Source organism: Pseudomonas sp. NPDC089918 (genome assembly GCF_050280605.1).
In the GTDB taxonomy this organism is placed as follows: Bacteria; Pseudomonadota; Gammaproteobacteria; order Pseudomonadales; family Pseudomonadaceae; genus Aquipseudomonas.
Genome location: NZ_JBNNVP010000012.1, coordinates 1 through 115,343, shown reverse-complemented (window position 1 = coordinate 115,343; position 115,343 = coordinate 1). Strand labels below are relative to the sequence as shown.

General features: G+C 59.5%; 94 protein-coding genes and 2 pseudogenes. 36 read left to right on the top strand and 60 right to left on the bottom strand.

Annotated elements, in window-relative coordinates:
* Positions 1-186: 186 nt before the first annotated feature.
* The 3 genes from ACQKPC_RS11490 to ACQKPC_RS11480 all read right to left on the bottom strand — a co-directional run bounded on the left by ACQKPC_RS11490 (position 187) and on the right by ACQKPC_RS11480 (position 5,291).
* A complete protein-coding gene (locus tag ACQKPC_RS11490) occupies positions 187-828 on the bottom strand; it encodes a DUF1345 domain-containing protein (protein WP_427624648.1) in 642 nt (213 codons plus the stop codon).
* 192 nt (positions 829-1,020) lie between these two features.
* Positions 1,021-4,119: a multidrug efflux RND transporter permease subunit gene (locus ACQKPC_RS11485; RefSeq protein ID WP_427624647.1), complete on the bottom strand. Its 3,099-nt coding sequence runs from the start codon at positions 4,117-4,119 to the stop codon at positions 1,021-1,023.
* Between the two features lie 14 nt (positions 4,120-4,133).
* Entirely contained in the window at positions 4,134-5,291 is a 1,158-nt protein-coding gene (locus ACQKPC_RS11480; protein ID WP_032830177.1) for an efflux RND transporter periplasmic adaptor subunit, read from the bottom strand.
* A 292-nt stretch (positions 5,292-5,583) separates the two neighbouring features.
* On the opposite strand from ACQKPC_RS11480, the gene ACQKPC_RS11475 reads away from it, so the two are divergent.
* Together ACQKPC_RS11475 and ACQKPC_RS11470 are read left to right on the top strand one after the other, a co-directional pair.
* Positions 5,584-6,285: a response regulator gene (locus ACQKPC_RS11475; protein WP_427624646.1), complete on the top strand. Its 702-nt coding sequence runs from the start codon at positions 5,584-5,586 to the stop codon at positions 6,283-6,285.
* A gap of 4 nt (positions 6,286-6,289) precedes the next feature.
* On the top strand, positions 6,290-7,591 hold the full coding sequence (locus tag ACQKPC_RS11470) for an ATP-binding protein (RefSeq protein ID WP_427624645.1): 1,302 nt from the start codon (positions 6,290-6,292) through the stop codon (positions 7,589-7,591).
* Between the two features lie 183 nt (positions 7,592-7,774).
* Here the strand turns inward: ACQKPC_RS11470 and pncA are convergent, their stop codons facing one another.
* Complete coding sequence (gene pncA, locus ACQKPC_RS11465) at positions 7,775-8,404, bottom strand: bifunctional nicotinamidase/pyrazinamidase (RefSeq protein ID WP_427624644.1); 630 nt, start codon at positions 8,402-8,404, stop codon at positions 7,775-7,777.
* 295 nt (positions 8,405-8,699) lie between these two features.
* On the opposite strand from pncA, the gene ACQKPC_RS11460 reads away from it, so the two are divergent.
* Both ACQKPC_RS11460 and nudC read left to right on the top strand, forming a co-directional pair.
* Positions 8,700-9,512 carry a crotonase/enoyl-CoA hydratase family protein gene (locus tag ACQKPC_RS11460; protein WP_427624643.1) on the top strand — a complete coding sequence of 271 codons (813 nt, stop codon included), beginning with the start codon at positions 8,700-8,702 and terminating at the stop codon, positions 9,510-9,512.
* A gap of 6 nt (positions 9,513-9,518) precedes the next feature.
* On the top strand, positions 9,519-10,349 hold the full coding sequence (gene nudC / locus ACQKPC_RS11455; RefSeq protein ID WP_427624641.1) for an NAD(+) diphosphatase: 831 nt from the start codon (positions 9,519-9,521) through the stop codon (positions 10,347-10,349).
* Here the strand turns inward: nudC and ACQKPC_RS11450 are convergent.
* The 3 genes from ACQKPC_RS11450 to ACQKPC_RS11440 all read right to left on the bottom strand — a co-directional run bounded on the left by ACQKPC_RS11450 (position 10,317) and on the right by ACQKPC_RS11440 (position 12,470).
* Positions 10,317-11,096 (bottom strand): TSUP family transporter, encoded by a 780-nt coding sequence (locus ACQKPC_RS11450; protein WP_427624640.1) that lies wholly within the window; start codon positions 11,094-11,096, stop codon positions 10,317-10,319. The two genes, nudC and ACQKPC_RS11450, sit on opposite strands and share 33 nt — an antisense overlap.
* 277 nt (positions 11,097-11,373) lie before the next feature.
* Positions 11,374-11,850 carry a DUF1348 family protein gene (locus tag ACQKPC_RS11445; protein WP_008012921.1) on the bottom strand — a complete coding sequence of 159 codons (477 nt, stop codon included), beginning with the start codon at positions 11,848-11,850 and terminating at the stop codon, positions 11,374-11,376.
* Positions 11,851-11,906: 56 nt separating this feature from the next.
* Positions 11,907-12,470: a TetR/AcrR family transcriptional regulator gene (locus ACQKPC_RS11440; protein ID WP_427624682.1), complete on the bottom strand. Its 564-nt coding sequence runs from the start codon at positions 12,468-12,470 to the stop codon at positions 11,907-11,909.
* Positions 12,471-12,686: 216 nt separating this feature from the next.
* Between ACQKPC_RS11440 and pssA the strand changes: the two genes are divergently transcribed.
* From pssA to ACQKPC_RS11405, 7 genes are all read left to right on the top strand, one after another.
* Complete coding sequence (gene pssA, locus ACQKPC_RS11435) at positions 12,687-14,030, top strand: CDP-diacylglycerol--serine O-phosphatidyltransferase (protein WP_427624638.1); 1,344 nt, start codon at positions 12,687-12,689, stop codon at positions 14,028-14,030.
* A gap of 274 nt (positions 14,031-14,304) precedes the next feature.
* The gene (locus ACQKPC_RS11430; RefSeq protein ID WP_427624636.1) at positions 14,305-15,321 is read left to right on the top strand and encodes an AraC family transcriptional regulator; all 1,017 of its coding nucleotides are present in this window, start codon (positions 14,305-14,307) and stop codon (positions 15,319-15,321) included.
* A 245-nt stretch (positions 15,322-15,566) separates the two neighbouring features.
* Positions 15,567-17,231 (top strand): AMP-binding protein, encoded by a 1,665-nt coding sequence (locus tag ACQKPC_RS11425; RefSeq protein WP_427624635.1) that lies wholly within the window; start codon positions 15,567-15,569, stop codon positions 17,229-17,231.
* A 16-nt stretch (positions 17,232-17,247) separates the two neighbouring features.
* Positions 17,248-18,009 (top strand): SDR family NAD(P)-dependent oxidoreductase, encoded by a 762-nt coding sequence (locus tag ACQKPC_RS11420; RefSeq protein ID WP_427624634.1) that lies wholly within the window; start codon positions 17,248-17,250, stop codon positions 18,007-18,009.
* A 12-nt stretch (positions 18,010-18,021) separates the two neighbouring features.
* Positions 18,022-19,215: an acetyl-CoA C-acyltransferase gene (locus ACQKPC_RS11415; RefSeq protein WP_427624633.1), complete on the top strand. Its 1,194-nt coding sequence runs from the start codon at positions 18,022-18,024 to the stop codon at positions 19,213-19,215.
* A 195-nt stretch (positions 19,216-19,410) separates the two neighbouring features.
* Entirely contained in the window at positions 19,411-20,538 is a 1,128-nt protein-coding gene (locus ACQKPC_RS11410) for an acyl-CoA dehydrogenase (protein ID WP_427624632.1), read from the top strand.
* Between the two features lie 14 nt (positions 20,539-20,552).
* Positions 20,553-21,326, top strand: a complete 774-nt coding sequence (locus ACQKPC_RS11405) for an enoyl-CoA hydratase (protein ID WP_052966350.1) — start codon at positions 20,553-20,555, stop codon at positions 21,324-21,326.
* 129 nt (positions 21,327-21,455) lie between these two features.
* Here the strand turns inward: ACQKPC_RS11405 and ACQKPC_RS11400 are convergent, their stop codons facing one another.
* Entirely contained in the window at positions 21,456-22,607 is a 1,152-nt protein-coding gene (locus ACQKPC_RS11400) for an acyl-CoA dehydrogenase family protein (RefSeq protein ID WP_427624631.1), read from the bottom strand.
* A 3-nt stretch (positions 22,608-22,610) separates the two neighbouring features.
* A complete protein-coding gene (locus tag ACQKPC_RS11395; protein ID WP_427624630.1) occupies positions 22,611-23,717 on the bottom strand; it encodes an enoyl-CoA hydratase/isomerase family protein in 1,107 nt (368 codons plus the stop codon).
* A 575-nt stretch (positions 23,718-24,292) separates the two neighbouring features.
* Here ACQKPC_RS11395 and ACQKPC_RS11390 point away from each other — a divergent pair.
* The 7 genes from ACQKPC_RS11390 (at position 24,293) to astA (ending at position 30,129) form a co-directional block, all read left to right on the top strand.
* Positions 24,293-25,072 carry a transporter substrate-binding domain-containing protein gene (locus tag ACQKPC_RS11390; protein WP_427624629.1) on the top strand — a complete coding sequence of 260 codons (780 nt, stop codon included), beginning with the start codon at positions 24,293-24,295 and terminating at the stop codon, positions 25,070-25,072.
* Between the two features lie 76 nt (positions 25,073-25,148).
* Positions 25,149-25,874 (top strand): ABC transporter permease, encoded by a 726-nt coding sequence (locus ACQKPC_RS11385; RefSeq protein ID WP_008072415.1) that lies wholly within the window; start codon positions 25,149-25,151, stop codon positions 25,872-25,874.
* Positions 25,871-26,581 carry an ABC transporter permease gene (locus tag ACQKPC_RS11380; protein ID WP_008008584.1) on the top strand — a complete coding sequence of 237 codons (711 nt, stop codon included), beginning with the start codon at positions 25,871-25,873 and terminating at the stop codon, positions 26,579-26,581. The genes ACQKPC_RS11385 and ACQKPC_RS11380 overlap by 4 nt, the downstream gene beginning before the upstream one ends.
* A 53-nt stretch (positions 26,582-26,634) precedes the next feature.
* Positions 26,635-27,396, top strand: a complete 762-nt coding sequence (locus ACQKPC_RS11375) for an ABC transporter ATP-binding protein (protein WP_427624628.1) — start codon at positions 26,635-26,637, stop codon at positions 27,394-27,396.
* A 12-nt stretch (positions 27,397-27,408) separates the two neighbouring features.
* Positions 27,409-27,888, top strand: coding sequence for an Lrp/AsnC family transcriptional regulator (locus ACQKPC_RS11370; protein WP_007900194.1), 480 nt, complete (start codon positions 27,409-27,411; stop codon positions 27,886-27,888).
* Between the two features lie 265 nt (positions 27,889-28,153).
* Positions 28,154-29,098 carry a citrulline utilization hydrolase CtlX gene (gene ctlX, locus ACQKPC_RS11365; protein WP_427624627.1) on the top strand — a complete coding sequence of 315 codons (945 nt, stop codon included), beginning with the start codon at positions 28,154-28,156 and terminating at the stop codon, positions 29,096-29,098.
* A complete protein-coding gene (gene astA, locus ACQKPC_RS11360; protein ID WP_427624625.1) occupies positions 29,095-30,129 on the top strand; it encodes an arginine N-succinyltransferase in 1,035 nt (344 codons plus the stop codon). The genes ctlX and astA overlap by 4 nt, the downstream gene beginning before the upstream one ends.
* Positions 30,130-30,278: 149 nt before the next feature.
* Here the strand turns inward: astA and ACQKPC_RS11355 are convergent, their stop codons facing one another.
* The 9 genes from ACQKPC_RS11355 to argH form a co-directional block, all read right to left on the bottom strand.
* Entirely contained in the window at positions 30,279-30,974 is a 696-nt protein-coding gene (locus ACQKPC_RS11355) for an HPP family protein (protein ID WP_427624624.1), read from the bottom strand.
* 158 nt (positions 30,975-31,132) lie between these two features.
* A complete protein-coding gene (locus tag ACQKPC_RS11350; RefSeq protein ID WP_427624623.1) occupies positions 31,133-32,311 on the bottom strand; it encodes an MFS transporter in 1,179 nt (392 codons plus the stop codon).
* Between the two features lie 138 nt (positions 32,312-32,449).
* A complete protein-coding gene (locus tag ACQKPC_RS11345) occupies positions 32,450-33,841 on the bottom strand; it encodes an MmgE/PrpD family protein (RefSeq protein ID WP_427624622.1) in 1,392 nt (463 codons plus the stop codon).
* Positions 33,838-34,725: a polysaccharide deacetylase family protein gene (locus ACQKPC_RS11340; protein ID WP_427624620.1), complete on the bottom strand. Its 888-nt coding sequence runs from the start codon at positions 34,723-34,725 to the stop codon at positions 33,838-33,840. The genes ACQKPC_RS11345 and ACQKPC_RS11340 overlap by 4 nt, the downstream gene beginning before the upstream one ends.
* Entirely contained in the window at positions 34,718-35,566 is an 849-nt protein-coding gene (locus ACQKPC_RS11335) for a polysaccharide deacetylase family protein (protein ID WP_427624618.1), read from the bottom strand. The genes ACQKPC_RS11340 and ACQKPC_RS11335 overlap by 8 nt, the downstream gene beginning before the upstream one ends.
* A 401-nt stretch (positions 35,567-35,967) precedes the next feature.
* On the bottom strand, positions 35,968-36,792 hold the full coding sequence (locus tag ACQKPC_RS11330) for an ABC transporter substrate-binding protein (RefSeq protein WP_007900204.1): 825 nt from the start codon (positions 36,790-36,792) through the stop codon (positions 35,968-35,970).
* Positions 36,793-36,845: 53 nt separating this feature from the next.
* On the bottom strand, positions 36,846-37,610 hold the full coding sequence (locus tag ACQKPC_RS11325; RefSeq protein WP_007900205.1) for an amino acid ABC transporter ATP-binding protein: 765 nt from the start codon (positions 37,608-37,610) through the stop codon (positions 36,846-36,848).
* 10 nt (positions 37,611-37,620) lie between these two features.
* Positions 37,621-38,499 carry an amino acid ABC transporter permease gene (locus ACQKPC_RS11320; RefSeq protein ID WP_008015001.1) on the bottom strand — a complete coding sequence of 293 codons (879 nt, stop codon included), beginning with the start codon at positions 38,497-38,499 and terminating at the stop codon, positions 37,621-37,623.
* A 173-nt stretch (positions 38,500-38,672) separates the two neighbouring features.
* Positions 38,673-40,100 carry an argininosuccinate lyase gene (gene argH / locus ACQKPC_RS11315; RefSeq protein ID WP_427624615.1) on the bottom strand — a complete coding sequence of 476 codons (1,428 nt, stop codon included), beginning with the start codon at positions 40,098-40,100 and terminating at the stop codon, positions 38,673-38,675.
* 305 nt (positions 40,101-40,405) lie between these two features.
* Here argH and ACQKPC_RS11310 point away from each other — a divergent pair, with 305 nt between their 5' ends.
* Positions 40,406-41,371: a LysR family transcriptional regulator gene (locus ACQKPC_RS11310; protein ID WP_427624614.1), complete on the top strand. Its 966-nt coding sequence runs from the start codon at positions 40,406-40,408 to the stop codon at positions 41,369-41,371.
* Between the two features lie 375 nt (positions 41,372-41,746).
* Here the strand turns inward: ACQKPC_RS11310 and ACQKPC_RS11305 are convergent, their stop codons facing one another.
* From ACQKPC_RS11305 to ACQKPC_RS11290, 4 genes and pseudogenes are all read right to left on the bottom strand, one after another.
* Positions 41,747-43,126, bottom strand: coding sequence for a UDP-glucose dehydrogenase family protein (locus tag ACQKPC_RS11305; protein WP_427624613.1), 1,380 nt, complete (start codon positions 43,124-43,126; stop codon positions 41,747-41,749).
* A complete protein-coding gene (gene arnF / locus ACQKPC_RS11300) occupies positions 43,123-43,536 on the bottom strand; it encodes a 4-amino-4-deoxy-L-arabinose-phosphoundecaprenol flippase subunit ArnF (RefSeq protein WP_427624612.1) in 414 nt (137 codons plus the stop codon). The genes ACQKPC_RS11305 and arnF overlap by 4 nt, the downstream gene beginning before the upstream one ends.
* On the bottom strand, positions 43,533-43,877 hold the full coding sequence (gene arnE / locus ACQKPC_RS11295; protein WP_008072369.1) for a 4-amino-4-deoxy-L-arabinose-phosphoundecaprenol flippase subunit ArnE: 345 nt from the start codon (positions 43,875-43,877) through the stop codon (positions 43,533-43,535). The genes arnF and arnE overlap by 4 nt, the downstream gene beginning before the upstream one ends.
* Positions 43,874-44,164: pseudogene (locus ACQKPC_RS11290) on the bottom strand (lipid IV(A) 4-amino-4-deoxy-L-arabinosyltransferase); the annotation flags it as partial. The gene arnE and the pseudogene ACQKPC_RS11290, both read right to left, overlap by 4 nt.
* A gap of 238 nt (positions 44,165-44,402) precedes the next feature.
* On the opposite strand from ACQKPC_RS11290, the gene ACQKPC_RS11285 reads away from it, so the two are divergent.
* Positions 44,403-45,341, top strand: coding sequence for a site-specific integrase (locus tag ACQKPC_RS11285; protein WP_371317105.1), 939 nt, complete (start codon positions 44,403-44,405; stop codon positions 45,339-45,341).
* Between the two features lie 9 nt (positions 45,342-45,350).
* Here the strand turns inward: ACQKPC_RS11285 and ACQKPC_RS11280 are convergent, their stop codons facing one another.
* From ACQKPC_RS11280 to ACQKPC_RS11215, 14 genes are all read right to left on the bottom strand, one after another.
* On the bottom strand, positions 45,351-46,106 hold the full coding sequence (locus ACQKPC_RS11280; protein WP_427624611.1) for an ABC transporter ATP-binding protein: 756 nt from the start codon (positions 46,104-46,106) through the stop codon (positions 45,351-45,353).
* A complete protein-coding gene (locus ACQKPC_RS11275; RefSeq protein WP_008072361.1) occupies positions 46,100-47,161 on the bottom strand; it encodes a FecCD family ABC transporter permease in 1,062 nt (353 codons plus the stop codon). Before ACQKPC_RS11275 ends, ACQKPC_RS11280 begins: the two co-directional genes overlap by 7 nt.
* Positions 47,158-48,342 (bottom strand): ABC transporter substrate-binding protein, encoded by a 1,185-nt coding sequence (locus ACQKPC_RS11270; protein WP_427624610.1) that lies wholly within the window; start codon positions 48,340-48,342, stop codon positions 47,158-47,160. The genes ACQKPC_RS11275 and ACQKPC_RS11270 overlap by 4 nt, the downstream gene beginning before the upstream one ends.
* A 63-nt stretch (positions 48,343-48,405) precedes the next feature.
* On the bottom strand, positions 48,406-50,838 hold the full coding sequence (locus ACQKPC_RS11265; protein ID WP_427624609.1) for a TonB-dependent siderophore receptor: 2,433 nt from the start codon (positions 50,836-50,838) through the stop codon (positions 48,406-48,408).
* A gap of 99 nt (positions 50,839-50,937) precedes the next feature.
* Positions 50,938-51,915 (bottom strand): FecR domain-containing protein, encoded by a 978-nt coding sequence (locus ACQKPC_RS11260; protein WP_427624607.1) that lies wholly within the window; start codon positions 51,913-51,915, stop codon positions 50,938-50,940.
* The gene (locus tag ACQKPC_RS11255; RefSeq protein ID WP_008072357.1) at positions 51,916-52,431 is read right to left on the bottom strand and encodes a sigma-70 family RNA polymerase sigma factor; all 516 of its coding nucleotides are present in this window, start codon (positions 52,429-52,431) and stop codon (positions 51,916-51,918) included.
* A gap of 80 nt (positions 52,432-52,511) precedes the next feature.
* On the bottom strand, positions 52,512-53,756 hold the full coding sequence (locus ACQKPC_RS11250) for an MFS transporter (RefSeq protein WP_427624605.1): 1,245 nt from the start codon (positions 53,754-53,756) through the stop codon (positions 52,512-52,514).
* Between the two features lie 65 nt (positions 53,757-53,821).
* The gene (locus ACQKPC_RS11245) at positions 53,822-54,376 is read right to left on the bottom strand and encodes a PqiC family protein (RefSeq protein WP_427624603.1); all 555 of its coding nucleotides are present in this window, start codon (positions 54,374-54,376) and stop codon (positions 53,822-53,824) included.
* A 17-nt stretch (positions 54,377-54,393) separates the two neighbouring features.
* Positions 54,394-56,049: an intermembrane transport protein PqiB gene (locus ACQKPC_RS11240; protein ID WP_427624601.1), complete on the bottom strand. Its 1,656-nt coding sequence runs from the start codon at positions 56,047-56,049 to the stop codon at positions 54,394-54,396.
* Positions 56,030-56,698, bottom strand: a complete 669-nt coding sequence (locus ACQKPC_RS11235; protein ID WP_427624599.1) for a paraquat-inducible protein A — start codon at positions 56,696-56,698, stop codon at positions 56,030-56,032. The genes ACQKPC_RS11240 and ACQKPC_RS11235 overlap by 20 nt, the downstream gene beginning before the upstream one ends.
* The gene (locus ACQKPC_RS11230) at positions 56,695-57,291 is read right to left on the bottom strand and encodes a paraquat-inducible protein A (protein ID WP_427624598.1); all 597 of its coding nucleotides are present in this window, start codon (positions 57,289-57,291) and stop codon (positions 56,695-56,697) included. Before ACQKPC_RS11230 ends, ACQKPC_RS11235 begins: the two co-directional genes overlap by 4 nt.
* Before the next feature lie 288 nt (positions 57,292-57,579).
* Positions 57,580-58,881 (bottom strand): NAD(P)/FAD-dependent oxidoreductase, encoded by a 1,302-nt coding sequence (locus ACQKPC_RS11225; RefSeq protein ID WP_427624596.1) that lies wholly within the window; start codon positions 58,879-58,881, stop codon positions 57,580-57,582.
* Positions 58,878-59,966: a polyamine ABC transporter substrate-binding protein gene (locus ACQKPC_RS11220; RefSeq protein WP_427624595.1), complete on the bottom strand. Its 1,089-nt coding sequence runs from the start codon at positions 59,964-59,966 to the stop codon at positions 58,878-58,880. Before ACQKPC_RS11220 ends, ACQKPC_RS11225 begins: the two co-directional genes overlap by 4 nt.
* Positions 59,967-60,121: 155 nt before the next feature.
* Complete coding sequence (locus ACQKPC_RS11215) at positions 60,122-61,480, bottom strand: glutamine synthetase family protein (protein ID WP_007900282.1); 1,359 nt, start codon at positions 61,478-61,480, stop codon at positions 60,122-60,124.
* A gap of 163 nt (positions 61,481-61,643) precedes the next feature.
* Between ACQKPC_RS11215 and ACQKPC_RS11210 the strand changes: the two genes are divergently transcribed.
* Positions 61,644-62,570 (top strand): helix-turn-helix domain-containing protein, encoded by a 927-nt coding sequence (locus ACQKPC_RS11210; protein ID WP_427624594.1) that lies wholly within the window; start codon positions 61,644-61,646, stop codon positions 62,568-62,570.
* The gene (locus ACQKPC_RS11205; RefSeq protein ID WP_427624592.1) at positions 62,567-62,872 is read left to right on the top strand and encodes a hypothetical protein; all 306 of its coding nucleotides are present in this window, start codon (positions 62,567-62,569) and stop codon (positions 62,870-62,872) included. The genes ACQKPC_RS11210 and ACQKPC_RS11205 overlap by 4 nt, the downstream gene beginning before the upstream one ends.
* On the opposite strand, the gene ACQKPC_RS11200 is transcribed toward ACQKPC_RS11205, so the two are convergent.
* The 3 genes from ACQKPC_RS11200 to ACQKPC_RS11190 are packed head-to-tail and all read right to left on the bottom strand — an operon-like array spanning position 62,862 to position 66,569.
* Positions 62,862-63,911 (bottom strand): DUF2955 domain-containing protein, encoded by a 1,050-nt coding sequence (locus ACQKPC_RS11200; protein ID WP_427624591.1) that lies wholly within the window; start codon positions 63,909-63,911, stop codon positions 62,862-62,864. The genes ACQKPC_RS11205 and ACQKPC_RS11200 overlap by 11 nt on opposite strands.
* Positions 63,901-65,040, bottom strand: a complete 1,140-nt coding sequence (locus tag ACQKPC_RS11195; RefSeq protein ID WP_427624590.1) for an HlyD family secretion protein — start codon at positions 65,038-65,040, stop codon at positions 63,901-63,903. Before ACQKPC_RS11195 ends, ACQKPC_RS11200 begins: the two co-directional genes overlap by 11 nt.
* A 5-nt stretch (positions 65,041-65,045) precedes the next feature.
* Positions 65,046-66,569 (bottom strand): efflux transporter outer membrane subunit, encoded by a 1,524-nt coding sequence (locus ACQKPC_RS11190; protein WP_427624589.1) that lies wholly within the window; start codon positions 66,567-66,569, stop codon positions 65,046-65,048.
* A gap of 190 nt (positions 66,570-66,759) precedes the next feature.
* On the opposite strand from ACQKPC_RS11190, the gene ACQKPC_RS11185 reads away from it, so the two are divergent.
* Positions 66,760-67,281, top strand: a complete 522-nt coding sequence (locus tag ACQKPC_RS11185; protein WP_427624588.1) for a transporter suffix domain-containing protein — start codon at positions 66,760-66,762, stop codon at positions 67,279-67,281.
* A 7-nt stretch (positions 67,282-67,288) separates the two neighbouring features.
* Here ACQKPC_RS11185 and ACQKPC_RS11180 read toward each other — a convergent pair whose 3' ends face one another.
* Together ACQKPC_RS11180 and ACQKPC_RS11175 are read right to left on the bottom strand one after the other, a co-directional pair.
* Positions 67,289-67,921 (bottom strand): response regulator, encoded by a 633-nt coding sequence (locus ACQKPC_RS11180; RefSeq protein WP_427624586.1) that lies wholly within the window; start codon positions 67,919-67,921, stop codon positions 67,289-67,291.
* 33 nt (positions 67,922-67,954) lie between these two features.
* The gene (locus ACQKPC_RS11175; RefSeq protein WP_427624585.1) at positions 67,955-69,316 is read right to left on the bottom strand and encodes a cache domain-containing protein; all 1,362 of its coding nucleotides are present in this window, start codon (positions 69,314-69,316) and stop codon (positions 67,955-67,957) included.
* Positions 69,317-69,747: 431 nt separating this feature from the next.
* Here ACQKPC_RS11175 and ACQKPC_RS11170 point away from each other — a divergent pair, with 431 nt between their 5' ends.
* Together ACQKPC_RS11170 and ACQKPC_RS11165 are read left to right on the top strand one after the other, a co-directional pair.
* Entirely contained in the window at positions 69,748-71,805 is a 2,058-nt protein-coding gene (locus tag ACQKPC_RS11170; RefSeq protein ID WP_427624583.1) for a carbon starvation CstA family protein, read from the top strand.
* Positions 71,806-71,819: 14 nt separating this feature from the next.
* Positions 71,820-72,017, top strand: a complete 198-nt coding sequence (locus ACQKPC_RS11165; protein ID WP_008069978.1) for a YbdD/YjiX family protein — start codon at positions 71,820-71,822, stop codon at positions 72,015-72,017.
* Between the two features lie 119 nt (positions 72,018-72,136).
* Here the strand turns inward: ACQKPC_RS11165 and ACQKPC_RS11160 are convergent, their stop codons facing one another.
* The 11 genes from ACQKPC_RS11160 to ACQKPC_RS11110 all read right to left on the bottom strand — a co-directional run bounded on the left by ACQKPC_RS11160 (position 72,137) and on the right by ACQKPC_RS11110 (position 86,829).
* Entirely contained in the window at positions 72,137-74,056 is a 1,920-nt protein-coding gene (locus ACQKPC_RS11160) for a type VI secretion system tip protein VgrG (protein WP_427624582.1), read from the bottom strand.
* A gap of 228 nt (positions 74,057-74,284) precedes the next feature.
* Positions 74,285-75,016 carry a hypothetical protein gene (locus ACQKPC_RS11155; protein ID WP_427624581.1) on the bottom strand — a complete coding sequence of 244 codons (732 nt, stop codon included), beginning with the start codon at positions 75,014-75,016 and terminating at the stop codon, positions 74,285-74,287.
* Positions 75,017-75,504: 488 nt separating this feature from the next.
* Positions 75,505-76,443: a carbohydrate kinase family protein gene (locus ACQKPC_RS11150; RefSeq protein WP_427624579.1), complete on the bottom strand. Its 939-nt coding sequence runs from the start codon at positions 76,441-76,443 to the stop codon at positions 75,505-75,507.
* Positions 76,444-76,456: 13 nt separating this feature from the next.
* Positions 76,457-77,953: a xylulokinase gene (gene xylB / locus ACQKPC_RS11145; protein WP_427624578.1), complete on the bottom strand. Its 1,497-nt coding sequence runs from the start codon at positions 77,951-77,953 to the stop codon at positions 76,457-76,459.
* A gap of 126 nt (positions 77,954-78,079) precedes the next feature.
* The gene (locus tag ACQKPC_RS11140) at positions 78,080-79,555 is read right to left on the bottom strand and encodes a mannitol dehydrogenase family protein (RefSeq protein ID WP_427624576.1); all 1,476 of its coding nucleotides are present in this window, start codon (positions 79,553-79,555) and stop codon (positions 78,080-78,082) included.
* Positions 79,556-79,569: 14 nt separating this feature from the next.
* Entirely contained in the window at positions 79,570-80,673 is a 1,104-nt protein-coding gene (locus ACQKPC_RS11135) for an ABC transporter ATP-binding protein (RefSeq protein ID WP_008069957.1), read from the bottom strand.
* Positions 80,674-80,838: 165 nt separating this feature from the next.
* Positions 80,839-81,669, bottom strand: coding sequence for a carbohydrate ABC transporter permease (locus ACQKPC_RS11130; protein ID WP_192343026.1), 831 nt, complete (start codon positions 81,667-81,669; stop codon positions 80,839-80,841).
* A gap of 10 nt (positions 81,670-81,679) precedes the next feature.
* Positions 81,680-82,606: a carbohydrate ABC transporter permease gene (locus ACQKPC_RS11125; protein WP_218394843.1), complete on the bottom strand. Its 927-nt coding sequence runs from the start codon at positions 82,604-82,606 to the stop codon at positions 81,680-81,682.
* 171 nt (positions 82,607-82,777) lie between these two features.
* Entirely contained in the window at positions 82,778-84,100 is a 1,323-nt protein-coding gene (locus tag ACQKPC_RS11120; protein ID WP_427624574.1) for an ABC transporter substrate-binding protein, read from the bottom strand.
* A gap of 338 nt (positions 84,101-84,438) precedes the next feature.
* Positions 84,439-85,344 carry an AraC family transcriptional regulator gene (locus tag ACQKPC_RS11115; RefSeq protein ID WP_063343635.1) on the bottom strand — a complete coding sequence of 302 codons (906 nt, stop codon included), beginning with the start codon at positions 85,342-85,344 and terminating at the stop codon, positions 84,439-84,441.
* Positions 85,345-85,539: 195 nt separating this feature from the next.
* On the bottom strand, positions 85,540-86,829 hold the full coding sequence (locus ACQKPC_RS11110; protein ID WP_427624572.1) for a glycosyltransferase: 1,290 nt from the start codon (positions 86,827-86,829) through the stop codon (positions 85,540-85,542).
* 385 nt (positions 86,830-87,214) lie between these two features.
* On the opposite strand from ACQKPC_RS11110, the gene ACQKPC_RS11105 reads away from it, so the two are divergent.
* On the top strand, positions 87,215-89,557 hold the full coding sequence (locus ACQKPC_RS11105) for a hypothetical protein (RefSeq protein ID WP_427624571.1): 2,343 nt from the start codon (positions 87,215-87,217) through the stop codon (positions 89,555-89,557).
* 6 nt (positions 89,558-89,563) lie between these two features.
* On the opposite strand, the gene ACQKPC_RS11100 is transcribed toward ACQKPC_RS11105, so the two are convergent.
* Positions 89,564-89,932: a response regulator gene (locus ACQKPC_RS11100; RefSeq protein WP_008069945.1), complete on the bottom strand. Its 369-nt coding sequence runs from the start codon at positions 89,930-89,932 to the stop codon at positions 89,564-89,566.
* Positions 89,933-90,192: 260 nt separating this feature from the next.
* Between ACQKPC_RS11100 and ACQKPC_RS11095 the strand changes: the two genes are divergently transcribed.
* From ACQKPC_RS11095 to ACQKPC_RS11075, 5 genes and pseudogenes are all read left to right on the top strand, one after another.
* Entirely contained in the window at positions 90,193-93,684 is a 3,492-nt protein-coding gene (locus ACQKPC_RS11095) for a response regulator (protein WP_427624569.1), read from the top strand.
* Positions 93,684-94,499 (top strand): CheR family methyltransferase, encoded by an 816-nt coding sequence (locus ACQKPC_RS11090; RefSeq protein ID WP_123496931.1) that lies wholly within the window; start codon positions 93,684-93,686, stop codon positions 94,497-94,499. Before ACQKPC_RS11095 ends, ACQKPC_RS11090 begins: the two co-directional genes overlap by 1 nt.
* Positions 94,496-94,582 (top strand): annotated as a pseudogene (locus ACQKPC_RS11085) (chemotaxis protein CheB); the annotation flags it as partial. The gene ACQKPC_RS11090 and the pseudogene ACQKPC_RS11085, both read left to right, overlap by 4 nt.
* Positions 94,576-95,790: a hybrid sensor histidine kinase/response regulator gene (locus tag ACQKPC_RS11080; protein WP_427624568.1), complete on the top strand. Its 1,215-nt coding sequence runs from the start codon at positions 94,576-94,578 to the stop codon at positions 95,788-95,790. The pseudogene ACQKPC_RS11085 and the gene ACQKPC_RS11080, both read left to right, overlap by 7 nt.
* A 44-nt stretch (positions 95,791-95,834) precedes the next feature.
* Positions 95,835-96,212 (top strand): response regulator, encoded by a 378-nt coding sequence (locus ACQKPC_RS11075; protein ID WP_427624567.1) that lies wholly within the window; start codon positions 95,835-95,837, stop codon positions 96,210-96,212.
* Positions 96,213-96,337: 125 nt separating this feature from the next.
* Here ACQKPC_RS11075 and ACQKPC_RS11070 read toward each other — a convergent pair whose 3' ends face one another.
* The 4 genes from ACQKPC_RS11070 to ACQKPC_RS11055 all read right to left on the bottom strand — a co-directional run bounded on the left by ACQKPC_RS11070 (position 96,338) and on the right by ACQKPC_RS11055 (position 101,742).
* Complete coding sequence (locus tag ACQKPC_RS11070) at positions 96,338-97,999, bottom strand: ATP-binding protein (protein WP_427624680.1); 1,662 nt, start codon at positions 97,997-97,999, stop codon at positions 96,338-96,340.
* Between the two features lie 5 nt (positions 98,000-98,004).
* The gene (locus ACQKPC_RS11065) at positions 98,005-99,507 is read right to left on the bottom strand and encodes an ATPase domain-containing protein (RefSeq protein ID WP_008069933.1); all 1,503 of its coding nucleotides are present in this window, start codon (positions 99,505-99,507) and stop codon (positions 98,005-98,007) included.
* 203 nt (positions 99,508-99,710) lie between these two features.
* Entirely contained in the window at positions 99,711-100,766 is a 1,056-nt protein-coding gene (locus tag ACQKPC_RS11060; protein WP_427624566.1) for a tetratricopeptide repeat protein, read from the bottom strand.
* Positions 100,767-100,842: 76 nt separating this feature from the next.
* Positions 100,843-101,742, bottom strand: a complete 900-nt coding sequence (locus tag ACQKPC_RS11055) for a bestrophin family protein (protein WP_427624565.1) — start codon at positions 101,740-101,742, stop codon at positions 100,843-100,845.
* A gap of 210 nt (positions 101,743-101,952) precedes the next feature.
* On the opposite strand from ACQKPC_RS11055, the gene ACQKPC_RS11050 reads away from it, so the two are divergent.
* From ACQKPC_RS11050 to ACQKPC_RS11040, 3 genes are read left to right on the top strand one after another with little or no spacing between them, the layout of a single operon-like run.
* On the top strand, positions 101,953-104,100 hold the full coding sequence (locus ACQKPC_RS11050; RefSeq protein WP_427624563.1) for an FUSC family protein: 2,148 nt from the start codon (positions 101,953-101,955) through the stop codon (positions 104,098-104,100).
* Positions 104,090-104,290 (top strand): DUF1656 domain-containing protein, encoded by a 201-nt coding sequence (locus tag ACQKPC_RS11045; protein WP_007905582.1) that lies wholly within the window; start codon positions 104,090-104,092, stop codon positions 104,288-104,290. The genes ACQKPC_RS11050 and ACQKPC_RS11045 overlap by 11 nt, the downstream gene beginning before the upstream one ends.
* A gap of 4 nt (positions 104,291-104,294) precedes the next feature.
* Positions 104,295-105,260, top strand: a complete 966-nt coding sequence (locus tag ACQKPC_RS11040; protein ID WP_427624562.1) for a biotin/lipoyl-binding protein — start codon at positions 104,295-104,297, stop codon at positions 105,258-105,260.
* Between the two features lie 208 nt (positions 105,261-105,468).
* Here the strand turns inward: ACQKPC_RS11040 and ACQKPC_RS11035 are convergent, their stop codons facing one another.
* Genes ACQKPC_RS11035 through mexE form a run of 3 tightly spaced genes read right to left on the bottom strand, consistent with a single transcriptional unit; the run spans position 105,469 to position 111,347 of the window.
* Positions 105,469-106,890 (bottom strand): efflux transporter outer membrane subunit, encoded by a 1,422-nt coding sequence (locus ACQKPC_RS11035; RefSeq protein ID WP_427624561.1) that lies wholly within the window; start codon positions 106,888-106,890, stop codon positions 105,469-105,471.
* Entirely contained in the window at positions 106,887-110,078 is a 3,192-nt protein-coding gene (locus tag ACQKPC_RS11030) for an efflux RND transporter permease subunit (protein ID WP_427624560.1), read from the bottom strand. The genes ACQKPC_RS11035 and ACQKPC_RS11030 overlap by 4 nt, the downstream gene beginning before the upstream one ends.
* Before the next feature lie 15 nt (positions 110,079-110,093).
* Positions 110,094-111,347 (bottom strand): multidrug efflux RND transporter periplasmic adaptor subunit MexE, encoded by a 1,254-nt coding sequence (gene mexE, locus ACQKPC_RS11025; RefSeq protein ID WP_401170538.1) that lies wholly within the window; start codon positions 111,345-111,347, stop codon positions 110,094-110,096.
* A 600-nt stretch (positions 111,348-111,947) separates the two neighbouring features.
* On the opposite strand from mexE, the gene ACQKPC_RS11020 reads away from it, so the two are divergent.
* Both ACQKPC_RS11020 and ACQKPC_RS11015 read left to right on the top strand, forming a co-directional pair.
* A complete protein-coding gene (locus ACQKPC_RS11020) occupies positions 111,948-112,967 on the top strand; it encodes a substrate-binding domain-containing protein (protein ID WP_427624559.1) in 1,020 nt (339 codons plus the stop codon).
* On the top strand, positions 112,955-115,343 hold a 2,389-nt coding region (locus ACQKPC_RS11015; RefSeq protein WP_427624558.1), incomplete at its 3' end, for a diguanylate cyclase domain-containing protein. The genes ACQKPC_RS11020 and ACQKPC_RS11015, both read left to right, overlap by 13 nt.

Genomic DNA, 115,343 nt, shown 5'->3' with positions numbered 1-115,343 from the left:
CCAAAGGCCTTTACTGGCCCTACGTCTGGATGAGCTATGGAAGCCTGTTTCTGCTCCCCCTGTATACTGTCATTGTTGACAGTTTACAGGGCTGGGCAACCGTGGTTGCAATAGGCACGCTGGGCGATCCCCGTCTTCAGACCAGCAGTGGCTGCCACGCCGAACACAACAGTCTGCACACAGAGGTCAGCCAAACAGTCCCGCAGCAATGTTGATCGAGAACCCCAAAATCGCTGTATTGAACACAAACCCGATCAACGATTGCGCCAACACGATCTTGCGCAACTCCCGCGTGGCCACGCCGACATCCGCTGTCTGCACCGCCACACCGATGGTGAATGAGAAATACAGAAAGTCCCAATAATCGGGGGTTCTCAAATCTTCGGCAAAACGCAGTGCCGGTTCTTTGCCGTTCCAGGTGTAATACAGCCGGGCATAGTGCACGCTGAAGATCACCCCGATCAGCAGCCATGAGCCGATCACCGTCAACGCCGTGACGCCGTAGCGCAGCAATTTGCGGGTGGTTTCCAGATCCCGGCTGCCGGCGAGTTCGAAGGTGATGGTGGCGAGGCTGGCCAGCGCCGCGATGCTCACCAGCAGCAACACCAGACCGGCATTTTCATCTTCTACCTCGGCAATGCGTTTGACGTCCGGGGCCTTGGCTCGCATGGTGAGCCAGAGCATCAGCACCAGATAGGTCCAGACCCCGGTGTTCCAGCCGATGAGGATTTTGCTGATGATCGAGTCGGCAGGGGCCAGAATGCCCACCGCGACGCCGAGTGTGGCCGCGGCGGACAGGCGAGGGTGGGTGCGGGCGAGTAGGGGCATGGGAACTCGATGGGCCTGGGTGTCTAAACACCTTAGCCCAGCGCAATCCGTTGTGACCACAAAACTGAATCCAATGGGGTCGAATGTGGGAGCGGGCTTGCTCGCGAAGGCGGCGTGTCATCCAACATCAATGTTGAATGTGACGGCCCTTTCGCGAGCAAGCCCGCTCCCACAGTTGATTGGTGTTGTTGGTTAGATGTCTTTATGGCGCTTGCGCACCAGTTTCATCACCACCACAAAAAACACCGGAACAAACACCACTGCCAGGGTCGCGGTGATCATCCCGCCGATCACGCCGGTGCCGATGGCTTGCTGGCTCGCCGAGCTGGCCCCGGTGGCAATCGCCAATGGCACCACGCCAAGGATGAATGCCAGTGACGTCATGACAATCGGCCGCAACCGCAGACGCGCGGCTTGCAGGGTGGCGTCGATCAGGTCGTGGCCTTCGTCGTACAGGCGCTTGGCGAATTCGATGATCAGGATCGCATTCTTCGCCGACAGGCCAATGATGGTGATCAGCCCGACCTTGAAGAACACATCGTTGGGCATCCCGCGCAGGGTCACGGCCAGCACCGCGCCGAGCACACCCAGCGGCACCACCAGCAACACCGAGGTTGGAATCGACCAACTCTCATACAGCGCCGCCAGGCACAGGAACACGATCAGCAGCGACAACCCAAGCAGAATCGGTGCCTGACTGCCGGACAAACGTTCCTGCAACGACAGCCCGGTCCATTCTTGCCCTAATCCCGCCGGCCCTTGCGCCACCAGCCGTTCGATTTCCGCCATGGCTTCGCCAGTGCTGTAGCCGGGCGCCGGTTCGCCGGAAATGCTGATGGCCGGGTAGCCGTTGTAACGGGTTAATTGCGCCGGGCCCTGGGTCCAGTTGGCCCGAACGAAAGCCGACAACGGCACCATGTTCTCGCCGTTGTTACGCACGTGAATCTTCAGCAGGTCGTCGACCTGACTGCGCTGATCGCCTTCAGCCTGGACCACCACTCGCTGCATCCGTCCCTGATTGGGAAAGTCGTTGATGTAGGCCGATCCGACGGCGGTGGACAGCACGTTGCCGATGTCGGCAAACGAAATGCCCAAGGCGTTGGCTTGCTTGCGGTCGACTTCCAGTTGCACCTGCGGCGCTTCGGCCAGGGCGCTTTCGCGCACGTTCATCAAGACCGGGCTCTTCTCGGCGGCGGCCAGCAATTGGCTGCGCGCCTGCATCAGCGTGGCATGGCCAAGGCCGCCACGGTCTTGCAGGCGGAACTCGAACCCACTGGAAGTGCCGAGGCCATCGACCGGCGGCGGCAGGACCGCGAAGGCCATGGCATCCTTGATCTGACTGAGCGCGATGTTGGCGCGGTCGGCAATCGAACTCGCCGAGTCGTCGCTGCCCCGATCCGACCAATCCTTGAGCGTGGTAAACGCCAGTGCGGCGTTCTGCCCGCTGCCGGAAAAGCTGAAACCGAGAATCACCGTGCTGTCGCCGACGCCCGGTTCGGTGGCGTTGTGCGCTTCGATCTGCTCGACCACCTGCACCGTGCGATTCTTGCTCGCGCCCGGTGGAAGTTGAATGTCGGTGATGGTGTAACCCTGGTCTTCCACCGGCAGGAACGAGGAGGGCAGACGACTGAAGCACAGCCCCAGACCGATCAGCAGCACGCCGTAGATCAACAGGTAACGCCCGGTGCGTTTCAGTGCATAGGCGACCCAGCCCTGATAACGCTCGGTCAGTTGTTCGAAGCGCCGGTTGAACCAGCCGAAGAAGCCGCCCTTGGCGTGATGTTCACCCTGAGCAATTGGCTTGAGCAGCGTCGCGCACAGGGCCGGGGTCAAGGTCAGGGCGAGGAATGCCGAGAACAGGATCGACGTGGCCATGGAGAGCGAGAACTGCTGGTAAATCACCCCGACCGAACCCTGCATGAACGCCATCGGAATGAACACCGCCACCAGCACCAGGGTAATGCCGATGATCGCCCCGGTGATCTGCTTCATCGCCTTGCGCGTCGCTTCCTTGGGCGACAGCCCTTCGGTGGCCATGATCCGCTCGACGTTTTCCACCACCACAATCGCGTCGTCCACCAGAATGCCGATGGCCAGCACCATGCCGAACATGGTCAGCACGTTGATCGAGAAGCCCAGTGCGAGCATGGTCGCGAAAGTGCCCATCAGCGCCACCGGCACCACCAGGGTCGGGATCAGCGTGTAGCGGATGTTTTGCAGGAACAGGAACATCACCGCAAACACCAGCACCATCGCCTCGATGAGGGTGTAGACCACCTTGGTAATCGAGACTTTGACGAAGGGCGAAGTGTCGTACGGAATCTTGTATTCCACGCCGGCCGGGAAGTAACGCGCCAGTTCATCCATCTTCGCCCGCACCAGCGTCGCGGTGCTCAGGGCATTGGCGCCTGGCGACAGTTGCACGCTGACGGCGGTCGACGGTTTGCCGTTCAGGCGCGTGGAGAATTGATATTCCTGGCTGCCGATCTCGACCCGCGCCACATCGCCGATGCGCACCGTGGAGCCGTCAGGATTGGCCTTCAGGACAATGTCGGCGAATTCTTCAGGTGTCGACAGCTGGCCTTTGACCAGAATAGTCGCAGTGATTTCCTGGGTGGTGCGGGTCGGCAAGTCGCCGATGCTGCCCGCGGAAACCTGAGCATTTTGCGCAACGATGGCGGCGTTGACATCGGCCGGGGTCAGGTTGAATCCGATCAACTTGCGCGGGTCGATCCAGATCCGCATCGCCCGTTCGGCACCGTACAACTGGGCCTTGCCGACGCCGTCCAGACGCTTGATCTCGTTCATCACGTTGCGCGCCAGGTAGTCGCTGAGCGCCACGTCGTCGAGCTTGCCATCGCTGGAGGTGAGGGTGATCAGCAGCAGGAAACCGGCGGAGACTTTCTCAACCTGCAAACCTTGCTGAGTCACCGCTTGCGGCAAGCGCGACTCGACCACTTTGAGGCGGTTTTGCACGTCGACCTGCGCCATTTCCGGGTCAGTGCCTGGTTGGAAAGTCGCGGTGATGGTGGCGCTGCCGAGGCTGCTCTGGGATTCGAAATACAGCAGATGATCAGCGCCGTTGAGCTCTTCCTCGATCAGGCTGACCACGCTTTCGTCTACGGTCTGCGCCGATGCGCCGGGGTAGGTGGCATAGATTTCGACTTTCGGCGGCGCAACGTTCGGGTACTGCGCCACCGGCAACTGCACAATGGCCAGCGCACCGGCCAGCAGGATGAACAAGGCGATCACCCAGGCGAACACCGGGCGGTCGATAAAGAACTGCGGCATAAAAAGCGTCCTGCTTACTGACCAGAAACCTGGGCAAGGGGAAGAGGGGTGTCATCTATCTGGACTTTTTCACCGGGGCGCGCGTGTTGCAGGCCTTCAGTGACGATGCGGTCACCGGGCTTGAGACCGTTGGTGACGATCCAGCGATCGTTCTGCACTGCGCCCAGTTCGACCGGTTGCTGGCCGACCCGCTGTTCGGCGTCGAGCACCAGCACTTGGGCGATGCCGGCACTGTCACGCTGGATGGCCCGTTGCGGCACGCTGATGCCTTGCTGATTGAACGCTTGCTCCAGGCGCACGCGAACGAAGCTGCCCGGCAACAAGTCGAGGTCCGGGTTGGGGAACTCGCTGCGCAGGATGATCTGGCCGGTGCCCGGGTCGACGGTGATGTCGGTGAACAGCAACTTGCCCGGCAGCGGGTAGAGGCTGCCGTCGTCCTGAATCAATGTGGCTTTGGCCTGGCCCTGGCCCACTTCCTTTAACTGGCCGGAACGGAACGCGCGGCGCAGGTCGTTGAGTTCACGGGTCGATTGCGTCAGGTCAGCGTGGATCGGGTTCAACTGCTGAATCAGTGCCAGCGGCGTGGTTTCGTTCTGCCCGACCAGCGCGCCTTCGGTCACCAGCGCTCGGCCGATGCGCCCGGAAATCGGCGCGGTGACGGTGGCGTAACCCAGGTTCAGTTTCGCCCGCTCCACGGCGGCTTTGTTGGCGGCGACATCGGCGGCGGTCTGCCGGGCATTGGCCCGGGCGTTGTCATAATCCTGACCGCTGATGGCGTTGCCTTCGATCAACTGGGCGTAGCGCTGTTCTTGCAATCTGGCCTGGAATGCATTGGCCTCGGCCTTGCGCAATGCGGCTTCTGCGCTGTCCAGGTCGGCCTTGAACGGCGCCGGGTCGATACGGAAGAGAACGTCGCCTTTTTTTACGTCGCTGCCTTCACGGAAGGCCTGCTGCAACACCACGCCGGCGACTCGGGCGCGCACTTCGGCGATGCGTGGCGCGACAATCCGCCCGCTCAGCTCGCTGCTGATCGACAGCGGCCGGGCTTCGACGGTTTCAACCCGCACGGTGGCCAGCGGCGCCTGTTCTTCGGCGGTCGAGGACTGATCACAAGCGCTCAGCGTCAATGCCAGTGCAATCAGGCTGAGCCGGGCAAGCAGATTCTTTGACATGTAGGTACCCCAATATTGACCCCCGTATCCTACGGGGGGCCGACGAGGGTAGCGGTGAAGCTTTGTAGGCGCTGTGTGAAATTGTGTAAGGGTTTTGCTCGCGCGGGCGTGAGGGCGTATATCCTTGCCGGCTTGATTCCTTTGCGCCTGGTAAATCGCTATCGCGAGCAGGCTCGCTCCCACAGTGGTCCGGTAGTGTTCACAGAATTTGTGTCCACATGAAATTCCTTGTGGGAGCGAGCCTGCTCGCGATGACGATTTATCCGGCGCCACTGCACTTTCTGGAAACACCATGCCCAACATCCTCCTGGTCGAAGACGACTCCGCGCTCTCCGAACTGATTGCCAGCTACCTGGAACGCAACGGCTATTGCGTCAGTGTGATCAGCCGTGGCGATCTTGTGCGCGAACGGGCGCGGCTCAATCCTCCGGACCTGGTGATTCTCGATCTGATGCTGCCGGGGCTCGACGGTTTGCAGGTCTGCCGCTTGCTGCGAGCCGATTCGGCGACTTTGCCGATCCTGATGCTCACCGCCCGCGATGACAGCCACGATCAAGTGCTGGGCCTGGAAATGGGCGCCGACGACTACGTCACCAAACCTTGCGAACCACGGGTGTTGCTGGCCCGGGTGCGCACCTTGTTGCGCCGCAGCAGCCTCAGCGAACCGATGACCGCCAACGATCGCATTCTCATGGGCAACCTGTGCATCGACCTGTCCGAGCGCACCGTGACCTGGCGCGAGCAACTGGTCGAGCTGTCCAGCGGTGAATACAACTTGCTGGTGGTGCTGGCCCGGCATGCCGGCGAAGTACTGAGCCGCGATCAGATTCTGCAACGCTTGCGCGGTATCGAATTCAACGGCACCGACCGCTCGGTGGACGTGGCCATCTCCAAGCTGCGGCGCAAGTTCGACGACCATGCTGGCGAGGCGCGCAAGATCAAGACCGTGTGGGGCAAGGGCTACCTGTTCAGCCGCTCCGAGTGGGAATGCTGAGTCGATGTTCAGAATCCTGTTTCGCCTCTATCTGGTGACTATCGTCTCGTTCAGCGCGGCGATCTACCTGGTGCCGGATCTGGTAATCCAGGTTTTCCATGAGCGTTTTGTCACCTACAACCTTGACTACTCCCGAGGTTTGCAAACGCTGATCGTCAAGCAGTTTCGCGCGGTGCCTATTGAGCAGTGGCCGGCGCTGGCAGACGAAATGGACAAGGAATTCCAGCCGCTGGACATTGTGCTGGCCCGTAACGATGACGCCGAATTTACTCTGGATGAACGTGCGCGCTTGCAGCGCGGGGAAAACGTCGTGCGCATCGGCGATTGGGGCTGGCGCACCTTGGCCGTGGCGCCGTTGAGCGAGCAACTGGTCGTGAAGATGGTCGTGCCGCCGGACCCGACGGACGTCAGTTGGTTGTACTGGAGCATCAACGTGCTGATCGGCGCGACCATGCTCGCCTGTCTGTTGCTGTGGTTGCGCCCGCACTGGCGCGACCTGGAACGCCTCAAAGGCACCGCCGAACGCTTCGGCAAGGGCCACTTGAGCGAGCGCACGCAGATTTCCCCCAGCTCCAACATCGGCAGCCTGGCCAATGTTTTCGACACCATGGCCGGCGACATCGAAAACTTGCTCAACCAACAGCGCGATCTGCTCAACGCCGTGTCCCATGAGTTGCGCACGCCACTGACGCGGCTGGATTTCGGCCTGGCCCTGGCACTGTCCGATGACTTGCCGGCCACCAGCCGCGAACGTCTGCAAGGCTTGGTCGCGCACATTCGCGAACTGGATGAACTGGTGCTGGAGTTACTGTCTTACAGCCGCTTGCAAAACCCGGGGCGGCTGCCGGAACAGGTCGACGTGTCGCTGGATGAGTTCATCGACAGCATTTTGGGCAGCGTCGATGAAGAACTTGAGTCACCGGAGATCGTGATCGATGTGCTGCTTAACGGCCAGCTCGAACGCTTCTCTCTGGACCCGCGACTGACCGCCCGGGCGATCCAGAACCTGCTGCGCAATGCGATGCGCTATTGCGAAAAACGGATTCAGATCGGTGTGCAGGTGTGCCCCAAAGGCTGTGAGATCTGGGTGGATGACGATGGCATCGGCATTCCGGAAGAAGAGCGGGAGCGGATTTTCGAGCCGTTTTATCGGCTGGATCGTAGTCGGGATCGCGCAACGGGTGGGTTTGGGCTGGGCTTGGCGATCAGCCGCCGGGCACTGGAAGCACAGAGCGGCACACTCACCGCGCAAGCTTCGCCGCTGGGGGGCGCGCGGTTTCGACTCTGGTTGCCGACACCTACTTGAATCTTTCACCGTACCTGTGGCGAGGGAGCTTGCTCCCGCTGGGGCGCGAAGCGCCCCCAATACCTACAAATACATTTCTCCAGAGAGACTTCATTCGAAGATTTTGCGACTGCTTCGCAGCCGAGCGGGAGCAAGCTCCCTCGCCACAAGGAGTCATTTGCCATGGGGGTTGTGCATGATCGTTCAGCCGAGTATTTCGGTTGACGGAATCAACCCGACCCCAGCCACTTGCATCCGATCAATCGCTGCCGCCAGCGATCCATCCAGATCAATCGCCCGACATGCATCCATCACCACAAACGCATTGAACCCCGCCGCCCGCGCGTCCAGCGCAGAAAACATCACGCAGAAATCCAGTGCCAGCCCGACCATGTAAACCGTGTCGATGCCACGTTCTTTAAGATACCCGGCCAAGCCTGTGGTGGTGGTTCGATCCGCCTCCAGAAACGCCGAATAGCTGTCGATGTCCGGATTGCAGCCCTTGCGGATGATCAGTTGGGCGTGGGGCAGGTCCAGTTTCGCGTGGAACTCGGCGCCGGGTGTGGCCCGTACGCAATGCTCAGGCCAAAGCGTTTGTTCACCGTAAGGCAACTGAATCACGTCGTAAGGTTTGCGCCCCGGGTGGCTGGAGGCGAATGAGGCATGGCCGGGCGGGTGCCAGTCCTGGGCAATGATGACCTGCTTGAACTGGCGCCCGAGTCGGTTAATCAAGGGCACGATCAGGTCGCCCTCCGGCACCGGCAGTTGACCGCCGGGGATGAAGTCGTTCTGTACGTCGATAACCAGCAGGGCTGCTCGTGAAGAGATTGGCATGGGGGTTCCTCCTTGGAAAGTCCGGTGCAAGCATAGTGACAAGTTTGCTCGTGTGCTAAGTCGGTTTCTCAATAATTTCGGTGGTGCGGCCAATCGCGAGCAGGCTCGCCCCCACAGGGGATTTGTGAACGCCCAGGATCCAATGTGGGAGCGAGCCTGCTCGCGATGAGGTCAGTCCAGACGCTAAAGAACCTGAAACCAGTCCCGCATTTGGCCGAACCACTGCCTTACTGTCGGCACTAATGCCTTGTTATAGTTCGGGCCTCATTTTCCGCCCCGGTAAAGGATCACTGCCATGTCTCAATACACCGCCTTCAGCGTCGAACTGGCCGATAACATCGCCCATGTGCAGATCAATCGCCCGGAAAAGATCAATTCGATGAACGCCGCGTTCTGGAGCGAGATCATCGAGATTTTCCAGTGGATCGACGATACCGATGAAGTCCGTGTGGTGGTGCTCAGTGGTGCCGGCAAGCATTTTTCGTCGGGCATCGACCTGATGATGATGGCCGGTATGCTCAATGAGTTGGGCAAGGACGTCAGCCGCAATGCACGGCTGCTACGACGAACGATCCTCACGCTGCAAGCGTCCTTCAATGCCGTCGACAATTGCCGCAAACCGGTGCTGGCGGCGATTCAGGGTTATTGCCTGGGCGGCGCCATCGACCTGATTTCAGCCTGTGACATGCGTTACGCCGCCGAGGACGCGCAATTTTCCATCAAGGAAATCGACATCGGCATGGCAGCCGATGTTGGCACTTTGCAACGCTTGCCACGGATAATCGGTGACGGCATGCTGCGTGAACTGGCTTACACTGGTCGCACCTTTGGCGCCGACGAAGCGCGCAACATTGGCCTGGTCAATCGCGTCTACAGCGATGCCGCCAGCTTGCTTGAAGGCGTGATGGGCATTGCCCGCGAGATTGCCGGCAAGTCGCCGATTGCCGTCACCGGCACCAAAGAAATGATCAGCTACATGCGTGACCATCGCATCGACGACGGCCTCGAATACGTCGCCACCTGGAACGCCGCCATGCTGCAATCCACCGATCTGCGCGTGGCCATGGCCGCCCATATGAGCAAACAGAAACCCGAATTTCTGGATTGATTAACCATGATTTCACGCTGGACCACCGCAGTACTGGACACCGATCAACCCGGCGGTTGGGCCGTGGCGCGCAGCCCTGAAGGCTTTTTGTACGATGACAATGGCGCGCTGTTTCCACGCGAATGGCTCAAGCGTCAGGATCTGTCGATTCTCGCCGAGCATGGCATCGGTCACCTGGATGGCGAACCGGTCTACCTGCTGGAGTTGCGCAGTCACAGCGAAGTACCGGGCTGCAACTGGAAAGGCCTGCGAGCGTTCATGCTTGAGGGTGATCACACTGTCTACAAGGTGCTCGGCTACGCCGCGCAAATCGGTACCTGGGCCCGTGAACACCGTTTTTGCGGCAATTGCGGACAGGTGATGAGCCAGGTGCCGCGTGAGCGGGCGATGTACTGTGAGCCGTGTGATATACGCCACTATCCGCGCATTTCACCGAGCATGATCGTGCTGGTGACCCGTGGCGACGAGGTTCTGCTGGCTCGTTCGCCGCGTTTTGTCGCCGGGGTCTACAGTACGTTGGCGGGGTTTGCCGAGCCGGGTGAGTCGGCCGAGGATTGCCTGATTCGCGAGGTCCGCGAAGAGGTGCAGATCGAGGTCAAGAACATCCAGTACATGGGCAGTCAGTGCTGGCCGTTCCCGCATTCGATGATGCTCGGTTTTCACGCCGAATACGCCGGCGGCGAGATTGTCTGTCAGGAAGATGAGATCGAAGACGCCCAGTGGTTCAACGTGCACGAGCTGCCGCCGTTGCCGGCGTCACGCTCGATTGCCCGTTACCTCATCGATGTCTATGTGGCGCGGCGCTTAGGCCACGCTGAACCAGTGCTGCCAGGCTAACCGGACGGTCAAGCCGAGCACCACGGTGATGAACACCGGGCGAATGAATTTCGCGCCGCCGCTGATGGCGGTGCGCGCGCCGAAGAAGGCGCCGACCATCACCGACAGGCCCATGCTCAGGCCGATGATCCAGTCCACCTGCCCGGAAAAGATGAACACCGACAGCGCCGCGATGTTGCTGACGAAGTTCATGCTGCGCGCCACGCCGCTGGCCTTGACCAGGTCGATGGGGTAGAGCAGCAGGCTGCTGACGGTCCAGAACGCTCCCGTTCCCGGACCGGCCACGCCGTCGTAGAAGCCGAGGCTGAAGCCTTGAGTCGATTGCCACTTCTTCCTGATCGGTGCGTCGCTGTCCAGCGGCGCCTTCGGTGTGCCGCCGAACAACAGGTACAGGCCACAAGCGAAAACGATCACCGGTAGCATCTTGTTCAGCCATTCCGCCGGCAAGTAATGCGCGACCACGGCGCCGGTGAGCGCACCCACCAACGTGCCGACAATGGCGTGCATCCATTGCCGTGGATGAAACAGTTTGCGCCGGTAGAAAGTGAAACTGGCGGTGGCCGAGCCGAAGGTCGAACTGAGCTTGTTGGTGCCCAGCACCAAGTGCGGCGGCAGGCCGGCGGTCAGCAGCGCCGGGGTGGTCAACAGACCGCCACCGCCGGCGATGGCGTCGATGAAACCGGCAATGAAAGCGACGAGAGCCAGAACGGCCAGGGTAGTGAGGTCAACGCTGAGTTCGAAAGGCATGGAATGGGCTTATTCGGCAGGGTCGCAGAAAAGAGCTGCGGGGAAGGGCCGCTATCTTACCCATATCCAACTTCTGCGGCGACCTGTCTGGCCCGCGAAGACGTCAGCCCAGGCGACACATCAGCCAATTGCCTCTGGTACGCCGAATCCTTGGTGAACACCAAAAAACCTGTGGGGGCCGGGCTTGCCCGCGATGACGGTTTCACATTCAACAAAAATGTTGTCTGTGACATCGCCATCGCGGGCAAGCCCGCTCCCACATGGGAACTCGGTGAAGTTATAGACCCAGATCAGACAGGCCCGGGTGATCATCCGGCCGACGGCCCAGCGGCCAGTGGAACTTGCGGTCGCTTTCCTTGATCGGCATGTCGTTGATGCAGGCGTAACGGTTGAACATCAAGCCGTTCTCGTCGAACTCCCAGTTCTCGTTGCCGTAGGAGCGGAACCAGTTACCCGAGTCGTCATGCCATTCGTAGGCATAACGCACGGCGATACGGTTGTCGCCATGGGCCCAGAGTTCCTTGATCAGCCGATAGTCCAGTTCCTTGGCCCATTTACGGGTCAGAAAACCTTTGGCTTCTTCGCGGTTGTGAGCGAACTCGGCGCGGTTACGCCACTGGGTGTCCAGGGTGTAGGCAAGAGACACCCGTTCCGGGTCGCGGGAGTTCCAGCCATCTTCGGCCAGGCGAACTTTTTCGATGGCCGATTCACGGGTAAACGGCGGCAATGGCGGACGAACTTCGGCAGTAGACATATTAAGTCTCCCTATCAAATTAGCGTTCAAGCAAGTTGTCGGGCTTATTAAAAGTGTTACAGGTCCAATAACTTTCGCGCCATGCATTGCGCATTATCGGCGGCACTGTGATCACCCATCACAAGCGCTACGGTAATGGCACCGTCGATCAGGATCAGCAGCTGTTTGGCCAGCGTCTCCGGGTCTGTTGCGCCATGTTCGGTACAGAGCTCGCACACATAGTCGAGCAGTTTCTGTTTGTGGTCTTTGGCGACCAGGCGAACCGGGTCTTGCGCATCACCGGTTTCGCCGCTGGTGTTAATGAATGCGCACCCGCGAAAGCCTTCGGAGGCGAACCAGGTCTTGAGCACGGTAAACAGGTTGAGCAGCCGCTCGGCCGGGGTTTGTGCCTTGCCGACTTCCGTTCGGTACCAATGCATCCAGCGCACATCGCGGCGTTGCAGGGCCGCGACGGTAAGCTCCTCCTTGTTGGCGAAGTAGCGGTAAATACTTTTTCTGGAAACGCCGGCGGTTTTCACCAGAAGATCCATGCCGGTGGCAGCGATGCCACTTTTGTAGATCAACTTTTCGGTGACATCCAGAATGATGTCGCGTGTGTCATTACTAGTGATTTCGTTCATGTGGCTAACAGTAGAATGATCGTTCTCCATGGTCAAGCGGTTATTTTTGGCACCCATAAAATTTCCTTCGCGAGCAAGCCCGCTCCCACAGGGGAATGCATTTCAAATGGGGGGGCGGGCTTGCTCTCGAAGAGGCCATTACAGACAGTAACAAGACCCAAACCGATCCATGGTGTAAGCTCTCGGGTTCTTCGGATTCGACCCTTTGCGAGCCCTATGCCGTCGCTTTTCAAACGCTCTCTGCTGCCTAAACTGCGCAGTTTTCCGCTGACCGCCGATGCCGTCACCATCCTCTCTGGCGCCGCCGAGTTCCGTCGTTGCCTGCTGGAACAAATCGCTCAGGCAACCCGGCGCATCTATATCGTCGCACTGTACCTGCAACAGGATGAGGCCGGGCAGGAAATCCTCGATGCCCTGCACGCCGCCAAACTGGCGCGCCCGGAACTGGACGTGGTGGTGGTCGTGGACTGGTTGCGCGCCCAGCGCGGTTTGATCGGTGCCGGCAAGCAGCCGGGCAACTCGGCCTGGTATCAGGAAACGACCCGCACCCACGAAAGCGTGGTGCCGGTGTACGGCGTGCCGGTGCAGACCCGCGAGCTGTTCGGCGTACTGCATCTGAAGGGCTTCGTGATCGACGATTGCGTGCTCTACAGCGGCGCGAGCCTGAACAACGTTTACCTGCATAAATTCGACAAGTACCGCTTCGACCGTTATCACCTGCTGCAGAATCACGCGCTGGCCGATTCGATGCAGCACCTGATTCAGCACGGTCTGATCGCCTCCAAAGCGGTGCATCGCCTCGACCTGCCGAACCTGCCGACCACCCGCAGCCTGCGTAACGACATCGGTGACTTGCGCAGCCGTCTCAAGCACGCGGCGTACGACACCACGGCGGGCAGCACGGCGAAGGGCGGTTTATCCGTCAGCCCCTTGCTCGGTGTGGGCAAGAACAACCCGTTGAGTCGGGTGATTTGCGAGCTGATCGCCAGTGCGCAACATCAGCTGACCATCTGCACGCCGTACTTCAACCTGCCGCTGGCGGTGACCCGGGAAATCAATCGGGCGCTGGCGCGGGGGGTGAAGATCGACATCATCGTCGGCGACAAAACCGCCAACGATTTCTACATCCCGCCCAGCGAACCGTTCAAGGTGATCGCGGCGCTGCCATACCTTTACGAAATCAGCCTGCGACGCTTCGCCAAGCGCCATCAGCGCAGCATCGACAGTGGCAAGCTGAACCTGCATTTGTGGAAGGATGGCGACAATACCTATCACCTGAAGGGCATGTGGATCGATCAGCGCTATACCTTGCTGACCGGCAACAACCTCAACCCGCGTGCATTCCGTCTCGACCTGGAAAACGCGTTGCTGATCGATGATCCGAAAGGTGAATTGCTGGAGCCGCGTGGCAATGAGTTGGCGGAGATTTTCCAGCACACCAGCCGCATCGGGCGGTATCAGGATCTGGAAACGCTGCCGGATTATCCGGCGGGAGTGGCCAAGTTTCTCAAGCGAGTGAGTCGGGTGCGGATCGAGCGGTTGTTGTATCGGATTTTGTAGGGATTAGCACGGCGGGGCAGGTGTGGTGCCTGCCCAAATGCCATCGCGAGCAGGCTCGCTCCCACATTGGAATTGTGATCGACTCAAATCCACTGTGGGAGCGGGCTTGCTCGCGAAAGCGGTGTGTCAGGCGACATCAATATTGACTGTTATGGCCCCTTCGCGAGCAAGCCCGCTCCCACAGGGATCTAGGCTGCCCACAGGGATCTGCGCCGGGCGGGTGGCTGCGCTAATATGCTCACCACTCAAACAAGAACAAGGCTCGCCTCGGTCAATGTCGGAAAAAGACACCATCTCCATTCAACTGGTGCGTGAAGCGCTGTTGCAAAGTTGCGCCCCGGGCGCGGCCACCGAAGAGGTGTTGAACAAGGTCGGCATCGATCCGGCGCTGCTGGAAACCACCGACGCCCGCGTTCCGGCCACTGCTTATGCAAGGCTGTGGCGCTTGTTGGCCCGGCGGGGGGACGATGAGTTTTTTGGCATGGACCCGCGCAAACTCAAGTCCGGCAGCCTGGAGTTTCTGTGTCGCTGTTCCATGGTTCAGCCGAGCCTGGCCGCCGGGCTGACCTCGGGGCTGAGCTTTCTGTCTTTGATGCTTGAGCGCATGCCCGCGCAATTGGTTCGCCAGCAAAGCCTGGCGGAAATCGTCCTGCTGGAGGACGACGAAGACCCGCGCCGCGCCTTCACCTATTTCACTTACTGGATGATCGTGCACGGCGTTGCCTGCTGGCTGGCAGGGCGGCGGATTCCGATCCTGGCCATCGAGTTGCGTTGCCCGGCGCCGGATTTTTGCGATGACTATCGGGTGATGTTCTCCGAGAACCTGCGGTTCGACCGGCCGCGCACGCGGATGATTTTCTCCGCTGACTGCCTGGATTTGCCGATCAAGCGCAGCCCTGAAGAACTGAAGCGATTCCTCGCCCATGCGCCGGCGAACATTCTGGTCAAGTACCGCGATCCCGAGAGCCTGGCCAGTCGGATCAAGCACGACTTACGGCAACTGCCCGCCGAACACTGGCCGGAAACCGAGGCGCTGGCGCAGCAACTGTGCATGTCGGCCTCGACCCTGCGTAGGCGCCTGGCTGAAGAGGGCCAGACCTATCAGGGGCTCAAAGACAGCGTGCGCAAGGAACTGGCGATCGTCTGGCTGGCGGAGCCTGCCATCAGCTTCGCCGAAATCGCTACCCGTTTGGGGTTTGCCGATACCAGCTCGTTCTACAAGGCGTTTCGCAAGTGGTCGGGGTCTAATCCGGGGCATTATCGGAGTTTGATTCTTAACGAGGCTGACTGATCGATCGTTCCCACGCTCTGCGTGGGAATGCCTCAATGGACGCTCTGCGTCCGCTTCTGGGACGCGGAGCGTCCCGGGCTGCATTCCTTTGCTGCGCGTGGGAACGAGGTAGGTAGTGACCTTGGCCAAACCAGTCACACAACTTGATAGCTTTGACCATTGTCCCGCTCCCCGCGCAGAGCGAGTATTTCCCTGTTAGTTACGGTTCCCCCCCAACCTAATAAAAATACACAGGGATTCTGGCAATGCGCGATTACTTGTCTGCCACGTCACAGTTCAATTATCAGCACACCGTCGATGCCGCGCTCACAGGGTCGTTGAGCGCGCTCAACGCCTGCGTCGAGTGTTGCGACCGGCATGCCTTGCCGGGGCGCATTGCGCTGTTCTGGGAAGGCCGCGACGGCGCCAGCGCGACCTACACCTTCAGCGACTTGCAGGACAAAGCCGCGCGCTTCGCCAATTTCCTGCTGACCCAGGGCGTGAAGAAGGGCGATAAAGTCGCCGGCCTCCTGCCACGCAACATCGAATTACTGATCACCGTGTTCGCCACCTGGCGCATCGGCGCGGTCTATCAGCCGCTGTTTACCGCCTTCGGCCCGAAAGCCATCGAACACCGTCTGAGCAGTTCCGGCGCCAAAGTAGTGGTGACCGACGCAGTCAATCGCCCGAAACTGGCTGAAGTGGCCGACTGCCCGACCATCGTTACCGTTGGCGGCGCCAAGGGCCAGGGCATCGTACGTGGCGACTTCAGTTTCTGGGCCGAACTGGCCAACTACTCCAGCGTCTGCGAACCGGTATTGCTGACCGGCGAAGACCCGTTCCTGTTGATGTTCACCTCGGGCACCACGGGCCCGTCGAAAGCGCTGTCGGTGCCGCTGAAAGCCATCGTCGCGTTCCAGAGTTACACCCGTGACGCAGTAGATTTGCGCCCCGAAGACGCGTTCTGGAACGTCGCCGATCCGGGTTGGGCCTACGGCATCTATTTCGGCGTCACCGGGCCGATGGCGATGGGGCATCCGATCACCTTTTACGATGGCCCGTTCACCCTCGAAAGCACCTGCCGGGTGATCAACAAATACGGGATCACCAACCTCACCGGTTCACCCACCGCGTATCGCTTGCTGATTGCCGGTGGCGATGAGTTCGCCCGTTCGATCAAGGGCAAGCTGCGCATCGTCAGCAGCGCCGGCGAGCCGCTGAACCCGGAAGTGATCCGCTGGTTCGCCGATAACCTCGGCGTGGTGATTCATGACCATTACGGCCAGACCGAACTGGGCATGGTGTTGTGCAATCACCACGGCCTCGATCATCCGGTGCACGTCGGCGCTGCCGGTTTTGCCTCGCCGGGCCACCGCATCGTGGTGCTCGACGACGAATACAAAGAACTGGGCGTCGGCCAGCCAGGCATCCTGGCCATCGACCGTACCCAGTCGCCGATGTGCTGGTTCGGCGGTTACGAAGGCGCACCGACCAAGGCCTTCGTCGGCAACTATTACCTGAGCGGCGACACCGTCGAGTGGAACCCGGACGGCAGCATCAGCTTCGTCGGCCGCAGCGACGATGTGATCACCACCTCCGGCTACCGCGTTGGCCCGTTCGACGTCGAAAGCGCGTTGGTCGAACACCCGGCAGTGGTCGAAGCGGCGGTGATCGGCAAGCCCGATCCGGAGCGCACTGAGCTGGTGAAAGCCTTCGTCGTGCTCAGCCCGCAATACCGTGCCGAACCTGCACTCGCCGAAGAGTTGCGCCAACACGTGCGCAAGCGTCTGGCGGCGCACGCGTACCCCCGTGAAATCGAATTTGTCAGCGAATTGCCGAAAACCCCAAGCGGCAAACTGCAGCGCTTTATCTTGCGCAACCAGGAAATCGCCAAGGCTCAAGAGGCTGCCGCGAAGAACGTTTCAGCTTGAATCCAAGGAAACAATGATGCAGATCGAAAACAAGGTTTTTCTCGTCACCGGCGGTGCGTCCGGCCTCGGTGCCGCCACCGCTGAAATGTTGGTGGCTGCCGGCGCCAAGGTGATGCTGGTGGACATGAACGCCGAAGCCGTCGCGGCCCAGGCTGCACGTCTTGGCGCGCAAAGCGTGGTGGCGGATATCAGCAATGAAACTGCCGCAGAAGCGGCGGTCCAGGCGACGGTCAAAGCGTTTGGCGGCCTCAATGGTCTGGTCAATTGCGCTGGCATCGTCCGTGGCGAGAAGATCCTCGGCAAGAACGGCCCTCATGCACTGGACAGTTTCAGCCAGGTGATCAACGTCAACCTGATCGGCAGCTTCAACATGCTGCGTCTGGCGGCGGCGGCGATTGCCGAAACCGAAGCTGACGAAGACGGTGAGCGTGGCGTGATCATCAACACCGCGTCGGCCGCAGCCTTCGACGGCCAGATCGGTCAGGCCGCGTATTCGGCGTCGAAAGGCGCGATCGTCAGCCTGACCTTGCCCGCCGCCCGTGAACTGGCGCGCTTCGGCATCCGCGTGATGACCATCGCCCCGGGCATTTTCGAAACGCCGATGATGGCCGGCATGACCCCGGAAGTGCGCGAGTCCTTAGCCGCTGGTGTGCCATTCCCGCCGCGTCTGGGCAAGGCGAGCGAGTACGCCGCGCTGGTCAGGCATATCATAGAAAACAGCATGCTCAACGGCGAGGTGATCCGTCTCGACGGTGCCTTGCGCATGGCCGCCAAATAAGGAGGATTAGACATGACACTTTCCAACGATCCGATTGTTATTGTCAGCGCCGTCCGCACCCCGATGGGCGGTTTCCAGGGCGAACTGAAAAGCCTGACCGCGCCGCAGCTGGGCGCCGCGGCGATTCGTGCTGCCGTTGAGCGTGCCGGTATTGCTCCTGAATCCGTAGAAGAAGTGCTGTTCGGCTGCGTGCTCTCCGCCGGTCTCGGCCAGGCGCCGGCGCGGCAAGCGGCACTGGGCGCCGGACTGGATAAATCGACCCGTTGCACGACACTGAACAAGATGTGCGGTTCGGGCATGGAAGCCACGATCCTGGCTCACGACATGCTGATCGCCGGCAGTGCCGATGTGGTCGTCGCCGGGGGCATGGAAAGCATGTCCAACGCGCCGTACCTGCTGGACCGCGCCCGCAGCGGTTACCGCATGGGCCACGGTCGGGTGCTCGATCACATGTTCCTCGATGGTCTGGAAGATGCCTACGACAAGGGCCGCCTGATGGGCACCTTCGCCGAGGATTGCGCCGAAACCAACGGTTTTACCCGCGAAGCGCAAGATGCCTTTGCCATCGCTTCGACCACTCGCGCCCAACAGGCGATCAAGGACGGCAGCTTCAACGCCGAGATCGTGCCGCTCACCGTGACCGTCGGCAAAGAGCAGGTGCAGATCAGCCACGACGAACAGCCGCCGAAAGCCAAACTGGACAAGATCGCCTCGCTGAAACCGGCGTTCCGTGACGGTGGCACCGTGACGGCGGCGAACTCCAGCTCGATCTCCGACGGCGCGGCGGCATTGGTGTTGATGCGCCGTTCCGAAGCAGAGAAACAAGGCCTGAAACCGCTGGCGGTGATTCATGGTCACGCTGCATTTGCCGACACGCCGGGGCTGTTCCCGGTGGCACCGGTGGGCGCGATCAAGAAGCTGATGAAGAAAACCGGCTGGTCGCTGGACGAAGTCGAGTTGTTCGAAGTCAACGAAGCGTTCGCGGTGGTCAGTCTGGTGACCATGACCAAACTGGAAATTCCCCACGAGAAGATCAACGTCCACGGCGGTGCTTGCGCCCTGGGCCACCCGATCGGTGCGTCCGGCGCGCGGATCCTCGTGACCTTGCTCTCGGCCTTGCGCCAGAAAGGACTGAAGCGCGGCGTTGCAGCGATCTGCATCGGCGGCGGCGAAGCCACGGCCATGGCTGTGGAATGCCTGTACTGAAACTGACGCTATCCCATTGTGGGAGCGGGCCTTGTGGCGAGGGGGCTTGCCCCCGTTGGGCTGCGCAGCGGCCCCAAGAATCTGCGAGCGCTGCGCACTCGAACGGGGGCAAGCCCCCTCGCCACAAGGCGCTCCCACAGGTTCAGCGTTTCAACCAGGCATTTTGTGCGTTAGGCTCATTTTTAAGGACTTGGCATGATTCCCAATGACGAACAACTTCAGATCAGCGACGCGGCCCGGCAGTTTGCCCAGGAACGGCTGAAACCGTTCGCCGCCGAATGGGACCGCGAACATCGCTTCCCCAAGGAAGCCATCGGCGAGATGGCCGACCTGGGCTTCTTCGGCATGCTGGTGCCGGAAGAGTGGGGCGGTTGTGACACCGGTTACCTGGCCTACGCCATGGCCCTGGAAGAAATCGCTGCCGGCGATGGCGCCTGCTCGACCATCATGAGCGTGCACAACTCGGTAGGTTGCGTGCCGATCCTCAAGTTCGGCAACGACGATCAGAAAGAACGCTTCCTCAAGCCTCTCGCTAGCGGCGCGATGCTCGGTGCGTTTGCCCTGACCGAACCGCAAGCGGGCTCCGATGCGAGCAGCCTGAAAACCCGCGCCCGGCTCGACGGCGATCACTACGTGCTCAACGGCTGTAAGCAGTTCATTACCTCCGGGCAAAACGCCGGGGTGGTGATTGTGTTTGCGGTGACTGACCCGAGTGCCGGCAAGCGTGGGATCACAGCGCTGATCGTGCCCACCGATTCACCGGGCTATAAAGTTGCGCGAGTCGAAGACAAGCTCGGCCAGCACGCCTCCGATACCTGCCAGATCCTCTTCGAGGATGTGAAAGTCCCGGTGGCCAATCGACTGGGCGAGGAGGGCGAAGGCTACAAGATCGCCCTGGCCAACCTCGAAGGCGGCCGTGTCGGCATCGCCTCGCAATCGGTGGGCATGGCCCGCGCCGCGTTCGAAGCGGCCCGCGACTATGCTCGTGAACGCGAGAGCTTCGGCAAGCCGATCATCGAACACCAGGCGGTGGCCTTCCGGCTGGCGGACATGGCGACCCAGATTGCCGTCGCCCGGCAGATGGTGCATTACGCGGCGGCGTTGCGCGACAGTGGCAAACCGGCGCTGGTCGAGGCGTCCATGGCCAAGCTGTTCGCTTCGGAAATGGCCGAGAAGGTCTGCTCCTCGGCGTTGCAAACCCTTGGCGGTTACGGTTACCTGAACGACTTCCCGCTGGAGCGGATCTACCGCGACGTGCGGGTGTGCCAGATCTACGAAGGCACCAGCGATATTCAGCGCATGGTTATTTCGCGCAATCTTTGAGAAGGAATCCACCTATGAACTACGAAACGATTTTGCTGGAAACCCACGGCCGCGTCGGCCTGATCACCCTCAACCGTCCGCAAGCCTTGAACGCGTTGAATGCGCAAATTGTCAGCGAACTGAACCACGCCCTCGATGGCCTGGAAGCCGATTCGAACATCGGTTGCATCGTGCTGACCGGCTCGAAAAAAGCCTTCGCCGCCGGTGCTGACATCAAGGAAATGGCCGAGCTGACGTATCCACAGATCTACCTCGACGACTTGTTCAGCGACAGCGATCGCGTGGCCAACCGCCGCAAGCCGATCATCGCCGCGGTCAACGGTTTCGCCTTGGGCGGTGGTTGTGAACTGGCGTTGATGTGCGACTTCATTCTGGCGGGCGACAACGCCAAATTCGGTCAGCCGGAAATCAACCTCGGTGTGCTGCCGGGCATGGGCGGCACTCAGCGTCTGACTCGCGCAGTGGGCAAGGCCAAGGCTATGGAAATGTGCTTGAGCGGGCGTTTGATCGATGCGGTGGAAGCGGAGCGTTGCGGCATTGTTGCGCGGATCGTGCCGGCGGATGAGTTACTGGAAGAAGCGCTGAAAGTCGCGGCGCTGATTGCCAAGAAGTCACTGCCGATTGCGATGATGATCAAGGAAAGCGTCAACCGCGCGTTTGAAGTCAGCCTGTCGGAAGGCGTGCGATTTGAACGCCGGGTGTTCCATGCGGCGTTTGCCACGCAGGATCAGAAGGAAGGGATGGCGGCGTTTATTGCCAAGCGTGAGGCGGAGTTCGTCGGCAAGTAATGCGGCGTCCTCACCGATCGTTCCCACGCTCTGCGTGGGAATGCCGCCCGGGACGCTCCGCGTCCCTTCGCAAACATGACGCAGAGCGTCACAGAATGCATTCCCACGCGGAGCGTGGGAACGATCTTCTTAGACCAGGTAGTGCTTGAGCTCCCGGGCAATCACCATCCGCTGTATCTCGCTCGACCCTTCATAAATCTGCGTGATCCGCGCATCCCGGTAGTAGCGCTCCACCGGGTAATCTTCCAGATACCCATACCCGCCATGAATCTGTATCGCCGACGAGCAGACCTTCTCGGCCATTTCCGAGGCAAACAGCTTGGCCTGGGAAGCCTCCGACAGACACGGCTTGCCGGCACTGCGCAACCGCGCGGCGTGCAGGATAAGCAAACGTGCAGCATTCAAGCGGGTGTGCATGTCGGCCAGCATATTGGCGATGCTCTGGTGTTCGATGATCGGCTTGTCGAACTGCACCCTATCCCGCGCATAAGCCAGCGCCGCTTCGAACGCTGCGCGGGCGATGCCCAAGGCTTGCGCGGCGATGCCGATGCGCCCGCCTTCGAGGTTGGAGAGGGCAATGGCCAGACCTTTGCCGCGCTCGCCCAGCAGATTGGCCTCGGGAACGGTGCAATTGTTCAGGGTCACGGCGCAGGTGTCAGAAGCGCGGATGCCCATCTTGTGTTCACTGCGGTCGACGATGAAACCCGCGGTTTCGGTCGGCACCAGGAACGCCGAGATACCGCGCTTGCCCAGCTCCGGATCGGTCACGGCGAAGACAATCGCCAGTTTCGCCCGTTTGCCATTGCTGACGAATTGCTTGGCGCCGTTGATCACCCACTGGCCGCCGCGCAATTCGGCGCGGGTGCGCAGGTTATGCGCTTCGGAACCGGCTTGGGGTTCGGTGAGGCAGAAGCAACCGATGGCCTGGCCGCTGGCGAGGTCCGGCAACCATTGCTGTTTCTGCTCTTCGGTGCCGTAGTTGAGCACCGGCCCGCAGCCCACGGAATTGTGGATGCTCATCAGCGCACCGGTGGCGCCGTCACCGGCGGAAATCTCTTCCACCGCCAAGGCGTAGGCCACGTAGTCGACATAAGTGCCGCCCCATTCCTCGGGCACCACCATGCCCAGCAGACCCAGTTCACCCATCTTCGCCACCAGACCGTCATCGATCCAGCCGGCCTTTTCCCAGGCTTGTGCGTGGGGCGCGATTTCGCCGCGGGCAAAATCCCGGGCCATGTCGCGGATCATCACTTGCTCTTCGCTCAATTCGATATCGTGCATGGCTCAGCTCCCGCTCTGGTCGAACCCGGTGAAAAAACTCGCCACGTGCCCGGCGTCCAGCGCCTGCAGAGTCGGCGGATTCCAGCGCGGGTTCTTGTCTTTGTCGATCAGCAAGGCGCGCACGCCTTCGATCAGGTCGCCGCGTTCGAACCACTGGCGATCCAGGTGCAGTTCGAGGGCGAAGCACTGTTCCAGGCTCAGGTGCCGACCGCGCCGCAGCATTTCCAGGGTCACGCCCATGGCCAGCGGTGAACGGCTTTCCAGCAGGTCAGCGGTGGCCGTGGCCCACTCATGACTGTCGGCGACGGTCACTGCACGCAGTTGCTCCACCATACTCGGCACATCGGGCAGGGCGAAGAAGTGATCGATGGCCGGCCGCAATGCCGCTAATGGTGCCACCGGCAGTTGTTGCACGGCGAGTTTCGCCAGCAGACCTTGAAGGTCCTTCAACGGAGTTTCGTGCCATTGGAGCTGATCGAGTTGCTCGTCCAGAGTGCCCAGCTTGTTGCTTTCCAGGTACCAGTCGGCCAGGCCGCAATAGAGCGCATCGGCCGCGCGGATTTGCACGCCGCTGACACCGAGGTAAATACCCAGTTCACCGGGAACGCGCGGCAGAAAATGGCTGCCGCCGACATCCGGGAAATAACCGATGGCCACTTCCGGCATCGCCAGACGGCTGCGCTCGGTGACCACCCGCAAATCGGCGCCTTGCACCAGCCCCATGCCACCGCCCAGCACAAAGCCATCCATCAAGGCCAGGACCGGTTTGCGATAGTGATGGATGGCGAGGTCGAGGGCGTATTCCTCGACGAAGAAGTCTTCGTGCAGGGTGTCGCCGCTTTTGAAACTGTCGTACAGCGAGCGAATATCGCCGCCGGCACAGAACGCTTTCTCACCAGCACCGCGCAACACCACCGCATGCACCTGCGGATCCTGTGCCCAGGCATCGAGCTGCTGTTGCAGGCTGCGAACCATGTCCAGGGTAATGGCGTTGAGGCCGGCGGGGCGATTGAGGGTCAGGTGACCGATGTGATTGCGAACCTCGGCCAACACTTCGTTTTGCGTGGCATCCATGGGCTGTGTTGTCGGGGATGAAACCTGAGCAGTCATCACTAACTCCCTGCTTTTATTGTTCTTTCTAGAGAAGCTCGCGCGCGAGCGATGCTGGATCGTATCAGTGCAAATTTGTGATGTACAACCGGGATACGTGCAGGTCCCGTCTGCATTTTTACCTTAGAGCAAGATCAAAAGATCGCAGCCTGCGGCAGCTCCTACGCAATCGGTGTTCATGCCGAAAAATCGCGGTGGACGCGGTCAATGCAGGAGCTGCCGAAGGCTGCGATCTTTTGATCTTTCTTTTGATCTTTCCTCCGATCTTTACTCCCATCCGGCAATCAACGACAGAATCGGCTGTGAAAGGCCTTCGTTCAGCGCACTTGAGCTGTCTGAACAGGGACTTACGACACCCGTGCCGTCCGGGCAATTGGCATTCTGGCAATCCATTTCAAGCACTTGCGATTAAGGGCCTGGAACGGACTGACCCCGACGACTGATTAGACCCAGTCGAAAACAACAACAAATACGGCTGCGGTGAATGCCGCATCGACTCTCTGCCCCTGTCAAAAAGTGTGGTGCGGCGCAGGCGCCAAGCCGCGATAAATCCAAATAATCCGGGACTCTAGAAGATGAACATCAAATGGCTGACCTTACCGGCATTGGCTTTGCTGTGCTGCTCCACCGGAGCCAGCGCCAAGGAATGGAAAGAGTTGCGATTCGGCGTCAACCCCAGTTACCCGCCTTTTGAATCCACCACCGCCGATGGCGGTGTGCAGGGGTTTGGCGTGGACCTGGGCAATGCGATTTGTGCCGAGCTGAAGTTGAAGTGCGTGTGGGTCAGCAATGACTTCGACGGGCTGATTCCGGCCCTGAAGGCGGGCAAGTTCGACGCCATCGAATCCTCGATGACGGTCACCGACGTGCGCAAAAAACAGATCGACTTTACCGATCGCCTGTACGCCGGACCGACCGCCATCGTCACCCGCAAGGATTCCGGCCTGTTGCCCACCGCCGAATCGCTACGAGGCAAAACCATCGGTTACATGCAGGGCACGATTCAGGAAACCTACGCCAAGGCCAAACTGGGGCCGGGCGGGGTGAAATTGCGCGCTTACCAGAACCAGGATCAGGTTTACGCCGACCTGGTTTTCGGGCGTCTCGATGCGTCGATTCAGGACAAGCTGCAAGCGCAGATGAGCTTTCTGACGTCTCCCCAAGGGGCGGACTTCCAGAACAGCGAAGGCATCAGCGACCCGTTGGTGCCATCGGAAATCGCCATCGGCATCCGCAAGGACAACGAAGAGCTCAAAGGCATGCTCAATACCGCCATCAAGGCCCTGCATGAAAAGGGCATCTACGCACAGATCCAGCAGAAGCACTTCGGCGATCTGGACCTCTACAACAACTGATCCTCGCGCCCAAAGCGCTGCGTCCTGGTAACAGGCGCAGCGCTTGCAAGCGGGTGCCTCAAGACAGGTGACTGGCGTGAATTCCTTCCTGAATCTGATCGGGGTCGATCTTTCGTCCCTGCAAGGCTATGGCCCTTTGTTGCTGCATGGCACCTGGGTCACCCTAAAATTGTCGGCGCTGTCGCTGCTGGTAAGCATGGCGCTGGGGTTGCTCGGCGCGGCGGCCAAGCTGTCGCCGCTGAAACTGTTGAACCTGCCCGCCACCTTCTACACAACGCTGATTCGCGGTGTGCCTGACCTGGTGCTGATGCTGCTGATTTTCTACAGCCTGCAGGGCTGGCTGAGCAGCCTGACCGAAGCCATGGACTGGCCTTACATGGAGATCGACCCCTTTGTGGCCGGCGTCGTCACTCTCGGTTTTATTTACGGCGCGTACTTCACCGAGACCTTTCGCGGGGCGATCCTGAGCGTGCCGCGTGGCCAGCAGGAAGCCGCCGCCAGCTTCGGTCTGAACCGCTGGCAGCGTTTTCGTTTCGTGGTGTTCCCGCAAATGATGCGGTTCGCCTTGCCGAGCCTGGGCAACAACTGGCTGGTGCTGCTCAAGGCCACGGCGCTGGTGTCGATCATCGGCTTGTCAGACCTGGTCAAGGTGGCGCAGGAGGCCGGCAAAAGCACTTTCAACATGCTCGACTTCCTGCTCCTGGCGGGGGCGCTGTACCTGCTGATCACCAGCGCGTCGAACTATGTGTTGCGAGTGCTCGAGCGGCGTTATAACCAGGGCGTACGGGGGATGGCGCGATGATCGAGTTGATTGCCGAATACTGGAAGCCCTTTCTGTTCAGCGACGGCTACAGCCTGACCGGGCTCGCCATGACCCTGTGGTTGTTGGTGGCGAGCATTGTGATGGGGTTCTTCCTGTCGTTGCCATTGGCGATCATGCGCACTTCGCGCTGGGGTCTGCTGCGTTGGCCGGTTCAGCTGTTTACCTATGTGTTTCGCGGCACGCCGCTGTATATCCAGTTGCTGATTTGCTACAGCGGGATCTACGGCATCGCCGTGGTCCGCTCGCAACCGCTGCTCGAAGCGTTCTTTCGCGATGCGATGAACTGCACCTTGCTTGCGTTCACGCTCAACACCTGCGCCTACACCGTGGAAATCTTCGCCGGGGCGATTCGCAGCATTCCCTACGGTGAAATAGAGGCGGCTCATGCCTATGGCTTGAGTGGCTGGCGCCTGTACCTGCGGCTGATCCTGCCTTCGGCATTGCGCCGGGCGCTGCCGTATTACAGCAACGAAGTGATCCTGATGTTGCACGCCACGTCGGTGGCGTTCACCGCGACCATTCCCGACATTCTCAAAGTCGCCCGGGACGCCAATGCCGCGACCTTCATGACTTTTCAGGCCTTCGGCATTGCCGGCCTGCTGTACCTCGCGCTGTCGTTCGGTTTGGTCGGCGCGTTTCGTCTGGCGGAGAAGCGCTGGTTGAGCTTCCTCGGGCCGGCGCACTAATTCCTCTTTTCATCCAGAGCAGCGCCGAAGCAGGCACTGCTGGAGACTTACGCATGTACAAACTCACGGTTGAAAATCTGTACAAACGTTTTGGTGACAATGAAGTGCTTAAAGGCGTCTCGTTGAACGCACGGGCCGGCGATGTGGTGAGCATGATCGGTGCCAGCGGTTCGGGTAAAAGCACCATGCTGCGCTGCATCAACTTTCTGGAGCGGGCAGACGAGGGCGCCATTGTGCTGGACGGTGAGCGTGTCATCACTCGCCCGGGCGCTGGCGGCATGCGAGTCGCCAACCCGGCGCAGTTGCAGCGCTTGCGCACACGCCTGGCGATGGTGTTCCAGCATTTCAATCTGTGGAGCCATCTGACCGTACTGGAAAACATCATACTGGCGCCGTGTCGGGTGTTGGGTATCAGCCGCAAGGCCGCCGAAGAGAGCGCGCGGGCGTATCTGGACAAGGTCGGTTTGCCGCAACGGGTGGCCGATCAATACCCGGCGTTTCTGTCCGGTGGGCAACAACAGCGCGTGGCGATTGCCCGGGCGTTGGCCGTGGAACCGGAGATTCTGTTGTTCGACGAGCCGACCTCGGCCCTCGATCCGGAACTGGTGGGCGAGGTGTTGAAGGTGATTCAGGCGCTGGCCGAAGAAGGCCGGACCATGTTGATGGTGACCCACGAAATGGGCTTTGCCCGGCAGGTGTCCAGCCAGGTGTTGTTCTTGCATCAGGGGCGGGTCGAGGAGCAAGGTGATGCAACCATCCTTGACCGGCCAGAGAGTGAACGTTTACAGCAATTCCTATCGGGTCGTTTGAAGTGAGGCAAGACGTACATGGCGGATATCCGCGATCTGTCGATTGTGCTTGATCGTATCGATCAGGCCATTATCGAAGTGCTGCGCCACGAAGGGCGCATCACTTATCAAAAGCTTTCCGAGCGCGTACACCTCACGCCCAGGCCGTGCCTGGAGCGGGTGCGCAAGCTCGAACAGCTCGGGGTTATCCGTGGCTACGGGGCTATTCTCGACGAAAAAAAACTGACGCCGGGCCTGTCGCTGCTGGTGTTGGTTGCGCTGTCGAACCAAAGCGGGCGGGCGGCGCAAAAGGCTTTTGAGGCCAAGGTTCGCGGTTGTCCGCAGGTGCTGGAATGCCGCTTGATCAGCGGCGCATTCGACTACAGCCTGCGCATGCGTTGCCGGGACATGGAGCATTATCGGGTGCTGACCGAAGTCTGGTTCGACGACCCGGAGTTGCACATCGACAAACTGGTCAGCCATCCGGAACTGGCGATGGTCAAGACCACGATGGAATAACCGGCACCCGCAAGATCAAGATCAAAAGATCGCAGCCTTCGGCAGCTCCTACGTGGACCGTGTTCACCGCAATTTTTGGGTTTGAACACTACCCCCGCAGGAGCTGCCGAAGGCTGCGATTTTTTGCTTTTCGGCCCTCGCCGAATCGGCTGGGCCAACCACGATTTTCAGCCGTTTCCATCACCTCCCATTCCCCTAACAACCGGGTTTTTCCCGGCTCTGAACAGACAATGAGCACCTCTCAACCCTCATTGAATCTGTGCCCATGCAAACCACCAATACCGTTTTGATGATTCGCCCGACACGTTTCTCGTTCAATCAGGACACGGCGGCGAACAACCGTTTCCAGCGCCCGGCCTCGGTGTCCGAGGACGTGCAGCAAAAGGCCTTGGAAGAGTTCGATGGCTACGTCGCCGCCCTGCGCAGCCACGGCGTCGAAGTCCTGGTGCATAACGACCTCGAAGCCCCGCATACCCCCGATTCAATCTTCCCCAACAATTGGTGGAGCAGCCACCCTGACGGCACGTTGGTGCTGTACCCGATGCAGGGCCACAACCGCCGTCTGGAGCGCGATAAAGGTGTGCTCGACTGGCTGCGGGACGAGTACCGCGTCGAGCAGTTGCTGGACCTTTCCAGCCTGGAACAGCAGGAAGTGTTCCTCGAAGGCACCGGCAGCATGGTGCTGGACCGACAGCAGCGGGTTTGTTACGCCGGCTATTCCACACGCACCCACGCTCGGGCGCTGGATCAACTGGTCGACCATTTGGGTTACGAGCTGTGCGCCTTCAACGCGGTGGACCGCCAGGGCGTGGCGATCTATCACACCAACGTGATGATGAGTGTCGGCACCCAGCTGGCCATCGCGTGCCTGGCCTCCGTCACTCATCCGGGCGAACGCCTGGCTCTGCGTAAACGTCTGGAAGACAGCGGCAAAAAGGTGATCGCGCTGGACTGGGCGCAGCTGGAGTCGTTCGCCGGCAACATGCTGGAAGTCCACAACGCTGCGGGCGAACCCTTGCTGGTGATGTCGCGCACCGCCTGGCAATCGCTGGATGCCGATCAGCGCCGTCTGATCGAAGCCCACACCACGCCGCTGCCGGTGAACATCGACACCATCGAACGCATCGGCGGCGGCAGCGCCCGCTGCATGTTGGCCGAAGTCTATTTATCTAAACGTCAGGCCAAACCTGCCCAGGAGCAAGTGCGATGATCGTCCGTCCTGCAACACCGGCAGATTTGCCGGCACTGTTAGCCCTGGCCCATAGCGCCGGAACCGGTTTGACCACCTTGCCGGCCGATGCGGCGCGTTTGACCCAGCGTCTGGAATGGGCGGCGAAAACCTTTGCAGGCGAGGCCGAGCGCGGCGATGCCGACTACCTGTTTGTGCTGGAGAACGACCAGCAAGAAGCGGTCGGTATTTGCGCGTTGGCAGGCGCCGTCGGTTTACGCGAGCCCTGGTACAACTATCGACTGGGCCTGTTTGTCGCCGCGTCGAAAAACCTCGGGATCAATCAGCAACTGCCGACGTTGTTCCTCGGCAATGACATGACCGGCCACTCGGAGCTGTGTTCGCTGTTTTTGCATGCCGATCACCGCAGCGGTCTGAATGGTCGTTTGTTGTCGAAGGCGCGCTTCCTGTTTCTGGCAGAGTTTCGTCAGCACTTCGGTGACAAGGTGATCGCGGAGATGCGTGGCTATTCCGACGAAGAGGGTGTTTCACCGTTCTGGGAAGGCCTGGGGCGACACTTCTTCAAGATGAATTTCGCTGACGCCGACTACCTCACGGGCCTTGGCAACAAAACCTTCATCGCCGAACTGATGCCCAAGTTTCCGCTGCCGACCTGCCTGTTGCCCGAGGCAGCGCGAGCGGTTATCGGTCGCGTGCACCCCAACACCGAACCGGCACTGGGCATGCTCAAGGCAGAAGGGTTCGAGCATCGGGATTACATCGATATCTTTGACGGCGGGCCGCTGATCGAATGCGCCACGGGCGACATCCGCGCGGTGCGTGACAGTCAGGTGCTGCAACTGAGCATCGGTACGCCAGGAGAGCAGGCGGCGACGTACCTGATCCACAACCGCCAGTTTGCCGAATGCCGGATTACCGCTGCTCCCGCACGCGTTGCCGCTGGTACGTTGATTGTCGATGCGCAGACGGCGAAAACCTTGGGCTTGAGTGCCGGGTCGTCGGTGCGCGCGGTGAGTGTGGCAGTGCCGGCGCGGCAGCAGTCCGCGGCCTGAGCTGTTGTTGAGTCTGCGATGAACCTGTGGCGAGGGAGCTTGCTCCCGTTCGACTGCGCAGCAGTCGCAGGCTCTGTAGAGGGGCCGCTTCGCAGCCCAGCGGGAGCAAGCTCCCTCGCCACAAAAGCCTGTTGCTGCCTTTGATGAACTCAGGTTCTGCCGCTCAGCACTTCACCGATACTACGGCGCCTGGCATGCAACTCGCTGGCATGGATCAGTTGTTCGAGGTCTTCAGGGGTGACGTCGTAGAAGGCCTCCATGTCGGCGAGGGCCAGTTTCAGATCCGCGGCAGTGATCGCCTGACTGTCAGGGGCGGGCATCATCGGCGCCGGTTCAGCGGGACGTTTTGGGTAACGAATGCGCGTCAGATTGTTGTACGCCAATGCGCTGAGCAGCATCGTCGAGGCACTGAGCATCACCGGGCCGAGGGCTTTCCACTCCAGGGCGATGGTCGCCGGGTCTGCCACCACCATAAGCAACGCCAAGGCGCCGGCCGGTGGGTGCAAGCAACGCAACCAACACATCAGAATCAGTGCCATGCCCGCCGCGAGGCAAGCGCTGCCGAGGGTGCGTCCGAGTACATGAGCGACCAGCAGCGAGACCACTCCCGCGCAAAGGTAACCGCCAAGAATCGACCACGGCTGGGCAAGCGCGCCCGAGGACACAGCGAACAACAGCACCGCCGAGGCGCCTAGCGGGCCGATCAGATGCAGCGCCACTTGCATGCCGAATACCTGACTGCAGAGCCAGACGCTGAACATCGTGCCCAGTGACATGCCGATGGCGGCGCGACTCCATTCTGAAGGGCGGGTATTGATGGCAGCAGGTAACCAGCGAGCGAACATGGGGCAAACGGTCCGTATAAAAATCCAGGCAAAAAAAAGGCTTAGCTGGGATACCCAGAAAGCCCTTGAAGTGGTTCCAACTATTGGGGGAGGAACGCCGCACAGTGTGCCGATCATTCCTTATGCTGACAAATTCATATTAATGCTGCTTCAGTGCATTATTTTTGCAGTATTGCCACGCGCCGACCGCTCATGAAGCACAGCAAACCGCCCATCGCCGTCAACGCACTCAGTGCATAAAACATGGTGGGCGCGGGCGTGTGCAGCAGCAGATAGCCACAGATCACCGGGCTCAGCGCCCCACCGAGGGCCGCGAGATTCTGCGCGCCATAGTAGCTGCCACGCAGTTCTTCCGGGGCCAGGGTGTCGACGAACAGAAATTCGGCCGGGTAAATGATCATTTCGCCAAGTGTGAAGATGAACATCGCCACGCACCAGCTCACCAGGCTGTCAGCCAGGCTGAAACCGATCAACCCGAGGATGAACAGGCTGGTGCCACCAGCAATCCAGTAACGCAGTTGTTCGCGTTTGAGGAACCGGCCGATCTGGTATTGCAGCAGGATCACGCTGATGGCGTTGCAGGCGAGCAGGGCGGCCATGGTTTCCAGGGCGCGTTTGGTGTCTTGGGTGACCAGCAGGTATTGCGACAAATACAGGGTGAAACGACCGTGCACCACGGTGCTGAGCAGGCAGCCGCAAGTGAACATGATCAGCGTGCGGTCGTTCTTCAGGGTGATCAGGGTTTTGAGGAAACTCTGGGGCTGGCCGATGGCGGGTGTCTGGGCCGGGTCTTTGGGAATCCCGCTCATCAGGAAAATACTGAAGAATGCGATGCCGCCGGCGATCAGGAATGGCGCCAGCGGCTGCACCCCGGCAATCACCACGCCGAGCATCGGGCCGGTGGCGTAGCCGATATTGGTCAGGGTGTAGCGCAGCGAAAAAGCCTTGGCGCGCTGGCCCACGGGCAGGTTTTCGCTGAGGATCGCCTTGGACCCGATCAGGAACAGCGCCGAGGCAGTTTCGGTGATCACCAGGGTGGCGGTGGTCAGGTAGAGGTTTTCGGCGAAGGTCAGCAACACGAAACCGATGGCGCTGGAGAGCATGGCGAGGATCAGCAGCCGACGTTTTTCGAGGCGGTCGATGATGTAACCGCCGTAAAGCGCGAGCAGGGTGGCGATGAACACCGCGATGCCCAACAACAGGCCAACGTCCTGTTGGTTGAGGCCGAGTTTGTTGCTCAGAAACAGGGTGAGCAACGGGCTGGTAATGGCGCGGCTGACGACGATGGTCAGCGAAACGATCATCAAGCGGCGGATAACGAGGGAGTAAGTGGCCACGGTGGGGCAAATGTCCTTATTTCAGATTTTAGCGAGGTGTCGCCGCCAATCGCGAGCAGGCTCGCTCCCACAGGGGCACGCATTTCAAATGTGGGAGCGAGCCTGCTCGCGATGAGGTCCGCGAAGGCAACGCAATATTCAATTCAACCACCGATCAAGGGTGCGAACCGATTCCAGTTCTTCAAGCCGCCACAACTGCTCAAGCAAGCCTTTCGCCTGCTCCTGCGGCATCACCCGCCCCGCCAGACTGCAGAATTTCTCCTCCAGCGCCTCATCACTCAGCGGATTCCCCGGCGCCCCCAATGGCACCTCAACGCACAAACTCGCCTGCCGACCGTCCACGGTCTGCAGGCTGACAACTGGCTCGCCATCCTCCGACAGTAGCGGGTCGACTTCAAGGTGAATGCGCGACATCCAGTGAGCAATTCGCGGATGGTGGCGCTGTTCGTCGTCGTAGGCTTCCAACCGGCAATGCCCATGGACCAGTCGGGCGGCGAGAGCATAGCGCAGGCTCATTTGCGCCGCCGGCAGGGTGTTGATGTCCTGACCGCCACACATGTCCTTGAGGAATCCGCACAGCGACACCTGAACGCTCTCGACCTGCTCCGCACTGACCTGCAATTGATCCAGCAACAGGCCCAATGCATCGATCGCCGAATGCGTGCCCCGGCATGCCGCATAGGGTTTGATCGAGCAGCGGGCGAGTTTCCACACGTGGCCCAGTTCGGCATCCAGCGCCTCGGGCACGGCGGTATCCGCCGCGAGGGTCTTGAGAAAACCGCCCCAGACATCATCGAACAGTTTTGTCGGCCCGGTGATGCCTTGTTGCGCAAATCGCGCCGCCAACAATCCACCTTCGGCGGCCCTTCCGCTGTGGAGTTTTTTGCTTTGCGAGCCGTCATGAATGAACGCCCAAAGACCGCCGCTGAAGCTGCCGGCAATGCCCAGCGCCGCCAGGGTTTGCTGGGCATCCAGACCCAGAATCCGTGCACTGGCCGCCGCCGCACCAAAGACCCCGCACGTCGCGGTGGAGTGCCAACCGGCGCCGTTGTGGGCCGAATAACTGCCGCAGGCTTCAAGCACTCGGCGGCCGATTTCGTAGCCGATCACCACGGCGGTGATCAACTCGCGGCCGTTGACCGGTTTTACCGACATCGAGAGCGCTGCCATCACCGCCGGCAGCACCACCGCGCCGGAATGGTCGCAGCCGCCGGTGTCGTCCAGCTCCAGGGCATGCGCGGCGATACCATTGAGCATGGCGGCCTGCGCTGCGCCGACGCGCTGACCGGTGCCCCAGACCAACGTGCTGCCGGCTTCACCCTCGAAAACCTGACGTGCCTGCTTCGCCACATCACTGCCAGCCCCGGCCAGGGTTACGCCGAAGGTGTCGAGGATGTGTCGCCTGGCTTGCGCGACCAACGCTGCAGGTAAATCTTCGAAGCGAGTATCGACGCAGAACTGCGCCAACCGCTCCATCCGCATCACCCCATCGTAGGCGCTGCCAAAGGCTGCGATCTCTTGATCTTTCATACGCCGTAATCCCGATAATGACGTTCGTACACGGCTGCCGGATGATCCTCGGCCACGGGCGATGCCGATTCAGCCCACCATTGAGCGACTTCGGCGCCGGTGGCGATCCATACGTCATCGTGTTGTTGAATGCTTTGCAGCAATTCGCGCAACACGCCGATCCGCCCGGGCGTGGCGATGATTTCCGGGTGCAGCCGCAGCACGTAACACAGCCCGAAGCGGTGAAACCCGGCGAAGTCCATTTGCAGGTTGCCCAGCGTGTGGCTGTAAGAGGCGATCCGCGATTGCGCCGGCGGCACCGCCGGGCTGAGGTTGAAGGCAAAGTAGGGTTCGTCTTCCAGTTCGTAGTGCAACGGCAGTTCGATCACTTCGGGTGCCGTCGGGTGAGCGAAGGGCAAATCATCGCCGCGCCATGACGAGTCCCAGCGGATGCCATGCTCCCTTAACGCCTCGATGAAACCCGGCGCACCGTTGCCGGCCGGGATACGAAAGCCTGTCGGACGCTGACCGGTCAACGCGCTCAATGCCGCGCAACCCTTGGCGACCTCGGCGCTTTGCTCGGCCAGCGTCAGCTTGTCGTAGTTCTGATGGCGATACCCGGCGCAGGCAATCTCATGCCCGCCAGCCTGGATCGCTCGGATGTGCTGCGGGTTTTCCTCGGCAACGATCCCGGGGATGCACCAACTGCTGGAAACGCCCAGCTCTTCGAAAAGCCTGAGCAAACGCTCGACGCCGCGTTGGGTGCCGTAGCGCCACACCGATAAAGTCTTGTCGCGCCCGGCGACTTCCGGCGCCTGGGTGAGGATGCCGTGGATGTCGTTGTAATCGACGGTCAGCACCACGGCGCAGCGGTAGCCGTTGGGCCAGACGATGGAATCAACCATGGTGATGCTCCTTCAGCCACCAGTGGGCGACGTCGCGGCAGGTGGCGAACCAGACGTCGTCGCGTTGGCGCATGTGTTCGAAGAGTTTTTCCAAGAGCAGGATGCGCCCCGGTTTGCCGGTGATCTTGGGATGGAACAGGGTGGTCAGGCACAACCCTTCATCCATGGCACCGTCGAATTCGCGGCACCAGTTATCGAGGGTCAGCGCGTAGCTGGCGGTGCGGTCCAGTCCCGAAGGAAAGTCCGGCGCACGGGTGTAGGCGAGGGAGGCGTAGTCGTCCATTTCCCAGCGACCGGGGATTTCCACCAGCGGCGTATCGAAGCCCGGCACGTTGACCAGATATGGCCGATCATCGCCGCGCATGCTGCTGGAATAAGTCACGCCGGCTTCCACCAGCATGGCCGGCGTTTCGGCCCGCCAGTCGCCGGATGGTGTGCGGAAACCTTCGGCGCGGATGTTCAGATGCTTCCAGAACACCTCGCGGGATTTGTGCATCACGTCCTTTTGCTGGTCCAGCGTCAGGGCGTAAAAGGATTCATGTTTGTAACCGTGGTAAGCGACCTCATGCCCGCGCTCGACGATTACCTGGCACTGTTTCGGCCAGTTCTCCACGACCCAGGCCGGGACGAAAAACGTGGTCGGGATCCGGAATTCATCCAGCAAATCGAGAATCCGCGGCAGCGCCCGATAGGGGCCATAACCACCGAAACCGAAATACTCGGGTTTACGCCAGATCGAACCGTTGAGCATCGCATCGCCGGTCGGGCCATCGAGGTCGAAGGCCAGGGCGAGGCAGGCTGTGTGCTGGTCCGGCCAGGTCGGTTGGGGTGAGGAGGACATGTGGTGCTCCAACTATTTAAAAGTAAACGCCGAACCCTGTGGGAGCGGGCTTGCTCGCGAATGCGGTGTGTCAGTCAACATCAATGCTGGCTGACAGGGCCTCTTCGCGAGCAAGCCCGCTCCCACAGGTTTTCGGTTGGTCACAAAATTGTGATCAACCCGGATCTAGTGTGGGAGCGAGCCTGCTCGCGATGGGGCCGGCACATTCAACATCCATGTCATCTGACAGACCGCTATCGCGAGCAGGCTCGCTCCCACAGGTTTTTCGGTGGGCCACAACATCATGATCGACCCGGATCTCGTGCGGGAGCGAGCCTGCTCGCGATGGGGCCGGCACATTTAACATCTATGTCATCTGACAGGCCGCTATCGCGAGCAGGCTCGCTCCTACGGGGCAAGCATTACTTGCCGGCGTTAATGGTCACGGTCTTGATCGCGCCCAGTTCCAGGTCCCACTTCTTCAGGATCGCCTGGTAGCTGCCGTCATCGACCATGCTCTGCATCGCCACTTTCACCGCTTCACTCAGCTCAGGCTTTTTCTTGCTCACACCCAGCCCGGTGAACTGCTTGGAAATTGGCAGGCCCACGGTTTTGTACATGTCCTTTTCCTGGGTCTTGAGGTACGGCAGGGTTTCGCTGCCTTGCATGGCCGCGTCGATACGGCTTTGACGCAGTTGCGCGCGGGCATCGGCCGAGCCTTCGGTGCCGATCACGTTGATCGCAGGTTTGCCGGCGGCTTCGCAATTGGCCTTGCTCCACTCGGCGATTTCCGCCGGGAAGGTGGTGCGGCGGCTGGTGCCGACTTTCTTGCCGCACAGGTCGATGATCTCGTTCGTGTCCTTGTTTTTCTGCAAGGTGTAGAACTGCGGGCCGCTGGTGAAGTAGTCGACGAAGGTCACGCTGGCCTGACGCTCAGCGGTGTCGGTCATGCCCGACATCACCATGTCGACACGGTCGGTGGTCAGCGCGTTGATCATTTGTTCGAAGCCGGTTTCCTGCCATTTGATCTTCACGCCCAGCCGCTCGGCCAAGGCGTTGCCCAGGTCAACGTCGAGGCCGGTGAGGGTGTTGGTGGCCGGGTCCTTGAAATCCATCGGCGGGTAGTTCGGCATGATTGCCACAACGACCTCGCCCTTGTCCTTGATGCTGGCCGGCAATTCGGCGGCCCAGGTGAAGCTGGAAGCCATAACGCCTGCGAGTACTGCTGGGATAACTATGTTCTTCATGGTCGTTCTCTTATGAGTGTTATTACGCAGCTCTTGGTTTCCGAGGCTGACGCTTAGGTTCGAACGGCAGAAATGAAGCTTTGGGTGCGTGGGTTTTGTGGACTTATTAGTATTTCTTCGGGGCTTCCAGCCTCCACGATCTGTCCTTCGTCCATGAACACCATGCGGTTGGAAACCTCGCGAGCGAAGCCCAGTTCATGGGTGACGACGATCATGGTCATGCCGGTCTGCGCCAGATCGCGCATCACCGACAGCACCTCTCCGACCAGTTCCGGGTCGAGTGCCGAAGTGGGTTCATCGAACAGCATCAGCTTGGGGCGCATGGCCAACGCGCGGGCAATCGCCACTCGTTGTTGCTGACCACCCGACAGTTCGATCGGGTAGCTGTTGCGTTTGTCGGCCAGGCCGACGCGAGCGAGCAATTCCAAGGCTTCTTCGTGCGCCTCTTTGGGCGAACGCTTGAGCACCTGGCACGGCCCTTCGATGATGTTTTGCAGCACAGTCATGTGCGGGAACAGGTTGAAGCGCTGGAACACCATGCCGGTGGCCAGGCGCTGACGGGCGATCTGCGACTCGTTGAGTTCGTGCAGCTTGTTGCCGACGATGCGGTAACCCACCAGTTCGCCGTCGACCCACAGGCCGCCCTTGTCGATTTTTTCCAGCTGATTCACGCAGCGCAGCAGGGTGCTCTTGCCGGAGCCGGACGGGCCGATGATGCACAGCACTTCGCCTTGCTCGACCTCGATGTTGATGTCCTTGAGTGCGTGGAAATGGTCGTAGTACTTGTTCAGGCTCACGGCCTTGACGATGCTTCTCATGTGGGGCTCCTCAAGAACGCTTGCCGGCGCCGCGAGCGAAACGACGCTCCAGACGGCTTTGACCAAAGGACAGAACAGTGACGGTGGCCAGGTACCAGATACCGGCGACGATCAGCAGCTCCATCACGCGGGCGTTGGCGTAGTAGATGTTCTGGGCGTTGTAGAGCAGTTCCGAGTACTGAATGACGCTCGCCAGGGAGGTCATTTTCACCATGCCGATGAACTCGTTGCCCACCGGCGGAATGATGATCCGCATGGCCTGGGGCAGGATGATCCGGCGCAGGGCTTGCAGGCGTGGCATACCGATCGACTTGGCGGCTTCGTACTGCCCGGTGTCGACCGAGAGCAGGCCGGCGCGCACCACTTCGGCGGTGTAGGCGCCCTGGTTGATGCTCAAGCCGAGGAGGGCGGCCACGAAGGGAGTCATCAGGCTCACGGTGTCCATTTCGAACAGGCCGGGGATGCCGATGGTGGGGAAAATCAGCGCCAGGTTAAACCACAGCAGCAGCTGCAGAATCAGCGGCGTGCCGCGAAACAGCCAGGTGTAGGTCAGCGCCACATAGCGCAGGATCGGGTTGGCCGACATGCGCATGATGGCGGTGATCACCCCGAACACGATGCCCAGCGCCATCGCCAGCACTGCCATGACGATGGTGTTGAGCAAGCCCCACATAATTGCCTGTGAGGTAAGGAACTGGCCGATGTACGACCATTCGATCTTGCCTTCGGCGAAGGCCCGTACCAGACCGACAATCGCAATCACGATCACCGTGGCGAAGAAAATCCGCCCGTAGTAACGCCGTGGTACATGCTGGTACTGGGTGATATCGAACTGGTTTTCCGCCAGTTTGCGCTCCGACTGGAGTCGTTCTGCCTGAGTCTGGCTCATGTTGTTTCTCCGTACGCCGCGCTCAATCAAGACGGCATGTATGGTTTTTCAGGTTAAGCGAAACCCTGTGGGAGCGAGCCTGCTCGCGATGGGGGCGGGTCAGTCAACATGGATGTTGAATGTAATACCGCTATCGCGAGCAGGCTCGCTCCCACAGGTTTGGTGGCGTTGATTCAGAGCCGAAAACCCTGATAGTTCTCGGTCCATTGCTGCTGCGCCGCAAGGGCAGTTTTCAGTCGGCCAATCTGCTCGCGCACCTGTTGCGGCGCGGTGCCGCCCCTGCCACTGCGGGCGGCGATGGCGGCTTCCAGCGTCAGGCTGTCGCGCACTTCAGGTTTGAGGCGCGAATCGATCTCGGCCAGCAGCGCCGGGGATGCTTCCCACAATTCGATCTCATGTTTCTCACAGGCCTGGACCAGTGCGCCGGTGATTTCGTGAGCTTCCTTGAACGGCACGCCGCGCACCGCCAGCCAGTCGGCCACTTCGGTAGCGAGGGTGAAACCCAGCGGGGCCTGACGACGCAGTTCTTCGACGTTGACCTTCATGGTCGCGACCATTCCAGCCATGGCCGGCAGCACCAGCAGCAGCGTGTCGACGCTGTCGAGCACGCCGTTCTTGTCCTCACTCAAGTCGCGGTTGTACGACAGCGGCAGGGACTTGAGGGTCGACAGCAAACCGGTCAGGTTACCGATCAGGCGGCCAGCCTTGCCCCGGGCCAGTTCCGCGATGTCCGGGTTTTTCTTCTGCGGCATGATCGAACTGCCGGTGGCGTAGGCATCGTCCAGCGCAACCCAGCGAAATTGCCGTGACGACCACAGGCAGAATTCTTCGGCGAGGCGGGAAATGTTGATCCCCAGCATGCTGGCGATAAACAGAAACTCGGCAACATGATCGCGGCTGGCCACGGCGTCGATGGAGTTTTCGCAAACACCGCTGTAACCCATTTCCTTGGCCGACTGCTGCGGCAGGCGCGCGATGGCGGAACCGGCCATGGCCGCCGCGCCGAGTGGCGACAGCGAGGTGCGTACATCCCAATCCACCAGGCGCTGCACGTCACGCAGCATCGATTGGGCGTGAGCCAGCAAGTGGTGAGCGAAGACGATCGGCTGGGCCTGTTGCAGATGAGTGAAACCGGGGCAGATGCTCTCGATGTGTTGCTCGGCCTGATCCACCAGCGCTTGTTGCAAGGCCAGCACTTCAACGGCCAGGGTGCGCACGTGATCACGCAGGAACAGCCGAAGGTCGTTGGCGGTCTGGTCGTTGCGCGAGCGGCCGGCGCGCAGCTTGCCGCCCAGTGCGCCGAGGCGTTCGGTCAGCAGGCGCTCGATGAAGGTATGCACGTCTTCGTCGTCCAGCGTCGGCGCGATGCTGCCGGCACGGAAGTCATCACCGATACGCTCCAGAGCGTCGAGCATGGTCCGGGTTTCCTGCTCGCTCAGAAGCCCTGCGCGCTGCAATTCCCGGGCATGCGCCTTGGAGCCGGCGAGGTCGTACGGGGTGAGGCGAAAGTAGCGCTCGGGGCAACGGGACAGGGCCGCCAGGGCTTCGGACGGGCCGCTCTTGAAGCGGGCACCCCAGAGACGGTCGGTGGTTTGAGACATTGTTGTTTTCCTCATCGTAAAGCGAATTGAAATCGGTATGCCGAGCCTGAAACACCCGCCGAAAATCATTCGGGCGTGGTTCGGCTCAATCAAATTCAAGGGCAGGGGAAAAGCGCAGTTGCTAAATGGCGAGAGCTGATCGAAATGTCAGCTTTTAATAGTTCGAAATCAGTGAGTTGGCACTGATCTGCGGGATTTATTAACGGTTGCCAAGCTTTGTTTTCTGTGTTCATTATTATTAGCCAGCACTGTTTTTGTTGTTGGACACAGATTGTTGAATAGGGCGCCAGAGGTAAATAAGCATTATGGAAACCCCACTTTCCAATTCCGGAAACCCGCCGCCAAAAACGCTACATCGGGCACCGCTGGCCCTCAGCGGTCTGGACTTCAAACTGCTCAAAGTATTCAAGGCTGTGGTCGAGGCCGGTGGCTTCAGTGCGGCGCAGAATGAGCTGAATGTGGGCCTGGCGGCCATCAGCAAACAGATATCCGACCTCGAGATTCGTATCGGCATGCGCCTGTGTACCCGAGGGCGGGAAGGTTTTCACCTGACCGAAGAAGGGCGTCTGGTGTACCAGGCGTCGATCGATTTGTTTGCCTCCGTCGATAACTTTCGTGACCGGCTTAGTTCGGCGCAGAATGAACTTATTGGCGACCTTGGGGTGGGTGTTATTGATAATACGATTACCGACGATAATTCACCGTTAGTTGCGGCGCTAAGGAAAATAAATGAAGAGTCGCCGAAAGTAAGGTTTCAACTTCAGGCGTCTCAGTTAGATGAGGTGGAAAGAGGCGTCGTCGAGGGGCGGTTAGTGGCCGGGATCGTGCCGGTTTATCAGAAAAGAGAGGAGTTCGATTACTTCCCGCTTTATGAAGAACGCTCGTACGTGTATTGCGCTGTCGGCCATCCGCTGTTCTCAGTGCCGGAGGCGGAGATGGGCAGCAATGTGCTGCAGGATTACGAGTGCATCAACCACCGTTACGCGATCCATCGAGACAAACTGAATTTTGCCCGCTACGACAGCTTTTCTGCCTCGGCGACTCAGGTCGAAGCCGTAGCGCTGCTGGTCAAGACCGGCCGTTTCGTCGGCTTTCTGCCCGAGCATTACGCGGCAACCCTGGTGGCTCAGGGACAGTTTCGGGCGGTGCGGCCGGACCTGATCAACATCGTCACGCCGTTCAATTTGATCCTGCGTCACAACACTGTGCGTAGTCCGCTGGTAAAGGCGTTTGCCCAGGCGTTGGGTGTGGATTTGAAGGCGTCGTTTTGACGCAAACGCAGCGTCAAGCGCATCGCACAGCGTCGCTCCCCAGGCAAACCGTGGTTGCTTTCATTGTTCAACACCGCCGTTAAACGTGGGCCGATTTCAGCCCGGCTCAAAGTTTCAAAACCGAGTTGCCGATAAAACGATTCATTCCAGGGCAAGTCGTGAAACGTAGTCAAAGTCAGACCGTGGAGTTCTCGTCTTCCAGTGCCGTTAACAGCAACTAGCGGCCAGCCCCAAGGACAAGATTGCGTACACCGAGTTCATGTAGGAGCTGCCGCAGGCTGCGATCCTTTGATCTTGATCTTCAGCAACTTCAAAGCCGTCAGAAAATCGCAGCCTTCGGCAGCTCCTACAAAGGGGGGCTGGAAGATGGGCGCGTCACGCCACGACCGAGGCCGCTGGCCATTGCTGATGGGGAATCGGCAGGTTACGCGATTCGCCACGGCCCATCGGGAAGTACAGGAAGCCACTGCGGGCCAGGCGTTCGGCGTCGTACAGGTTGCGGCCGTCGAAGATCACCGGAGCGCTAAGCCGTTGCTGGATCAGATCGAAGTCGGGTGCCTTGAACTGCTGCCATTCGGTGCAGATGATCAGTGCGTCGGCACCCGCGAGCACCGATTCTGGCGTACCCATGAGCATCAGCTTCGATTCGTCAGGGTAAAGGTGTTGGGTTTCCTGCATGGCCTCCGGGTCGAACGCCCGCACATAGGCCCCGGCAGCCCACAGCGACTCCAGCAGTACCCGGCTCGGCGCATCGCGCATGTCGTCGGTGTTGGGCTTGAAGGCCAGGCCCCACACGGCGAAGGTTCTGCCGCGCAAGTCGCCCTTGTAGAAGGCGTTGATGCGTTCGAACAGTTTGTGTTTCTGCCGCTGGTTGATGGCTTCCACTGCTTGCAGCAGGTCGCTGGAGCAATGGGCCGCTTCGGCACTGTGAATCAGCGCGCGCATGTCCTTGGGAAAACACGAGCCACCGTAACCGCAGCCGGGATAGATGAAGTGATAACCGATGCGTGAATCGGCGCCGATGCCCAGCCGCACCGATTCGATGTCGGCGCCCAGGTGTTCGGCCAGTTCGGCGATCTGGTTGATGAAGCTGATCTTGGTCGCCAGCATGCAGTTGGCGGCGTATTTGGTCAGCTCGGCGCTGCGCAGGTCCATGAACATGATGCGGTCATGGTTGCGATTGAATGGGGCGTAGAGATCGCGCATCACATCGCGCACGTCATCGCGTTCACAGCCGATGACGATGCGGTCCGGGCGCCGGCAATCGGCCACGGCCGACCCTTCCTTGAGAAACTCGGGGTTGGAGACGATATCGAACTGCAGCAGCCGACCGACCTTGAGCAGGCACTTTTCGATATGCGCGTGCAGCGTATCGCCCGTACCCACCGGCACCGTGGATTTCTCCACCAGAATCACCGGTTGTTCACGGTGACGCGCCACCGCTTCACCCACCGACAGCACATAGCGCAGGTCTGCCGAACCATCGTCCCGGGATGGCGTGCCGACGGCGATGAACAGCACCTGGCCATGTTGCACCGCGAATTTTTCGTCGGTGGTGAACTGCAAACGTTTGGCTTCCAGGCTTTCGCGCACCAGACTGGCCAGCCCCGGTTCGAAGATGCTGACGTGGCCTTGTTGCAGCAGCGCGACTTTTTTCTCGTCAATGTCCATGCACACCACGTCGTGGCCGACTTCAGCCAGGACGGCAGCTTGCACCAGGCCGACATAACCGCTACCAAATACGCTGATTTTCATGGAGCTCTCCTGATTGTGGGCGCGTGAGCAGGTCGAGAGTTGATGGTGATGACACCGAGGATGACCAACGCCACCCCGAGGGTTTTCGAAAGGCTGAAGGATTCGTTGAACAGCGGCAGGCTGGCGGCCAGCACGTACACCAGCGCGTAGCTGATGCTCAGCAGTGAATACGCCCGCCCCAGGGGCAAATCCCGCAGGGCGGCGAGCCAGGTGAACATCGACACGGCATAGGCAAGGATGGCGGCCAGCACGACGGCCACGGCGAACACATCGACGCTGCCGTTGCTCAGGGCGGGTACCAATTGTTCGGGATGGGGCAAACGGGTCATGCTCCAGCGCATGCCCAACTGTGCGACGCTGCCCAGCAGCACGCTGCCCAGAGCGAAGGCGAGTCCGCGACGCAGGCTCATGCGTGTTGCCCCAGCAGCGCCACGCCAGCGATTACCAGCGCCACGCCCAGCCAGTGACGGCGGTCGATGGTTTCGTGAAAGACGAAGCGGGCGACCAGGGTGATCAACACAAAATTCAGGCTGAGCATGGGATAGGCGACGCCGACTTCGAGGCGCTGCAGCACCAGCAGCCAGACCAGCAAGCCCAAGCCCAAAGAGGCGAGCGCCAGCCACAGCCACGGCGAGCGTAGTTTCTCGCCCCAGCCCGACGTCTTGCCGCGCCAACTTTCCACGGCGTACTTCTGGGCGATTTGGCCCAGGCAGGTCAGCAGGCAGGCAGCCAATACGAGCAGCAGGCTCATGACGCCCCCTGAGGAAAGATCAGAATCACCAGGTTGCCTTGTTCATAACGTTTGCCATCCTTGGGCAGTCGTTCGATTTCTTGCAGCTCGCCATCGCCCTTGACCCGCATCACCACGCCGACCGAACCACTCTGGCGGGCTTCGCGCATCCACTGTTGCACCTTGTCCGGGTCGACCCGCTGCTTCACTGAATCAGGATAGGCGAGGCCATATTTCAATTCGCCTATCGTGTTGTATAACGCCACGTCGGGGCGTTTCAGGCGCCAGGCCAGGGCTGAAGCGGTGCCGGCTAGCACAATTGGTCTCGCTCATCGCAACCGTTGGTATCCAGTCAAGCAGACGTTTGGCATTGGTGATAAGCCAAGAAGCCATCAATTGACTTTTCCGGCCATGACCGGCAGCGTGACGGCCCCTCGGGCTGGTCGAATGCAGGTAATAGCCCGACAGAAGTCCCTCGTTTTTATCTCAAGTAAATTTCATTGTTCAGTTGTTTTGTTGAACTTTATTCATTTCAAGGCCGTTTCATTGATTGACTTACCTGCTACAGAATCCAGCATTTCCAAAGCCAACCCGTTAACCCTGTACCTGGCACGTCTGGCACCGTCCAGCCAGTTGACCATGCGTTATGTATTGCAGGACGCCGCCGACCGTCTGGACTTCGAAGACATGAACATCGAAGAGATTCCCTGGCATCAACTGCAACCCGAGGATGTCGTTGCACTGGTGGCGACCTTGCGCGAAGACGGCTACGCGCCCAATACCTCGTCGCTCTACGTTAATGCGGTGCGCGGGGTGATGAACGAAGCGTGGCGCATGAGCCTGATCAGTCAGGAGCATCTGCTGAAAATGCGTTCGGTCAAAGGTATTGCCGGCACGCGACTGTCCCAGGGGCGCAACCTCAAGCGCACCTTGATTCGCGACTTGATGGAGGTCTGCGCCGCCGATCCTCGGCCACAAGGGCTGCGGGATGCGGCAATCATCGGGATTCTGTACGGTTCCGGGATGCGCAAATCGGAATCGGTGAATCTGGACCTGGCCCAGGTGGATTTCACCGAGCGCAGCCTGTGCGTCACCGCCAAGGGCAACAAACAGTTGATCAAGTACGCGCCAGCCTGGGCCTTTGCCAAACTGGATGCGTGGCTGGAGTTGCGGCGTTCGCAGTTAAAGGAGGGCGAGACGGATGATCCGTTCCTGTTCAACCGCATCCGCCGTGGCAGCCACATTACCCGCGAGCGCATCACCAAGCATGCGATCTACTACATTGCCCGGCAACGCGGTGCGCAAGTCGGGGTGAAAATCATGCCGCACGATTTTAGGCGGTCGTTCATCACCCGAGTGATTGAAGAGCACGACCTGTCGATCGCGCAGAAACTGGCCCACCACAGCAACATCCAGACCACGGCCAATTATGATGTGCGCGACGACAATGAACGCCGTCGGGCAGTGGATCGCTTCGACCTTTGACGGCGGGTTTCAGACGATATCGTCGATCAGAATGTGGCTTTGGGCACGGCTGCATTTCTCGATCCGTGCTTTGACCTTGTAGACCTCGCGCAGCATCTGCTCAGTGATCACTTCATCGCTGGGCCCGCTGCCGTGGCTGGTGCCGTTGGCGATGACCAGCACCTGATCGGCAAAGCGCAGGGCCTGATTCAGGTCGTGGATCGCGATGAACACAATCACCTCGCGTTTGCGCGCCAGTGCCCGCATGAAGTTCAGCACTTGCACCTGCCGATGCATGTCGAGGGCGCTGGTCGGTTCGTCCATCAGCAGGATTTCCGGCTCGCGCACCAGGGTTTGTGCAATCGAAACCAGCTGTTGCTGGCCGCCGCTGAGTTCGCCGAGGTTACGAAAAGACAGCTCGGTGATCCCCAGTGCGCCGAGGATATCGTCCACCCGTCTCAACTCGTCGTCGTGCACGACCCAGCCTGGGGTCAGTTGTTTGCGCGCCAGCAGCACCGACTCGTAAACCGTCAGACGGGCGCTGGCATTCAGGCCTTGAGGCATGTAGCTGATGCCTCGTGAGCCTTTTTTCGAGTCTTGCAGAATGACTTGTCCTGGCCCGTCGATCAGCCCGGCCATGCGCTTGAACAGGGTCGACTTGCCCGCCGCGTTCGGCCCGACCACGGCGACCACCTGGCCACCGGTGAAGGTCGCGGTGGTCACGCCGCAAATGATCTCGCGCTGGCCGTAGCGGGCGCCAAGGTTCTCAAGCTGGATCTTCACCATGAGTTTTTCTTCCCGCTGAGAATCAGAGATATGAAGAACGGCACGCCGATCAGCGAGGTGACCACGCCAATGGGAAATATCGCGCCCGGGATCAGGGTTTTACTGACGACCGAACTGGCGGACAGGATCAGCGAGCCGGTCAACAGCGAGGCGGGTAAAAAGAACCGTTGATCTTCGCCGATCAGCATCCGTGCGATGTGCGGCCCGACCAGCCCGATAAAGCCGATGGTGCCAACAAACGCCACCGGAAACGAGGCGAGCAGGCTGACCATGATCAACGTCTGAAAGCGCAGGCTGCGCACGTTGATCCCAAAACTCGCGGCCTTGTCATCGCCCAGGCGCAGGGCGGTCAAAGCCCAGGCGCGTTTGGCGAAAATCGGCAGGGTGATCAGGATTACCAGGCAGATCACCCCGAGTTTTGGCCAGGTGGCTTTGGTCAGGCTGCCCATGGTCCAGAACACCACCGCCGCGACCGCTTGTTCGGTGGCGAAGAATTGCACCAGCGCCAGCAGCGCATTAAAGGTGAACACCAGCGCAATGCCGAGCAGCACGATGGTTTCCGCCGTCACGCCACGGCGCATGCTCAGGAAATGGATCAGCAGTGCGGAAAGCATCGCCATGATGAAGGCATTCACCGGCACCATGTACTGCGCCGCCAACGGGAACAGCGCCACGCCGAAGGCCAGGCCCATGGCCGCGCCGAAACTGGCGGCGGCGGAAATGCCCAAGGTGAAAGGACTGGCGAGGGGGTTGTTGAGGATGGTCTGCATCTGCGCGCCGGCCAGCGACAACGCCGCGCCGACCGCCACCGCCATCAGCGCCACCGGCAGACGGATTTCCCACATCACCACCCGCACTTGCGCCGATGCGGTGTCCGGTGAAAACAGCGCATTGAGCACTTCGCTCAAGCTGTAACTGGCGGGGCCCAGGGCCAGATCCAGCAACACGCTGCACACCAGCAACACCACCAACGCCGCGAGGATCAGCCGTTTGCGCAGCACCAATTGGCGGTAGGTATCGCGCTGGACGATCTGTACTTCACCCAGAGAACTCATTGGCGGCTCTCCTTCAGGCTGACGAAGTAACCCGACTCGTACGGTACCGGCAGGAATCGTTCATGCAGTTCGCGAAATGAGGCGTCGGGATCGAGGTCGGCAAACAGTGTCGGGTGAAACCATTTGGCGAGTTGCTGGATGGCCACGAATTGGTAAGGGCTGTTGTAGAACTGGTGCCAGATCGCATGAAACGCCTGAGTGTCCTGAGCCTTGATCCCGGCATATGCCGGGCGCTGGGTGTACCAGGCCAGTTTGCGTCGGGCCTCTGTGAGGTCGGCGCCCGGGCCGACGCCGACCCAACGCCCACTGGGCGCGAAGGCTTCCCAGTTGGCACTGGTCACGACCACGTGATCCGGGTTGGCGACGATCACCTGCTCAGGGTTCAACTGGCCGAAGGTGCCCGGAATGATGTCTTTGGCGATGTTGTTGCCGCCGGCCATCTCGACGAAACGACCGAAGTTCTCATTGCCGAAACTCAGGCAACAGTCGTCGGTGTAACCGCCGATACGCTCGATGAACACGTTCGGGCGCGGCGCTTGACTGGCCTTGATGACGTCGGTGACGCGGCGGATCTGCTGGTTGCGAAAATCGATGAACGCCTCGGCACGCGCTTCCTTGCCGAACAGCTTGCCGAACAGGCGCATGGTCGGTTCGGTGTTGTCCATCGGGTTGTTGCGAAAATCGACATAGACCACCGGAATGCCCAAGGCGTCGAGTTTCTCGATGTAGCGAGCATCTTCAGTGGCATGTTGGGCTTCGATGTTGAGGATGATCACGTCGGGCTGCTGCGAGATCGCTTGCTCGATGTCGAACGTGCCGTCTTCAAAGCCGCCGAAGGTGGGGATCTTTGCGATGTCGGGGAATTTGCGCAGGTAGGCGCCGTAGGTGTCCGGATCGGACTGGATCAAGTCTTTGCGCCAACCGACGATGCGCTCGATCGGATTCTGCGTATCCAGCGCGGCGACCAGGTACAGCTGTCGACCTTCGCCGAGAATCACCCGTCTGACCGGCAGGTGCACCTTGACCTCGCGGCCCAACAAGTCAGTCACCGTGACTGCTGCAGGGTCTTGAGCGGCGGCGACCGCATTGCGCGGCGCCAGTGAAAAAATCAACGCCACGCCCAGCAGTCCTGCCAATAGCAGGGCAACGAAGGCGTGGCTGTGTCGATAAACAGATGCCATGGTTGAAGCCTTTACAGGGTCAGCCCCAGCAGCGGCTCAGGCCACTGCCCGGACTGGACGTTTTCAGAAATCGACGGTGGCCGACAGTTGCAGGGTGCGCGGCGAACCTTGGGAGAAAGCGCCGTAAGACGCGACACCGGACCAGTACTCACGATCGAACACGTTCTGCACCGTCGCCCGGAACGTGGTCGGGCGTTCCGCGATGCGGGTGGCGTAACGCGCGCCAACATCGAAGCGAGTCCATGGGTCGAGTTCCTGGGTGTTGGCCTGGTTCACGTATTGGCTGCCGGTGTAGATCGCGCCGCTGGTCAGCGTCAAACCCTCGACCCACGGGGTGTCCCATTCGGCCCAGAGGTTGGCCTGAACCTCGGGCACACCCACCGGTTTATTGCCGCGATTGGCGGCGGTGCCGGTTTTGGTCAGTTCGGCGTCGAGCAGGGTCACGCCACCGAGCAGGCGCGTGCCCTGGGCGATTTCACCGAACACGTTCAACTCGACGCCACGGTTGCGTTGCTCGCCTTGCACCGAGAACACGCCGTTGGCCAGTTCGCCGCTGGGCTTCTTGATCTGGAACAGGGCGAGTGTAGAAGTGAAGGTGCCGTAGTCGACCTTGACCCCGACTTCCTGTTGGCGGGAGATGTAAGGCGCGAAGATTTCGCCCGAGTTCGAGGCCGTGGCAGGCGCAATGTCGCCTTTGCTCAAGCCTTCGATGTAGTTGTAGTAGAACGAAACGTGATCCCAGGGTTTGACCACCACCCCGAACAGCGGCGTGGTTTCGCTTTCATCGTACGAGGTGGTGACCACGCCGGCGGTGTTGTAGTTATCGGACTGGATATTCTGCTTGCGCAGGCCGAGGGTGACCTGCAAACGTTCGTCCATCATCGACAGGGTGTCGGCCAGGGCCACGCCGGACAGCTCGGTCTCGGAGACTTTCAGCGCATCGGGGCTGGCAATCGACGGCTTCGGACGGTCAACCGGGTGATACATGTTCGACAGAACCGCCGGCCCGGAGTTGATGCCCCGGGACAGCTCGTCGCGGTAACGGGTGACTTGCACGGTGGTGCTGTGGCTGATCGGGCCGGTGTCGAAGCGCACGCGGGCACCGGCATCGACGGTGTAGCGCTCGACTTCGAATTTGTAATAGCCGGGAACCGAGCGCGTATCGCCAGCGCTGTTGAGGATGGTCGGGGTCTGGTCGGACATTCGCGCGACATCCGATTTGCCGCCGCCGGCGTGGGCGAACACGGTCAGGGCGTCGTTGAGGTCGTACTCGGCGCCGAGCAAGGCGGATTTGTCACGGGTTTCAGACCAACCCCAGTCCTGGCTGACGTTAGTACGGCCATTGGCTGCGGACGGAATCTCCACGCCGGAAGCAACGAGGAACGGTCGTGACGCGGCGTCGAATTGTTCCTTCTGGCTGATCAGGTCCAGGGTGGTGCGCAGGCGGTCACTCTGATAATCCAGCGAGATCGAACCGATATCGACGTCACGGGATTGATCGTCGATGGCGGTGTCGCCTTGCTGGGTACTGCCGTTGATGCGCACGCCGAACTGGCGTTCCTCACCGAAGCGCCGACTGACGTCGATGTGCCCGCCGATCTGCGAGTTCATGGCGTAACTGGCGGTGAACCGGGTCAGGTCTTCATCGAGAGAGCGCTTGGGCACCACGTTGATCACGCCACCGACGCCGCTGTTGGGTGACATGCCGTAGAGCAGGGCGCCAGGGCCTTTGATCACTTCGATGCGTTCGGCGTACTCGGTGAACACCCGATAGTTGGGGGCCACGCCGTACACGCCGTCGAACGCCAACTCACCGAGGTTGCCTTCACCCACCGGGAAGCCGCGGATGAAGAAGGAATCGACGATACCACCGGTCTGGCCCGTGGAGCGCACCGAGGAGTCGCGCTCCAGCACATCGGCCACGGTGACCGCCTGCTGATCCTTCATCAGTGCCGAGGTGTAGTTGCTGACGCTGAAGGGCGCGTCCATTACATCTTTGTTGCCCAGCATGCCGAGGCGCCCACCGCGGGCGACCTGACCGCCTGGATAAGCTGGCGGCAGGCTATTGGTGCGAGCGTCGATGCCGTTGACCGTGGTTTCGTCAAGGGTCAAACCGCCTGCACTGTCGGCCGGACGCGGTGCCAGGGTATAGCTGCCGTCATTGCGCGAGACGATTTCCAGGCCACTGCCGGCCAGCAATCGGCTCAGCGCTTCCTGCGTCGAGTATGTGCCCGACAGGCCCGGGCTGGTCAGGCCTTCGGTCATCGAGGGCTGAAATGACAGGGCAATGCCGGCGTCCACGGCAAATCTCGACAACGTTGCACCCAATGGCCCCGGCGCGATGTTGTAGGCGCGGGTAGCTGCGGCATCCAGCTGTACCGGCGCGGCGGCCGAGGCAGTCGGGCTGACGGCACCGGTCAGGGCAAGGCTTAGCAACGCGCTACGGACAGCCAGTTTCAACGAGCGATCCGAACACTGAGGGCGTGCAACGAACATGGAGTGATGACCCTTTCGACGAGGTTGAGAAGTTCTTCCTTCCCTAGCCAGTCGAGATCAAAAAAAGTATCACCTGCACCGCAATATTTTTTTGCGAGCTCAGGCGGGAGAAAGCGTGACCCAATAGCCGCTTAAATGCCCGGTGGCGATTACTGGGTACGTCTGCACGAGCATGTTCAAGGTGCGTTGTGTGTCGCTGATGGGGAAGGCGCCGGAAATGCGCAGATCGGCAATGGCCGGGTCGCAGCGTACGAAGCCTTTGCGATAGCGCGCCAGTTCGGCGAGGAAGTCGGCCAGACGTACGTTGTCAGCCATCAACATGCCTTGAGCCCAGGCGCTGACGGCGCTGTCCACCGGGTTCAACCGGCCAAAGGCTTGCGCGGAAAAATCGGTGCGTTGCCCGGCATTGACGATCAATGGGGCGACGTGACTGTCACGGGGCAACTCGACTCTGACCGCGCCGTCCAGCACGGCAAGGTGGGTGCGGGTCTGCCATTGGCGAACGGTAAACCGTGTGCCCAAGGCCTGCATGCGCCCCTGACGGGTGCTGACCAGAAAAGGTCTGGCCTGGGGCAATACATCCGGCACGGTCTGCACCAGAATTTCACCTTCGCGCAAGTTGATCAGTCGCTGGTTAGCGTCGAACAGCACATCGATGGCGGTGTCGGTATTCAAGGTGATGTGCGAACCGTCGGCCAGGGTTATTTCACGACGTTGGCCCACGGCAGTCCGATAGTCGGCCGTCCATTGTTGCGATTCCAGCAGTTTCCAACTGCCCCAGCCGGTGGGCAGTACCGCGAGGATAGTCGCCAGTTTTGCCAGTGCGGTGCGTCGCTCAGGATTGCTTGGGCGATCCAGCGCCGACATCGCCAGTGACGGCGGCAGCCCGCCGAGCTTGCTTTGCAGCAATTGCGCACGAGCCCAGGCGCGATGACGCTCGGGGCTGCTGACACGCCAGCATTCCCACTCGGCACGCTGGGTTTCGTTGAAGTCGCTTTCGCTCAGGCGCATCAGCCATTCGGCGGCTTCTTCGAGAATTCGCGGATCGATTTGCGCGTCACTGTGGCGAGTCGACATTCATTCCACCAGCATCAGGCATTGCACGAAAGCCTGCTTCATGTAGCGCTTGACGGTAATCAGCGAGACGCCCAGTTGCGCGGCGATGTCCTCGTATTTCAGCCCGCCAATCTGCGATAGCAAGAATGTACGCTTCACCAGCGGCGGCAGGGAATCGAGCATCGCGTCGATTTCGTGCAGGGTTTCCAGCACCATGAAGCGCAGTTCGGGGGAGGGCGCTTCGGGCGCGGGCAGCAACGCCAAGGCATCCAGGTAGGCGCGTTCGAGCGCCTTGCGCTGATACCAATTGACCAGAATGCCCTTGGCCACACAGCTCAGGTAAGCCCGAGGCTGCTCAATGACCGCGACCCGGGAAGCGAGTATGCGAGTAAAGGTGTCCTGTGCAAGATCGGCCGCATCCATGGCGTTGCCCAGTTTTTTGCGCAGCGTGGCATACAGCCAGCCATGATGGCCGCTGTACAGGGCCTCGATCATGCGCAGGTGATTGTTGTGAGTCGCGGGCAGGGTATCGCTCATGGATGATAATTTTTAGCGATTGAGAAGTATTCCCAATGCTAGTTGACTGTGACCCTGCGGCGCAAGAGGCGCCTTCAGGATCAATCGCCGGGAGGGACCTGGCTCGGTTGCATCACCACTGGCCAATAGCGCAAGGCGACAATCGGAATCAGCGCGACTACGTAGGCCAGGCAAACAAACAGGTAGGTGTATTGCAAACCATAGACCTGGCTGAGCAAACCACCGGCCGAGATACCCGCGATGGAGGCGAATTGCGCGGTACTTTGGGCAATCCCCAGCACGTAACCCTGCTGTGAGCTGTCGGCGGTTTTCGAGATCAGTGCCATCAGCACCGGCGTCGTCGCCCCCAGCAGCACTCCCCACACGAAGTAGGCAATGACAAACACCGCCGGGTTGCGGGTGATGCCGGCCACGGCGGTCAGGCCGATGCAACCGATAACAATGCAGGTGATGCGGTGCAGGGTGTCCTGCTGGCTACGGTGCTCGAAGTAGCGCGACCACGGCGCCGCCGAGATGATGAAACCCAAGGCCAGTAAGCCATAGCACAGGCCGACCACCGAATTGCGGACCTCGAACACCGAGCTGACATACAGCGAGAACGAAGTCTGGGGCAGCATTCGCGCCAGCAACAAAATCCCCATCACGCCCAGCAACGACAGCAGTGGCGAGCCTTGCCACACACTACGTGAACGCTTGACCGGTGCAGTGCCATCCACCACCGGTGCTTTCTTCACCGGCGGCACATCCGGCAAGGTCACGGCCGCCACCACGGTGCAGATCGCACAGAGGGCCGAGGCAATGATGTTGATCCAGAAGAAGGTCGCGTAATCGAGGATCAGCCCGCCGACCACGGCACCGAGCAATGAACCGACGTTGGTGGATATTTGCAGGATTGCAAACAGCCGCGCCCGGCGTGAAGGCGCTTCAATGCTGACGCCGTAGGCCTGGGCCGGGGCGATGTACCCGGCGAACGCGCCCTGCAAGAAGCGCAGGAGCAGGATCACCCAGATATCGCTGCAGAGGGCCAGCCCAAGCTGGGTCAATGACAAACCGGCCAGGGCGCGGATCATCATCAACTTGTGGCCATACCGGTCGCCGATACGGCCCCAGAATGCGCTGGTCAGAATAATCCCCAGCATCGGCCCGACGTAGACGGCGATACTGGCGAAGCTGAACACCGACTCCGACGACGTCAGCCCACGCAGATGGACGGGCCAGAACGGCCCGCTCATTTCCATCGCGCCCATGGAGATGAGCTGGATCGCGAACAGAAGATAAATCAGGATTCTTACGCTTGAACCCTGAAGGGTACCTGTATGGGACATCGGTCAGCCTCGGTGGTTGGGCGGCATCCTACGTGCTTTGCCACCGAGGGAAAACCGCGCACTTGCTACTTGACCGACGGACAGCCCCGTGAAGATCCGATTGCAGCCTGACTGATGGCGGCAGCTAACCGCTTCACATTGTTCTGATGGGCGACCACCAGCTCATCAATGCTCGGGCCAGCGGGGGTCTGCAACGTGCTGCGACAGGTGATCAGCGCAGCATCGCCGGGGCCGAGATTGCGCAGGCGCCATTTGACGTCGATCAACGCGTATTGGCCGGGGATCGAATCGAAGCGCTGCACGTCCAGTCGCAACGACACTCTGCGTTGCAGATTGTTGGTGACCAGTTGATCGACCAGGGCGCTGCGCAATTCATCCACCAGACTCGCCGCCCACCATTCGGTTTCGAGGATCGCCAGGCCACTGTTACCTTGGCGAATGACAATCTGCGGCCGATCGACCTGGGGCGGCACCGTGATGCCTTCGATCTGAATCTCCGCGCCGCCGCTTGCGCCGCTCAGTTGGGTCGGGGTCAGGGTATGGAACTGAATCGGATCGCTGCGGCAAGCGGTGAGCAGCAACAGCGCAGTGACCAGCGAGATCTTCAGCGGGAAAGCCATGGGTATTGCTCCTGTGGTCAGTTGCGCGGTGGCGCCTTCATATCCATCGGTGCGGCGTTGTCGGGACGACCGCGAATCAGTGATTCCGGATGCCGGCCCAGGTAATCCGAGAGTTCACGCAAGGAGCGTGACATGCGCCCGAGTTCGTCCAGGGTCTGGGTCAACTGCTCCCGTTGCGGCGAATCCTCGGCCAAGGTCGAGCTGGCCGATTGCAAGGCCTTGCTGACGTCCCCCAAGGTGGTCTGCACGCCGGGCAGGGTCCTGGCGTTGAACTGTACGAGGCCCTTGCGCAGTTCGACGAGGTTGCTGTCGAGATTGCCGGCAATGCGGTCGATCGGTAGCTGGTTGATCTTGTTGACCATGTTTTCCAGTTTTTCCTGCAACTGCTCGAGGCTGCCAGGAATGGTGGGGATGGTGACGGGGCGGGCGGTTGGATCGAACACGACTTTCTCTGCGTCGGGGTAGAAGTCGAGCGCGATGTAGAGCTGACCGGTCAACAGGTTGCCGCTACGGGCCTGGGCTCGCAGGCCGTTTTCGATGAAGCTGCCCATCAGCCGCACACCAGCGGCTTCGTCATTAGGGTCATGCTTCAAGGCCTCGAGCATTTTGGTATGAGCCTGACCGAGGCGTTGCGGGTAGATCACGATGCCGACATTGACCGGGAAGCTGCGCTTTTTCGCGTCGAAATCCAGATTGACCGAGACGACTCTGCCAAATTCGATGCCGAGGAACTCCACCGGCGCGTCGATCTTCAGCCCGCGCAAGGCCTGATCGAAGCGCAAACTCAGGAACTGCCCCTTGCCAAAGGGGGGCGCGAGGGCGGTTTGTTGGTCTTCGAACAGGTCGAAGGCTTTATTCTCGCTGGCCGGCTGATCATTGGGGCTGTATTCCGGTGCGCGAAACGCGATGCCGCCCACCAACAACGAAGACAGGGATTCGGTATTCACCGCAAAACCATTGGCACCCACGCTCACATCGATACCACTGGCGTTCCAGAACCGGGTGTTCTGCGTGACGAAGACGTCATTGGGCGAATGCACGAAAATTTCGATGTTCACCCCTTTGCCGTCGGCATTCAGCGCATACGCCACCACTTGCCCGACTGGAATCTTGCGGTAATAGACGGGGGAGCCGATGTCCAGCGAGCCCAGGTCCTGGGTGTGCAGCATGAAGCGCTTGCCCGGCTCGCCATAGGTAATGGGCGGCGGGTTTTCCAGACCAATGAAGTGTTTGGAACGGGCATTGGCCTCGCCGATGTCGGCGCCGATGTAATCGCCTGACAGCAGGGTATCGATGCCCGAGACGCCGCCGGCACCAATGCGCGGTCGCACGACCCAGAATTGCGAATCTTCGCGGGTGAAGTTTTCAGCCTGTTTGTCGAGTTTGATCGTGGCGTTAACGCTTTTCTGATCGTTGCTCAGCTTCACTTCAGAGACATGGCCGATGACCACGTTGCGGTATTTGACCTCGGTCTTGTTGGCCGTAAGACCGCTACCGGTCTTGAACGTGACGGTGATGGTCGGGCCTTCCTGCATCATGCTGTGTATCACCAGGGAGATCCCCACCAGCACCGCAACGATCGGCACAATCCACACCAGCGAAACGCTGAAGCGACGGGTCTTGATACTGGCCTGGCCGGGGTCTTGCGGCCCATCAGTGGCTTGCGACTTCATCCATGACCTCCTCGTTGGGTGGGTTATGCCGCTCGTTATCCCGCTTTTCATCCCAGATCAGCCGCGGATCGAAACTCATGGCAGACAGCATGGTGAATACCACCACCAGACCAAAAAACAGAATACCCAGGCGCGGTTGAATATCGCCCAGGGCCTGGAATTTCACCAGTGCGGCGACCAGTGCGACAACAATCACATCGAGCATCGACCAGTAGCCGATCAGCTCGACGAAACGGTAAAGCTTCGAGCGCTCCTTGCGCGCCCAAAGGCTGCCGCGTTGCACAGTGATCAGCAGCAGGGAGAGGGCAACGAACTTGATGCCTGGCACCGCGATGCTGGCGATGAAAATAATCAGGGCAATGTCCCACGCACCGTGTGCCCAGAACTCCAGCACACCGCTCATGATGGTGCTGTCGGAGCCGTTGCCGAACAGACTGGTGTTCATCACCGGCAGCAGATTGGCCGGGATATAAAACACCAGCGAGGTCAGCAAATAGGCCCATGTGCGGGTCAGTGAGTTGGTTTTACGGGCATGCAACGGCGCGCCGCAGCGTGGGCATTCGTGAGGGTTATCCGTTATGTCGCAGGCCAGGCCGCAGCTATGGCACAGGCACAGGTTGAGTTCGCTGGCGAGCGGTGGCCTGTTCATAGGGTGTCCCACAATTCACGGACATCGCGCCCGGCGATGCGGATCAGTAGCAGGCTGAGGATAGCCAGGGCAAACAGGCCAAGGCCGGGTATTACATCGAGCAAACCTGCCAGTTTGAACACCGCCACCATTGCCCCCAGCAGACAAACCTCGAGCATGCTCCAGGGCCTGAGGGTTTCCAGCCAACGCATGCACAGCTTGAAGCCTGGCGAGCGCCGATGCACGAGGGCGAAGCTCAGGACCCAGATCAGCAACACCAGTTGAAAAAGCGGCGCGATGATGATGGATATCGCCGCCACCAGCGCAATAAAGGTGATCGGCCCCTGGCTCAACGCCAATACCGAATCCCATAGCGTCGCACTGTTTTTCAGGCCCTTGAGGCTGATGCTCATGACGGGATAGAAGTTGGCGAAAATCCACAGCACCGTTGCCGTGAAGGCCAAAGCCAGACGCTGCTCCACCGACAGTCCGTTATAACGCTGCAGCACGCCGCCGCAGCAGGTACACAGGGCTTTCTGATGTTTGGCGAGCGTGACTTTTTCATACACGCAGTCGCAGTGCTCGCAGATGATCAGTTGGTCAGTCGTAGCCATAGGCCGCACTCGCCAGGAGGCAGGAAAGTCAGAGCACTCCCTCAATATAGAAGTGACTTGCGATTGAGCAAATTAAAAGACCGATCAAGAGGACGGGGACATAAAGTCTGATCGACCGCGTCATCGTTCTTCGCGAGCAAGCCCGCTCCCACATTCGACCGCATTCCTCTGAGAGAACTCGGTCAATTGTGGGAGCGGGCTTGCTCGCGAAGACGGCCTGACATTCAACCAATAAGTGGCTGACATGTCGCCCTCGCGAGTAAACCAGTATCCACGATGGCACCCCCTTCAGCCGAGCAATTCGCGCAGGCGATACCAGAACATGCCGAGGGCCAGCAGCGGTGAGCGCAGGGCTTTTCCACCGGGGAAGGTCATGTGCGGCACGGCGCTGAAAACGTCCAGCCCCTGGCTATGCCCGGCATGAATCGCTTCGGCCAGCAATCGTGCGCACCAGTGGGTCACGTTCAGGCCATGACCGGAGTAACCCTGGGCGTAGAACACGTTCGGGTACTGGCTCAAGCGTCCGGCCTGGGGAAAGCGGTTGGCGGTGATGCCGATCATGCCGCCCCATTGATAGTCAATGCGCACGTCCGCCAGCTGTGGGAAGACCTTGAGCATTTTTGGCCGCATATAAGCGCCGATATCCCCCGGATCGCGCCCGGAATAATGACAGGCCCCGCCAAACAACAAGCGTCGATCCGCCGAGAGCCGGTAGTAATCGAGGCCGACTTTCTGGTCGCACAGCGCCAGGTTCTGCGGGATCAATTGCGCGGCAACCTCAGACGCCAAAGGCTCGGTGGCGATGATGTAACTGCCTGCCGGTAAAACCTTGCCAGTCAGGCGTGGTTCGAGTTCTTCCAGGTGCGCGTTGCAGGCCAGCACCAGACTACCGGCGCGCACCGTGCCGCCCGCGCAACGAACCTGAACGGTGCTGCCATGGGTCAACTCCAGCACCGGGCTTTGTTCGAATATTCGCACCCCGAGGGATTCGGCAACGCGCGCTTCGCCAAGCACCAGCTTCAGCGGATGCAAATGACCCGACCCCATGTCGATCAGGCCGCCGGCATAAACATCGGAGCCCACCACTTGCTGGCGGATCTGCCCGGGGCCGACGAGTCGGGTTTCATGGCTGTAACCCAGTTCGGCAAGGTTTTGCAGTTCAGCCTTGAACGCCTCGAACTGCGCCGGGGTGTTGGCCAGCTCGCAGAAGCCCCAGCGCAGGTCGCAATCGATCCCATGCTCACGGATGCGATTACCCACCAGTTCCACCGATTCGATGCCTGCACGCTCCAAATAGCGCACGCCGTCCTGACCGACATATCGGGCGAAACCGCTGACGTCATGGCCGATGCCGCGGATCAACTGCCCGCCATTACGCCCACTGGCGCCCCAGCCGATCCGCCGGCCTTCCAGCAGAATCACCGAGAGCCCGCGCTGCGCCAGTTCGATCGCGGTGTTAACCCCGGTAAAGCCGCCGCCCACCACGAAGACATCGGCCTCAAGATCCGAGCCCAGCGCGGGGTAAGGTGTCATGCCCTTGGCCGATGCCGCGTAATAGGAATGAGCGTGTTCGTTGTCGTACTGATTCATTGGTTGGACTTCACTTTGCTCCAGGAGCGGGTCATCAGACGCATGATCGGCTGGGGCGGGGTGGTGGAGATGTAGAGTTTGTCGAGCACTTCCTGAGGAGGATAGACCTCTGGATTATTGACCAGCTCCGGGTCCATGTATTGCTTGGCCGCCGGGTTTGGATTGGCGTAACCGACCGACGCGCTGACCTTGGCGATTACCTGCGGATCCAGCAGGTTGTTGACGAACGAGTGAGCCTCTTTCGGGTTGCTGGCGTCGGCAGGAATCGCCAGCAGGTCGAACCAGAGGTTACTGCCTTCCTTGGGGATCGAGTAGGCGATATTCACGCCGTTCTTCGCTTCCTTGGCTCGGTTCGCCGCCTGGAACACATCGCCCGAATAGCCGAACGCAACGCAAATGTCGCCATTGGCCAGGTCCGACACGTATTTGGACGAATGGAAATAGGTGATGTAAGGCCGGATGGTCAGCAGTTTGGCTTCGGCCTTTTTAAAATCCTCGGGGTTTTCGCTGCGTGGGTCCATGCCCATGTAGTTCAGGACCGCCGGGAACACTTCATCGGCCGAATCCATCATCGACACGCCGCACTGACTGAGCTTCTTCAGGTTCTCTGGCTCGAAAAACACCGCCCAGGAATCGATGCGATCGATGCCCAGCACTTGCTTGACCTTGTCGACGTTGTAGCCAATGCCGTTGGTGCCCCACAGGTACGGCACCGAATGTTCATTACCCGGATCGTTCTTTTCCAGCAGGGCCAATAGCTTCGGGTCGAGGTTTTTCCAGTTGGGCAGTTGCGAGCGATCCAGTTTGAGGAACGCGCCGGCCTTCACCTGGCGTGCGAGGAAGTGATTGGAGGGCACCACCACGTCATAACCCGTACGGCCGGCGAGCAGTTTGCCCTCCAGGGTTTCGTTGGAATCGAATACGTCGTAGATCACTTTGGTCCCGGTTTTTGCCTGGAAGTCGGCGAGGGTGGTCTCACCGATGTAATCGGTCCAGTTGTAGACGCTGACGCTCGGCTGAGCCTGCGCCCCGGCGCTGAACGCCAAGGCCAGCGCGACCGGAACCACGGATTTCAATAGACGCATATCGACACCTCTTTTAGTTATTGAATTTCTTCAGGCGTTTGATCGTTCCCACGCTCTGCGTGGGAATGCAGCCCGGGACGCTCTGCGTCCCATTGGAACGCGGAGCGTCCCTTGAGGCATTCCCACGCGGAGCGTGGGAACGATCATCAGGGGGGTTAGACGCTGAGTAGCAAAAACTCACGCTCCCAGGAGCTGATCACGCGCTTGAAGTTTTCGTGTTCGGCCCGTTTGACCGCGACGTAACCGCGCACGAATTTGCTCCCCAGATAGCGCTCGATGGTTTCGCACTCTTCCATGCGCGTCAGTGCGTCCTCGATGGTGATCGGCAGGCGCAGATTGCGCCGCTCGTAGGCACGGCCCTGCACCGCGGCGCTCGGTTCGACCTTTTCGACCATGCCCAGATACCCGCACAACAGGCTCGCGGCAATCGCCAGATAAGGGTTGGCATCGGCACCCGGCAAGCGGTTTTCCACGCGCATGGCGTCGGGGCTGGAGGTCGGCACGCGCAGGCCGACGGTGCGGTTTTCTTCGCCCCATTCAACGTTGACCGGCGCCGAGGTGTCAGGCAGGAAGCGGCGGAACGAATTGACGTTGGGCGCGAACATCGGCAGCACTTTGGGAATGTACTTTTGCAAGCCGCCGATGTGGTGCAGGAACAGTTCGCTCATCTGCCCGTCGGCATCGGCGAAAATCGGCTGGCCGGTGGCAATGTCCACCACGCTCTGGTGCAAGTGCATGGCACTGCCGGGCTCGTCGCCGATCGGTTTGGCCATGAAGGTCGCGGTGACGTTGTGCTTGAGTGCCGCTTCGCGCAGGGTGCGTTTGAACACGGTGATCTGGTCCGCCAGATCCAGCGCGTCGCCGTGACGGAAATTGATTTCCATCTGCGCCGGGCCGTCTTCGTGGATCAGCGTGTCGAGGTCCAGGCCCTGGAGTTCACACCAGTCATAAACGTCTTCAAACAGTGGATCGAATTCGTTGGCGGCGTCGATGGAAAACGACTGACGACCGCTTTCCGCACGACCGGAGCGTCCCAGCGGCGCCTTGAGCGGCAAGTCCGGGTCTTCGCAGCGCTGGGTCAGGTAGAACTCCATTTCTGGCGCGACAATCGGCTTCCAGCCTTTGTCGGTGTAGAGCTGCAGCACTTTCTTCAGCACGTTGCGCGGCGACAGTTCGATGGGATTGCCGAACTTGTCGAACGTGTCATGGATCACGATGGCGGTGGGTTCGATGGCCCATGGAATGACGTAAACCGCATCGGCGACGGGCTTGCAGACCATGTCGATGTCGGCCGGGTCGAGCAGGTCGTAGTAGATGTCGTCGTCAACAAAGTCCCCGGTTACCGTTTGCAGCAGCACACTTTCCGGCAGGCGCATGCCTCGCTCATGCAGGAATTTGTTGGTGGGTGCAATCTTGCCGCGAGCGATGCCGGTCAAGTCGCTGACCACACACTCGACCTCGGTAATCTTGTGATCTTTCAGCCACGTGAACAGCTGATCGAAAGGGGCATTCATAAAAACCTCATTATTGGTTTGATTAACGCCGGGGAGGGACGCGGCTTCATCCACCGAACACTTCCCCTGTGGCGCGTTGACGACTATCTTGGGTGAGCCTTGCCGTTCCATCTATCCACTTTAAACAGCACAAAGCGCACCAAAAGAGTGCGCGAGGCACCCCATGACAGCGTGCAATCCGTTGCAGGTTCAAGCGTTCAACACCGCCGACGTGGCCGAGCAAATCCGCGCCACACCAGGTTGGGTGCAGCACTATCAGCAAATGTCCCCGGGGCATTTCGCCGGGCGGGTGCGCTATCTGGACTTGCAAGGCGTAGAGATTTACGAAGAACAGATGAACACCCGTGTCGAGCAGAATTTCAGCGCCCCGCAAGGCTCGCTGGCGTTCTGTTTCGATCGCAGCGACAACTCGCTGTACGTGCTGAACGGTGAAAGCCGAAACATCTGGATCACCCCGGAGAACTACCAGGAAATCGCCGTGGTGTTCGGTCCGGAATTCGTTCAGCGCCATGGCCTGGACGTGGCGCGGCTCGAAGGCTTGTTCATGTCGCCGCTCAATTCAGGTCAGAACGCACTGTTCAGCCGCTGGTTGAGCGGGACGTTGACGCGGCTGACGCAGACGCTGGATCCGCCGAGCAAAGAGGCGTTGACCCAGCAACTGTTGGAGGACTGTTTGTACATCCTCGATAACGCCTGTGTGTGCCTGGATCGCGCAGGTTTGCAGCGCCGGGGGGAGGAGCGAACGATCATGAAACGCGTCGCCGAATGGGCTGCCGATACACCGGAAGAAACCCTCAATTTGCTGGAGCTGTCTCAGGTGGCCGGGGTTTCGCTGCGTCAGTTGCAGCATGCGTTCAAGGCGTATACCGGGATGACACCCACGCATTGGTTGCGCTTGCGTCGGCTCAACAGCGCGCGCCGCGAATTGCTCAGGCGAACGGCCGGGGAAACGACGGTCGCGCAAGTGGCGATGGATTGGTCGTTCTGGCATTTGGGACGGTTTTCCAGCAGTTATCGAGCGTTGTTCCAGGAACTTCCCAGCCAAACACTGGCCCGCAAACACAGTGGACCGTGTCGGAGATCATCATGAGTCGGTTATCGTCTTTCTGCCTGTGTGTCGTCATGTCGATGGTCTATTCCCTGGTTCAGGCCGAAACGGTCGTGCCCTTGAACGGGCAGAGCTCGCAACAAGTCCAGCTGGATATCAATGATTGCAGCAACGTCACGGACAACCAGAGCACCTCAAGCCTGCCAGCCTCGGAGGGTGCTGCGGTGGATGCTACGCAGGTGCCAGGACGTCAACATGACGAGTTTTATGAGCAGGTCGAGGGGGATGTGAAACAGCAGCATCACGGTTGCCTGCAAGGGCGGGGTTATCAGGTCACTCCGTGAGCTGGGTGACGCCAGGATTACGCTGCCGCCGATCAAGCAGATGGACCATCAGCAAGGCATAGAGCGTGAGGGCGATAAACAATCCCATGCGCACGGCGAAGGCGGTATAGACGTCTTTCCCGGCGAGGCTGTCCTGAACCGACTGACCCAGCAGGATGATCAGCGTGATCAGACTGTTGAGCCAGAACCCCGGGGTTTGTCGGGTCGGGCTCAGGGCATAGAGTTTGCGCGCCAACAGCAAGCCGAACAGGAGCATCCACAGAAAGAACATCCACAAGTGCACAAACAGGCTGAGCGCGCACCAGAACCCAACAGCCAGCAGGCCACCCATGAAGGTCGAACCGAGCAATTCATGAGCAGCGTTGCGCGTCGTTGTCGTCGAACTCTGTTGGCCAAGACTGACCGCTTTCAAAATGATCGGCAGATAGCTCGCCGGGTCGATCAGGGCCAACAGGAATGCCGGTATGACAATGAGGGTTGCACGCAGTGCAACCCTGCGCACATCTTGCGCCGGCAAAGCGCTGGCGGCGGGTGGGGAGGGGGCATTGGCAGGGTCGGGAAACAGCCAGTGACTAAACGCCACGACGAGAACGGCGAGGATCAAACCCTTGACCAGGGCACCGATGACCATCGTCGCCAGATCGAACTCGGCAACGCCGGCCGAAGAAATCATCGTCAGGCCAATGATCATGAAGGTCATGATCAAGGCGTTGCCGCCGCGCAGACCAAAACCAAAAGCCAGGAACATACTGACGCCAATCAGCAGCACGCCGGTAATCGGGTAGTAACGCAGGATCGGAATCAACAACAGGCCGACGCCGGTGGTTAACATCGCAGCCAGAGCGAGAATCAATCCGGCCTTGAATGGCAGCGGCCGATTGAGGGAAGCCAACAGCAACACGGCCAGCACAGGCGCGAGAAAAGGGATCGGCAAGCCCAGGCCGAAGCTGGCCGCCAGGCACAATGCGGTGCCTGTGCCCATACGCAACGCACGCTGAACCCGGGGCGTGCGCTTGGTAGGCACGCCCTTAATAGGCATAGCTCAGCCAGCTCATGATCCCCACGAACAAACGACCGAGCAGGTTCAACGGGTTGTCTTGAGTCGGGAATGCCATCACTTCAGCCTGCCCACCGGCACGGATGGCGCGGCTGGCGAACAGCGTTTTCCTTGAGTCCTCGGAGAACTCGATAATCACTGGGAAACGCTGGGCCGGACGCAGCCAGTCGCGGCTGTTCTGCACACTGGGAAGGCTGCCGGGTGCAGTGCTCTGACCGACGCTGACACCGTAGCCGACACTGCGCACACGACCCTCGAAAACCTTCCCCGGCATGGCATCCAGAACGATCGAGACAGGGGTGTCGACCTCGACCAGACCGAGGTTGTTTTCGGTCATGTCCGCGCTGATCCATACATCGTGGATGGCAATCAGGGTCATGACCGGGCTGCCGGCAGTGGCGAACTGTCCGACATCGGTACGCAGATCGGTGATCAGTCCAGCCGACCGTGCGCGAATCTGCGTGTTGGACAAGTCCAGTTCGGCTTTTGACAACGCCGTGGCGGCGCTACGCAACAGCGCGTTGTCTTCCTCGCTGCCGCCTTCCTGTTCCCGTGCTCGCTGGACTTCGGCATGGGCTGCGGCGACCTGGCTGACAGCCTGTTCACGGTTGGCCCGAGAAACTTCAAGCAAGCGCACGGAAATGGTGCCGGGATCTTCGCGGTACAAACCTTCAAGACGCTGATTGTCCTGCCGCGCCTTGAGTTCATTGGCCTGGGCTGCGCGCAAATTGGCTTGAGCCGAAGCAATGCCGGCGGTGCTGGCACCGATTTGTCGGCGTGTTGATTCCAGGTCGGCACGTGCGCGGTCGACGGCTATTTGATAGGGCTGCTGGTCCACTTCAAACAGCACATCGCCCGCCCTGACGTCCTGATTGTTGCGCACATTCACACGGATCACCCGGCCGGCCACTTCGGAGGCCACCGGAATGACAAAAGCGCCCACCCGAGCCTGTTGCGTATATGGCGTGAAACGGTCAGCCAACAAGTACCAGGCCAGACTCAGGACGATCAGCAGCATCACCCATTTGATGCCCTTTTTTGCAGGATCGGCGGCAGGCTCGGATGCCTTGGGGGTGGGCGCCTCAGTGACGGGCGGCGAGGGTTCAGTCATCGGCTTTAACCTTCTGGCTCGGGATAAGAGGCTTGCGAAGGGGCCGGCTCATTCAGCAGGTTGCCCCAGTCGGTACGTTGTTCCATTTGCTGGCGAGTGTTTTGATCGACTGTCGGCTGGGCGCTGTACCACCCACCGCCAAGGGCTTTGTACAGAGCGATCAGATTGCTCACGGCGTTACTGCGGCTGAGCAGGTAATTGTCCTGCTGTTCGAGCAATGCGCGTTGAGCGTCCAGCACGCGCTGGAAGTCCGAGTAGCCTTCCCGGTATTGAGTGCTGGCCAGGCTCAACGAACGCGCGGCGGCGACCTGTGCTTCACCCAGGATGCGCTCGCGTTCCAGTGATTTGATCAGGCTGCTGGCGGCATCATCGGCCTCCCGTGCGGCCTGGCGGACTTTGTCGCGATAAACCTCAATCAGCTGCTGCAACCGCGCATCCTGTATACGCACGTTGTTGCTGATCTGACCGTGGTCAAACAGGTTCCAGCGCAAACTGGGACCGCCGATCAGGTCCAGGCTGTTGGAGGTGCCGCTCAACGTATCGGTGGTCCAGACGATGCTGCCCAGCAAGGTCAGCGACGGATAGAAGTCGGTTTGCGCGACACCGATCAGAGCCGACTGGGCCGCGACATTGAGCTCGGCGGCGCGCACGTCCGGTCGACGCAATAACAGGTTGGCCGGCACGTCTTGCAGCACGGCTTGGTCCACCAGCGGGATCAGTCCCTCGTTTTCAAGCAATTGGGGCAGGGCGCTGGGTGGCTGTCCGATCAGCACAGCCAACGCGTTACGGGTGCGCACTACTTGCGCCTCAAAATCCGGAATGCTGCTCAAGGTGCCCAGGTATTGGGTCTTGGCTTGTTGCAAGTCGAGTTCGGCGCTCTGGCCACTATTGAACAGTTTTTCGGTGATCTCAAAGTTGCGCTTTTGCTGTTCGGCGTTTTCTCGGGCGACGCGCAAACGCGCTTCGGTGGTGCGCAACAAAAAGTAGGTATCGGCCACCTGAGCACGCAGCAGTACAAGAACGTCTTCATAGTTGGCTTGAGCCGCGAAGTAACTGGCATCGGAGGACTCGATGGCTCGACTGAAACGCCCCCAGAAGTCCAGTTCCCAGCCGACATCAAAGCCCGCGCTGTGTTGCCAGAAGTGGCTGTCTTGCGGGTTGCTGCCGCCGGATTGCTTGCGGTTGAAGTACAAGCTGTCAGCGCTGGCCTGTTGCAGCTGCGGATAACGCCCGCTTTGCGCAATGCCCAACCGGGCACGGGCTTCCATGACGCGAAGGCCGGCAATTTTCAGGTTGGAATTATGCGCATCCGATTCGGCGATCAGCGCGTCGAGGACCGGGTCGGCGAACACCTGCCACCACTGGCGAATGTCGGGATTCAGGCTTCGTTGGCTGGCTTGCTCAAGCGCGGGGCTGCTCCAGAGTTTTGTCCAGGCCTCGCCTGGGGCCTGGAAATCCGGTCCCAGACGGACACAGCCGCCAAGGCCGAGGGCGACCAGCAGAAGCAGCCGGCCCGAGCGCGTCAGCATCGGTGCACTGATGGTAGATCTTGGGAAAACGTCATCCGAACATACCTAGTATTGAAATGGCGTTGGTTACCGGTTCGCTTAGGTTAGTACAGCTCGGACAAATACAAGGTCATGTTGAATGATCATGGGGTCGACCAACTGCTACGCTTCTGAAGATCCATTAATCCCGGCAAAAAAGGTTAAGAAGACCATGAGCAACTCTCAGGATGACAATGCACCTGGTTCCGCTGGTTGGCGCTTCAAACTGGGCATCGCGATTATCTGTTTGATGCTTGGCTCCTGGCTAATGGTGCCTCTCGCTGCCGCAGTGGATGTGCCCGGCTCAAAGATCGCGGCACTGACAGGCGTTTTGTTTATCAGTAACAAGGTTCTGTTGATTCTCGTCATTGCCATTATGGGCAAATCCGGCTTTCAGCAACTCAAGCGCAGCATGTTCGGTTACGTCTCCACACTTGCACCGGCAGACGTGGAAGTAGGCCCGGCTCGCCATAGAATTGGCCTCGTGATGTTTTGCCTGCCGCTGATCTCGGGATTTCTCGAACCTTACATAGATACTATCTGGCCGGGGCTGAGACCCAATATCTGGCAGCTCCAGGCGCTGGGCGATGCCATGTTGATCGGCAGCTTTTTCGTGCTGGGCGGGAATTTCTGGGACAAGGTACGCGCCTTGTTCATTCGTACGGCACGTGTCGTTAATACGAGCGCGGTGTGAATCGCCTCTAGCGCGAAATGATCCCGTGATCGATCGCGTACTTTACAAGGGCGGCGGGTTTGTCGATGTTGAGCTTGCGACGGATGCTCAGGCGATGGGTTTCTACAGTCCGCACACTGATATCCAGTTCGCGAGCCATTTCCTTGTTGTTCAGCCCCTGAGCCATCTTGTACAGCACTTGGCTTTCGCGCGGAGTCAGCTCGTTGTCGCTACTTTTATCGGCAATGAGCCGCTGTGCGATCTCGGCACTGTAGAACGTCCCACCGCTGACAATGGCTTCGATTGCCGCAATGATTTCCCGTGAAGGCGCGTTCTTCAGCACATAACCGCTGGCACCCGAGCGAACGGATTCACTCACGTATTCATAGTTGTCGTACATGCTCAGCACCAACACCTTGAGCGACGGGTATTGGCTGCGTAACAACCGCGTCAGCTCAAGGCCATTGATGTCCTTCAGGCTGATGTCGACCAGCAACAGATCCGGCTGGCAGCGCCCGACCATCTCGATGGCATCGACGCCATTCTCGGCTTCTCCCACCACTTCCAGCTGCGCCATGACCGCCAGCAGCGATTTGATCCCGTCGCGGACCAGGGAGTGATCGTCGACCAGGGCAACGCGGATCGGGTAGGGCAGGTTCATCGCAGGCATTCACTCTAATTGTTATGGGCTGAGTCAGCGTTCTGTACCGGGCAGTTTCATCGGCAGCAGCACGTCCAGCTCACTTCTTCCCGGCGTCGAGGTCAGGTCGAATCGACCGCCAAAATGCTCGACACGCTCACGGATGTTGCGCAGGCCAATGCCCGCGTGACGACGTTCGACCTGGGCGACGTTGAAACCGATACCGTCATCGACCACCGTCAAACGTACGGACTTTTCAGAACCGTGCAGGGTAATGATGACGTTTTTTGCTTGTGCGTGGCGTTCGATATTGGTCAGGCCTTCTTGCACAATGCGAAACAACGAGACGGCGGCGCCATCGACCAGATGACAGTCGAATTCGTTATCGTTGAAAGTCACGACCAGACCGCTGCGCTGCTCGAATTCTGCGGCGAGTTGACCTATTGCCGCCGGCAGGCCAAGGGTGTCGAGCAGCGACGAGCGCAGGTCGTGAGAGAGGCTGCGAACTTCGCCAATCGCATCCCCGAGGCGCTCCGTGGCGTCTCTTAAAATGCTCAATCCCTTGTCTTGCCCATTCTCCAGCACATGGCTGGCCAGTTCGAACTGAAACTTGATAGACACCAGTAGCTGGCTGATGCCGTCGTGCAGCTCTCGGGAAACCCGTGACCGTTCTTCCTCTTGAAGGCTGACAATGCGTTGGGTCAGGCGCTGGAGTTTCTTGTCGGCCAGGCGATGCTCGCTGACGTTCAACGTCATGCCGCTGGCGAAGACAAACAGCACCGCCACAAGGGCCACCACGGCAATGGCCAGCATGGTTTTGCGGATGCCCTGAGCCACCTCGTCACGGGCCTGTCGGGTGGCGCGCTCAACGTCTTCAAGGTAGATGCCAGTGCCGAGCATCCAGCCCCAACGGTCCAGCATCACCACGTAAGCGAGCTTGTCGGTCACTTGGCCGGAAGAGGGTTTGTTCCAGGCGTAACGTTGAAAACCTTCGCCCGATTGCGCACTTTTGAGCAACGCCTGGATCACCGGCAAACCGTGAGGGTCGGTCATGTCCCACAGGTATTTGCCTACAAGCTCTGACTGGCGCGCGTGCATCAGGCTGCGACCTTCGCGGTCGTAGACGAAGAAGTAGCCGTTGATGCCAAAGCTGAGCTTGCGCAGTTCTTCGAGCACTTGTTGCTGCGCGCGCGCGTCACCCCGGCCGTTGTCGTACAGCGGCGCGATCAGGCTCTGGGCCATTTCGACGTAGTTTTTCAGCTCTGCGCGCTTGCTGGCCAGAATGCTGTCTTCGATCAGTTGCGCCTGTTGATCACCCAGTTGACGGTTCAGGGAAATCACCAGCGCGCAGATGACCGCGATCGCCAACACCAGCGGCAGAATCCCGAGCGCGACGATTTTGTGTTTGAGCTGCATCTCTACTCCTGGCCAGACCGAGGGAAGGCGAAGGCCCGGCATCATATGCCAAAGATACGCGTCTCCAGTAGCAATGCTGGACAGAATGACCTGCGGCCGTGATGAAAACGCAGAACCTTGTGGGCTGTGGCGAGGGGGCTTGCCCCCGTTGGGCTGCGAAGCGGCCCCAAAAAATCTCTGATGTACCCAAGATCTTGTGAGTGCTACGCACTCAAACGGGGGGCAAGCCCCCTCGCCACAGCCCGCTCCCACAGGTGTTGCATTTCAACTGAGAGATCAGCGGCGCCTACGTAGAACTACGTAGACGCCACGTACGTAGTAACGCGGATTTATTTGTCGACAGCATGGGCGGATATTGGGCCCGCTCCGCACTGCGGACACAATTATAATAATTACCGCCGCAGCTACTGGCTGTCGGCAGGAGACACGCTATGCCCCGTCTGGCTAAACACCTCGCCTGGTTTGCCGTGGCTGTCCTGGGAGCGTTTGCGCTAAGTGTCGTGGCCCTGCGCCGCGGCGAAGCCATCAACGCCCTCTGGATCGTAGTCGCAGCAGTCGCTATTTATCTGGTCGCGTACCGCTATTACAGCCTGTTCATCGCCACCAAGGTGATGCAGCTCGATCCTAATCGAGCCACTCCCGCCGTACTCAACAACGATGGTCTGGACTACGTGCCGACCAACAAACACGTGCTCTTCGGACACCACTTCGCAGCGATCGCTGGCGCAGGGCCGCTGGTCGGTCCGGTATTGGCGGCGCAGATGGGCTACCTGCCCGGTACGCTGTGGCTGATTGCCGGGGTGGTGCTGGCCGGTGCGGTTCAGGACTTCATGGTCCTGTTCATGTCCACCCGCCGCAACGGTCGCTCCCTGGGCGACATGGTCCGTGAAGAAATGGGCCGCATCCCCGGGACCATCGCGCTGTTTGGTTGCTTCCTGATCATGATCATCATCCTCGCGGTGCTGGCGCTGATCGTGGTCAAGGCCCTGGCCGAAAGCCCGTGGGGTATTTTCACGGTGATGGCGACCATCCCGATCGCGATGTTCATGGGCATTTACATGCGCTACATCCGCCCGGGCCGCATCGGTGAAATCTCGGTGATCGGCGTGGCGTTGCTGCTGGGTTCGATCTGGCTGGGCGGGCAGATTGCCGCTGACCCGGTGTGGGCCAAGGCGTTCACCTTCACTGGAATCCAGATCACCTGGATGCTGATTGGCTACGGTTTCGTCGCGGCGGTACTGCCGGTGTGGCTGATCCTCGCCCCTCGCGATTACCTGTCCACCTTCCTCAAGATCGGCACCATCGTTGCGTTGGCGATCGGCATTCTGATCACCATGCCCGACCTGAAAATGCCGGCATTGACCCAGTTCATCGACGGCACCGGGCCGGTGTGGAAGGGTGGGTTGTTCCCGTTCCTGTTCATCACTATCGCCTGTGGCGCGGTGTCGGGTTTCCATTCGCTGATTGCTTCCGGCACCACGCCGAAGCTGCTCGCCAGTGAAGGCCATGCCCGTTACATCGGTTATGGCGGCATGTTGATGGAATCCTTCGTGGCCATCATGGCAATGGTTGCCGCTTCGGTGATCGAGCCCGGCGTGTACTTTGCGATGAACAGCCCGGCGGCCCTTGTCGGCGCGGATGCTGTTTCAGTGGCGCAGACGGTCAGTAGTTGGGGTTTTGCAATTACCCCGGAAGCGCTGCAAGCAGTGGCCAAGGACATCGGTGAAACCACCATCCTGGCCCGGGCCGGTGGTGCGCCGACCCTGGCGGTCGGTATCGCGCAGATCCTGCACCAACTTCTGCCGGGTGAAAACACCATGGCGTTCTGGTACCACTTCGCGATCCTGTTCGAAGCGTTGTTCATCCTGACTGCGGTGGATGCCGGCACTCGTGCCGGGCGTTTCATGCTGCAGGACTTGCTCGGCTCCTTCGTGCCAGCGCTCAAGCGCACCGAATCCTGGACCGCCAACCTGATCGCAACCGCCGGTTGCGTGGCGATGTGGGGTTACCTGCTGTATCAAGGCGTGATCGACCCGCTGGGTGGGATCAACACCTTGTGGCCACTGTTCGGCATCTCCAACCAGATGCTGGCGGGTATCGCGCTGATGCTGGCAACCGTGGTGCTGATCAAAATGAAGCGCCAACGCTACGTCTGGGTCACCATGCTGCCAGCGGTGTGGCTGCTGATCTGCACCACCACCGCAGGGTTCATCAAGCTGTTCGACGCCAACCCGGCAATCGGCTTCCTGGCGCTGGCGAAAAAGTACAGCGACGCCTTGGCCAACGGCCAGGTCCTCGCGCCGGCCAAAAGCATCGAGCAGATGCAGCACGTCATCTACAACGCCTACACCAACGCAACGTTGACCGCGCTGTTTTTGCTCGTGGTGTTCAGCATCCTGTTCTTTGCACTCAAGGTCGGTATAGCCGCCTGGGGCACCAAGGAGCGTACGGATAAAGAAGCGCCGTTCCAGGCTTTGCCGGATGCGTAATCGAGGATTGCACCATGTTCAATGACCTGAGTCGCCTCGGTAAATACCTCGGTCAGGCCGCGCGCCTGATGGTCGGCATGCCCGACTACGACACTTACGTCGAGCATATGCAAACCAAACATCCGGACAAACCGCTGATGAGTTACGAGGTGTTCTTTCGGGAGCGTCAGGAGGCTCGTTACGGCAGCAAGGCGGGACCGAAGTGCTGTTGATGCGAAACATTTAAGCGGTATTTTGCTTTAGGAGCCCGGCCTGCCGGCGATAGCGATCTTCGAGACGCTACCGTTGGCAAGCCGGGCTTTTTTGCTCGCTGTATCCGCATCCGCCACCTTCATCGGCCCGGCAACAATGGCGCAGCAGGCGTACCCGCACCCGGCTCACCACCGGAATTGACCTTCACCTCTGCGCCGCTGATGGTCACCCCACCCGCATCAATCTTCACAAAGCTCCCGCCAGCCTTGGCCGTGAGCTCCATCCCACCCTCAACCACCACCTTCTCTCCGGCGTGGTAATGAATCTCCGTCCCGGCCTCGACAAACTGCGCCGTGCCAACCTTCACATGCCGGGTCACGCCAACGGTGAGGTGATCGTCCGCCCGCGCTTCGGTCTTGCGGTCGAGGTGGGTGAGGCGGTGCTCTTCCACCTTGAACTCGCTGAATACATTGGCCTCGACCGTGTCATGCCGTTCATTGCCGATGCGGATTTTCTGGTCGTGCTCGATGTTTTCATCCCAGTCGCGCTGGGCGTGCAGGTAGATCTGTTCCGCGCCTTTCTTGTCTTCGATGCGAATCTCGTTGTAGCCCTTGCCGCCCGGTGAACTGAGGGTCTTGAAAGTGCTGCGGGTTTTGTTCGCCGGCAGATCGTAGGGGACGACGTTTTCCTTGTGGTACAGGCAGCCGGTGATCAGCGGTTGGTCGGGGTCGCCTTCGAGGAAGGTGACGAGCACTTCCATGCCGACTCGCGGGATGGCGATGCCGCCGTAGGCGTTGCCGGCCCAGCCGGTGGCGACGCGCAGCCAGCAGCTGCTGGTGTCGTTGCCCTGACCGTCGCGGTCCCAGTGGAATTGCACTTTGACCCGGCCGTATTCGTCGCAGTGAATTTCTTCACCCGCCGGGCCGGTGACGATGGCGGTCTGGCTGCCCAGCACTTTCGGTTTCGGGTGTTCCAGGGCCGGGCGGAAGTGCGCGTCCCACGGCGTGGCGAGGAAGCGGTTGCGGTAGCCCTGGTGGAAGTCGTCCTTGTTATGGGTGACGTCGCTGGTGATGTTCTCCCCGAGCACTTGCGGCTGTTTGCCTTCGTGGACGATTTCCAGCAACAGCCAGAGATCGTTCCACTCGGCGCGCGGGTGTTCGCTCAGGGCCATGAAGTGGCCGCTGACCAGGGTCGGTTCGTCGCCTTTGCCTTCTGCCAGTTGGTAGTCGCTGCGATGGCGTTCGAGGGCGCGGGTCGCCAGTTGTTTGCCCCGTGCGCGGTCGGTGAAGCGGCCGGGGTAGTCGTAGTCTTCGAGGTCCGGGGCGAATTCGCTTTTGGCCGCACTTTCCGGCAGCAGGCGTGGTTTTTCGAAGTTGTAGTCGCGGCGGCTGACGCGGGTGGTACGGGTTTCCAGGCGCAGGTTGAAGCGCTTGATCACCGGTTTCTCGGCGGCCATACCGGAGTCTTGCTGGTAGCTCACCGGCGCGAGTTTGCGGAACACCGTCTGGTCATCGCCGAACACCAGTTTGTGGCCGCTGGTCGAGTGCTGGAAATGGAAGTGAATGCCTTCCTCTTCGCACAGGCGCTGGATGAAGTGCAGGTCGGATTCGTCGTACTGCACGCAGTACACACGCTCGGGGTAGATGGCGCCGAGCTGGAAGCTGTAGGCGTCGGCCAGAATGCCCCGGGCTTCGAGAACCTGGGCGATGATCTTCGGCACGCTTAAATGCTGGAAAATCTGCTGGTCGTGGTTGTGTCGCAAATAGGCCAGTTGCGGCACCAGGCTGATGCTGTAGCGGGTCAGGCTTTTGCCGGAATCACCTTGCTCGATGCGATAGACCAGGCCATGGATTTTGCCTTGGCCGGTGGCGCCAAAGGTCAGGCAGCCGGGCTTGTGCAGCAGTTTTTCGAGTTTCAGGTCGGGGCGGGCACTGACCAGTTCGATATCGAAACAGAACGGCTGGTTGAGAGCTTCGCGACCGACGAAGCTGAGGACCTGCAGGTCGACGGAAACGCCTTCGAGTGTGAGGGAGATATGGATTGCGTTTGCGTCCAGCATGCCTTGAGTTCCGTCCTTTGAAAAAGCAGGGGCGGATGGTGCAGTATTAAAGTGCCATGTTCAAGGTTGAAATGCCGTAGGTCCGGGGCCTGACGGGTATCGGGCTTTCCCCTATAGCCGAGGTCTTGTGCAATGAATACAGGCATTTTTTGAGGCGATTGGGGCCGTCACACCAAATAAAGGAAGGCCCCACAGGGTGGGGCCTTCTCTATTACTCAGCCAGGAAACTCAAAGCGATTGCAAGGAAATGGTCGCGCTCTGGGAATCTTGCGGGCTGTCAGCATCCATCCACACCCATTGCGTGCCGTCGCCTTGCAGATTATTGGTGATGCTCTGAATCTGCGAGTAAGTGATCTTGACGGCTCCAACCTCACCGGCAGTAGGCCCGATCGTGGTGACCTGCCCAGAGAGTAGGCCGTTCGACGTCTCATTGACGACGAATACGGTCGCTTGCGCCTCACGGAACTGGCAAGAGAGGAACTGTGTAATGGTGCTGGTGATCGTCAGGTTCATCCACTTCGATGGGGGTACCGCATAGTAACGGGCGTACTTGTTGAACGGATGCTGCTCACCATCGGCTTGCAGCGGATAATTGCTCAGACCCGATGTATTGGTCGGCATACTGACACTTCCCAACCAGATTTCGACCTGGGACTTACCGGCGTTGCTAGGCAGTGAAACCGACACGGTTTGAGTATCGGTACCCGAGACAAAACCCAACGATGCCAGGCCTGCATTGGCCGTGGTGCCAGGAACTGTGATCGGTACGGGTGGCTGGCTATTGCTCCAGTTCACGGAGACAGTCGAATTGGTATCATTTTGAGCGGAGTTGTAGATAAAGATGCCATAAAGCTGGCCGGGGCTAAGTGCGGTGCAGGTGGCTGTATCTCCTGCGGTGAGCGTAATGCGTTGTCCGCCGTTCCAGTTAATTTGGGCAGCTGAGATAGCGACACTTTCCATGTTGGAGTTCCTTTTCCTGTTGTGGGGTATAAGGATAGCCGCACAGCAATTTCCTTACCTGCGCTGTGCGTGGAAAGGATATTAGTTGAAGGCATGTAGCGGTCAAGTAACGGACTGGTTATTTTTATTGAACGCACATTATCTTCAGTAGCCGCTGGATTGTCTCGGCGGAGCTTTGTAGTGATTATCTATTTATTAATATAATTCAATAAGATAAGAATCAGTTGTGCATTCGGCGGTAGTGCTGTTTGAAGAAGCAGGAGTTTAGGAAATTGATTTTTGGAATAGCTCAAATCAGGAAGCGCTATAACTGCGCTCATAATTTTAAGGGCTATAAAACTGTCAATATCCGTTTATCTTTTATTTGGATTGAGGACTCGGTACATATTTTCAATCGAAATATAAATATATCAAAACAATATTTAATCTCTACCGGCAGGTCCTGAAATCAGCACCTGCGGTAGTGAGAAGGCATGAGGTCGCGGATTTCAGCTCAACTGCTGCCGATACGGCAAATCCGGTCCGGTCTTGCTGCAAGTCAACGCCGCGGCGCTCACCGCAAACCTGATCATCGCGTCAATTTGCTCACGGCTCAGCTGTTGCAACCCGTCAACCGAATCCAGCTGCTGCTCGGTCAGCCAGGTAATCAACGCTGCCTGAAACGTATCGCCAGCCCCCACAGTGTCGGCAATTTTCACCGAACAGGCCGGCACCGACCACGAACCGTGGGCGCGGCTGAACACCGTTGCGCCTTCGCCGCCACGGGTCAGGAACACCAACTGACAGCGATATTCCAGCCAACCTTCGATGACGCGCTGAGGATCTTGCTCGGGGTACAACAGGCTCAAGTCTTCGTCGCTGACCTTGATCAGATCCGCCAGCTCCACCAGCGTGGCAATCCGCGAACGCCACAACTCGATGTTCGGCTCGGGATTGAGGCGCACGTTCGGATCGAGGCTGATCAGGCGTTTGCCGCTTTCCCGTTGCACCAATGCCAATAACGTATCGGCAATCGGTTGCACCACCAGCGAAAACGAGCCGACGTGCAAACCGCGCACTTCAAGCCCTAGCTCTGGCAGATGCGCCAGGCTCAACTGCCGATCAGCGCAGCCTTCGCCACGAAAGCTGTAATGGGGCGAGCCATTGGCACCGACTGCGACCATCGCCAAGGTAGTCGGCGCGGCAAAGTCCACGAGGTAATCCGGGCGTACACCTTCATCCTGCAGCACTTGCTGCAAACGTCGGCCGAGGTAATCGGTCGACAGCCCGCCAAACAGCGCGGCGTCTACGCCCAAGCGGCGCAAACCTACGGCCACATTGAACGGCGAGCCGCCGGCAATCGCCTTGAAATTCACTTTGGATGCCAAGCCGCTGGCATCCTCTTCGCTGAAGAAATCGAACAGCGCTTCGCCACATACCAGATACATAGTTTCTCGCTCTTTAAAGGGTTGCGACATGCTGTCGATAGCGTTCATAGGCCTGCTGACAGGCCGCCACATTTTCTGCAATCGGTAAGGTTTCACTGGCCAGATCGAGCTTTACGCAACGCTCGCACAAGTCCGCCAGGCTGTCTTCGTGACCGTTTGCCCAGGACTTGCACCACGCCGCCTGAATCGCTGCGCCGAGGGCCGCGGCTTCACTTTGCTCGGTACAAATCACTGGCGTATTCATGATGTCAGCGACGATCTGTCGCCACACCGGGCTCTTCGAACCACCCCCAGTCAGGCAGATGCGCAGGCTTTGTAAGCCATTCTGGCGCAGCAGGTCCAGCCCATAACGCAAACCAAAGGTGGTGCCTTCCACCACGGCGCGGCACAGGTTGGCCCGGGTCAGGTTGGTCATGGTCAGCCCCAGCAGGCTGCCGCTGGCATGGGGCAGGGCGGGGACGCGTTCGCCATTGAGGAACGGCAGCATGCACACGCCGTCGGCACCGATCGGCGCTTGCTCGACCAAGCCGTTGAACGCTTCGATATCCAATTCGAACAACTCGCGAATAGTGCCGGTCGCGTTGGTCAGGTTCATCGTGCAGATCAGCGGCAGCCAGCCGCCGCTGGAGGAACAGAACGTCGCGACCGAGGCGTCCGGGCTGACGTTCGCCTGGTCGGCATAGGCGTAGACCGTTCCCGAGGAGCCGAGGCTCATGGTGATCGCGCCGGGCTTTATATTGCCGGTGCCGATGGCGCCCATCATGTTGTCGCCGCCGCCGCTGGAGACCAGTGCGTGCGGGTTGATGCCAAGGTGTTCGGCGATACTCGGCAGGATTGTGCCGACCGGTTGGTGGGCATCGATCAGCTCCGGGAGCGCGGCTTGCAGGCGCCCGGTGGGGTCGATGTCGCGCAGCAGTTGCAAGTCCCATTGGCGGGTGCGCACGTTGAAATACCCGGTGCCCGAGGCATCACCGTACTCGCTGCAACTGCGGCCGGTGAGCCAGTAGTTGAGGTAGTCATGGGGCAGCAAAATGCGGGCGATCCGGGCGAACACTTGCGGATGTTGTTCTTTGGTCCAGAGCAGTTTGGACACGGTGTAACCCGGCGCGATGACTACGCCGAGGCGCTCCAGGGAGCCTTTTTCGCCGCCCAGATGGGCGAGCAAGCGGTCGTTCTCCGGCGTGGACTCGGTGTCGCACCAGAGCTTGGCCGGGCGCAGCACCTGGCCACGATCGTCGAGCAGTACCAGGCCATGTTGCTGGCCGGAAACCCCGATGCCGAGGATGGCCTGACCGTCTACATTCGCTGCGAGCAATGCACGGTGGGTGGCCAGGGTAAAGGCTTCCAGCCATTGGGCAGTGTCTTGCTCCCGACGACCATTGGCACCGCTGATGAGGCTGTGGGCCGCGGCGCCCTGACCGAGGACCTGGCCGCTGTGCGCGTCGAGGACGACGGCTTTGGTGCCTTGGGTGCCGCAGTCGACACCGAGGAATAGTTGTTGGTTTGCCATGGAAACACCCTACCGAAGATCGTTCCCACGCTCTGCGTGGGAATGCCTCAATGGACGCTCTGCGTCCGCTTCTGGATGGGACGCGGAGCGTCCCGGGCTGCATTCCCACGCAGAGCGTGGGAACGATCAGGCGGCGAGCACTCTTTCGAGCGTCCGCGTCACCCCAACATCGCGCAAGCTGTTACAGCACCACTCGAACGCAGCGACAAACTCCGGAGAGCGCGGTATCGCCGTCCCAAAAATTTCCTCCACTTCCAACAACCGCTGCGTGATCAACACATCATCGGCCACCAGTGCCTGACAGAACGCCGCCCGTGGATCCGGAATTGCATAGGTCTGGCCATTCTCATCCACACCTTTGAGGTACAGCGCCCACGCCGCGACCACCAGCGCCGCACGCTTGGTCTCCTGCCCATCGGCAATCAAGCGATTGATCGTCGGCACAGTGAACTTCGGAAACTTCGACGAGCCATCCGAACACACTCGCTCCAGCTGATCGGCAATCGCCTGGTTGGAGAAGCGCGCCACCAGGGTGTTTTTGTATTCAGTCAGGTCGATCCCCGGCACCGGCGCCAGTTGCGGCGTCACGTCCAGGTCCATGTAGGCGCGCATGTAGCGCACGAACAGCGGGTCGTTCATGGTTTCGTGAACGAAGCGGTAACCCTTCAAAAAGCCCAGATAGGTCAAGGCCAGATGACTGCCGTTGAGCAGTTTGATCTTCATCTCTTCGTAAGGCATGACGTCGTCGGTGAACTGCACGCCGACCTTTTCCCAGGCCGGGCGACCGTTGACGAATTTGTCTTCCAGCACCCATTGCACAAACGGTTCGCAGACCACCGGCCAAGCGTCGTCGACGCTGTGTTTGTCGTGCAGTTGCAGACGATGCTCGGTGCTGGTCATTGGCGTGATGCGGTCGACCATCGCATTAGGGAAACTGACATGGCGCTCGATCCAGTCGCGCAGATCGGCGTCGCGCAGGGCGGCGAATGCGAGCAGGGCTTTACGGGTCACGGCGCCGTTGTGCGGCAGGTTATCGCAAGACATCAGCGTGAACGCGGGCGTACCGGCTGCACGACGTTTGGCCAGTGCAGCGCAGAGGAAACCGAATACAGTCTTTGGCGCGTTCGGGTGAGCCAGGTCGTGCTGGATCTGCGGCAGGTGCGCCATGAACTCGCCGTTGCTGTCGTCGATGCAATAGCCGCCTTCGGTGATGGTCAGCGAGACGATGCGGATATCTGGATGGGCGAGTTTGTCGATCAGCACTTCGGCGCTGTCTTCGGCCAGCAGCATGTCGCGGATGGCGCCGATAACCCGCACTTCAGCGTCGTCGGCGTCGCCGAGTTCGAACAGGGTAAACAGATAATCCTGCTCTTTGAGATCGTCCCGGGCCCGGCGGTCTTCGGCGCGCAGGCCGACTCCGCAGATGGCCCAGTCCAGCGCTTGGCCGGTATTCATCAAGGCATCGGTGTAATACGCCTGATGCGCGCGGTGGAAGCCGCCAACGCCAATGTGCGCGATGCCTTGGCGGGTATCGCTCAAGGTGTAGGCGGGCAAGGCCACCTCGGGGGCGAGGCGGTTGAGGTTCTGTTTATTCAGTTTCATCGCATGCTCTCGGATCAGGCTGCGGCGCGCAGTGGACGGGTCAGCGCCACGCCGTCGGCATCGAATAAATGGCAGTGCTCGGCATCCAGGTGCAGGCTCAGGGTTTCGCCATAACGGCTGGCCAGATCGCCGCGAACACGCATGGTCAGCGCTTCGCCGGATGACGTCAGGACGTGGCAGAAAGTGTCGCTGCCCAAGCGTTCGCTGACGTCGGCAGTGACTTGCAGGGTGCAATCGCCGGGTTGCGCCAGTTCAAGATGTTCCGGACGAATCCCTAAAGTCACCGCACCGCCGACACTCAGATTCGCCCCGCTCAGCGGCAGGGTAATGCGGGTGCCGGCGTCCAGCAGCACTTCGCAGCTTGGGCCGTTAACGCGGGTGATTTTGCCCTTGAGGAAGCCCATTTTCGGCGTGCCGAGGAAGCCTGCGACAAACAGGTTGGCCGGCTGGTGATACAGGTCCAGTGGCGAACCGACTTGCTCGATCTTGCCGCCATTGAGGACAACGACTTTGTCGGCCATGGTCATCGCTTCGACCTGGTCGTGGGTCACGTAGATCATCGTGGCTTGCAGTTCTTTGTGCAGGCGCAACAGTTCCAGGCGCATCTGCACCCGCAGGGCGGCGTCGAGGTTGGACAGCGGTTCGTCGAACAGGAAGATTTTCGGGTTGCGCACGATCGCACGGCCGATGGCCACGCGTTGACGCTGACCACCGGACAGTTGCTTGGGCTTGCGCTCCAGCATCGGCCCGAGTTCAAGGATGCGCGCCGCTTCGCCGACTTTTTTCTCGACTTCGGCTTTCGCTACACCGGCCAGGTCCAGCGCGAACGACATGTTTTTGCGCACGCTCATGTGTGGGTACAGGGCGTAAGTCTGGAACACCATCGCCAGGTCGCGCTTGGCCGGGCTGACTTCGGTGATGTCGCGGCCATCCAGTTCGATGGTGCCGCCGCTGACTTCTTCAAGGCCGGCGATCAGCCGCAGCAGGGTGGATTTGCCGCAGCCCGACGGGCCGACGAACACCACGAATTCCTTGTCATTCACTTCCAGGTCGATGCCTTTGATGATGGAAAAACCTTCGAAGCCTTTTTGCAGATTTTTGATTTTCAGGTTGGCCATGATGATGGGCCTCCACTTGTAGTTATTCAGTTGAGCCGGGCGGGCTTTTTTGTGGGAGTGAGCCTGCTCGCGATGAGGCCGTGTCAGTCAACATCACTGTTGAATGACACTCCGCCATCGCGAGCAGGCTCGCTCCCACAGTGGATCGCGTTGAGTCGGCGATCTTCATTTCACGGCGCCGAACGACAGGCCGCGGACCAATTGTTTCTGGCTGATCCAGCCGAAGATCAGGATCGGCGCACAGGCCAGGGTCGACACCGCCGATAACTTGGCCCAGAACAGTCCTTCGGGGCTTGAGTACGAGGCGATCAATGCGGTCAGTGGCGCGGCCTGGGACGAGGTCAGGTTCAGCGACCAGAACGCCTCGTTCCAGCACAGGATCAGCGACAGCAAAACCGTCGATGCCAGGCCGCCCTTGGCGATCGGCAGCAACACCCGGACCATTTCCTGCCACAGCGTTGCGCCGTCCAGGCGTGCGGCTTCGAGGATGTCCTTGGGGATGTCTTTGAAGTAGGTGTAAATCATCCAGACCACGATCGGCAGGTTGATCAGCGTGTAAATCACGATCAGCGCGATGCGCGTATCCAGCAGGCCGAAACTCTTGGCCAGCAGGTAGATCGGCATCAGCACGCCCACTGGCGGCAGCATCTTGGTCGAGAGCATCCACAACAGCGTGCCTTTGGTGCGCTGGGTTTCGTAGAACGCCATGGAGTAGGCCGCCGGCACCGCGATCAGCAGGCATAGGGCCGTGGCGCTGAAGGAAATCACTACCGAGTTCCAGGCGAAGCTGAAGTAGTCGCTGCGCTCGTTGATGTGCAGGTAGTTCTCCAGCGTCGGCGTGAAGATGAACTGTGGCGGCGTGGCGAACGCATCGATTTCGGTTTTGAAACTGGTCAGTACCATCCAGAAGATTGGGAAGAAAACCAGGATCGCAATGGCCCAGGCCAGGGTGCCCAGCAGCAGGCTTTGCAGACGACGGGATTGTTGAAGAGTCATGGCGCAGGCCTCAGGCTTTGTCTGTCAGGTTTTTGCCGATCATCCGCACCAGCACGATGGCCGCGACGTTGGCAATCAACACCGCGATCAAACCACCGGCGGACGCCATGCCGACGTCGAACTGCACCAGTGCCTGGTTGTAGATCAGGTAGGCGAGGTTGGTCGAGGCATAACCGGGGCCACCGTTGGTGGTGGTGAAGATTTCGGCGAACACCGACAGCAGGAAGATGGTTTCGATCATCACCACCACTGCAATCGGCCGGGCCAGGTGCGGCAGGGTCAGGTGCCAGAAGATCGCGATGGGGCCGGCACCGTCCAGGCGCGCGGCTTCTTTCTGCTCCTGGTCGAGGGACTGCATGGCGGTCATCAGAATCAGGATCGCGAAGGGCAGCCATTGCCACGAGACAATGATGATGATCGACAGCAGCGGGTAGTGCGCGAGCCAGTCCACGGGCTGTGCGCCGAACAGCTTCCAGATGTAGGCGAGAATCCCCGAGACCGGGTGAAAGATCAGGTTTTTCCAGATCAGCGCACCGACGGTGGGCATGATGAAGAACGGCGAGATCAACATCACCCGCACGATGCCGCGACCGAGAAACTCACTGGCCTCCAGCAACGCACTGATCAATACGCCGAACACTATGCTGATCAGCAGCACGCTGCCCACCAGTAACAGGGTGTTGGTGGCGCCGGGTAGAAAGCCCGAGTCACTCAGAAAGTAGCTGAAGTTCTCCAACCCCACGAACTGGTTTTCACCGGGGTAGAGCAGGTTGTAGCGGATCATTGAAAAATAGACGGTCATGCCCAGCGGCACGATCATCCACAGCAACAACAGCGCCACCGAGGGGCTGACCAGAAACCAGCCGGGGTTGGTCAACCGGCTTTTACGTACCGGTTGGGCAATGTCCATGTGAGCTTTGACAGTTGAAATATTCATGGCGTTAAAACCGATTAAGAACAGACAAATGAAGATCCAATGTGGGAACAGGTTTGTGTGGCGAGGGAGCTTGCTCCCGCTGGGTCGCGAAGCGGCCCCAAAAGCTTTGCGACTGCTTCGCAGCCGAGCGGGAGCAAGCTCCCTCGCCACAAAAGCCCGTTTCCACAGTTGTTATTGCGCGGTTATTTTTGGATAACCGGCGCGCTTCATCTCACGTTCGGTGGTTGACTGGGCGGCGGTCAGGGCCTGGTCGACCGTGGTCTGGCCGATCAGCGCTGCCGAGAACAGTTTGCCGACCTGGGTGCCCACGGCCTGGAATTCAGGGATGGTCACCAGCTGGATGCCGATGTAGGGCACGGGCTTGAGGGACGGTTTACTCGGATCCGCAGCCTTCAGCGACTCCAGCGTCACCTTGGCGAATGGCGCGGCATTCATATAAGCCTCGGTGTAGGTCGAGGCGCGAGTGCCTGGCGGCACGTTGGCGATGCCGTCTTTTTCCGCGACCAACGCACCGTATTCCTTGGAGGTGGCCCAGGCGCTGAAGGTTTTCGCCGCGTCCTTGGCCTTGGAACTGGTCGGAATGGCCAGCGCCCAGGAATACAACCAGGCCGAACCTTTGTCGGTGGTTTCATGCGGTGCGTAGGTGAAGCCGACGTGATCGCTGACCTTGCTTTGGGTCTTGTCGGTGACGAACGAGCCGGCAACGCTGGCATCGACCCAGATCGCACATTTGCCACTGTTGAACAGCGCCAGGTTTTCGTTGAAACCGTTGCTCGACGCGCCCGGCGGGCCGGATTTCTTCATGGTGTCGACGTAGAAGTTCAGCGCGTTTTTCCATTCGGGACCGATGAATTCCGGTTTCCACTGCTCATCGAACCAGCGTGCGCCGTAAGCATTGGCGACAGTGGTGATCAGCGCCATGTTCTCGCCCCAGCCAGCCTTGCCGCGTAGGCAGATGCCGTACTGTTCTTTGTCTTTATTGGTGAGTTTGCCGGCAAATTCGCTGATCTGAGTCCAGGTCGGGCGTTCGGGCATGGTCAGCCCGGCGTCCTTGAACAGGTCGGTGCGGTAATAGGTGATGGAGCTTTCAGCGTAGAACGGCAGGGCATAGAGCGTACCCTTGACCGAAAGGCCTTCACGCACCGACGGGAACACGTCGTCGAGGGCATAACTGGCCGGCAGGTCCTTCATCGGTTCCAGCCAACCCTTGGCGCCCCAGAGTGCGGCTTCGTACATGCCGATGGTCAACACATCGAACTGCCCGCCCTGTGTAGCGATGTCGGTGGTCAGGCGTTGGCGCAGGACGTTTTCTTCGAGCACCACCCAATTGAGCTTGATGTCCGGATGCTCGGCCTCGAAGGTTTTCGAGAGTTTTTGCATGCGGATCATGTCGCTGTTGTTGACGGTGGCAATGGTCAGGGTCTGGGCGCCGAGGCTGACGCTACTGAGGGTCATGCAGGTGAGAGCAAGCAGAGCTTTTACAGAAGGTTGCATCGTGCACTCCTTTTCTGCACCCGGCGGGTACAGAAGGACAGTTATTGTTTTTGTGTCTTCCTGGGCAGGAAGAATGTGCACTGATTACAGCCTTCAATTGATGGGGTGACAAATCATCCATCGCACTGTGACCGATACTTTTTTGCACTGGGGTTTGCGGCGAGAGGTGCGTGGTACGGTTTATTAGCCGCTAGCGCCGTTGGAATCTGTACAGGTTTTCAGCTTGAATACAAAACCTTGTGGGAGCGGGCTTGCCCGCGAAGAGGCCGTCAGATCCACCATTTATATCGGCTGACAGTCTGCTATCGCGGGCAAGCCCGCTCCCACAGGGGTAGGAATTAACCCAGGTTTTGCTCAGTCAAACGCTGCACCGCCAACCGCCGGTAGTGCGATGGCGTCATGCCCTTGAGCTGTTGAAAGCGCCGGTTGAAGTTGGAAATATTATTGAAGCCCGATTCGAAACACACATCGGTCACCGTTTTGTCGCCATCGGCCAGCAGCTCGCAGGATTTGCTGATCCGCAGGCGATTGACGAATTCGATGAAGCAGCGCCCGGTGGCCTGTTTGAACACTCGGCTGAAGTAGGTCGGCTTCAGGCCCAGGTGCTCGGCGACTTCTTCCAGCGGCAGTTCCCGGGCGTAATGGGCAAAGATGTAATCCACCGCCCGGTTGGTGCGGTCGATGTTGTGTTCATCGGCCAATTGCGGCGTCGTGGCACCGGACAGCAACTGATAGTCATCGGATGCCGCCAGCAACTCCAGCAGAATGAAAAAATGCCCGAGCCGGGTCATGCCCTTGGTATCAGCGATGCGCTGCATCAAGGTCATGGCCTGGCGGATCGTGCGCTTGCAGCGAAACTCGATGCCGTACTGCGCGCGCTCCAGCAAGGGTGCAAGCGTCTTGAGCTCGGCGAACACCTGATGGCCGCTTTCGAACAGTTCGTCAGTGAAATTGACCAGCATGTCGCGTTTGGGCACCACTTCGTCTTCGGCCACCTGGCTGATCCAGTTGTGGGGCAGGTTGGGGCCGGTCAGGAACAGCGTTTCCGGGTAGAAGTTACCGATGTAGTCACCGATGAACACCTTGCCGGAGCTGGCGACGATCAGGTGCAGTTCGTATTCCTTGTGGAAATGCCAGCGCACCAAAGGGCAGGGGAAGCCGTGCTGACGATAGATGATGGACAACCCGTTATGGTCGTCCATCAATTCGTAGGAAGGATCGGTAACTCTGGCTGGTCGGCTCATGTCAGGGCACTTTTATTGTTATCGCCCGTTGATCATGCCTCTTTCCAGGCTCTCTGTACCAGCCTGCAACACTGACCGTGGCTGCTCGATAGCGAATGGTGGTCGAAGACAGCGATCAGAAGAACGTTTCGTAGGGCGTCCCTTCAAGGGCTGATAAGTTCTTGTTGCGTACGGCGGGCGAAGTTCGGCATTTTCTTAAATGCGATTTTTTGCTTCAATCCACTGGGCCATGTACTGAGTGCTTTTGTGATGATGATGGCGCAACATGCTGCCGGTGAAGTTATCCCTTCTAAGGCGTGCCAGGTGTTGCTGGCAATACAACAACTTCTCGATCAGCGCCGGGCCATGTACTGCCGGCTGATAGCGATCGGCTAATAACGTCTGCCCATGGGATTGGGCGCTCATCCAGAGCTCTTTGTCCTTATAAAGACGAACCGCACAATCGGCGAACTCGCGCGCGGTTCGGGTCACGGCGCCCGGCCACGGCTGTTCGCGGTGCATCGCTTCTGCGCCAATCGGGGTGGTGACATTGGGCGTGCCACACAGCATGGCGTCGACAATCTTGCCTTTGATACCCGCACCAAAGCGTAACGGCGCCAGGCACACCCGGGCTTCAGACATGACTTGCAAAGCATCTTCTGCCCAGTTCATCACATGAAACCCTTGGGCCGCATTGTGCAGGGCGGTAGCTTTGGGCGGCGTATAGGCGCCATAGATATGCAGTTGCGCCTCTGGCAGCTGCGCACGGATCAGCGGCCAGATCGTGGTTTTCATCCAGAGCACGGCGTCCCAGTTCGGCGCGTGACGGAAGTTACCGATACTGAGGAAATGCGCACGGTCTTCAAAGGCTGGCGATGCGGTGGTCAGCGGTTCGACCATCAACGGGCACCAGTGCAGCAGTTGTTGTGGTAACCCGAACTGCTCGACCAGCAATTCAATCTCCACTTCGGAGATCATCAGGTTCAAGTCGCAGCGATACAGCGCGGCGATCTCCCGTTTTGCCAGATCGGTATCGGCCATGAGCTCGAACTCTTCGCGCAATGCAGGGGCGAACAACTCGCCGAAATCATTGGCGTCATCACTGGCTTTCAAGCGTTCCTTGAGGCGCTGATGCCGGGCATGTCGCAGGCTTTGCAGGTCGGAGGTCTCCAGTACGCGCAAGGCGTCGGGGCAGTGTTTCTCTACTCGCCAGCCGAACTGTTCTTCCATCATGAACTGGTCGAACAACACGATATCCGGTGCCAGTTCACTGACAAAGGTGTCGAAACTGCTGTTATTCAACTCGATCGGCACTTCGCGGATGCCCAACGCGGTCAGATCGGCCTTGTGCTCGCCGGGACCGGCGGGACTGCTGAAGGTGATATTCCAGCCTTGCTGCAAGAACGTTTCGAGGATCTGCATCACATGCCCACTGGCCGCAGAAGAGCGGGGCTCGGGCCAGACGTAACCGATGACTAGGACTTTGGTGATGGGCGGGGGGGCCATGAAGGTGGATCCTTTGCGGCAAGCGATAGGGCGAAAAGGGCGCAATTAAACCACAGCGCTGGATGATTTTATTCCTGCATGGAATCACACGACGGTGTGCATTTTTCAAGCAACCAATGACAAGGGACTATTCATTATTCCTGGACAGCCCGGAATTCACTTCTCGCCTGGCCATGCCGAGCCGCTGTCGCCGGTTGCGAGCAGTAACGTTCTTTACTGTCATTGCATGCAGGTCAAAAAATATAACTAAGGTTTTTGGTTGCATTGTAAATATTAATAACATATCTACGGTTTGTTATTTAGTTGGGGGTGATTACGCTTGTGCCTGGCTTGCAGTAATGGAAAAGTGCAGTTCGTGCTTTGTTGCTGCTCGCAGGAATACGTTATGAAAATGGAGTTGCCTGGTATTTACGATAATGCCGAAGATCAATACTCGCTTCTATGGCTGCTGGACCCCCTAAGTGATGTGGAGGAGGAAGAGTCTGTGCCAATGGCGAAAACCAGAACATTCGAAATCAGTTCGCTAGATGACGGAGATGTCGATGGTGTTAATGTGAAAGAACTGAGTGATGAAATATTGCATGGCTGTTCTGTCGTCGCTGACCCCGCCAGCTTTGATCCTGCCTATTTTATTCGTGATCGCATTGATGAGGCTGTGCAAGCGCTAGTGCCTGACGAAAAAAACAGGTCACGGATAAGGCATGATTCAGAAGTGACGATTAAATATATAGAGGTTAAACAACCCAATCGCAGTGACATGCTTAAAGCCGAAAGGGATTCTGCCAACTGGAAGGAGCGAACATTTACATTGGCAGAACTATGCACCGGCTATCATTATCGTGTGCTGAAAGACAGAGGGTACTCTGAAATACAATGGCCTTCCTACTATCCTGCCAAGCTTGTAAAGACGTTGGAGGGGGCCGACTATCAGGCTGACTTCAAAAAGTATGTTGCCGAAAGCTTACAGCATCCTGCGGCGCACGCTTTTGGGCGACTGCTAAAAAAAGCCGAACTCAACAAGCTGGTCGTAGAGTTCATCAAGAGTGACGCTCGCTCAATGGAAGACAGGATGATTGCCTTTGAGTATCTCAAAGGCTTGATCCCTGCGCGTCTTCTTAACTTGCACAGCGACCCGGATCTTGAGGTCGATAACGTCGTGTTTATCGGGCGCAGCAATCTGGATCGCGGCGTGTTGTTTTTTCTGGGCGAAGACAGCGCGGCCATCGAATTTCCCGCCGGGCATGACGAGCGCGGAAGGTTTCTGGAAAACCATCCGGAACTGCAAAAGCGTCTGCTGAAGCGTGTTCCATTGAGCGCGCAACAAAAACCTTACGTCCGTGATTTCAAATATCGGGGAATGGAGTTTCTCCTGTTCGCGACGCGCCCAAACTATCGAGAGATTGTATTTCGATCCAGCACTGACATTGGCAAAGACCTTTTCGACCGGCAGATCGAGCGAGCGTTGGCGGACATCGATACATTGGTATCAACCCACGCCGAGCGTATGACCGATATTGCGTTGGAAGTCGCCGGGTATCTGCTGCAATGCATTGCGTTCGCGGTTTCGATCCCTACCGGAGGAACGGCGGCCTTGGTGTCTGCACCGATTCGTATGCTGATTCCCTTCCTGTTGGGAATTGGGGCATCGGCAACTGATCTGATCCGTGCCGAAATCTCTGATGACCCTTCCGAGGCGGAACGTTTGAGGATCAACGCAGCGATCGGAGTTTTGTCAGAACTCGCCGGCCCCATTGCGGAAAAACTTTTGGGTAAAGCGCTTTCCATGGTGGCCAAGAAAAACATCAGCCGCCGAGTGCTCGAAACGCTTAAGCGCAGCAATAGACCCTCGTTGGTGCGCAGACCCGCAGGCAGCATCAGCCATCAGTTGGCGAGTACTGCTGGCAAAGAAATACCGGATGCAGGCAAGGGGGTGCTTGTCGCAGGCTACCTGTCAGAGTTGGCGGGCGGGCCGAATGTGGCGCAGTCCCTTGCGACGAACTCACAGGTGGTGAGACTTTCAGGGCCGGAAAAAGGTTTTGTCTATCAAGGTTTCGTGTTCCGCGGGGACATGCGCGACACGAAGGTAATCTTTGAAAAAGGGTTTACCCAACGCACGCCAATCAGGGATCTCAATCAGGTCAACGGCTTCAAAGGTGGCTATGGAGGTGCTCACGATGCACTCGATCTTGATGGCGCGGGGATTTCGACCTCGGCTTTTTACAAGAAAGACGGCGCAGGTGCCTTTGTCTATGGTGGCCAAAAAGGCGGCTACACCTATTTCGTCGATGCTCGTCAGTTGGAGGGATTCCATTTGTATGCCAATACCGAACTAGCGTTTCGCCCAAACTCCGGGTTGAAACAACTGCCGCCTTTGGAAATCAACTATGCCGTCGATCTACCGCCTGCCTTGATTCTCGGCGCCTATGACAAGACCGGAACGTTCATTCCCAACCCCAAAGCGATCAATCGAGCGCTGATGGCGAGTGAGGTCAATCCATTGAAAGGCAGTGGTCGAGACGTGGGAAATAAATTCCGCCAGCCGCTGACTGATATCAACGGACTTGCAGGCGTCGATTTTGGTAACGAGGCGGTGGCCGAGCAGGAAGCAGTGCCGCCTGTGCCAGACACTACTCCGACGCCTGCAAGACTACCGGCTAAAGTGGATGCCAATGACATCATCGCTTTCCGAGAGCGGCAGGAGGCTAAACGCAAACGCCCGAGTGCTTGAGTCGCGTTATTGGCCAGGCGACAAAATACCCTTGACCTTGTCCCGCAACTGATCGATAGAGAATGGCTTGCCGATGAGATACATGCCGTCCGGCACCTCGATGCTTTCGGCATAGCCGCTGGCGAACAGAATCGGCAACTCGGGACGCAGCATGCGTGCCTGCTTCGCCAATTCCCGACCGTCCATGACCGGCAACCCTACATCCGTCATCATCAAGTCGATGTACTGGTCTTCATCATTGATGAACTCCAGCGCCGCTTCACAGCCGTCCGCCGCAAGCACCTTGTATTCGAGCTCCTCCAGCACATCGACGATCAGCGTGCGCACGATGGCATCGTCTTCGACGACTAGAATGGTGGAGGGGTCAGCGGACATAGTGGGGCTCTCAAAGGTTGAATTCGCGGTTGCCGGACAATCGAAACCGCCGGGTTCTTGCGTGATTGAGTGATGAATCACGACAGGTTCCCGACGCGCTACAAAAACAATAGCCGCACAAGAGCCGCAGAGAATAACCGCTCCTTTTGTCCCAGAGCAGCTAAATGCAGGTTTTTGCCGCAAAACATGTCAGAAAAATGGATGAGCCCGGACATTTTGGGGCAGACTCGATGCTTTTCAACAGCACGACAAGGCTTCCCATGACCTCTGCGTCTTCGGTTGATGAGCAACGATTCCGTAAACTCCTGAGCCGCAACGTCAGCCTGCCGCTGGGTGTCGGCGTCATCAGCGCGGTTTTCTTCGTTTCGCTGATCACCTACCTGCTGTCGGTGATTCATTGGGTCCAGCACACCGACCGGGTGATCAATAATGCCAATGAGGCGATAAAGCTGACCGTCGATCTGGAAACCGGCATGCGTGGGTTCCTGCTCAGTGGCGACGAACATTTCCTCGACCCCTACGAGACGGCCAAGCCCAGAATCGCGGTCGCGCTCAATACTTTGCTCGAATTGACCGCCGACAATCCGGTCCAGACCGATCGTCTGCGCCGGCTCCAGGCCTTGCAGACAGAATGGGCCAATTACGCGCAAGCGATGATCGATTTGCAGCGCACCAGCGGTGACTACCGTGGCGCCGTCAAGGCCGGACGTGGCAAGCGGCTGACCGATGAGATCCGCAAGCAATTCGAAGACGTTATCGACCTGGAGCAGCAGTTGCGTGCCACACGTAACGAGGAAGTGCGCCGCACCACGATCTGGAGCATCGCCCTTTATCTGCTGCTCGTGGCCGCTATCAGCGGGTTGCTGGCCTACATTGGCCGTCGGGACTTGCTCAAACTGTCGCAAAGTTACAGCACCAATCTCGCCGGACAACAGGCCAGTGCCCGGCGCCTGGAACAGCAAGCCTGGTTACGTAACGGCCAGACCGAACTGGCCGAGCAAGTCCTGGGGCAGCTATCGCTCAATGTGTTGGGGCGCAACATTTTGCAGTTCTGTGCCCAATATTTAGGCACGGCTGTCGCGGCGATCTATGTCCGTGAGGATCATGGTGGCCTGAAGCGTATCGCGTCTTACGGTTTCTCCCGGGAACAGGAAGCGCTTGAACAGCAGATCTACAGTGGCGAAGGGATTGTCGGCCAGGTGGCGCAACAGGCGCGTTTGATTCGTCTGGATGACGTACCAGGCGACTACTTCAAAGTCAGTTCCGGCCTGGGCGAAGGTTTACCGCATAGCGTGTTGGTGGTGCCGACCAGCGATGACGATCGGGTCAATGGTGTGATCGAACTGGGGTTCCTGCGCACGCTGACGGATCGTGATGTTGAACTGCTCGAATTGATTGCCGGCAACATCGGCACCTCGATCGAGGCCGCTCGCTATCGTCAACGTTTGCAGGAGGTGCTGGCCGAAGCCCAGCAACTCAACGAAGAGCTGCAGGTTCAGCAAGAAGAACTCAAGAGCGCCAACGAGGAGCTGGAAGAGCAGTCGCGGATTCTCAAGGAGTCCCAGGGCCACCTGGAAACCCAGCAGGTAGCGCTGGAGCAAACCAACGAACAACTCGCCGAGCAGGGGCAGATCCTGGCCGCGCAACGCGATGCCATGGACCAGAAAAACACCGAGCTGAATCTGGCCCAGGTTGAGCTCGAAGCGCGCGCCGAAGAGTTGCAGCGCTCCAGCAAGTACAAATCCGAATTCCTCGCCAATATGTCCCACGAACTGCGCACGCCGCTGAACAGTTCGTTGATTCTGGCCAGGCTGTTAGCGGAAAACCCGCAGGAAAATCTCAGTGCCGAGCAGGTCAAGTTCGCCGAGTCGATCTATTCCGCCGGCAATGATTTGCTCAACCTGATCAACGACATTCTCGACATTTCCAAGGTTGAGGCCGGCAAGCTTGAGGTGCGAGCGGAAAACACCAGTGTCGCGCGTCTGGTGGAAGGCCTGCGTGGCATGTTCCAGCCGTTGGCTGCGCAAAAGAACCTGGATTTCCAGGTGCAATTGCTGGCCGATGCGCCCCTGATGCTGTTCACCGACCGCCAGCGCCTGGAGCAAGTGATCAAGAACCTGCTGTCCAACGCCGTGAAGTTCACCGAGAAAGGCACTGTCAGCCTGAGCGTCGCCGCTCAACCGGGCGAGGGCATTGCCTTTATCATCCGCGATTCGGGCATCGGTATCGCGCCGGATCAGCAGGAAAGCATTTTCGAAGCCTTCCGTCAGGCCGATGGCACCATCAATCGTCGTTACGGCGGCACCGGCCTGGGTTTGTCGATTTCGCGTGATCTGGCCACCTTGTTGGGCGGCTCGATCAGTGTGACCAGTACGCCTGGGCAGGGCAGTGTGTTCACCCTGGTGCTGCCGCAGCAGTACGTCGAGCCGGGCGACGGGCCTGTCGATGCGATGGAAGCCACGCCGGTTGTCATGCCCCAAAGCGCCATGGTTGCTGCGCCTGGGCCGCTGATTGCCGCCGTCGATATTCCGCGTTTCGACGATGATCGCAACAAGGCGCCATTCGCTACTCGCTGCATTCTGGTCGTGGAAGATGAGCCAAACTTTGCGCACATTCTTTACGATCTGGCCCATGAACTGGGTTATCAGTGCCTGGTGGCCCACGGCGCCGACGAAGGCTACGACCTGGCCATGCAGTTCCTCCCTGATGCGATTCTGCTGGACATGCGCCTGCCGGATCACTCCGGGCTGACGGTATTGCAGCGCCTGAAAGAACATGCCGAAACCCGGCACATCCCGGTGCACGTGATTTCGGTCGAAGACCGTGTCGAGGCGGCCATGCACATGGGCGCCATCGGTTATGCGGTCAAGCCCACCACCCGCGAGGAGCTCAAGGAGGTATTTGCCCGCCTCGAAGCCAAGCTGACGCAGAAGGTCAAACGGGTCTTGCTGGTTGAAGACGACGATGTGCAACGCGACAGCATCGCCCGGCTGATCGGCGACGAGGACATTGAAATCACCGCTGTCGGCCTGGCGCAGGATGCGCTGGACTTGCTGCGCACCACGATTTTCGACTGCATGATCATCGACCTGAAGCTGCCAGACATGCTCGGCAACGACTTGCTCAAACGCATGTCCACCGAGGATATCTGCTCGTTCCCGCCGGTGATCGTCTATACCGGACGTAACCTGACCCGGGACGAAGAGACCGAGCTGCGCAAGTATTCGCGTTCGATCATCATCAAGGGCGTGCGCTCGCCCGAGCGGTTGCTGGACGAAGTGACACTTTTTCTGCACAAGGTCGAATCCCGCTTGTCCCAGGAGCGTCAGACGATGCTCAAGATCGCCCGCAGCCGCGACAAGGTTTTCGAGGGCCGTAAAGTGCTGTTGGTGGACGACGATGTACGCAACATCTTCGCCCTCACCAGTGCATTGGAGCAAAAGGGGGCCGTCGTGGTCATTGGCCGCACCGGCCGTGAGGCGATCGAGAAATTGAATGAAGTCGAGGACATTGACCTGGTGCTGATGGACGTGATGATGCCGGAAATGGATGGTTTCGAAGCCACCCTCGAAATCCGCAAGGACCCGCGCTGGCGCAAGCTGCCGATCATTGCGGTGACGGCCAAGGCGATGAAGGACGATCAGGAGCGCTGCTTGCAGGCCGGTTCCAACGACTACCTGGCCAAGCCTATCGACCTGGATCGCCTGTTCTCTTTGATTCGTGTGTGGTTACCGAAGATGGAACGAATCTAGTGGAGCGCGACACCGAAACCGAATTGCGCTTATTGATCGAGGCGATCTACCTCAAGTACAGCTACGATTTTCGCGATTACTCCAGCGCGTCGATCAAACGCCGGGTCAATCACGCCTTGAGTCAGTTCGAGTGCAAAACCATCTCGGCGCTACGAGAGAAGGTTCTGCATGATCCGGCCGCGTTCATGCAATTGCTGCAATTGCTGACGATCCCGGTCAGTGAAATGTTCCGCGACCCTTCGCATTTCCTGGCGCTACGTCAGGAAGTGGTGCCATTGCTCAAGACTTATCCGTCGATCAAGGTCTGGATCGCCGGTTGCAGCACTGGCGAAGAGGTCTATTCGATGGCGATTCTGCTGCGCGAAGAAGGCCTGCTGGATCGCACCATTCTCTATGCCACCGACATCAACCCGCACTCGCTGGATAAAGCGCGGCAGGGGATTTTCTCCCTGGAGAACGTCCGGGCCTACACTCACAACTACCAGCAGGCGGGTGGTCAGCGGTCGTTCGCCGATTACTACACGGCGGCCTATGGTTATGCGATTTTCGACAAGAGCCTGTGCGACAACGTGACCTTCGCCGATCACAGCCTGGCCACCGACAGTGTGTTCTCGGAAACTCAATTAATTTCATGTCGTAACGTATTGATTTATTTCAATAAAAAACTTCAGGGTCGTGCGTTGGGTTTGTTTCACGAATCGCTGTGTCATCGGGGTTTTCTGGCACTGGGCAGTAAGGAAACCGTGGATTTCTCGGCCTATGGCAATCAATTTGAAGCATTGGTCAAACCAGAACGGATCTATCGCAAATCATGAATAGAGCAGTGCTGGATACTCATCGGCTGGATCTTCGCGGCATTGGCCGTCTGTTTGTCGAGCTGGAACGAATCGCATGTTAAGTAATGTCCTGGCCAAATTACTGATCGTCGACGACCTGCCGGAGAACCTTCTGGCGCTCGATGCATTGATCAGGCGTGAAGACCGTATCGTCTACAAAGCCCTGTCCGCCGACGAAGCCTTGTCGCTGTTGCTGCAGCATGAATTCGCCATGGCCATTCTTGATGTGCAGATGCCCGGCATGAACGGCTTCGAGCTGGCCGAGTTGATGCGCGGCACGGAAAAAACCAAAAATATCCCGATTGTGTTCGTCAGTGCCGCCGGCCGCGAGCTTAATTACGCGTTCAAGGGCTATGAAAGCGGTGCGGTAGATTTCTTGCACAAGCCGCTGGACGTTCATGCGGTCAAGAGCAAGGTCAATGTCTTTGTCGACCTGTATCGCCAGAGCAAAGCGATGAAGCATCAGGTCGAAGCGCTGGAGCAAAGTCGCCGGGAGCAGGAGGCGCTGCTCAAACAGTTGCAGAACACCCAGAATGAGCTGGAGCAGGCGGTGCGCATGCGTGATGACTTCATGTCTATCGTGGCTCATGAAGTCCGTACGCCGCTCAATGGCCTGATTCTTGAGACCCAGTTGCGTAAAATGCACCTGGCCCGGAATAACGCTGCAGCATTCACGCTGGACAAGATGCACGCCATGGTCGACCGCGACGAGCGGCAGATCAAAAGCCTGATCCGCCTGATCGAAGACATGCTCGATGTATCGCGGATCCGCACCGGTAAGCTGTCGATCCGCCCCAGTCGGTTTGACCTTGTGCAACTGGTGAACAACCTTCTGCAGAACTTTGCCCCGCAGGTCGAGGCCGCCGAGTCGTCGATGACCTTGACGGCCGAGCAGCCGGTGGTGGGCCACTGGGACGAGTTCCGTATCGAACAAGTGATTTCCAACTTGTTGACCAATGCGCTGCGTTATGGTGCCAAGAGCCTGATCGACGTACGCGTGTACAATCAGGACGGGCAAGCGTGGGTTGAGGTTCAGGATCGCGGTATCGGGATCAGTGAAGAGAATCAGCAGCGCATTTTTCAGCAGTTCGAACGGGTTTCCGCCAAGACCGTTGTAGCGGGGCTGGGCCTGGGGCTGTTTATTTCGGAGCAGATTGTCGCCGCCCACGGTGGCTCCATCACTGTCGAGAGCCGGATTGGCGAAGGCGCCTTGTTTCGCGTTTGTCTGCCGCTGCAGGAAAACAGTCCGATAAACGCAACCTCTGAGTGACCGCACGGTCGTATCAGCAGCTATTGACCGAACAAAGGCTTTCCATGAGTGAAGATGCACAAGATGTGGTACTGATCGTCGAGGATGACCCTTCGATCTTGATGGTGCTGTCTGCTTACTTGTCGGGTGAGGGTTACCGGGTGCTGCAAGCCGAGAACGGCGAGCAGGCCTTTGAAATTCTGGCGAGCAAGCCGCATCTGGACATGATGATCACCGACTTCCGCTTACCGGGGGGAATCACTGGCGTGCAGATCGCCGAACCCGCCGTGAAGCTGCGACCGGAGCTCAAGGTCATTTTCATCAGCGGCTACCCGCAGGAAATTCGCGAAACCGACAGCCCGATCACCCGCAAAGCGCCGATCCTGGGCAAGCCGTTCGATCTGGATGTGTTGCAACAGGTCATGCAGGACCTGCTGTCCTGAAGACGGCGGGCCCCGTAGGAGCTGCCGCAGGCTGCGATCTTTTGATCTTTTGATCTTTTTGGCGCTCGCGCGACGGCCCAGGATCAAAAGATCGCAGCCTTCGGCAGCTCCTACACGAGAATCTCTCAGATTCTGATCATCTCCCGCACCTTCGCCGTCAACAAATCGAAGGTGAACGGCTTGGTGATCATCTGCATGCCAGGGTCAAGAAAGCCACCGCGCACGGCGGCGTGTTCGGCATACCCGGTGATGAACAATACCTTGAGATCAGGCCGATACTGCCGGCCGATTTCCGCCAGTTGCCGGCCGTTCATGCCCGGCAGCCCCACGTCGCTGATCAACAGGTCGATTCGCTGACCGGAGTCGAGAATCGGCACGGCGCTGTCGGCGTCGCACGCTTCAACGAAGGCGTAGCCCAATTCACTCAATACGGCACTGACCAGAACTCGCACGGCGGGATCGTCTTCGACGATCAGCACGGTTTCGCCATCCCGGGCGTAAGGAGCGTGTTGGGCATCAACTTGGGTGTCCTCGAGCAGTTCCCCGCTGAAGCGCGGCAAAAACAGACTGACCGTGGTGCCTTTTCCGACTTCACTGTGAATGCTGACGTGGCCGCCAGACTGCTTGCTGAAACCGTAAATCATCGACAACCCCAGACCCGTGCCCTGGCCGATGGGTTTGGTCGTGAAGAAAGGGTCAAAGGCCCGGTTGATGGTGCTTTGCGGCATGCCGTAACCGGTATCGGTGACGCTCAGGACGATGTAATCGCCCGGTTGCAGATTGCTGTGTGCCGCGGTGAATCCCGTATCCAGATGCTGATTGGAGGTTTTGACCAGCAGCTTTCCGCCGTCGGGCATGGCATCCCGGGCGTTGAGCACCAGGTTGAGCAGGGCGCTTTCGAGTTGGTTGGGGTCTGCCTCGGCGACCCACAGTTGCTCGTCCAGCTGCATTTCCAGGTGAATGCTTTCGTTGATGCTGCGTAGCAACAGCTCGCCCATGGACACCACAAGGGTGTTCATCTGCACCGGTTTTGAATCCAGCGACTGACGCCGAGAGAACGCCAGCAGACGATGCGTCAGACCCGCCGCGCGGTTGGCGGAGGTCACTCCAAGATCGATCAGACTGTCCAGGTCTTCGGTGCGTCCGCGCGCCAGGCGTCGACGCAGCAGTTCCAGGCTTCCGATGATGCCGGTCAGCATGTTGTTGAAGTCGTGGGCAATGCCGCCGGTGAGTTGGCCGACCGCTTCCATTTTCTGCGACTGCCTGAGGACCTCCTCGTTGAGGCGCAGTTGTGCGGTGCGTTCCTCGACCTGTTGCTCGAGGGTTTCCAGAGTGTTTTGCAGGCGCAGTTCACTTTGGCTCAGATCAATCAACCGGTCCCTGGCTTCATACTGCCGTCGTCGCCCGCGCAACGCCGTGGTGACCAGGCTGATCAGCGTGACCGGATGGAACGGGCGCTCAAGGAAAGTCACGTTGCCCAACTGCGAACCGAGTCGCGACGCAGGGTTCTGCTCCGGGCCACCGTGGTGGGTCAGCAGCACGATCGGCAGATCCGACCACGCCGGTTGCTGTTCGATCAGACCCAGCAGCGGTTCAAGGTCGGCGCCCAATAAAGCCTCGCAAGCAATCACCAGCAGGCCGGCACCTAGCGACAGCTCATTGCACAACGCGCCCAGATCCCGGGTGATGACCCCGTCGAACCCTGCCTCGTTGAGCATCATCAGCGCGATCTGGCTGTCGCGTCCCAACGGCGCAAGAATGATCGCACGCTCGGACATTGCCTCCATGACCGTCACTGAGCATCTTCCTCAAGCAGTGGATTGCTCGCGCCCAGGTAAGTGGGCACACCACGCAATACACCCTGGAATGCATCCAGTGGTTTACCGATGGTCATGCCCTGGCTGCTGATGCGGTATTCGCGGATGGTCGATTCGTGGCTGCCGGTACGTTTTTTGATGATCGAGATCGCTCGGCGAACCTTGCCCAGGGCTTCGAAGTAGCGCAGCAGAATGACCGTGTCGGCGAGATAGGTAATGTCGACGGGGGCCTGCATGTCACCGACCAGCCCATGCTGGGCGACGGTCATGAATGTCGCGGCGCCTTGGCGATTGAGGTACAGCAGCAACTCGTGCATGTGCAGCACCAGGGCATTTTCTTCGGGCATTGCCGCTTGATAGCCGTTGATACTGTCGATCACCACTGTTTTGATATTGCGTTCATCGACACAACGACGAACCCGGTAGGAGAACTCGCCGGGGGACAATTCGGCGGCGTCCACTTGCTCGATCAGCAGATTGCCGGTGTCTTCCAGTGCCTTCAGGTCGATGCCGATGTTTTTCATCCGCTCGAACAGCAGCCCCAACTCTTCATCGAAAATGAACAACGCAGCCTTTTCGCCACGGGCCACTGCCGCAGCGGCGAAGATCATCGAGATCAGGGATTTGCCGGTACCGGCCGGGCCGAGGATCAGGGTGCTTGAGCCCGTCTCGATACCGCCACCGAGCAGGGCATCCATTTCCGGGATGCCACTGGTCAATTGCTGGCGGATATAGCGCCCGCGATGTTCGGCCGCCACCAGGCGCGGGAACACATGCACACCGTCACCCATGATGGTGAAGTCATGGAAACCACCCCGGTACTTCTGACCGCGATACTTCACCACGCGAATGCGCCGGCGTTCGGCGCCGTAATTGGGCGTCAATTCTTCGAGGCGAATCACCCCGTGGGCCACACTGTGCACGGTTTTGTCGAGGGCTTCGGTGGTCAGGTCATCCAGCAGCAGCACCGTGGCCTCGTAGCGCACGAAGTAATGCTTGATGGCCAGAATCTGTCGGCGGTAGCGCAAAGAGCTTTGGGCCAACAGGCGGATTTCGGACAGGCTGTCGACCACGACGCGGGTCGGCTTGACCCGTTCGACCGCCTCGAAAATCTGTTTGGTGGCTTCGCCCAGCTCCAGGTCCGAGGAATACAGCAGACTCTGCTGTTGCTCGGCATTGAGCAGGCTTTCCGGCGGCGTCAGCTCGAAGATGTGGATGTTCTCATCCAGCTCCCAGCCGTGGGACAACGCCCCTTGGCGCAGCTCGCGCTCGGTTTCCGACAGGGTGATGTACAACGAGCGCTCGCCGGCACGGGCGCCAGCCAACAGAAAATGCAAAGCGACGGTGGTTTTGCCGGTTCCGGGTTCACCCTCCAGCAAGAACACGTGGCCGCGGGACAATCCACCGGCCAGGATGTCATCCAGACCTTCAATGCCGGTGGCGGCTTTTGCACTGATCAACTCGTTAGATGTAGACAAGAAATGCCCTCTCATGACTAGGGGAAGCGAGGCAGCAGGCTTGAAGTGCCTGAATGGACTGCCTGATCACTTGACCCTTCGCCGAGACGGCGGTTCAACCTTTCGTGTTTGTGTGTGGTTCTTGTACAAAAAAGCAAAAGATCGCAGCGCCCACAGGCGCGTAGGAGCTGCCGAAGGCTGCGATCTTTTGATCTTGATCTTGATTAAAGCCCTTGCTGCAACGCCGGATCATCCGGATTGAGCTGCTCCAGCTGTGCCAACAGAATCTGTACGTTCTGCAACTGACCGCTTTCCTTCCAATAGTTGATCAAGAGCACCCGCGCCTTGCGGTCGGCAGGGTGGCGCTGAACGATTTCCTGCAGCTGGTTCTGCGCCGCTTCCAGCTCTTGCTCAGCATGCAACGTGGTGGCCAGGTCGTAGCGGTAATCCTTGTTGTCGGGCTCAAGCTCCACGGCTTTGGACAACCCGAGCAGGGCGAACTCACTTTGCCCGTGATGCAGCAACCAGAGCCCCAGCGCATGTTGCAGATAGGCCGAGTCAGGCTGGGCCTTTAGCTGCTTCGCCAACAATTGCCTGGCAGCATCGCTTTGGCCCTGTTTATCCAGCACTTCGATCTGCATCACCACTGCCGGCAGGTTGCCGGGCGCCAGTTGTAACGTGCGCTCCAAGGCCTGCTGCGCGTCCTTCAACTCGGCATTGTGCAAGTGCAGGCGCGCCAGTTGGTACTGGGTTTCGGCGCTTTCCGGCTGACCCTTGAGGAGTTGCTCCCAGGCATCGATGGCTTGCTCCAAGGGGCCGAAATACAACCCCAGCTCATCCGGCGTCAGGCCCAGCAAGGCATTGACCGCCGCAAACCGCACGCTCGGATCGCTGTCATCGAGCAAAGGCCCCAGCAACAGGCTGCGCTGCCCACTGGGCACCAACCCATTGATGCTTTTGATCGCTGCGATGCGCACATCCGCCGAGGGGTGTTGCAGGTCCGCATCCGCCAGCTTCAGGGCTTGCGGGCTTGGGTAGTTGGGCAGTTCTGCATGCAGCCAGACACGGCGCTTGGTCGACAGGTCAGGGCGGCCCAATTGCTGATAAAGCACCCGCGCCGCCCCCGGTTGACCCGCGCGAGCCTGGGCCAGTGCTTCGCTGTAGCCATGTTTGATCGCCGCCGGCACCACGGGTGTCGTGCTACGCAGGAAAAACCAGGCGAGGACGAGGGCAAACAGTACGCAGAGGCTGATGAGCAAGTAGCGGCGGGACTGAGGCATGCAGGAATCCGGGAGCTGGCAGGCTTTTGCAAAGCCACCAGCTTCGGTCAGGCCGGGCTGTGAGTCAAACCCAAGCTTAGCTCAGCACGTAGTCGACGGGCTCAAGGGCGGGTGGCAACGCGGTTTGCCCCAGTGCTGCCAGCACTTCGCGCTCCAGCATGCGCATAATTGCATTGCACGGCAGATCGTTCTCATCGAAGCCGAACGGGTCTTCCAGATCGTCGCCGATTTCGTCGAGGCCAAAAAAGGTGTAGCTGACAATGGCGGTGATCACCGGTGTCAGCCAGCCAAGGGGTTCGGCCATGGCAAATGGCAACAAGATGCAGAACAGATAAATGGTGCGGTGCAGCAACAGGGTGTAAGGGAAGGGCAGTGGCGTGCTTTTGATTCGCTCACAACTGGCCTGGACCTGGCTGAGGCTGACCAGTCGGGTTTCCAGTTGGGTATAGCGCCATTCACTGATCTGGCCGCGCCCGGCCAACGCTGAACACCGAGCACCGATTCGCTGCAAGAGTGCGTCGGTGATGTTCGGGTGCTTTGCGTCTACGGCTTCTTGCGTCCACGGTTTGATCGCGCTCATCTCGTTTTCAAAGCGCAGGCGGGCGATCAAGCCATGGGCGAAGCCGCAGAGTTCACGCAGCAGAAGTTCACGTTCGGCCGCAGCCATCAATCCTTGGGTTTCGCGAATCAACGAGCGTACTTCGATGATCAGTTGCCCCAGTTGCTTGCGACCCTCCCACCAGCGGTCGTAGCAAGCGTTGTTGCGAAAGCTCATGAAGATCGACAGCGCCAACCCCAGCAAGGTGAAGGGGGTGGCATTGACCTTGGAAAAATAGGCCGGGTGCCAAGTCTCCACCAACACAATGACCGACGCGAGCAGGGTTACCAATAGACTGCGCAAGGCAATACGCTTGGCAATCGAGCCTTTAAGGGAAAACAGCATGCCGATCAGATTCGGCTTGGGACGCACAATCATGGGCGGCAACTTTATATAGAGAGTGGTGCTTTCGCAGCAGTGTCAGCCTAAGGGGCGGCGGGGGGGCTGTCCAATTGCTATGGCTGACGAGGTAATCGACAGGCTCTATCAAGGTTGGCGTGTTAATCGGCGAATTTGCCTACAGGTTTTGTCGACACCGAAACCTGTCGAGGCACTGAAGCAATGACTACGCTTGCTGGAGATGACTCAATGAGCGCTCCCATGCAACCACTGCTTCAATATTTCAAGGCGATACTCAACCCCGGACGAGAGGTGCTGCTGTTTGCCCTGAGAACCATTGTGGCCGGACTGCTGACATTGTATCTGGCCTTCCTGTTCGACCTTGAACAGCCCAAGTGGTCGATCATGGCGGTGGTTATCGTCAGCCAGCCATTGGGCGGCATGGCCTTGGCCCGAAGTTTCGGCCAGGTCATCGGCACCACGCTCGGAGCAGTGGTGGCGGTGTTGATCATGGCGATCTTTCCCCAGGCGCCCCTGCCTTTCATCCTCACCCTGGCCTTGTGGTTGGCATTCTGTACCGCCGGCGGAACCTTGTTGCGCTACACCAGTTCCCAGGCATTTGTCCTGAGCGGGTACACGGCGGTGGTCGTGGCGCTGCTGGCGGTGCCCGATCAGGAGGGCACGTTCCTGCTGGCCGTCACTCGTGTGACCGAGACGCTTTTGGCGGTGGCTTGCGTGTGCGTGGTCAGCCTTCTCACGGCGCGGCCGGAAGCGGTGGCGCGGGATTACTTCGCCAAGATCGATCAGGTCATCAAGCTGCTCGCGACCCACGCTGCTGCCGTCATCCGAACCGAAGAAAGCGAAACCGATTTCCATCGGCGGCAAATGCAACTGCTCGGCGCAATCAGTGCTCTGGAAGGGGTACGTCGGCATTTATATTACGATGCGCCACGGTTGCGCAGCGCCAATAGTCTGGTGCAGTTGCTCGGCAATCAACTGGTGCTGCTGACTTCGCGGTTGACGGCCCTGCGTCACCAGCGGCTATTGCTCACCGAACGCTGGGAAGGCGCATTGCCGGAAGAGATACAGCGTTTGCGCGCCGAAGAACTGGCGTTTCTCGATGAGTTGGCCCTGCAAGGGCGTTCACTGTCGACCGAGGCGCGGCACCCTTTCGCCGCGCTGCAACAGCGTTTCGATGACCAGGCCTACAAGGCCGAACAACTCACCGAGACGATGCCTGCCACGCTGCGTTCACTGGCCTGGGCACTGCGCTGGGAGCAGGCACGGATGCTGGAGCAACTGGCGCAGATTCTGGAACTGAGCGACGCGATTCAGGAGGGGCGTGAAGCCAGTTGTGTGTTCCGTGGCCAGGAAAATCCGCTGCATTTGGACTTCACTTTGGCGGCAATGAATGCAATCCGGGCATTTGCCGCGTTGCTGGTGGCCGGTCTGATCTGGATCGAGACTGCTTGGGACGGGGCCCGTGGTGGGATGATTGTGGTGGGGATTCTCTGTTCGCTGATGGCGACTTTTCCGCGACCGTTGCTGGCCGCGCAAAGCTTTGCCAGGGGGCAGGGTCTGGCTTTGGTAGTGTCGGCGCTCTATCTGTTCATGCTGGTACCGATGATCAGTGACTTCGAGTTACTCGCCTTGTTGCTTGCCCCATTGCTATATGCCGTCGCGGTGGGGCTGGCCAGTCCGTCAACCACGGGCACAGGCATTGGTCTTGGGCTGACGACCATTCTGTTGCTGGGTCCGCAAAACACAGAAATCGGCCAAAACAGTGCCATTCAGTGGTTCGAGTTTGCCGGTGCGTATGTCAGCGCCTCCGCGCTGGCGCTCAGTGTCTACGCCTTGATCTTCCCGTTCAGGCCCGTTTTGCGGATACGCCGGCTGTTCAATGAAAACTGCGAGCAGGTTTACGCTTTGCTGAAGACGCCGGCCACCGATGAACAGCAATTTACGTTTGAAAGCCGTATGGTCGATCGCCTGACCATGATGCTGGGACTATTGCCGGCGACCAACGACAAGCACTCCAGCGAGCTGTTCGAAGTCAGCCTTGGGTGCATGGCACTGGGTGTGGCCTTGAACCAGCTCAGGCAACAGGGGCAAAGCAACACGTTGCTGAGTACAGAACAGCAAAACCGTTTGCTGGCTGCCGTGCGTGAGACAGGACGATTGATCTCTGGGCGGCCCGGGATTGACCTTGAGCAGTTGCTCGCAAACTTGCGTGTCTTGGGCGATGAAATGGACGACTTGCATTTAGATGTTCATGAACACCTGTGGTCGGTATTCAGGATGCGCGTGGCGTTGTTGATCGTGGTGTCGTTTCTGGAACGACATCGCAAATACTTTCAACCTGCTCAAACGGAAGGAGAGCCAGCCCTTGCCCATTGATTTTGAATTGGGGGGCGTCTACTTGCCGCCGATTGCCCAGGCGTTACTGCTGGCCCTGCCGATTTTCCTGCTGCTGGACTGGGTCTTGCGCCGCTTTGGCGTGCTGCGTTTTGTCTGGCATGAAGCCTTGTTCGAAGGCGCGTTGTACGCGTGTGTTTGCGCGACGCTGATTCTGGTGATGGGAGCTTGATGCCTTGAAGAAGATCCTTGCCCGACTCGTGACTGTGGCGGTGGTATTGCTGGCCTTCGTGCTCGGCTGGTTCGCCTGGGAACATTACACCCGCGCGCCCTGGACCCGGGATGCGCGGGTTCGCGCCGATGTGGTGACATTGTCCGCCGATGTCTCGGGCCGCATCGTCAGCCTGAGCGTTCAAGACAACCAGCATGTTACGAAAGGCCAGTTGCTGCTGGAGATCGACCCGGCTCGTTATACGCTGGCGGTGGAGCATGCCAAGCGTGCGGTGGAAGTCGCAAAAGCCACGCTGGGCCAATCCGAAGCGACGATTGTCTCCAGCGAAGCGCTGCTCAGGCAGCGCCAAAGCGAAGAGCGTCGCCGTCGAACCCTCAAACAGGGTTTCGCGATCTCCGGCGAAGAATGGGAAAAATCCAGTACCGAAGTGGCAGTGGCGCAGGCGGAGCTGTTGCGCAATCAGGCGAATCTGGGCCTGGCACAAGCCAATGTGCAGCTGGCGATCGCCGCATTGACCCAGGCTGAACTGGACTTGCAACGCACGCGGGTCGCAGCGCCGGTCAGTGGTTACGTGACCAATCTGCTGACTCGTCAGGGTGATTACGCCACTGCTGGAGGGGCGTTATTGGCACTGGTGGACAGCGACTCGTTTTATATCAGCGGCTACTTTGAAGAAACAAAACTGCCACGAATAGAGGAGGGCGACCGGGTAAAGGTCGAGTTGATGAGCGGCGAGACCTTCGGCGGCACCGTGCAGAGCATCGCTTTTGCTATCGCCGACCGCGAGAACTCCCCCGGCAGTCGCCTGCTGGCCAACATCAACCCCAGTTACACTTGGGTGAAGCTGGCGCAACGGGTGCCGGTACGGATTCAAATCGACGCCGACTATGTCGCCAAAAACCGCCTGCGTGCCGGGACCACGGCCACCGTGACTGTGGAAGATCACCGAGATAACAAGACAACACACTAACCCCATGTGGTAGCGGGCTTGCTCGCGAAGAGGCCGGTACATCCAATAGATATTCTGCGGCTGATACATCGCATTCGCGAGCAAGCCCGCTCCCACAGGGGGGGGTGACTCCAGCACGGCGTGCAGACAAAAAAAGCCCCGCGACCGAATGAGGCGCGGGGCAAAAGAATTGGTTGGTTGCGGCCAACCAAAGGAGCTCTATAAAACGTTACTTGCTGGCGACCGTCTCTGGTTGCCAGCCGCCGCCAAGGGCTTTGTAGATCGCGACAATGCCGCGATACAAATCGACTTCGGCCTGGGCCTGGGTGTCTTCGGCTGCGAGGCGCTCACGCTGGGCATCGAGCAGCACGAGGAAGTCCACGGTGCCTTCGCGGTAGCGAATGTCGGCCAGGTCCGCGGCGGCGCGGCTTGATTCGCTTTGACGAATCAGCGAGATCAGGCGCTGCTGACGTTTGCCGTAATCGCTGAAGGCGTTTTCCGATTCTTCCAGCGCCAGCAGTACTTGCTGCTCGTAGGTCGCCAGAGCGCCTTCGGCTTCAGCATCGGCTCCGCGTAAACGGGCGCGCACGCTACCCAGGTCAAACGCCGCCCAGGTGATGCTTGGGCCCAGTGCCCAAGCGTTGGCCGCCGAGGAACCGATCTGCGACCCGCGCCCGGCGGTGAAACCGAGGAAGCCGCTGAGGCTGACCCGCGGGAACAAATCAGCTTTGGCCACGCCGATGCGGGCGGTGGCGGCCGCCAGTTGGCGTTCGGCGCTGCGAATGTCCGGACGCCGTTGCAGCAGTTCGCCCGGATCACCAATGGGCAGTGCCTTGGCGATCGCTGGCAAGTCTTTTGGACTCAGGTCGACGGTCAGCTTGTCTGGACGCTCACCCAGCAAGGTGGCGATGCGGTTGCGCTGACGAACCTGTTCGGCCTGCAGTTGCGGCACGCTGGCTTCGACAGAGGCCAGGCGTGCATCGGCGCGAACCACGTCCAGCTGATCGCCGACACCGGCATCACGCAGGCTTTCGGTGATCTTGCGCGACTCCTGCTGGTTGTTCAGGTTGGCCAGGGCGATCTTTTCCCGCAACTGTGCGCCGCGCAGTTGGCCATAGGCGTCCACCAGTTCGGCAATCATGGTGACTTGCAGTTGGTAAAGATCGGCTTCGGCGGCCTGCTGTTCAGCGTCGCTGGATTCCAGGTTGCGCTGGATGCGACCGAACAAGTCCAGTTCCCAGGCCATGTCCAGGCCCAGGTCATAGCGTTCACTGCTGACGCGTTTAGTGGTCTGGCCGGGAATCTGTCCTTTGGCCAGATCACTGCTGGCGCGGCTGGTGATGGTCGGCATGGCGTCATTGCTGGCGTCATCGCGAATCGCCCGGGCCGCTTTCCAGCGAGCGAAGGCCACGCGCAAATCACGGTTGCCTTGCAAGGATTGCGTCACCAACTGGTTGAGGGTCGGATCGTCGAACTGCTGCCACCAGATACCTTCGAAACGGGCGCGGTCGAAGTTCTTCTGACCGGCGCTGCCATCGGTGGCGGCCGTGATGTTGGCCGCCTCCGTCGCTGGGGTTTTGTAGTCCGGGCCGACGGCACAGGCACTCAGGGCCAGCACCAGAAGGCTCGGCAGGAAGGCTTTCAGGCTCATTGTTGCGCCTCCAGTTGCTTTTCCAATTTCAGTGCCTTGGCCGCTTTGCGCGCTTCACCGCGCTCCACAAAGTTGCGAATCAGTACGTAGAACACCGGCGTCAGCAACAGACCGAAGAAGGTCACCCCGAGCATCCCGGAGAACACCGCCACACCCATGGCATGACGCATTTCAGCACCGGCACCGCTGGAGAAAACCAGAGGCACCACACCCATGATGAACGCGAAGGAGGTCATCAGGATCGGCCGCAGACGCAGACGGCAAGCTTCCAGCACCGCTGCCAGCGGGCCGAGGCCTTCTTCCTGTTTATCCTTGGCAAACTCGACGATCAGAATCGCGTTCTTACAGGCCAGTCCCACCAGTACGATCAAACCGATCTGGGTGAAGATGTTGTTGTCACCGCCCGAGGCAATCACACCGGTAATGGCCGACAGCAGGGTCATCGGTACGATCAGGATCACCGCCAGTGGCAGGCTCCAGCTTTCGTATTGAGCCGCGAGCACCAGGAACGCCAGCAGTACGCAGAGCGGGAACACGAACAGCGCCGTGTTGCCGGACAGAATCTGCTGGTAGGTCAGGTCGGTCCACTCGTAGGTCATGCCGTTGGGCAATTCGTCCTTGAGCAATTTCTCGATGGCTTTCTCGGCCTGGCCGGAGCTGTAGCCGGGGGCTGCGGCACCGTTGATTTCAGCGGTGATGAAGCCGTTGTAGTGCATCACGCGGTCCGGCCCGGAGGTGTCGCTGACCTTGATGAAGGTCGCCAGCGGAATCATCTCGCCCCGGTTGTTACGGACTTTCAACTGACCGATCTGGTCCGATTCGAGACGGAACTGCTGCTCAGCCTGAACGTTTACCTGATAGGTGCGACCGAAGCGGTTGAAGTCGTTGGCATACAGCGAACCCAGATAGATCTGCAGGGTGTCGAAGATGTCGCTGACGGCCACGCCGTGGGTCTTGGCTTTTTCCCGGTCGATGGCGGCATCGACCTGCGGCACGTTCACGGTGTAGCTGGTGAACAGGCCGGCCAGTTCCGGCACGCTGTGGCTTTTGGTGATGATGTTCATGGTTTCTTTGTACAGCTCGTCATAGCCCAGGTTGCCCCGGTCTTCGATCTGCAGGCGGAAACCACCAATGGTGCCCAGGCCTTGTACCGGCGGCGGCGGGAAGATCGCCATGTAGGCTTCCTGAATCCCGGCGTACTGGCCGTTCAATGCACCGGCAATCGCACCGGCGGACATGCTCGGATCCTTGCGCTCGTCGAACGGTTTCAGGGTCACGAACACGATGCCGGAGTTAGGGCTGTTGGTGAACCCGTTGATCGACAGACCCGGGAAGGCCACCGCGCTTTCCACGCCAGGCTGTTTCAGGGCCAGGTCGGACATGCGCTTGATCACGTCTTCGGTACGGTCCAGGCTCGCGGCATCCGGCAGTTGCGCGAAGGCCACCAGGTATTGCTTGTCCTGGCCAGGTACGAAACCGGTCGGGGTATTGGAGAAACCGAAGAACGTCAACACCATCAGGCCGGCATACACAAGCAGGGCGATACCGCTGCTGCGGATAACCCGGCCCACGGTGCCGACATAGCCGTGGCTGGCCTTGTCAAAGAAACGGTTGAACGGACGGAACAACCAACCGCCGAAGATTTTGTCCAGAACCTTGGAAAAACGGTCTTTCGGCGCGTCATGGCTCTTGAGCAACACGGCGGCCAGCGCCGGCGACAAAGTCAGCGAGTTGAAGGCCGAAATCACGGTCGAAATCGCAATCGTCAGGGCGAACTGTTTATAGAACTGCCCGGTCAAGCCGGAGATGAACGCCGCCGGGATAAACACCGCACACAGCACCAGCGCCGTCGCGATGATCGGACCAGTCACTTCGCGCATCGCACGCTTGGTGGCTTCGACAGGGGTTAATCCGAGCCCGATGTTTCGCTCGACGTTCTCCACCACCACAATCGCATCGTCGACCACGATACCGATGGCCAGTACCAGTCCGAACAGCGACAAGGCGTTTAACGAGAAGCCGAACAGGTGCATCACGGCAAACGTACCGATCAGCGAAACAGGCACCGCTACCAACGGAATGATCGAGGCGCGCCAGGTTTGCAGGAACAGGATCACCACGAGTACAACGAGGATCAGCGCTTCGAAGAGGGTGTGAACCACCGCCTCGATGGAGCCGCGCACGAAGATCGTCGGGTCATAGACGATGCTGAAGTCCATCCCTTCCGGGAAGTTCTTCTTCAGCTCGGCCATTTTCTCCCGAACGTCGTTAGAGATCTGGATTGCGTTGGAGCCAGGGCGCTGGAAGATCGGGATCGCCACCGCCGGCTGGTTGTTCAGCAAGGAACGCAGGGCGTATTGGCTGGAGCCGAGTTCGACGCGAGCGATGTCTTTCAGACGAGTGATTTCACCATTTTCGCCGGAGCGAATGATGATGTTCTCAAACTCTTCTTCGGAAACCAGACGGCCTTGCGTGTTCACCGACAGCTGGAACGCGGTGGCATTCGGCGCAGGCGGAGCGCCCAGGGCACCGGCCGCCACTTGACGGTTCTGTTCACGAATCGCGGTGACCACATCGGTGGCGGTCAGGTTACGCGAAGCAGTCTTGTTCGGATCGAGCCATACCCGCAGCGAGTAATCGCCCATACCGAACAGCTGCACGTCACCGACACCGCCCAGACGCGCCAACTCATCCTTGATGTTGAGCAAGGCGTAGTTGGACAGGTAAAGCATGTCGTAGCGTTTGTCCGGCGAGGTCAAGTGCACAACCATGGTCAGGTCGGGCGACGCCTTGTCCACAGTGATACCGATGCGCGTCACTTCCTCGGGAAGTTTGGGCTCGGTCCGGGTCACGCGGTTCTGAACCTGTACCTGCGCGTTATCCAGGTCAGTGCCCAGGGCGAAGGTGATGGTCAGGGTGATCTTGCCGTCAGCGGTGGACTGCGAGGACATGTACAGCATGTTCTCGACGCCGGTGATGGCTTGCTCCAACGGAGCGGCCACGGTTTCACCGATGACTTTAGGGTTGGCGCCCGGGAAGTTGGCACGGACCACAACGGTCGGCGGCACGACTTCCGGGTATTCGCTGATCGGCAACTGGAACAGCGAGATGGCGCCGGCGATCAGGATCAGCAGCGACAGTACCGCTGCAAAGATCGGCCGTGAAATGAAGAATTGGGAAAAATTCATCGGAGTAATTGTCCCTTAACCGCGTGGAGTGGCAGCTGCCACTTTCACAACTGCACCCGGCGCGACCTTGGCAGGTGCGACTTGAGGCAGGTTGCTGGCTTCCAGCGCTTGTCGTTGTTGTGCGAGGGCCGCGAGGGTTTCCTGGCTGGCCATCGGGATCACTTCAGGGGTGACCGGTGAACCAGGGCGAACCCGTTGCAAGCCCTTGACGATGATGGTGTCGTCTTTGTTCAGGCCGCTGCGCACGATGCGCAGACCTTCGATCTTCGGACCCAGCTCGACGGGGCGGTAAGCCGTTTTGTTGTCGGCATCCATCACCAGCACGAACTTTTTACCCAGGTCGGTACCGACCGCTTCGTCGTTGATCAACACCGCGGAGTAAGTGCCGCTGCCCACCAGTTTCAGGCGTGCATAAAGACCCGGGGTGTAGGTGCCGTCGCTGTTGTCGAACACCGCGCGACCGCGGATGGTGCCGGTCTTCGGGTTGACCTGGTTGTCGACGAAGTTCATCTGGCCCTGGTGCGGGTTGCCGTCTTCATTGGACAGGCCGAGGTAAACCGGCGTGGTTGCGCCGCGTTGGCCCTGGCGGGCGAGCTGGGTGTACTTAAGGAAGACACGCTCGTCGGCGTCGAAGTAGGCGTAGACCTTGTCGGTGGACACCACGCTGGTCAGCGCGGTGGTATCGGCGGTCACCAGGTTGCCGGCGGTGATTTCCGCACGGCTGACACGGCCGCTGATAGGCGCAGTGACGCGGGTGAAGCTCAGGTTTAGTTTGGCCAGGTCCAATTGGGCCTGGAGCGCGCCGACGGCGGCGCGGGCTTCTTGAGCCGCGCTGGTGCGCGAGTCGGCGAGTTCGGCGGAAATCGCGTTGCTGGTGCGCAGGCGTTCGCCGCGCTGGGATTCGTTTTCACTGCGGGTGGCGGTGGCGCGAGCTTGGGCAACCAGGGCTTCGAGGCGGCGGACCTCAGCCTGGAAGGGGCGCGGATCGATCTGGAACAGCAGGTCGCCTTTCTTGACCAACGCGCCTTCGGTGAAGGCCACATCATCGATCTGGCCGGAAACCCGTGGACGAATCTCTACCGTTTCCGGCGCTTCAAGGCGCCCGGTGAATTCGTCCCACTCGTTGACCGGTTGTTCCAGCACCTTGGCCACGCTGACTTTGGCCGCGGGCATCGTGGCGGCAGCGTCCGGGGTCTTGCCGCAGGCGCTCATCACCAGCACGGCCAACAAGGCCAAGGGGAAGCGCAAATGTTTGAGTGACTGTTCCATGGATGCATCCGCCAATGTATTGAGATGGACGGATGATGCTTGGCGGGGTTGTATGGCACGAATCGAATGAACCGAAGGTAACTATCATTCGGAATGATATAAGTTCATTGCAAGCCCTCTAGCATGCACCTCCCATTGGCGGGCTTTCAAATGAAATGATGACAAATCAGTGTTGCCCGGAGTGTAAGGATTGGCATCAACCGCGTCGCGGCCATCGCGAGCAGGCTCCCACACATTGGACCGGGGGCGTACACAAATCCCCATACAAGGAGCCGTAAGTTGCGCAAAGCAGGCCATGGACCCTGTCCCATTTCCTGAAGGTTCAGGACTAAAGTTCGCGCACTTTCCCCACAAAAGACCTGATGACAGCAGAACCGACTATCCTTTCGGATAGTGAACGCTGCACTCTTGGCAAAAAGGGACGCCATGCCAGACTATGAACGCGCCATCTGCTCCAGACCCGGCATCACATGCGGTGATCGAACCTGTCTGATCAGGCCCTGGTTACTCAGGCCCTGGCTACTCTGGATAGCTTCAATTACGGTTTTCTGTCTTTTCACGGCAACTCCCGGATACGCTGTCGAAAACGCCACGGTTACGGTGATTCAAGCGCAGGAAATCGTTTCCAGGGCCACCCTTGAAGCCGTTCGCTGGAGCGGCCCTGAATCCGGCCCGCGAGCCCTGCGGGGCAAGAGCATCGCCCTTGTCGCAGAAGATTTGCGTAACGGAGGAATCGTCGGTGTCGCGCAGGGCGCTCGCGAGGCAGCCAAGGTGATGGGCTGGACGCTGAAGATATTCGATGGCGCTGGATCATCGGCCGGGCGCGCAAAGGCCTTTTCCGATGCCTTGGCAGCGAAACCCGATGGCCTCATCCTGTGCGGCTCCGATGCCCTTGAAAACAATGCGGCGCTAATCCTCTTCGCCAACAGGGATGTGCCGGTAGTTGGCTGGCACGCCGGGGCACGCCCCGGGCCGATTGACGGCACGCCGGTGGCCATGAACGTCACGACCGACCCGCTCGAAGTGGCTCGCCTCACGGCCATGGCGGCCGTGGCACAGTCAAACGGACGCGCCGGCGTGGTCATCCTGACCGACTCCAAGTACAGCATCGCCATGGCGAAAGCCAAGGCCATGGAAAACGTCATTCGGGCCTGTCGGGAATGTACGTTGCTGGAAGTGCGCGATGTCGCGATCTCCGAAAGTGGCGAGAAGATGCCGTTGATCACCAAGGAGCTGCTTCAGCGCTATGGCAAGCGCTGGACCCACACGCTGGCCATCAACGATATCTATTTCGACTACTCGATTGCCTCATTGACCAGCGCCGCAATACCCAGTGACGGCATCAGTCTGTTATCTGCCGGTGATGGCAGCGCTTCGGCTTTCTTGCGCATACAGGCAAAAACCTACCAGACCGTTACCGTGGCCGAGCCGCTCAATCTGCATGGCTGGCAAGTGATGGATGAATTGAACCGGCTGTTTGCAGGTCAGCCGGTGAGCGGCTTCGTAGCGCCGATTCACCTGGTCAATGCCGACAATATCGCCTTCGACGGCGGGAAGAAATTCCAGTACGACCCTGACAATGGCTATCGAGACATCTATCACCACCAATGGAATCCCTGACATTGGACGTTACTTCCCGGCTCGGACGCCGGCTATTGCCGCAATCGCTACGCGCACAGTTCACACTGGCGTTTCTGACGCTGGCGCTGCTGATCCTGACGAGTGGTGCAACTGCGGTCTACGCCTTGCGCACGTCAAACAACGGCACCCGCCAGTTGACGGAAGAACGACTGGTCCGCATGCAAAATGGGCAAGACATGCTGCAGCGTACCTTGCTGATCGAACGCCAGACCGATCAGCTTCTGACAACCCGCTCCCCCGACACCCTGCGTTCAAGCTATGCGGCGACCGTCGAACAGCTTGAAGCCCTTGATCAACTGGTGCAGCAGCTGACTGCCGCGAACAATGGCGTGGCGATACTCGACATGCATCAGTCGAGTCAGATGTTCCGCAATACCGCCAACATCGTTGCGCAGCTGCGAGAAAGCCTGCTGCAAACCGAGGTCACCTTCAAGCAAACCATGGAGGATCACACCGCCCGGTTAACCGCGACCCAGACCCGGGCCAGCCTGGAACTGGCGGTGTTACTTTTCGATCTGCCGCAGGCTGTCGACAGTGATGCCGTGCAACGGCTGCGGATCCGATATGAGCGCCTGTCGCGCACCACAGGCAAGTTACCCGACGCTAATGTGGAGACGCCCGATCTCTTCTCCCTGCGCCTGAGGCTCATCAATCAGCACAACGTCATACAGCGCGTCAATGAGGAACTGAAGAGCGAGGCCGGGGTTCTGGTCGCGGTGGCCCGTGCGCAATCCAGTGCTTACACCGAAGACTATCGCCAAGCCCTGCAGCGCCTGGTCGAGGACTCAAATCGTAGCCAGCAATGGGTGCTGATCATGTTGGGCGCCAGCCTGGTGTTCGCCTGGTTCGTGACCCGGGTCTTCATGGGTCGTCATGTGCTCGTGCGTCTGAATGAAATAAGCCGGCAATTGCGTCAGGAGCGCACTGACAAGACGCATTTGATGATGGCGGAACATGGGAAAGACGAGATCGGCAACATGGCTCGCGCGGTGAATCAATTCCTCAAAGACCGACTTCAGCTGGAAAAAAGAACGGTCCAATTGAGCATCGCCACAGAACGGCTCGCCTTGCAAAACAGCCGATTAGAGCAAGAAGCCGTCATCCGTGCCGGACAAGGTCATGTCCTGGAGCTGATCGCCAGGAGCACCGAGCTTGCAGAAGTCCTCGACAGCCTGGCTCACTTGGTCGAGTCCCAACTGGAGGGGATGATGGTGTCCATCCTGGTGCTGGATGAGGATGGCAAACACCTGCTGCACGGGGCTGCGCCCAGTTTGCCGAAAGCCTATAACCAACTCATTGACGGGATTGCGATCGGTCCGAACGTCGGTTCATGCGGCACCGCGGTGTATCGACGAGAACCGGTCATCGTCACCGATATCGAGCTGGATCCGCTGTGGGAGGAGTACCGTTCAGTCGCCGCGCCCTATGGATTTCGCGCGTGCTGGTCGACGCCGATTCTGTCCCATGAGCGAAAGGTATTGGGTACGTTTGCCTTGTATTCCAGCACCGTACGCAGCCCCAGCTCGACCGAGACGCGACTGATCAACATGGCGACACCTCTTGCCGGCATTGCGATAGAACGCCAACTTACCGAAAAGCGCATTCGCTATATGGGTGACCATGACGCACTGACCGGGCTGCCGAATCGCACGCTGCTCGAAGACCGTCTCAAGCAGGCAATACTTTATGCTCAGCGCTACAGCCGGCTGGTGACGGTGGTGTTTCTCGATCTGGACAAATTCAAACTGGTGAATGACAGCCTTGGGCACAGTGCTGGAGACGAGCTGCTGAAAACCGTCGCCCAGCGCATGCTGGAGTGTGTACGCCGCACCGACACCGTCGTGCGACTGGGTGGCGACGAGTTTGTGATCATCCTGTTTGACCAGCCCTCAGACCTCGACGGCGTTACTCCCGCCCTGCACAAAATCCAGGAAGCCATCCTGCGACCGATTCAGCTCAGCGGACATACACTCCACGTCACCTGCAGCATGGGGTTGGCCACCTATCCCGCCGACGGCAGCGATACCGAGACGTTGCTCAGCAACGCGGATGCCGCCATGTACCGGGCCAAGGAGCTGGGTCGCAACAGCTACCAGTTCTATACGAGCGAGATGAATAACAAGGTTCAGGGCAAGCTCGCGATGCAAGACGGGCTTCGAAACGCACTCAACCATGACGAGTTCCTGCTGCTGTACCAGCCACAGGTGGATTTGCAGTCAGGTCAGATAATCGGCGTAGAGGCATTGATCCGCTGGCAGCATCCCGAGCTCGGCATGGTGTCTCCAATCAAATTCATTCCGCAGGCCGAAGAGACCGGGTTGATCGTGCCCATCGGCGACTGGGTGATTCATACTG

What these genes read in the sequence shown, in the direction of transcription:
- ACQKPC_RS11110 (WP_427624572.1), bottom strand. Translation starts at nt 86,829, where the DNA reads ATGGCCCCCCCGCCCATCACCAAAGTCCTAGTCATCGGTTACGTCTGG.
- ACQKPC_RS11245 (WP_427624603.1), bottom strand. Translation starts at nt 54,376, where the DNA reads ATGGCTTTCCCGCTGAAGATCTCGCTGGTCACTGCGCTGTTGCTGCTC.
- ACQKPC_RS11155 (WP_427624581.1), bottom strand. Translation starts at nt 75,016, where the DNA reads ATGGAAAGTGTCGCTATCTCAGCTGCCCAAATTAACTGGAACGGCGGA.
- arnF (WP_427624612.1), bottom strand. Translation starts at nt 43,536, where the DNA reads ATGAGCCTGCGTCGCGGACTCGCCTTCGCTCTGGGCAGCGTGCTGCTG.
- ACQKPC_RS11405 (WP_052966350.1), top strand. Translation starts at nt 20,553, where the DNA reads ATGAACTACGAAACGATTTTGCTGGAAACCCACGGCCGCGTCGGCCTG.
- ACQKPC_RS11410 (WP_427624632.1), top strand. Translation starts at nt 19,411, where the DNA reads ATGATTCCCAATGACGAACAACTTCAGATCAGCGACGCGGCCCGGCAG.
- ACQKPC_RS11330 (WP_007900204.1), bottom strand. Translation starts at nt 36,792, where the DNA reads ATGAAGAACATAGTTATCCCAGCAGTACTCGCAGGCGTTATGGCTTCC.
- ACQKPC_RS11185 (WP_427624588.1), top strand. Translation starts at nt 66,760, where the DNA reads ATGAGCAACTCTCAGGATGACAATGCACCTGGTTCCGCTGGTTGGCGC.
- ACQKPC_RS11060 (WP_427624566.1), bottom strand. Translation starts at nt 100,766, where the DNA reads ATGCCTCAGTCCCGCCGCTACTTGCTCATCAGCCTCTGCGTACTGTTT.
- ACQKPC_RS11340 (WP_427624620.1), bottom strand. Translation starts at nt 34,725, where the DNA reads ATGGTTGATTCCATCGTCTGGCCCAACGGCTACCGCTGCGCCGTGGTG.
- xylB (WP_427624578.1), bottom strand. Translation starts at nt 77,953, where the DNA reads ATGGCAAACCAACAACTATTCCTCGGTGTCGACTGCGGCACCCAAGGC.
- ACQKPC_RS11220 (WP_427624595.1), bottom strand. Translation starts at nt 59,966, where the DNA reads ATGCGTCTATTGAAATCCGTGGTTCCGGTCGCGCTGGCCTTGGCGTTC.
- ACQKPC_RS11200 (WP_427624591.1), bottom strand. Translation starts at nt 63,911, where the DNA reads ATGCCTATTAAGGGCGTGCCTACCAAGCGCACGCCCCGGGTTCAGCGT.
- ACQKPC_RS11480 (WP_032830177.1), bottom strand. Translation starts at nt 5,291, where the DNA reads ATGTCAAAGAATCTGCTTGCCCGGCTCAGCCTGATTGCACTGGCATTG.
- ACQKPC_RS11035 (WP_427624561.1), bottom strand. Translation starts at nt 106,890, where the DNA reads ATGAGCCTGAAAGCCTTCCTGCCGAGCCTTCTGGTGCTGGCCCTGAGT.
- ACQKPC_RS11490 (WP_427624648.1), bottom strand. Translation starts at nt 828, where the DNA reads ATGCCCCTACTCGCCCGCACCCACCCTCGCCTGTCCGCCGCGGCCACA.
- pncA (WP_427624644.1), bottom strand. Translation starts at nt 8,404, where the DNA reads ATGCCAATCTCTTCACGAGCAGCCCTGCTGGTTATCGACGTACAGAAC.
- ACQKPC_RS11255 (WP_008072357.1), bottom strand. Translation starts at nt 52,431, where the DNA reads ATGAGCGATACCCTGCCCGCGACTCACAACAATCACCTGCGCATGATC.
- ctlX (WP_427624627.1), top strand. Translation starts at nt 28,154, where the DNA reads ATGCAAACCACCAATACCGTTTTGATGATTCGCCCGACACGTTTCTCG.
- ACQKPC_RS11415 (WP_427624633.1), top strand. Translation starts at nt 18,022, where the DNA reads ATGACACTTTCCAACGATCCGATTGTTATTGTCAGCGCCGTCCGCACC.
- ACQKPC_RS11195 (WP_427624590.1), bottom strand. Translation starts at nt 65,040, where the DNA reads ATGACTGAACCCTCGCCGCCCGTCACTGAGGCGCCCACCCCCAAGGCA.
- ACQKPC_RS11055 (WP_427624565.1), bottom strand. Translation starts at nt 101,742, where the DNA reads ATGATTGTGCGTCCCAAGCCGAATCTGATCGGCATGCTGTTTTCCCTT.
- ACQKPC_RS11335 (WP_427624618.1), bottom strand. Translation starts at nt 35,566, where the DNA reads ATGTCCTCCTCACCCCAACCGACCTGGCCGGACCAGCACACAGCCTGC.
- ACQKPC_RS11470 (WP_427624645.1), top strand. Translation starts at nt 6,290, where the DNA reads ATGTTCAGAATCCTGTTTCGCCTCTATCTGGTGACTATCGTCTCGTTC.
- pssA (WP_427624638.1), top strand. Translation starts at nt 12,687, where the DNA reads ATGCCGTCGCTTTTCAAACGCTCTCTGCTGCCTAAACTGCGCAGTTTT.
- ACQKPC_RS11235 (WP_427624599.1), bottom strand. Translation starts at nt 56,698, where the DNA reads ATGAACAGGCCACCGCTCGCCAGCGAACTCAACCTGTGCCTGTGCCAT.
- arnE (WP_008072369.1), bottom strand. Translation starts at nt 43,877, where the DNA reads ATGAGCCTGCTGCTCGTATTGGCTGCCTGCCTGCTGACCTGCCTGGGC.
- ACQKPC_RS11395 (WP_427624630.1), bottom strand. Translation starts at nt 23,717, where the DNA reads ATGACTGCTCAGGTTTCATCCCCGACAACACAGCCCATGGATGCCACG.
- ACQKPC_RS11425 (WP_427624635.1), top strand. Translation starts at nt 15,567, where the DNA reads ATGCGCGATTACTTGTCTGCCACGTCACAGTTCAATTATCAGCACACC.
- ACQKPC_RS11130 (WP_192343026.1), bottom strand. Translation starts at nt 81,669, where the DNA reads ATGACTCTTCAACAATCCCGTCGTCTGCAAAGCCTGCTGCTGGGCACC.
- argH (WP_427624615.1), bottom strand. Translation starts at nt 40,100, where the DNA reads ATGTCTCAAACCACCGACCGTCTCTGGGGTGCCCGCTTCAAGAGCGGC.
- ACQKPC_RS11325 (WP_007900205.1), bottom strand. Translation starts at nt 37,610, where the DNA reads ATGAGAAGCATCGTCAAGGCCGTGAGCCTGAACAAGTACTACGACCAT.
- ACQKPC_RS11075 (WP_427624567.1), top strand. Translation starts at nt 95,835, where the DNA reads ATGAGTGAAGATGCACAAGATGTGGTACTGATCGTCGAGGATGACCCT.
- ACQKPC_RS11420 (WP_427624634.1), top strand. Translation starts at nt 17,248, where the DNA reads ATGCAGATCGAAAACAAGGTTTTTCTCGTCACCGGCGGTGCGTCCGGC.
- mexE (WP_401170538.1), bottom strand. Translation starts at nt 111,347, where the DNA reads ATGGAACAGTCACTCAAACATTTGCGCTTCCCCTTGGCCTTGTTGGCC.
- ACQKPC_RS11165 (WP_008069978.1), top strand. Translation starts at nt 71,820, where the DNA reads ATGTTCAATGACCTGAGTCGCCTCGGTAAATACCTCGGTCAGGCCGCG.
- ACQKPC_RS11275 (WP_008072361.1), bottom strand. Translation starts at nt 47,161, where the DNA reads ATGAGTTCTCTGGGTGAAGTACAGATCGTCCAGCGCGATACCTACCGC.
- ACQKPC_RS11460 (WP_427624643.1), top strand. Translation starts at nt 8,700, where the DNA reads ATGTCTCAATACACCGCCTTCAGCGTCGAACTGGCCGATAACATCGCC.
- ACQKPC_RS11080 (WP_427624568.1), top strand. Translation starts at nt 94,576, where the DNA reads ATGTTAAGTAATGTCCTGGCCAAATTACTGATCGTCGACGACCTGCCG.
- ACQKPC_RS11320 (WP_008015001.1), bottom strand. Translation starts at nt 38,499, where the DNA reads ATGAGCCAGACTCAGGCAGAACGACTCCAGTCGGAGCGCAAACTGGCG.
- ACQKPC_RS11150 (WP_427624579.1), bottom strand. Translation starts at nt 76,443, where the DNA reads ATGTATCTGGTATGTGGCGAAGCGCTGTTCGATTTCTTCAGCGAAGAG.
- ACQKPC_RS11390 (WP_427624629.1), top strand. Translation starts at nt 24,293, where the DNA reads ATGAACATCAAATGGCTGACCTTACCGGCATTGGCTTTGCTGTGCTGC.
- ACQKPC_RS11070 (WP_427624680.1), bottom strand. Translation starts at nt 97,999, where the DNA reads ATGGAGGCAATGTCCGAGCGTGCGATCATTCTTGCGCCGTTGGGACGC.
- ACQKPC_RS11115 (WP_063343635.1), bottom strand. Translation starts at nt 85,344, where the DNA reads ATGAGCCGACCAGCCAGAGTTACCGATCCTTCCTACGAATTGATGGAC.
- ACQKPC_RS11370 (WP_007900194.1), top strand. Translation starts at nt 27,409, where the DNA reads ATGGCGGATATCCGCGATCTGTCGATTGTGCTTGATCGTATCGATCAG.
- ACQKPC_RS11050 (WP_427624563.1), top strand. Translation starts at nt 101,953, where the DNA reads ATGAGCGCTCCCATGCAACCACTGCTTCAATATTTCAAGGCGATACTC.
- nudC (WP_427624641.1), top strand. Translation starts at nt 9,519, where the DNA reads ATGATTTCACGCTGGACCACCGCAGTACTGGACACCGATCAACCCGGC.
- ACQKPC_RS11400 (WP_427624631.1), bottom strand. Translation starts at nt 22,607, where the DNA reads ATGCACGATATCGAATTGAGCGAAGAGCAAGTGATGATCCGCGACATG.
- ACQKPC_RS11225 (WP_427624596.1), bottom strand. Translation starts at nt 58,881, where the DNA reads ATGAATCAGTACGACAACGAACACGCTCATTCCTATTACGCGGCATCG.
- ACQKPC_RS11475 (WP_427624646.1), top strand. Translation starts at nt 5,584, where the DNA reads ATGCCCAACATCCTCCTGGTCGAAGACGACTCCGCGCTCTCCGAACTG.
- ACQKPC_RS11210 (WP_427624594.1), top strand. Translation starts at nt 61,644, where the DNA reads ATGACAGCGTGCAATCCGTTGCAGGTTCAAGCGTTCAACACCGCCGAC.
- ACQKPC_RS11140 (WP_427624576.1), bottom strand. Translation starts at nt 79,555, where the DNA reads ATGAAACTGAATAAACAGAACCTCAACCGCCTCGCCCCCGAGGTGGCC.
- ACQKPC_RS11215 (WP_007900282.1), bottom strand. Translation starts at nt 61,480, where the DNA reads ATGAATGCCCCTTTCGATCAGCTGTTCACGTGGCTGAAAGATCACAAG.
- ACQKPC_RS11280 (WP_427624611.1), bottom strand. Translation starts at nt 46,106, where the DNA reads ATGGTGAAGATCCAGCTTGAGAACCTTGGCGCCCGCTACGGCCAGCGC.
- astA (WP_427624625.1), top strand. Translation starts at nt 29,095, where the DNA reads ATGATCGTCCGTCCTGCAACACCGGCAGATTTGCCGGCACTGTTAGCC.
- ACQKPC_RS11430 (WP_427624636.1), top strand. Translation starts at nt 14,305, where the DNA reads ATGTCGGAAAAAGACACCATCTCCATTCAACTGGTGCGTGAAGCGCTG.
- ACQKPC_RS11030 (WP_427624560.1), bottom strand. Translation starts at nt 110,078, where the DNA reads ATGAATTTTTCCCAATTCTTCATTTCACGGCCGATCTTTGCAGCGGTA.
- ACQKPC_RS11440 (WP_427624682.1), bottom strand. Translation starts at nt 12,470, where the DNA reads ATGAACGAAATCACTAGTAATGACACACGCGACATCATTCTGGATGTC.
- ACQKPC_RS11095 (WP_427624569.1), top strand. Translation starts at nt 90,193, where the DNA reads ATGACCTCTGCGTCTTCGGTTGATGAGCAACGATTCCGTAAACTCCTG.
- ACQKPC_RS11265 (WP_427624609.1), bottom strand. Translation starts at nt 50,838, where the DNA reads ATGTTCGTTGCACGCCCTCAGTGTTCGGATCGCTCGTTGAAACTGGCT.
- ACQKPC_RS11180 (WP_427624586.1), bottom strand. Translation starts at nt 67,921, where the DNA reads ATGAACCTGCCCTACCCGATCCGCGTTGCCCTGGTCGACGATCACTCC.
- ACQKPC_RS11260 (WP_427624607.1), bottom strand. Translation starts at nt 51,915, where the DNA reads ATGTCGACTCGCCACAGTGACGCGCAAATCGATCCGCGAATTCTCGAA.
- ACQKPC_RS11160 (WP_427624582.1), bottom strand. Translation starts at nt 74,056, where the DNA reads ATGCTGGACGCAAACGCAATCCATATCTCCCTCACACTCGAAGGCGTT.
- ACQKPC_RS11120 (WP_427624574.1), bottom strand. Translation starts at nt 84,100, where the DNA reads ATGCAACCTTCTGTAAAAGCTCTGCTTGCTCTCACCTGCATGACCCTC.
- ACQKPC_RS11450 (WP_427624640.1), bottom strand. Translation starts at nt 11,096, where the DNA reads ATGCCTTTCGAACTCAGCGTTGACCTCACTACCCTGGCCGTTCTGGCT.
- ACQKPC_RS11240 (WP_427624601.1), bottom strand. Translation starts at nt 56,049, where the DNA reads ATGAAGTCGCAAGCCACTGATGGGCCGCAAGACCCCGGCCAGGCCAGT.
- ACQKPC_RS11230 (WP_427624598.1), bottom strand. Translation starts at nt 57,291, where the DNA reads ATGGCTACGACTGACCAACTGATCATCTGCGAGCACTGCGACTGCGTG.
- ACQKPC_RS11485 (WP_427624647.1), bottom strand. Translation starts at nt 4,119, where the DNA reads ATGCCGCAGTTCTTTATCGACCGCCCGGTGTTCGCCTGGGTGATCGCC.
- ACQKPC_RS11345 (WP_427624622.1), bottom strand. Translation starts at nt 33,841, where the DNA reads ATGAAAGATCAAGAGATCGCAGCCTTTGGCAGCGCCTACGATGGGGTG.
- ACQKPC_RS11175 (WP_427624585.1), bottom strand. Translation starts at nt 69,316, where the DNA reads ATGCAGCTCAAACACAAAATCGTCGCGCTCGGGATTCTGCCGCTGGTG.
- ACQKPC_RS11205 (WP_427624592.1), top strand. Translation starts at nt 62,567, where the DNA reads ATGAGTCGGTTATCGTCTTTCTGCCTGTGTGTCGTCATGTCGATGGTC.
- ACQKPC_RS11135 (WP_008069957.1), bottom strand. Translation starts at nt 80,673, where the DNA reads ATGGCCAACCTGAAAATCAAAAATCTGCAAAAAGGCTTCGAAGGTTTT.
- ACQKPC_RS11100 (WP_008069945.1), bottom strand. Translation starts at nt 89,932, where the DNA reads ATGTCCGCTGACCCCTCCACCATTCTAGTCGTCGAAGACGATGCCATC.
- ACQKPC_RS11105 (WP_427624571.1), top strand. Translation starts at nt 87,215, where the DNA reads ATGAAAATGGAGTTGCCTGGTATTTACGATAATGCCGAAGATCAATAC.
- ACQKPC_RS11355 (WP_427624624.1), bottom strand. Translation starts at nt 30,974, where the DNA reads ATGTTCGCTCGCTGGTTACCTGCTGCCATCAATACCCGCCCTTCAGAA.
- ACQKPC_RS11305 (WP_427624613.1), bottom strand. Translation starts at nt 43,126, where the DNA reads ATGAAAATCAGCGTATTTGGTAGCGGTTATGTCGGCCTGGTGCAAGCT.
- ACQKPC_RS11270 (WP_427624610.1), bottom strand. Translation starts at nt 48,342, where the DNA reads ATGGCATCTGTTTATCGACACAGCCACGCCTTCGTTGCCCTGCTATTG.
- ACQKPC_RS11375 (WP_427624628.1), top strand. Translation starts at nt 26,635, where the DNA reads ATGTACAAACTCACGGTTGAAAATCTGTACAAACGTTTTGGTGACAAT.
- ACQKPC_RS11380 (WP_008008584.1), top strand. Translation starts at nt 25,871, where the DNA reads ATGATCGAGTTGATTGCCGAATACTGGAAGCCCTTTCTGTTCAGCGAC.
- ACQKPC_RS11250 (WP_427624605.1), bottom strand. Translation starts at nt 53,756, where the DNA reads ATGTCCCATACAGGTACCCTTCAGGGTTCAAGCGTAAGAATCCTGATT.
- ACQKPC_RS11310 (WP_427624614.1), top strand. Translation starts at nt 40,406, where the DNA reads ATGGAAACCCCACTTTCCAATTCCGGAAACCCGCCGCCAAAAACGCTA.
- ACQKPC_RS11125 (WP_218394843.1), bottom strand. Translation starts at nt 82,606, where the DNA reads ATGAATATTTCAACTGTCAAAGCTCACATGGACATTGCCCAACCGGTA.
- ACQKPC_RS11445 (WP_008012921.1), bottom strand. Translation starts at nt 11,850, where the DNA reads ATGTCTACTGCCGAAGTTCGTCCGCCATTGCCGCCGTTTACCCGTGAA.
- ACQKPC_RS11170 (WP_427624583.1), top strand. Translation starts at nt 69,748, where the DNA reads ATGCCCCGTCTGGCTAAACACCTCGCCTGGTTTGCCGTGGCTGTCCTG.
- ACQKPC_RS11190 (WP_427624589.1), bottom strand. Translation starts at nt 66,569, where the DNA reads ATGCTGACGCGCTCGGGCCGGCTGCTTCTGCTGGTCGCCCTCGGCCTT.